The organism is Microbacterium aquimaris (assembly GCF_039531285.1).
GTDB lineage: Bacteria > Actinomycetota > Actinomycetes > Actinomycetales > Microbacteriaceae > Microbacterium > Microbacterium aquimaris.
Genome location: NZ_BAAAPT010000001.1, coordinates 680262 through 794757, shown reverse-complemented (window position 1 = coordinate 794757; position 114496 = coordinate 680262). Strand labels below are relative to the sequence as shown.

General features: G+C 69.1%; 110 protein-coding genes (2 of these 110 only partly in view). 59 read left to right on the top strand and 51 right to left on the bottom strand.

What is annotated here, in order from left to right; all coding sequences use genetic code 11:
• Nucleotides 1-245 carry the beginning of an AI-2E family transporter gene (locus ABD204_RS03725; RefSeq protein WP_194423334.1) on the bottom strand. Its footprint begins 958 nt before the window's first position, so the window shows 245 of its 1203 coding nt (coding positions 1-245); the start codon lies at nt 243-245; its stop codon lies off the left edge, out of view.
• A gap of 45 nt (nt 246-290) precedes the next feature.
• Between ABD204_RS03725 and ABD204_RS03720 the strand changes: the two genes are divergently transcribed.
• The gene (locus ABD204_RS03720; protein ID WP_194424222.1) at nt 291-584 is read left to right on the top strand and encodes a chorismate mutase; all 294 of its coding nucleotides are present in this window, start codon (nt 291-293) and stop codon (nt 582-584) included.
• A 64-nt stretch (nt 585-648) separates the two neighbouring features.
• On the opposite strand, the gene ABD204_RS03715 is transcribed toward ABD204_RS03720, so the two are convergent.
• From ABD204_RS03715 to ABD204_RS03705, 3 genes are read right to left on the bottom strand one after another with little or no spacing between them, the layout of a single operon-like run.
• Nucleotides 649-1344: a hypothetical protein gene (locus tag ABD204_RS03715; RefSeq protein ID WP_194423333.1), complete on the bottom strand. Its 696-nt coding sequence runs from the start codon at nt 1342-1344 to the stop codon at nt 649-651.
• Nucleotides 1341-2240, bottom strand: a complete 900-nt coding sequence (locus tag ABD204_RS03710; protein WP_194423332.1) for an ABC transporter ATP-binding protein — start codon at nt 2238-2240, stop codon at nt 1341-1343. Before ABD204_RS03710 ends, ABD204_RS03715 begins: the two co-directional genes overlap by 4 nt.
• Complete coding sequence (locus ABD204_RS03705; protein ID WP_194424221.1) at nt 2237-2647, bottom strand: GntR family transcriptional regulator; 411 nt, start codon at nt 2645-2647, stop codon at nt 2237-2239. Before ABD204_RS03705 ends, ABD204_RS03710 begins: the two co-directional genes overlap by 4 nt.
• Nucleotides 2648-3001: 354 nt before the next feature.
• Here ABD204_RS03705 and ABD204_RS03700 point away from each other — a divergent pair, with 354 nt between their 5' ends.
• The 3 genes from ABD204_RS03700 (at nt 3002) to ABD204_RS03690 (ending at nt 6243) form a co-directional block, all read left to right on the top strand.
• On the top strand, nt 3002-4315 hold the full coding sequence (locus ABD204_RS03700; RefSeq protein ID WP_194423331.1) for a quaternary amine ABC transporter ATP-binding protein: 1314 nt from the start codon (nt 3002-3004) through the stop codon (nt 4313-4315).
• Nucleotides 4315-5226 (top strand): ABC transporter permease, encoded by a 912-nt coding sequence (locus ABD204_RS03695; RefSeq protein ID WP_194423330.1) that lies wholly within the window; start codon nt 4315-4317, stop codon nt 5224-5226. Before ABD204_RS03700 ends, ABD204_RS03695 begins: the two co-directional genes overlap by 1 nt.
• Before the next feature lie 105 nt (nt 5227-5331).
• A complete protein-coding gene (locus ABD204_RS03690) occupies nt 5332-6243 on the top strand; it encodes a glycine betaine ABC transporter substrate-binding protein (RefSeq protein WP_194423329.1) in 912 nt (303 codons plus the stop codon).
• A gap of 114 nt (nt 6244-6357) precedes the next feature.
• Here ABD204_RS03690 and ABD204_RS03685 read toward each other — a convergent pair whose 3' ends face one another.
• From ABD204_RS03685 to purL, 4 genes are all read right to left on the bottom strand, one after another.
• Entirely contained in the window at nt 6358-7131 is a 774-nt protein-coding gene (locus ABD204_RS03685; protein WP_194423328.1) for a hypothetical protein, read from the bottom strand.
• Between the two features lie 27 nt (nt 7132-7158).
• A complete protein-coding gene (locus tag ABD204_RS03680) occupies nt 7159-7875 on the bottom strand; it encodes a hypothetical protein (RefSeq protein WP_194423327.1) in 717 nt (238 codons plus the stop codon).
• 63 nt (nt 7876-7938) lie between these two features.
• Complete coding sequence (locus ABD204_RS03675; RefSeq protein ID WP_277816624.1) at nt 7939-8073, bottom strand: hypothetical protein; 135 nt, start codon at nt 8071-8073, stop codon at nt 7939-7941.
• A 10-nt stretch (nt 8074-8083) separates the two neighbouring features.
• The gene (gene purL / locus ABD204_RS03670) at nt 8084-10429 is read right to left on the bottom strand and encodes a phosphoribosylformylglycinamidine synthase subunit PurL (RefSeq protein WP_194423326.1); all 2346 of its coding nucleotides are present in this window, start codon (nt 10427-10429) and stop codon (nt 8084-8086) included.
• Between the two features lie 347 nt (nt 10430-10776).
• On the opposite strand from purL, the gene ABD204_RS03665 reads away from it, so the two are divergent.
• The 5 genes from ABD204_RS03665 to ABD204_RS03645 all read left to right on the top strand — a co-directional run bounded on the left by ABD204_RS03665 (nt 10777) and on the right by ABD204_RS03645 (nt 15687).
• Nucleotides 10777-11856, top strand: a complete 1080-nt coding sequence (locus tag ABD204_RS03665) for a linear amide C-N hydrolase (RefSeq protein ID WP_194423325.1) — start codon at nt 10777-10779, stop codon at nt 11854-11856.
• Nucleotides 11857-12069: 213 nt separating this feature from the next.
• Nucleotides 12070-12552: an SRPBCC family protein gene (locus tag ABD204_RS03660; RefSeq protein ID WP_194423324.1), complete on the top strand. Its 483-nt coding sequence runs from the start codon at nt 12070-12072 to the stop codon at nt 12550-12552.
• 26 nt (nt 12553-12578) lie between these two features.
• Nucleotides 12579-12929, top strand: a complete 351-nt coding sequence (locus ABD204_RS03655) for a YciI family protein (RefSeq protein ID WP_194423323.1) — start codon at nt 12579-12581, stop codon at nt 12927-12929.
• Nucleotides 12841-14187 (top strand): RNA polymerase sigma factor, encoded by a 1347-nt coding sequence (locus ABD204_RS03650; protein WP_322597565.1) that lies wholly within the window; start codon nt 12841-12843, stop codon nt 14185-14187. The genes ABD204_RS03655 and ABD204_RS03650 overlap by 89 nt, the downstream gene beginning before the upstream one ends.
• A 588-nt stretch (nt 14188-14775) precedes the next feature.
• Complete coding sequence (locus ABD204_RS03645; RefSeq protein ID WP_194423321.1) at nt 14776-15687, top strand: hypothetical protein; 912 nt, start codon at nt 14776-14778, stop codon at nt 15685-15687.
• Between the two features lie 153 nt (nt 15688-15840).
• Here the strand turns inward: ABD204_RS03645 and ABD204_RS03640 are convergent, their stop codons facing one another.
• Nucleotides 15841-17196 (bottom strand): ATP-binding protein, encoded by a 1356-nt coding sequence (locus tag ABD204_RS03640; RefSeq protein ID WP_194423320.1) that lies wholly within the window; start codon nt 17194-17196, stop codon nt 15841-15843.
• Nucleotides 17197-18185: 989 nt separating this feature from the next.
• Between ABD204_RS03640 and ABD204_RS03635 the strand changes: the two genes are divergently transcribed.
• The 3 genes from ABD204_RS03635 to ABD204_RS03625 all read left to right on the top strand — a co-directional run bounded on the left by ABD204_RS03635 (nt 18186) and on the right by ABD204_RS03625 (nt 20564).
• Nucleotides 18186-18572 carry an ArsR/SmtB family transcription factor gene (locus ABD204_RS03635; RefSeq protein ID WP_194423319.1) on the top strand — a complete coding sequence of 129 codons (387 nt, stop codon included), beginning with the start codon at nt 18186-18188 and terminating at the stop codon, nt 18570-18572.
• A gap of 10 nt (nt 18573-18582) precedes the next feature.
• Nucleotides 18583-19563, top strand: a complete 981-nt coding sequence (locus ABD204_RS03630; protein ID WP_194423318.1) for an SRPBCC family protein — start codon at nt 18583-18585, stop codon at nt 19561-19563.
• A 98-nt stretch (nt 19564-19661) separates the two neighbouring features.
• Entirely contained in the window at nt 19662-20564 is a 903-nt protein-coding gene (locus ABD204_RS03625) for a TerC family protein (RefSeq protein ID WP_194423317.1), read from the top strand.
• A gap of 73 nt (nt 20565-20637) precedes the next feature.
• Here the strand turns inward: ABD204_RS03625 and sufU are convergent, their stop codons facing one another.
• From sufU to ABD204_RS03605, 4 genes are all read right to left on the bottom strand, one after another.
• Nucleotides 20638-21105, bottom strand: coding sequence for a Fe-S cluster assembly sulfur transfer protein SufU (sufU, locus tag ABD204_RS03620; protein WP_194424220.1), 468 nt, complete (start codon nt 21103-21105; stop codon nt 20638-20640).
• The gene (locus tag ABD204_RS03615) at nt 21102-22421 is read right to left on the bottom strand and encodes an aminotransferase class V-fold PLP-dependent enzyme (RefSeq protein ID WP_206697250.1); all 1320 of its coding nucleotides are present in this window, start codon (nt 22419-22421) and stop codon (nt 21102-21104) included. The genes sufU and ABD204_RS03615 overlap by 4 nt, the downstream gene beginning before the upstream one ends.
• Before the next feature lie 201 nt (nt 22422-22622).
• Nucleotides 22623-23876 (bottom strand): amidohydrolase, encoded by a 1254-nt coding sequence (locus tag ABD204_RS03610; protein ID WP_194423315.1) that lies wholly within the window; start codon nt 23874-23876, stop codon nt 22623-22625.
• Nucleotides 23877-24016: 140 nt separating this feature from the next.
• Entirely contained in the window at nt 24017-25708 is a 1692-nt protein-coding gene (locus ABD204_RS03605; RefSeq protein ID WP_194423314.1) for a glycoside hydrolase family 13 protein, read from the bottom strand.
• 191 nt (nt 25709-25899) lie between these two features.
• Between ABD204_RS03605 and ABD204_RS03600 the strand changes: the two genes are divergently transcribed.
• Nucleotides 25900-28626 (top strand): putative Ig domain-containing protein, encoded by a 2727-nt coding sequence (locus tag ABD204_RS03600; protein ID WP_194423313.1) that lies wholly within the window; start codon nt 25900-25902, stop codon nt 28624-28626.
• 110 nt (nt 28627-28736) lie between these two features.
• Nucleotides 28737-29915 (top strand): FAD-dependent urate hydroxylase HpxO, encoded by a 1179-nt coding sequence (gene hpxO, locus ABD204_RS03595; RefSeq protein WP_194423312.1) that lies wholly within the window; start codon nt 28737-28739, stop codon nt 29913-29915.
• Nucleotides 29916-29991: 76 nt separating this feature from the next.
• Here the strand turns inward: hpxO and ABD204_RS03590 are convergent, their stop codons facing one another.
• Nucleotides 29992-30777, bottom strand: coding sequence for a maleylpyruvate isomerase N-terminal domain-containing protein (locus ABD204_RS03590; protein ID WP_194423311.1), 786 nt, complete (start codon nt 30775-30777; stop codon nt 29992-29994).
• A 50-nt stretch (nt 30778-30827) separates the two neighbouring features.
• Here ABD204_RS03590 and ABD204_RS03585 point away from each other — a divergent pair, with 50 nt between their 5' ends.
• Together ABD204_RS03585 and ABD204_RS03580 are read left to right on the top strand one after the other, a co-directional pair.
• Entirely contained in the window at nt 30828-31343 is a 516-nt protein-coding gene (locus ABD204_RS03585; protein ID WP_194423310.1) for an adenine phosphoribosyltransferase, read from the top strand.
• A 59-nt stretch (nt 31344-31402) separates the two neighbouring features.
• Entirely contained in the window at nt 31403-32209 is an 807-nt protein-coding gene (locus ABD204_RS03580; RefSeq protein WP_194423309.1) for a MerR family transcriptional regulator, read from the top strand.
• A 39-nt stretch (nt 32210-32248) separates the two neighbouring features.
• On the opposite strand, the gene ABD204_RS03575 is transcribed toward ABD204_RS03580, so the two are convergent.
• Nucleotides 32249-33817: a helix-turn-helix domain-containing protein gene (locus ABD204_RS03575; protein WP_194423308.1), complete on the bottom strand. Its 1569-nt coding sequence runs from the start codon at nt 33815-33817 to the stop codon at nt 32249-32251.
• 109 nt (nt 33818-33926) lie between these two features.
• Here ABD204_RS03575 and ABD204_RS03570 point away from each other — a divergent pair, with 109 nt between their 5' ends.
• From ABD204_RS03570 to ABD204_RS03560, 3 genes are read left to right on the top strand one after another with little or no spacing between them, the layout of a single operon-like run.
• Nucleotides 33927-35045 carry an alcohol dehydrogenase catalytic domain-containing protein gene (locus ABD204_RS03570; protein ID WP_194423307.1) on the top strand — a complete coding sequence of 373 codons (1119 nt, stop codon included), beginning with the start codon at nt 33927-33929 and terminating at the stop codon, nt 35043-35045.
• The gene (locus ABD204_RS03565) at nt 35042-35860 is read left to right on the top strand and encodes an alpha/beta fold hydrolase (RefSeq protein WP_194423306.1); all 819 of its coding nucleotides are present in this window, start codon (nt 35042-35044) and stop codon (nt 35858-35860) included. The genes ABD204_RS03570 and ABD204_RS03565 overlap by 4 nt, the downstream gene beginning before the upstream one ends.
• 14 nt (nt 35861-35874) lie before the next feature.
• On the top strand, nt 35875-36705 hold the full coding sequence (locus ABD204_RS03560) for an alpha/beta fold hydrolase (RefSeq protein WP_194423305.1): 831 nt from the start codon (nt 35875-35877) through the stop codon (nt 36703-36705).
• Between the two features lie 125 nt (nt 36706-36830).
• Here ABD204_RS03560 and uraH read toward each other — a convergent pair whose 3' ends face one another.
• Nucleotides 36831-37181 carry a hydroxyisourate hydrolase gene (uraH, locus tag ABD204_RS03555; protein ID WP_194423304.1) on the bottom strand — a complete coding sequence of 117 codons (351 nt, stop codon included), beginning with the start codon at nt 37179-37181 and terminating at the stop codon, nt 36831-36833.
• Nucleotides 37178-37708: a 2-oxo-4-hydroxy-4-carboxy-5-ureidoimidazoline decarboxylase gene (gene uraD / locus ABD204_RS03550; RefSeq protein WP_322597500.1), complete on the bottom strand. Its 531-nt coding sequence runs from the start codon at nt 37706-37708 to the stop codon at nt 37178-37180. Before uraD ends, uraH begins: the two co-directional genes overlap by 4 nt.
• 112 nt (nt 37709-37820) lie before the next feature.
• Here uraD and allB point away from each other — a divergent pair, with 112 nt between their 5' ends.
• The 11 genes from allB (at nt 37821) to ABD204_RS03490 (ending at nt 51223) form a co-directional block, all read left to right on the top strand.
• On the top strand, nt 37821-39206 hold the full coding sequence (allB, locus tag ABD204_RS03545) for an allantoinase AllB (RefSeq protein WP_322597499.1): 1386 nt from the start codon (nt 37821-37823) through the stop codon (nt 39204-39206).
• Nucleotides 39207-39228: 22 nt separating this feature from the next.
• Entirely contained in the window at nt 39229-41613 is a 2385-nt protein-coding gene (locus ABD204_RS14080) for an amidase family protein (RefSeq protein WP_409263973.1), read from the top strand.
• A 56-nt stretch (nt 41614-41669) separates the two neighbouring features.
• The gene (locus tag ABD204_RS03530; RefSeq protein ID WP_241747767.1) at nt 41670-42887 is read left to right on the top strand and encodes a pyridoxal-phosphate-dependent aminotransferase family protein; all 1218 of its coding nucleotides are present in this window, start codon (nt 41670-41672) and stop codon (nt 42885-42887) included.
• A complete protein-coding gene (locus ABD204_RS03525; protein WP_194423301.1) occupies nt 42884-44194 on the top strand; it encodes an allantoate amidohydrolase in 1311 nt (436 codons plus the stop codon). Before ABD204_RS03530 ends, ABD204_RS03525 begins: the two co-directional genes overlap by 4 nt.
• Nucleotides 44195-44289: 95 nt before the next feature.
• On the top strand, nt 44290-45666 hold the full coding sequence (locus ABD204_RS03520; protein WP_194423300.1) for an amidohydrolase family protein: 1377 nt from the start codon (nt 44290-44292) through the stop codon (nt 45664-45666).
• A 238-nt stretch (nt 45667-45904) separates the two neighbouring features.
• Nucleotides 45905-46984, top strand: a complete 1080-nt coding sequence (locus ABD204_RS03515) for an ABC transporter substrate-binding protein (RefSeq protein ID WP_194423299.1) — start codon at nt 45905-45907, stop codon at nt 46982-46984.
• A gap of 20 nt (nt 46985-47004) precedes the next feature.
• Nucleotides 47005-47823: an ABC transporter ATP-binding protein gene (locus ABD204_RS03510; RefSeq protein WP_194424217.1), complete on the top strand. Its 819-nt coding sequence runs from the start codon at nt 47005-47007 to the stop codon at nt 47821-47823.
• Nucleotides 47813-48643 (top strand): ABC transporter permease, encoded by an 831-nt coding sequence (locus ABD204_RS03505; RefSeq protein WP_194423298.1) that lies wholly within the window; start codon nt 47813-47815, stop codon nt 48641-48643. The genes ABD204_RS03510 and ABD204_RS03505 overlap by 11 nt, the downstream gene beginning before the upstream one ends.
• Nucleotides 48640-49539: an ABC transporter permease gene (locus ABD204_RS03500; RefSeq protein WP_194423297.1), complete on the top strand. Its 900-nt coding sequence runs from the start codon at nt 48640-48642 to the stop codon at nt 49537-49539. Before ABD204_RS03505 ends, ABD204_RS03500 begins: the two co-directional genes overlap by 4 nt.
• Before the next feature lie 4 nt (nt 49540-49543).
• Nucleotides 49544-50581 (top strand): adenosine deaminase, encoded by a 1038-nt coding sequence (gene add / locus ABD204_RS03495; protein WP_194423296.1) that lies wholly within the window; start codon nt 49544-49546, stop codon nt 50579-50581.
• A 9-nt stretch (nt 50582-50590) separates the two neighbouring features.
• Nucleotides 50591-51223 carry a helix-turn-helix domain-containing protein gene (locus ABD204_RS03490; RefSeq protein ID WP_194423295.1) on the top strand — a complete coding sequence of 211 codons (633 nt, stop codon included), beginning with the start codon at nt 50591-50593 and terminating at the stop codon, nt 51221-51223.
• Between the two features lie 322 nt (nt 51224-51545).
• Here the strand turns inward: ABD204_RS03490 and ABD204_RS03485 are convergent, their stop codons facing one another.
• The 4 genes from ABD204_RS03485 to ABD204_RS03470 all read right to left on the bottom strand — a co-directional run bounded on the left by ABD204_RS03485 (nt 51546) and on the right by ABD204_RS03470 (nt 54561).
• A complete protein-coding gene (locus ABD204_RS03485; RefSeq protein WP_194423294.1) occupies nt 51546-52136 on the bottom strand; it encodes a nucleoside deaminase in 591 nt (196 codons plus the stop codon).
• 111 nt (nt 52137-52247) lie between these two features.
• Nucleotides 52248-53486 carry an MFS transporter gene (locus ABD204_RS03480; protein WP_194423293.1) on the bottom strand — a complete coding sequence of 413 codons (1239 nt, stop codon included), beginning with the start codon at nt 53484-53486 and terminating at the stop codon, nt 52248-52250.
• 97 nt (nt 53487-53583) lie between these two features.
• Entirely contained in the window at nt 53584-53931 is a 348-nt protein-coding gene (locus tag ABD204_RS03475; protein ID WP_194423292.1) for a TraR/DksA family transcriptional regulator, read from the bottom strand.
• Between the two features lie 63 nt (nt 53932-53994).
• A complete protein-coding gene (locus ABD204_RS03470) occupies nt 53995-54561 on the bottom strand; it encodes a DUF4395 domain-containing protein (protein WP_194423291.1) in 567 nt (188 codons plus the stop codon).
• A 184-nt stretch (nt 54562-54745) separates the two neighbouring features.
• On the opposite strand from ABD204_RS03470, the gene ABD204_RS03465 reads away from it, so the two are divergent.
• The gene (locus ABD204_RS03465) at nt 54746-55120 is read left to right on the top strand and encodes a rhodanese-like domain-containing protein (RefSeq protein WP_194423290.1); all 375 of its coding nucleotides are present in this window, start codon (nt 54746-54748) and stop codon (nt 55118-55120) included.
• 33 nt (nt 55121-55153) lie between these two features.
• Here the strand turns inward: ABD204_RS03465 and ABD204_RS03460 are convergent, their stop codons facing one another.
• Complete coding sequence (locus ABD204_RS03460) at nt 55154-55717, bottom strand: carboxymuconolactone decarboxylase family protein (RefSeq protein WP_194423289.1); 564 nt, start codon at nt 55715-55717, stop codon at nt 55154-55156.
• A gap of 125 nt (nt 55718-55842) precedes the next feature.
• Here ABD204_RS03460 and ABD204_RS03455 point away from each other — a divergent pair, with 125 nt between their 5' ends.
• Both ABD204_RS03455 and ABD204_RS03450 read left to right on the top strand, forming a co-directional pair.
• Nucleotides 55843-56463, top strand: coding sequence for a TetR/AcrR family transcriptional regulator (locus tag ABD204_RS03455; protein WP_194423288.1), 621 nt, complete (start codon nt 55843-55845; stop codon nt 56461-56463).
• A gap of 40 nt (nt 56464-56503) precedes the next feature.
• Complete coding sequence (locus ABD204_RS03450) at nt 56504-57142, top strand: alpha/beta hydrolase (protein ID WP_194423287.1); 639 nt, start codon at nt 56504-56506, stop codon at nt 57140-57142.
• A gap of 41 nt (nt 57143-57183) precedes the next feature.
• Here ABD204_RS03450 and add (ABD204_RS03445) read toward each other — a convergent pair whose 3' ends face one another.
• The 7 genes from add (ABD204_RS03445) to ABD204_RS03415 all read right to left on the bottom strand — a co-directional run bounded on the left by add (ABD204_RS03445) (nt 57184) and on the right by ABD204_RS03415 (nt 64656).
• Nucleotides 57184-58218 (bottom strand): adenosine deaminase, encoded by a 1035-nt coding sequence (gene add, locus ABD204_RS03445; protein ID WP_194423286.1) that lies wholly within the window; start codon nt 58216-58218, stop codon nt 57184-57186.
• Nucleotides 58219-58258: 40 nt separating this feature from the next.
• Complete coding sequence (locus tag ABD204_RS03440) at nt 58259-59824, bottom strand: GMC family oxidoreductase (protein WP_194423285.1); 1566 nt, start codon at nt 59822-59824, stop codon at nt 58259-58261.
• Nucleotides 59824-60438, bottom strand: a complete 615-nt coding sequence (locus ABD204_RS03435) for a thiamine pyrophosphate-dependent enzyme (protein WP_194423284.1) — start codon at nt 60436-60438, stop codon at nt 59824-59826. Before ABD204_RS03435 ends, ABD204_RS03440 begins: the two co-directional genes overlap by 1 nt.
• The gene (locus ABD204_RS03430; RefSeq protein WP_194423283.1) at nt 60435-60935 is read right to left on the bottom strand and encodes a thiamine pyrophosphate-binding protein; all 501 of its coding nucleotides are present in this window, start codon (nt 60933-60935) and stop codon (nt 60435-60437) included. Before ABD204_RS03430 ends, ABD204_RS03435 begins: the two co-directional genes overlap by 4 nt.
• Nucleotides 60936-61082: 147 nt before the next feature.
• Complete coding sequence (locus ABD204_RS03425; protein WP_194423282.1) at nt 61083-62465, bottom strand: NtaA/DmoA family FMN-dependent monooxygenase; 1383 nt, start codon at nt 62463-62465, stop codon at nt 61083-61085.
• Between the two features lie 2 nt (nt 62466-62467).
• Nucleotides 62468-63967, bottom strand: coding sequence for an aldehyde dehydrogenase family protein (locus ABD204_RS03420; RefSeq protein WP_194423281.1), 1500 nt, complete (start codon nt 63965-63967; stop codon nt 62468-62470).
• 149 nt (nt 63968-64116) lie between these two features.
• The gene (locus ABD204_RS03415; protein ID WP_194423280.1) at nt 64117-64656 is read right to left on the bottom strand and encodes a YaeQ family protein; all 540 of its coding nucleotides are present in this window, start codon (nt 64654-64656) and stop codon (nt 64117-64119) included.
• A 78-nt stretch (nt 64657-64734) separates the two neighbouring features.
• Between ABD204_RS03415 and ABD204_RS03410 the strand changes: the two genes are divergently transcribed.
• On the top strand, nt 64735-65793 hold the full coding sequence (locus ABD204_RS03410) for an adenosine deaminase family protein (RefSeq protein ID WP_194423279.1): 1059 nt from the start codon (nt 64735-64737) through the stop codon (nt 65791-65793).
• An 18-nt stretch (nt 65794-65811) separates the two neighbouring features.
• On the opposite strand, the gene ABD204_RS03405 is transcribed toward ABD204_RS03410, so the two are convergent.
• From ABD204_RS03405 to ABD204_RS03395, 3 genes are all read right to left on the bottom strand, one after another.
• Nucleotides 65812-66663, bottom strand: a complete 852-nt coding sequence (locus ABD204_RS03405; RefSeq protein ID WP_194423278.1) for a nitroreductase family protein — start codon at nt 66661-66663, stop codon at nt 65812-65814.
• Between the two features lie 42 nt (nt 66664-66705).
• Nucleotides 66706-68076, bottom strand: coding sequence for an amidohydrolase family protein (locus ABD204_RS03400; RefSeq protein WP_194423277.1), 1371 nt, complete (start codon nt 68074-68076; stop codon nt 66706-66708).
• Nucleotides 68077-68176: 100 nt separating this feature from the next.
• Nucleotides 68177-69619 carry an HNH endonuclease signature motif containing protein gene (locus ABD204_RS03395; RefSeq protein WP_194423276.1) on the bottom strand — a complete coding sequence of 481 codons (1443 nt, stop codon included), beginning with the start codon at nt 69617-69619 and terminating at the stop codon, nt 68177-68179.
• 203 nt (nt 69620-69822) lie between these two features.
• Between ABD204_RS03395 and ABD204_RS03390 the strand changes: the two genes are divergently transcribed.
• Nucleotides 69823-70212, top strand: a complete 390-nt coding sequence (locus ABD204_RS03390; protein ID WP_194423275.1) for a DUF2510 domain-containing protein — start codon at nt 69823-69825, stop codon at nt 70210-70212.
• Between the two features lie 13 nt (nt 70213-70225).
• On the opposite strand, the gene ABD204_RS03385 is transcribed toward ABD204_RS03390, so the two are convergent.
• Entirely contained in the window at nt 70226-70771 is a 546-nt protein-coding gene (locus tag ABD204_RS03385; RefSeq protein ID WP_194423274.1) for a DUF2087 domain-containing protein, read from the bottom strand.
• Between the two features lie 89 nt (nt 70772-70860).
• On the opposite strand from ABD204_RS03385, the gene ABD204_RS03380 reads away from it, so the two are divergent.
• The gene (locus ABD204_RS03380; RefSeq protein ID WP_322597497.1) at nt 70861-72117 is read left to right on the top strand and encodes a maltokinase N-terminal cap-like domain-containing protein; all 1257 of its coding nucleotides are present in this window, start codon (nt 70861-70863) and stop codon (nt 72115-72117) included.
• Nucleotides 72118-72141: 24 nt separating this feature from the next.
• On the opposite strand, the gene treS is transcribed toward ABD204_RS03380, so the two are convergent.
• From treS to ABD204_RS03350, 6 genes are all read right to left on the bottom strand, one after another.
• Entirely contained in the window at nt 72142-74439 is a 2298-nt protein-coding gene (gene treS / locus ABD204_RS03375) for a maltose alpha-D-glucosyltransferase (RefSeq protein WP_194423273.1), read from the bottom strand.
• Nucleotides 74440-74644: 205 nt separating this feature from the next.
• Entirely contained in the window at nt 74645-75229 is a 585-nt protein-coding gene (locus ABD204_RS03370; RefSeq protein WP_194423272.1) for a helix-turn-helix domain-containing protein, read from the bottom strand.
• Nucleotides 75230-75238: 9 nt separating this feature from the next.
• A complete protein-coding gene (locus tag ABD204_RS03365) occupies nt 75239-78097 on the bottom strand; it encodes a molybdopterin-dependent oxidoreductase (protein WP_194423271.1) in 2859 nt (952 codons plus the stop codon).
• Complete coding sequence (locus ABD204_RS03360; RefSeq protein ID WP_194423270.1) at nt 78094-78930, bottom strand: FAD binding domain-containing protein; 837 nt, start codon at nt 78928-78930, stop codon at nt 78094-78096. The genes ABD204_RS03365 and ABD204_RS03360 overlap by 4 nt, the downstream gene beginning before the upstream one ends.
• Before the next feature lie 192 nt (nt 78931-79122).
• Complete coding sequence (locus ABD204_RS03355) at nt 79123-79899, bottom strand: nucleoside phosphorylase (RefSeq protein WP_194423269.1); 777 nt, start codon at nt 79897-79899, stop codon at nt 79123-79125.
• 114 nt (nt 79900-80013) lie between these two features.
• Nucleotides 80014-81222 (bottom strand): XdhC family protein, encoded by a 1209-nt coding sequence (locus tag ABD204_RS03350; RefSeq protein WP_194423268.1) that lies wholly within the window; start codon nt 81220-81222, stop codon nt 80014-80016.
• Nucleotides 81223-81271: 49 nt separating this feature from the next.
• On the opposite strand from ABD204_RS03350, the gene ABD204_RS03345 reads away from it, so the two are divergent.
• Together ABD204_RS03345 and ABD204_RS03340 are read left to right on the top strand one after the other, a co-directional pair.
• The gene (locus tag ABD204_RS03345; RefSeq protein ID WP_194423267.1) at nt 81272-81856 is read left to right on the top strand and encodes a nucleotidyltransferase family protein; all 585 of its coding nucleotides are present in this window, start codon (nt 81272-81274) and stop codon (nt 81854-81856) included.
• A gap of 393 nt (nt 81857-82249) precedes the next feature.
• Nucleotides 82250-82462 carry an SCO4848 family membrane protein gene (locus ABD204_RS03340; protein ID WP_194423266.1) on the top strand — a complete coding sequence of 71 codons (213 nt, stop codon included), beginning with the start codon at nt 82250-82252 and terminating at the stop codon, nt 82460-82462.
• 61 nt (nt 82463-82523) lie between these two features.
• Here ABD204_RS03340 and ABD204_RS03335 read toward each other — a convergent pair whose 3' ends face one another.
• The gene (locus tag ABD204_RS03335) at nt 82524-83456 is read right to left on the bottom strand and encodes a 2-hydroxyacid dehydrogenase (protein ID WP_322597496.1); all 933 of its coding nucleotides are present in this window, start codon (nt 83454-83456) and stop codon (nt 82524-82526) included.
• Nucleotides 83457-83559: 103 nt separating this feature from the next.
• Here ABD204_RS03335 and ABD204_RS03330 point away from each other — a divergent pair, with 103 nt between their 5' ends.
• A complete protein-coding gene (locus ABD204_RS03330; protein ID WP_194423265.1) occupies nt 83560-83994 on the top strand; it encodes a DUF1761 domain-containing protein in 435 nt (144 codons plus the stop codon).
• A gap of 31 nt (nt 83995-84025) precedes the next feature.
• Here the strand turns inward: ABD204_RS03330 and purQ are convergent, their stop codons facing one another.
• Both purQ and purS read right to left on the bottom strand, forming a co-directional pair.
• Complete coding sequence (gene purQ, locus ABD204_RS03325) at nt 84026-84733, bottom strand: phosphoribosylformylglycinamidine synthase subunit PurQ (RefSeq protein ID WP_194423264.1); 708 nt, start codon at nt 84731-84733, stop codon at nt 84026-84028.
• Entirely contained in the window at nt 84730-84978 is a 249-nt protein-coding gene (purS, locus tag ABD204_RS03320) for a phosphoribosylformylglycinamidine synthase subunit PurS (protein WP_194423263.1), read from the bottom strand. The genes purQ and purS overlap by 4 nt, the downstream gene beginning before the upstream one ends.
• A gap of 447 nt (nt 84979-85425) precedes the next feature.
• Here purS and ABD204_RS03315 point away from each other — a divergent pair, with 447 nt between their 5' ends.
• From ABD204_RS03315 to ABD204_RS03290, 6 genes are all read left to right on the top strand, one after another.
• Complete coding sequence (locus tag ABD204_RS03315; RefSeq protein WP_194423262.1) at nt 85426-86679, top strand: ECF transporter S component; 1254 nt, start codon at nt 85426-85428, stop codon at nt 86677-86679.
• Between the two features lie 206 nt (nt 86680-86885).
• Complete coding sequence (locus tag ABD204_RS03310) at nt 86886-88166, top strand: ABC transporter substrate-binding protein (protein ID WP_194423261.1); 1281 nt, start codon at nt 86886-86888, stop codon at nt 88164-88166.
• A 123-nt stretch (nt 88167-88289) separates the two neighbouring features.
• Entirely contained in the window at nt 88290-89405 is a 1116-nt protein-coding gene (locus ABD204_RS03305; RefSeq protein ID WP_409263972.1) for a carbohydrate ABC transporter permease, read from the top strand.
• Nucleotides 89402-90313, top strand: coding sequence for a carbohydrate ABC transporter permease (locus ABD204_RS03300; protein ID WP_194423260.1), 912 nt, complete (start codon nt 89402-89404; stop codon nt 90311-90313). Before ABD204_RS03305 ends, ABD204_RS03300 begins: the two co-directional genes overlap by 4 nt.
• A gap of 38 nt (nt 90314-90351) precedes the next feature.
• A complete protein-coding gene (locus ABD204_RS03295; protein WP_241747766.1) occupies nt 90352-91791 on the top strand; it encodes a GH1 family beta-glucosidase in 1440 nt (479 codons plus the stop codon).
• Nucleotides 91792-91833: 42 nt separating this feature from the next.
• Complete coding sequence (locus ABD204_RS03290) at nt 91834-92850, top strand: LacI family DNA-binding transcriptional regulator (RefSeq protein WP_194423258.1); 1017 nt, start codon at nt 91834-91836, stop codon at nt 92848-92850.
• Between the two features lie 26 nt (nt 92851-92876).
• Here ABD204_RS03290 and ABD204_RS03285 read toward each other — a convergent pair whose 3' ends face one another.
• Complete coding sequence (locus tag ABD204_RS03285; RefSeq protein ID WP_194423257.1) at nt 92877-94196, bottom strand: uracil-xanthine permease family protein; 1320 nt, start codon at nt 94194-94196, stop codon at nt 92877-92879.
• A 122-nt stretch (nt 94197-94318) separates the two neighbouring features.
• Between ABD204_RS03285 and ABD204_RS03280 the strand changes: the two genes are divergently transcribed.
• A complete protein-coding gene (locus ABD204_RS03280) occupies nt 94319-94861 on the top strand; it encodes a thioredoxin family protein (protein ID WP_194423256.1) in 543 nt (180 codons plus the stop codon).
• Complete coding sequence (locus tag ABD204_RS03275) at nt 94861-95610, top strand: cytochrome c biogenesis CcdA family protein (RefSeq protein ID WP_194423255.1); 750 nt, start codon at nt 94861-94863, stop codon at nt 95608-95610. The genes ABD204_RS03280 and ABD204_RS03275 overlap by 1 nt, the downstream gene beginning before the upstream one ends.
• Before the next feature lie 21 nt (nt 95611-95631).
• On the opposite strand, the gene ABD204_RS03270 is transcribed toward ABD204_RS03275, so the two are convergent.
• Both ABD204_RS03270 and purD read right to left on the bottom strand, forming a co-directional pair.
• A complete protein-coding gene (locus ABD204_RS03270; protein WP_194423254.1) occupies nt 95632-96546 on the bottom strand; it encodes a phosphoribosylaminoimidazolesuccinocarboxamide synthase in 915 nt (304 codons plus the stop codon).
• Nucleotides 96547-96627: 81 nt separating this feature from the next.
• Entirely contained in the window at nt 96628-97899 is a 1272-nt protein-coding gene (gene purD / locus ABD204_RS03265) for a phosphoribosylamine--glycine ligase (protein WP_194423253.1), read from the bottom strand.
• A 193-nt stretch (nt 97900-98092) separates the two neighbouring features.
• Between purD and ABD204_RS03260 the strand changes: the two genes are divergently transcribed.
• The gene (locus tag ABD204_RS03260) at nt 98093-98464 is read left to right on the top strand and encodes a sterol carrier family protein (RefSeq protein WP_194423252.1); all 372 of its coding nucleotides are present in this window, start codon (nt 98093-98095) and stop codon (nt 98462-98464) included.
• Nucleotides 98465-98518: 54 nt separating this feature from the next.
• Entirely contained in the window at nt 98519-98818 is a 300-nt protein-coding gene (locus tag ABD204_RS03255) for a potassium transporter Trk (protein ID WP_194423251.1), read from the top strand.
• A 4-nt stretch (nt 98819-98822) separates the two neighbouring features.
• On the opposite strand, the gene ABD204_RS03250 is transcribed toward ABD204_RS03255, so the two are convergent.
• Nucleotides 98823-99431, bottom strand: a complete 609-nt coding sequence (locus ABD204_RS03250; protein ID WP_194423250.1) for a zinc-binding alcohol dehydrogenase — start codon at nt 99429-99431, stop codon at nt 98823-98825.
• Between the two features lie 51 nt (nt 99432-99482).
• Here ABD204_RS03250 and purM point away from each other — a divergent pair, with 51 nt between their 5' ends.
• On the top strand, nt 99483-100628 hold the full coding sequence (gene purM / locus ABD204_RS03245) for a phosphoribosylformylglycinamidine cyclo-ligase (protein ID WP_409263971.1): 1146 nt from the start codon (nt 99483-99485) through the stop codon (nt 100626-100628).
• Between the two features lie 5 nt (nt 100629-100633).
• Entirely contained in the window at nt 100634-102094 is a 1461-nt protein-coding gene (purF, locus tag ABD204_RS03240; RefSeq protein WP_194423248.1) for an amidophosphoribosyltransferase, read from the top strand.
• A 153-nt stretch (nt 102095-102247) separates the two neighbouring features.
• Here the strand turns inward: purF and ABD204_RS03235 are convergent, their stop codons facing one another.
• Nucleotides 102248-102439 (bottom strand): DUF3073 domain-containing protein, encoded by a 192-nt coding sequence (locus ABD204_RS03235; RefSeq protein ID WP_194423247.1) that lies wholly within the window; start codon nt 102437-102439, stop codon nt 102248-102250.
• Between the two features lie 157 nt (nt 102440-102596).
• Here ABD204_RS03235 and ABD204_RS03230 point away from each other — a divergent pair, with 157 nt between their 5' ends.
• The gene (locus tag ABD204_RS03230; protein ID WP_194423246.1) at nt 102597-103136 is read left to right on the top strand and encodes a universal stress protein; all 540 of its coding nucleotides are present in this window, start codon (nt 102597-102599) and stop codon (nt 103134-103136) included.
• A gap of 3 nt (nt 103137-103139) precedes the next feature.
• Here the strand turns inward: ABD204_RS03230 and ABD204_RS03225 are convergent, their stop codons facing one another.
• Together ABD204_RS03225 and ABD204_RS03220 are read right to left on the bottom strand one after the other, a co-directional pair.
• On the bottom strand, nt 103140-103742 hold the full coding sequence (locus tag ABD204_RS03225) for a PadR family transcriptional regulator (RefSeq protein WP_194423245.1): 603 nt from the start codon (nt 103740-103742) through the stop codon (nt 103140-103142).
• A complete protein-coding gene (locus ABD204_RS03220; protein WP_194423244.1) occupies nt 103742-104611 on the bottom strand; it encodes a DUF4097 family beta strand repeat-containing protein in 870 nt (289 codons plus the stop codon). Before ABD204_RS03220 ends, ABD204_RS03225 begins: the two co-directional genes overlap by 1 nt.
• A gap of 161 nt (nt 104612-104772) precedes the next feature.
• On the opposite strand from ABD204_RS03220, the gene ABD204_RS03215 reads away from it, so the two are divergent.
• On the top strand, nt 104773-105543 hold the full coding sequence (locus ABD204_RS03215) for a MerR family transcriptional regulator (protein ID WP_194423243.1): 771 nt from the start codon (nt 104773-104775) through the stop codon (nt 105541-105543).
• 63 nt (nt 105544-105606) lie between these two features.
• On the opposite strand, the gene ABD204_RS03210 is transcribed toward ABD204_RS03215, so the two are convergent.
• A complete protein-coding gene (locus tag ABD204_RS03210; RefSeq protein WP_194423242.1) occupies nt 105607-105771 on the bottom strand; it encodes a hypothetical protein in 165 nt (54 codons plus the stop codon).
• A gap of 238 nt (nt 105772-106009) precedes the next feature.
• Here ABD204_RS03210 and ABD204_RS03205 point away from each other — a divergent pair, with 238 nt between their 5' ends.
• From ABD204_RS03205 to ABD204_RS03185, 5 genes are all read left to right on the top strand, one after another.
• Complete coding sequence (locus tag ABD204_RS03205; RefSeq protein WP_322597495.1) at nt 106010-106276, top strand: DUF7218 family protein; 267 nt, start codon at nt 106010-106012, stop codon at nt 106274-106276.
• A 6-nt stretch (nt 106277-106282) separates the two neighbouring features.
• Nucleotides 106283-107245: a DNA topoisomerase IB gene (locus ABD204_RS03200; RefSeq protein WP_194423241.1), complete on the top strand. Its 963-nt coding sequence runs from the start codon at nt 106283-106285 to the stop codon at nt 107243-107245.
• Nucleotides 107246-107271: 26 nt separating this feature from the next.
• Nucleotides 107272-107685, top strand: coding sequence for a fluoride efflux transporter FluC (locus ABD204_RS03195; protein ID WP_322597494.1), 414 nt, complete (start codon nt 107272-107274; stop codon nt 107683-107685).
• A complete protein-coding gene (locus ABD204_RS03190) occupies nt 107682-108056 on the top strand; it encodes a fluoride efflux transporter FluC (RefSeq protein ID WP_194423240.1) in 375 nt (124 codons plus the stop codon). Before ABD204_RS03195 ends, ABD204_RS03190 begins: the two co-directional genes overlap by 4 nt.
• Before the next feature lie 115 nt (nt 108057-108171).
• Nucleotides 108172-111864 (top strand): efflux RND transporter permease subunit, encoded by a 3693-nt coding sequence (locus tag ABD204_RS03185; protein ID WP_194423239.1) that lies wholly within the window; start codon nt 108172-108174, stop codon nt 111862-111864.
• A 211-nt stretch (nt 111865-112075) separates the two neighbouring features.
• Here the strand turns inward: ABD204_RS03185 and ABD204_RS03180 are convergent, their stop codons facing one another.
• A complete protein-coding gene (locus tag ABD204_RS03180; RefSeq protein ID WP_194423238.1) occupies nt 112076-112999 on the bottom strand; it encodes a DUF998 domain-containing protein in 924 nt (307 codons plus the stop codon).
• A gap of 410 nt (nt 113000-113409) precedes the next feature.
• Here ABD204_RS03180 and ABD204_RS03175 point away from each other — a divergent pair, with 410 nt between their 5' ends.
• Nucleotides 113410-114496, top strand: the 5' portion of a protein-coding gene (locus ABD204_RS03175; RefSeq protein ID WP_344098317.1) for a DEAD/DEAH box helicase. Its footprint extends 863 nt past the window's final position; only the first 1087 of its 1950 coding nucleotides appear in the window; its start codon is at nt 113410-113412; its stop codon lies off the right edge, out of view.

The following is a 114496-nucleotide window of genomic DNA, read 5'->3' as shown; positions in this document are numbered from 1 at the left end:
TCGAGAGCGCGCACGACCGGGTCGAGGCCGAGGGCGACGAACAGCGCGAAGGCGATGTAGATGATGACCGTGACGATGTTGGTCACGGCGATCCCGAGCGCCAGCGCGACGAGGCCGCCGAGCACGGCGAAGAACCCGAAGGCGAAGGGGTTGCGGAGGCCGAACCAGCGCGCCGGCTCGCTCTCCTGCGGGGGCGTCGCGGGCGGCGTCGCGGCGTCGTCGGGCGAGTCGGTAACCTCGGTCATGCTCACACTCTATTGGTGAGCGCCCGCCGCGCCGAGGAGGACGACATGACCGAGACGCCCGAGCAGACGCTGCTGCGACTGCGCGCCACGATCGACAACATCGACGCGGCACTCATCTTCGTGCTCGCGGAGCGGTTCCGCGCGACCAAGCAGGTCGGTGAACTCAAGGCCGATCACGGCATGCCCGCGTCGGATCCGAGCCGCGAGGAGCAGCAGGTCGCCCGACTGCGCCGTCTGGCCGAACAAGCTGACCTCGACCCCGCATTCGCCGAGAAGTGGTTCAACTTCGTCGTGGCCGAGGTCATCCGTCACCACACCGCCGCCGCCGACGCCCGCTGACAGATCGCCTCCGGCGCCGATCCGGTGAGGATCGGCGCCGGAGGACCGTCGGTGAGCTCTCGGGTCAGGGCGTGGCCCGACGCAGCGTCAGGAACGATCCGGCCGCCAGCAGCGCGGTCACCAGCAGGCCCCACAGGGTGAGTCCGACGGCGCCCTGCGTGGCGAACCACGTGAACACCTCCGCCCACGCATCGAGGCGGCCCACCAGCCACATTCCGGCGACCAGCACCAGGGCCAGCGCGATGTACACCAGTGCGACCCACATCGCGCCGAAGCGCTTGTAGAGGGTGGCCGACGCGAAGCCGATCGTGAAGATCAGCACGGTGAAGGTGAAGTAGAACAGCCACGCGGCCCACCAGCCGGTCTCCCAGATCCAGGGCAACTGGAAGAAGTAGCCGTTCATGCCCCACCCGCCGGTGGCGACTTCGACGAACCCGCCGATGACGAACACCGTCGCCAGCAGCACCGCCGTCAGCGTCGCGGTGGCGAGGGTGCCGAGATAGAACTCCCGGCGCGTGATGCTCAGCGCCTGTGAGAACGGGAAGGTCATGGTCAGGGCCTGGATGCCGACGAACAGGAAGTACCACAGCGGCGCCTGCGCGCCACCGCCGTAGAAGGGGCCGGGCAGCCCCGAGCTGTTCAGCAGCGCGTAGATGGCCAGCGTGATGACGAACGCGCCGGTCAGCACGGTCAGCGGGATCCACACGTACGTCTGGCGGTTCACCAGCTGCAGGCGGATGACGTTCAGGGTGCGGTTCATCGCGACACCTCCGAGGCCGAGGCGCCGGACGCGTGCTGCGTCAGGCGCACGATGAGCTGCTGGAGTGAGACGGGGGCCACTTCGAGCTCCGCGTCGGCGAGTCTCCGATGGTCGGCCTCGGTGAGGGTGCCGAGCACCGTCACGCTCGACACGCGGCCGAGGCTCTCGCGGTGGAGCACCTCGCGTCCGGCGACGAAGGCGTCGACGGCGGCGGTTTCGCCCACGATGTTGGCGGCGCGGTCGCGCACATCATCGGTGCTCTCGTCCATGAGGATGCGGCCCTGATCGATCACGAGCACCCGTTCGATGAGGTTGGAGACCTCGTCGATCAGGTGGCTCGAGAGCACGATCGTGCGCGGATGCTCGGTGTAGTCCTCCAGGAGCCGGTCGTAGAAGATCTGCCGCGCCACCGCATCCAGCCCGAGGTAGGGCTCGTCGAAGAAGGTGATCTCGGCACGCGAGGCGAGCCCGATGATGACGCCGACCGCCGAGAGCTGCCCACGCGAGAGCTTCTTGATGCGGCGTTTCACCGGCAGCTGGAACGCGACGATCAAGTCGTCGGCCAACTCCTGGTTCCAGTTCGGGAAGAACAGCTTCGCCGACCGGAAGGCGTGCAGCGGTGTGGCGTCGTCGGGGTACCTCTGGCTCTCCCGGACGAAGCACAGACGCCGCAGCACGCGGGCGTTCTCGTACGGGTCTTCTCCGAACACGCTCACCTCCCCCGAGGAGGCGAAGTTCTGGGCGGTCAGGATCGACATCACCGTGGTCTTGCCGGCGCCGTTGCGGCCCAGCAGCCCGTAGATGGTGTCTTTTTCGATCGCGAAGCTCACCGCGTCGACCGCGACGGTGTCGCGGTAGCTCTTGGTGAGGTCGTTCACCTCGATTACGGCGGTCATCGTGCGGTTCCTTCTGTCTCGGTGTGGTCGGGTTCGGTGGTGCGGTCTGATGTGTCGGCCCGCTCGCGCACGAGCCGGCTGATGTCTTCGGCGCCGAGGCCGAGCTTGCGGGCCTCGACCAGCAGCGGCTCGACGTAGCGGTCGGCGAAGGCGGTGCGCCGTTCGTCGAGGAGCTGTTCACGGGCTCCGGCGGCGACGAACATGCCGATGCCGCGGCGCTTGTAGAGCACCCCTTTGTCGACGAGCATGTTCACTCCTTTCGCGGCGGTGGCGGGGTTGATGCGGTAGAACGCGGCGAGCTCGTTGGTCGAGGGCGCTTTGCCCTCTTCGGGGAGAGTGCCCTCGACGATGGAGTCCTCGACGCTCTCCGCGATCTGCAGGAACAGTGCTCTGCCCTCTTCGATCACCATGTGCTCCCTTGGTTCATTACTGGACTAACTAACCATGCAACAGCCGAGGTGAACATGTCAAGTACGGGGGATGCCTTCTGTCGCTCGCTTTTGCCCTCCGCTTGGCATCGGGGTTAGGGTTGACTCGGGCCGAGAGCCCCGATGACGACCAGTCCGCGGTCCGCGTGGGTCGATTCCCGACGAATCCCCGCGCAGAACGTATGGTCGGCGGTCTTGGCGACGAACCCGATGTGAGTCGCCGGTTGCGCAGGTGCGACACGTACTGCGCCATGCGCCGATGACCGTCACCCGGACGTAACCGATAGCAGACCCGAGCAGGTGTGATCCTGGGCGGGTCTCTGAGGTGCATACGTGACATCCGACCTTGCCATCGAGGCGAAAGGCCTCTTCAAAGTCTTCGGGCGCAACACGCGCGGAGCAGTCGACAAGCTGAAGAAGGGCGCCTCCCGCTCGGAGGTCGCCGCACAGGGCGCCACCGCCGCGGTCATCGACGCCAGCTTCGACGTGAAGCCCGGTGAGATCTTCGTGATCATGGGGCTGTCCGGCTCGGGGAAGTCGACGATCATCCGCATGCTCAACGGACTCCTGGAGCCCACCGCCGGTGACGTCCTCGTGCAGGGACAGAGCGTGACGAACGCGTCCGACGCCGAGCTGCGCCGCATCCGCCGCAGCTCGATCTCGATGGTCTTCCAGCACTTCGCGCTGTTGCCGCACCGCACCGTGATCGACAACGCCGCCTACGCGCTGGAGATCCAGGGCGTCGGCCGTGACGAGCGCCGCGCCCGGGCGCAGGAGATCCTCGAGAAGGTCGGCCTCGGCGACCGCGCCGAAGCCATGCCCGACGAGCTCTCCGGTGGCATGAAGCAGCGCGTGGGACTGGCCCGTGCGTTGACCGCCGGCACCGACATCATGCTCATGGACGAGGCCTTCTCGGCGCTCGACCCGCTCATCCGACGCGAGATGCAGGAACAGCTCATCGAGCTGCAGCAGGAACTCGGCCGCACGATCGTCTTCATCACCCACGATCTCAACGAGGCCATGTTCCTCGGTGACCGCATCGCCGTCATGCGCGATGGCCGCATCGTGCAGAACGGCACCCCCGAGGAGATCCTCACCGACCCCGCCAACGACTACGTCGCGCAGTTCGTGCAGGACGTCGACCGCACGCGCGTCCTCACCGCCTCGTCGGTGATGGAGCCGCCGGTGGCCGTCACGCCGCTGCACGCCGGCGCCCGCGGCGCGCTGCGCATCATGCGCGACCTGCAGGTCGGCGCCGTGTCGGTCGTCGAGAGCCGCAGCAAGTTCATCGGCTCGGTCACCGACCGCGACGTCATCCGTGCCGTGAAAAACGGCGACACCGACCTGCGCGGCATCCTCCGTCAGGACCAGCCGGTCGTCCACCCCGACGAGCCGCTGGCGGAGATCGTCGAGCGCTCGGTCGAAAGCCCGGCGCCGATCGCGGTCGTCGACGACAAGAACCGCCTCATGGGCGTCATCCCGCGCGTGACCCTGCTCGCCGCGCTCGGCAACGTGCCCGCGGTGACCCGCGAGAACCCGATCATCGACGTTCCCGTCTCGGTGTCCGCCGGCGAGCTCGACAAGACGCTCGCCACCGTGGAGGACGCCGCCCCGGCGGCCGCCACCCCGACGGAAGGAGGCGTGTGATGGAGAACCTCCGTCTTCCCTTCGGCGAGTGGGTCGAAGCGATCGTCGACTTCATCGGCGACACTTTCGGCTGGCTGTTCGACGCCATCGCCACCATCCTCGGCATCGTCTACGACGGCCTGGACTGGGTGCTCACGACCCCGCCGTTCTGGGTCATCATCCTCGTCCTCGGCGCACTGGCGTGGTGGGTCAAGGGCTGGAAGCTCGCGACGGGAACCGCCGTCGGCCTGCTGTTCATCGTGCTGGTCGACCAGTGGGAGAACGCGATGGACACCCTCGCGCTCGTCCTCGTCGCCTCGGCCATCGCCGTCGTCATCAGCATCCCCGTCGGCATCTGGGCGGCGCGCAACGACACCGTCTCGCGCATCGTCCGTCCCGTCCTGGACTTCCTGCAGACGATGCCCGCATTCGTCTACCTCATCCCCGCGATCATCTTCTTCGGGGTCGGAGCGGTCCCGGGCATGATCGCGACCATCCTGTTCGCACTCGCCCCCGGCGTGCGTCTGACCGAACTGGGTATCCGCGGTGTCGATCACGAGGTCGTCGAGGCCGGACAGGCCTTCGGAGCGACCCGTGGGCGCATCCTGCGTCAGATCCAGCTCCCGCTCGCCCTTCCCAGCATCATGGCCGGTGTCAACCAGGTCATCATGCTCAGCCTGTCGATGGTCGTCATCGCGGGCATGGTCGGCGCCGGCGGACTCGGCGGCGAGATCGTGCGCGCCATCGGCCGCATCAACGTCGGCCTCGGCGTCGAAGCGGGTGTGGCCGTGGTCATCCTCGCGATGATGCTCGACCGCATGACCTCGGCCCTCGCCGACAAGGGCGGTGCCCGCGCGAAGCGTCGCACGGCATCCCCGAAGGACACGCAGGCCTCCACCGCCACGGCGCAGCCCGCCGGCGCGCAGGCCTGACCACCAGACCAGGCGGGTTCATCGCCCGCCGGAGGCGTCCGAGACTCGGGCCGCCTGACAACACGACCGATCCGCGCACAGCACGCGGATGGAGAGGGAGTCAACATGATGACCAAGAGAAAGCACCTCGCAACCGGAATCGCCCTCGCGGGCGCCTCGGCCCTCGTTCTCGCGGGCTGCAGCTCGGACTCGGGTGACAGCGGCGACGCGGGCGGCGACACCTCGGGCGCCGACCGCGCCATCGAGCTGGCCGTCTTCAACGGGTGGGACGAGGGCATCGCCGCGTCGTACCTGTGGGAGGCCATCCTCGCCGAGCACGGCTACGACGTCGAGCTGACCTACGCCGACGTGGCCCCGGTCTACGCCGGTCTCGCCGGTGGCGACTTCGACCTCGTGCTCGACACGTGGCTGCCCGCGACGCACTCCGACTACATGGAGGAGTACGGCGACGACCTCGACGACCTCGGCGCCTGGAACAACGACGCCGCGCTCACCATCGCGGTGAACGAGGACGCCCCGATCGACTCGCTCAGCGAACTCGCCGACAACGCGGATGCGTTCAACAACGAGATCGTCGGCATCGAGCCCGGCTCGGGCCTCATGCGCATCACGGGCGACGACGTCGTCCCGGGCTACGGCCTGGACGGCATGGAGCTCATCGAGTCCTCGACCCCGGCGATGCTCGCATCGCTGCAGTCGGCGACCGACGCCGGTGAGAACATCGTCGTCACGCTGTGGCGTCCGCACTGGGCCTACGACGCCTTCCCGATCAAGGACCTCGAAGACCCCGAGGGCCTTCTCGGCGAGGCCGAGGGCATCCACTCGGTCGCCGCGACCTCGTTCGCCGACGACTTCCCCGAGGTCCACGAGTGGATCTCGAACTTCGAGATGGACAGCGAGAAGCTCTACTCGCTCGAGAACGCCATGTTCAACGAGTACGACGGTGACGACTACGGTCCCGTCGTCGAAGAGTGGATCGCCGGAAACCAGGAGTGGGTCGACTCCCTGACTTCCTGATCCCGTTCCTCCTCTGAGGACCCCGCGGGGCGTCCGGCTGCGGCCGGGCGCCCCGTTGCCGTGTGTGCGCGGCGTCGGCCGGTGAGGAGCGGCCTCCGAGGTCGCGACGTGGCGTCAGGATGCCGGGGTGTCAGGGTCCGGCACGTGCGGCGGGCGCGGCGTCCCGGGGGTGATCTCCAGAGCGACCTTCTTCTCGAGCCGGTCGACCGCCTCGTCGGAGAGGGAGATGAGTCCGTCGAGCTCCTCCCGCACGCGCTTGTAGGCGATCTGACGCTCGGCCGGTGTCGCGGCCTGATCGACCGCGACCGACAACAGCTGTTGCGCGGTGTCGAGGCGCTTGCGTTCGACCGACGAGAACGTCGAGTCCTTGATGCGACGCGCGTCTCGCTCGGCGAGATCGAACGCGACCTCGTAGTCGGTCACGGCCTCCCGATATTCGACGAGCCGCTCGCGGCCGACCTTCGTCGAGGCCTCCGCCGGACGCAAGTTGTCGGCGACCCGCTTGGCGCGCAGGAACGCCGCCGTCAGCGGCTGGCGCCCGTCGCTCATCGCCGGGAACGCGATCAGCTTCGCGACATCGAGCTCGTACTCGAGCCAGCGGTGGGTGACGTCGTCGTGCGCGGCGAACAGCTTCTCCAGCTGCGCGGCGGGGGATTCATCGTCGACGGTCTCGGGCGCGGGGGGCGTCGACGCCGCGGCGACCTGCGCGGGCCCGGGCGTCGTCGACTGCGCGGCTTTCAGCTCCCCCTGGGCCTTGAGGATCTCCAGCTTCTGTCGGTGACGCCGCCGCGCGCGACGCTCCCACCCGTTGCCGGCGGCGGCGAGGAGACCGAAGGCCGGGAACGCCAGCCACCAATAGCTCGCGAGAAAGGTGAACAGGGGTTCCACCGTGCCATCGTAGCCGCGGCCCGTGCGCTACGTTCTGGGCGGTTCGACCGGCGGCGGTCCCTGCCCGCGAGCGGCGCGCCACGCATCCTGCTCGGCGATACGGAACGCCGACTCGGCGGTGGCCACGGCCTCCCGGTACGCGACGAACTCCTCCGGAGTGATCTTCGCCCGCGCGTCAGCGGGGCGCAGTGACCGTGCCCGATGCTCAGCGGCGACGAACTCCGCCGTGAGGGGATGCCGTGCATCGGTCATCTGAGGGATCGCCAGGGCACGCGCGGCGTCGGTCTCGTACTGCATCCACCGCGCCGTGAGCATGTCGTGTCGGGCCATGAGTCGCGCCAGCGGCAGACGACTCTCGTCGCCCCTGCTCGAGGCGGGCAGGGCGCGCATCTGCGCCCGAGCGGCCTTGACGCCGGTGCGCTTGGCGCGCAACGTCATCCACGCCACCCGGTGCGCGTGCTTCGCGCGTTGCAATTCGTCTCGCGCGATCGGCACGCTCGGCATACCCGGGGCGCCGGGATTCGCCTTCGCCGTCTGCAAGGCCGCACGCGCGGTGCGCATGTCCGCTCGAGCCGACATCAGGGCGGTGTATGCGCGGGACATCTCGTGCCGCGCGGCGTCGAGCTCGAGACGACGCGCGCGGCGTCGACCCGAGGTGGCGACGCCGTAGCCGGCCGCGCCCGCACCGATCGCGGTGGGGGCGACCCACCACCAGGCGCCGAGCAATTCGAACCAGAGGTCCACCCCGCCAGCCTAATCAGCCGCCCGCCCCGAGGCCGCCCCGTGAGCGGACCGGTGGGCGGGTGGTCAGGCGAACAGGAGCGTGAGGATGGTCGACCCACCCGCGACGAGGATCAAGGAGACGATCGTCACCCACGCGACGACCTTCATGCGGCGCTGCCGTGCCTCGCCGTAGCCGGCGTACTCTTCGTCTTCCGACATCGTCTGCCTCCTAGGCGGTCGGTTCGGTGATCGTGGCGCCGAAGGCGGCGGGAAGGGTGGCGCCGGAACGCTCGCGAAGCTCCGGCACGGAGACGGTGAAGACATCCTGCACTTCGAGGGCGGCCTCCCCGTCGGCGGGCATGTCGGTCACACCGATGCGGAGCACCGGGTAGCCGCGGCCCTCGCACAGGCCGCGGAACTTCACGTCCTCCTCGCGGGGAACCGACACGATGACACGACCGGTCGACTCGGCGAACAGTGCTGTCGCGGCATCCACACCGTCGCGCTCACTGATCTCGCGCAGCCACACGCGAGCGCCGACGCCGAAGCGCATGGTCGCCTCTGCGAGGGCTTGCGCGAGGCCCCCGGAGGACAGGTCGTGGGCGCTCGAGACGAGCCCCTGCTGCGACGCGGCGTGCACGAGCCCGGCGAGCTTCTTCTCCGCGGCGAGGTCGACGGCGGGCGGGCGCCCGCCGAGGTGACCGTGGATGGTGCCGGCCCACTGCGACCCGCTCAGCTCGGTCGAGGTCACACCGAGCAGGTAGATGTTCTCGCCCGCGTCCTGCCAGCCCGAGGGGATGCGGCGGGCGACGTCGTCGATGATGCCCATGACTCCCACGACCGGGGTCGGGAAGATGGGCTGGTCGCCGGTCTGGTTGTAGAACGACACGTTCCCGCCGGTGACGGGGATGCCCAGCTCGAGGCATCCGTCGGCGAGACCCGCGACCGCCTGCGAGAACTGCCACATCACCTCGGGGTTCTCCGGTGACCCGAAGTTCAGGCAGTCGGTCACCGCGGCGGGGACCGCGCCGGTGACGGCGACGTTGCGGTACGCCTCGGCCAGAGCCAGCTTCGCACCCTGGTAGGGGTCGAGCTGGCAGTAGCGGCCGTTGCAGTCGGTGGCGATGGCGAAGCCCAGCCCCGACTCTTCATCGACACGGATCATGCCGGCGTCGTCGGGGAAAGACAGGGCGGTGTTGCCGAGCACGTAGTAGTCGTACTGGTTGGTGATCCATGACGTGTCGGCCAGGTTCGGGCTCGCGACCAAGCTCAGGAACTGGTCGCGCAGCACGTCGGCGTCGATGCTGCGGGGCAGGGTTGCGGCCGACTCCTCGCGCAGGCCGTCGAGCCAGGCGGGGTAGGCCACGGGACGCTCGTACACCGGACCGTCCACGGCGACGGTCGAGGGATCGACATCGACGATCTTCTCGCCGTGCCAGAAGATCTGCAGACGTCCGTCTCCGGTGACCTCGCCCAGCACGCTGGTCTCCACATCCCACTTGCCCACGACGGCAAGGAACGCGTCGAGCTTCTCGGGAGCGACGATGGCCATCATGCGCTCCTGCGACTCGCTCATGAGGATCTCCTCCGGCGTGAGTGACGGGTCGCGCAACAGGACGTTCTCGAGGTCGACGCGCATCCCGGAGCCGCCGTTGGCGGCAAGTTCGCTCGTCGCGCACGAGATGCCGGCGGCGCCGAGGTCCTGGATGGCCTCGACGAGTTCGCCCTGGTAGAGCTCAAGGCAGCACTCGATGAGCACCTTCTCGGCGAACGGGTCGCCCACCTGCACGGCGGGGCGCTTGGTGGGTCCGCCGTCGGCGAAGGTGTCGGAGGCGAGGATGGAGGCCCCGCCGATGCCGTCGCCTCCGGTGCGGGCGCCGAAGAGCACGACCTTGTTCCCGGCACCGGTCGCGTTGGCCAGCTTCACATCCTCGTGGCGCATGACGCCCACCGCGAGGGCGTTCACGAGAGGGTTGCCCTGGTACACCGGGTCGAAGACGGTCTCACCGCCGATGTTGGGCAGGCCCAGGCAGTTGCCGTAGAACGAGATGCCGCTGGTCACGCCGTGCACGACGCGCGCGGTGTCGGGGTCGTCGATGGCGCCGAAGCGCAGCTGGTCCATGACGGCCACCGGGCGCGCACCCATCGAGATGATGTCGCGGACGATGCCACCGACGCCGGTCGCAGCGCCTTGGAACGGCTCGATGTAGCTCGGGTGGTTGTGCGACTCGACCTTGAAGGTGACCGCCCACCCCTCACCGATGTCGACGACGCCGGCGTTCTGACCCATCCCCACCATGAGCTTCTCGCGCATCTGGTCGCTGACCTTCTGGCCGAACTGACGCAGGTAGATCTTGCTCGACTTGTAGGAGCAGTGCTCGCTCCACATCACCGAATACATCGCCAATTCCCCCGAGGTGGGGCGGCGGCCGAGGATCTCACGGATCTGCGCGTATTCGTCGTCCTTGAGTCCGAGGGCGCCATAGGGCTGTTCCTTCTCGGGGCTGGTGATCGCGTTCTCGACGGTGTCGGCGACGGGGCGCGTCGACGCGGTGGTGTCGGAAGGAGTGGTCATGCGGCTGAGCTCCAGATGTCGAGGGCGCCGGACGCTCCCATTCTAGGTGGGGGCGTCGGCCTGTCAGGTGACGCCGGCGGGTGAGCCCGGGTGAGGAGCAGGGTGATGAGGAGGGTGAAAACGGTGCCCGGCCACTCGTCGGAGTCGACGTCTCGCGAAAACATCGGACCCATACGTTCCGACGGAAGGTTCCGATGCGATGGTCACCGACTCCGGTCCCGTCGCCTCGTCGCCGATCGGCGCGATGTGAGTGGTACGCGACGCGTGCGCTCAGCGGGATCGAAACCGCGACAGCCAGCAGCGCAGCCAGCAGCTGAAGACGAACATCGAAGACAGGAAGATTGCGCATGTGCACGCGAGTGATTTGGCCGGACGCCAATGGATCGGTCATCGTCGGTCGGAACATGGATTTCCACATGGATCTCCTCACCAACCTCTGGAAGCTCCCGCGAGGGATCGAACGCAAGGACGGCGCCAACGGCGCGCTCACCTGGAAGGCCAAGTACGGCAGCATCGTGGCCACCGCGTTCGACCTGATCGCGACCGACGGCATGAACGAGAAGGGCTTCGCCGGTCACATCCTCTGGCTCGCCGAGTCTGACTACGGCACGCCCGACGCGGATGCGGTGCAGCTGAGCCAGGCGGTGTGGCTGCAGTACTACCTCGACAACTTCGCCACCGTCGCCGAGGCCGTCGCATGGACCAACGAGTCGCAGGTGCAGATCGCGCAGTTGTTCGATCCCACCGGGCACCTCGTCCCGACGTTGCACCTCGCGATCAACGACGCGACGGGCGACTCGGCGATCATCGAGTACACCGATGGCAAGCCGACGGTCTACCACAGCCGTGACTACCTCGTGATGACGAACTCGCCCACCTACGACAAGCAGCTCGAGCTCGTCAAGAAGGTCGAGGGGCTCGGTGGCGACGAACACCTGCCCGGTTCGACGCTGGCCAGTGACCGCTTCGCGCGCGCCTCGTACTACGTTGCACGCCAGGTCGAGCCGAAGACGCAGATCGATGCCATGTCGGCGATGTTCAGCATCATCCGCAACGCCGCGCAGCCGTTCCGCACGCCGGAGCCCGGCAAGCCTGACGCGTCACAGACCATCTGGCAGGTCGTGCTCGACCTGACGAACAAGCGCTACGCGTTCGAGTCGACGACGCGCCCGAACATCGTGTGGGTCGATCTCGACGAGGTCAGCTTCGCGGAGGGAACGAAGGTCCTGCGGCTCGACCTCCTGGGTCGGCTCGCGCTCGAGGGCGGCCTGGTGGGGGACTGCAGCCACAAGTTCACCGACCCGGGCGAGCTCGCCGAAGACGTCCTCGCCGCCGGTGTCACCGCGCTCGAGTGGGTGGCGCGCAAGAAGGATGCGTTCCTCGCGGTCAAGGAGGCCGTGCAGCAGCGCGTGGGCGCCTCGCACTAGAGATTCCCCCGGCGCGTCCGGGGAGTGTTCCGCCGGTGTCAGCCGGCCTGTTCGACCGCACCACTCGACGTCGGGATTGCCGACCCGAGTGGTGCGGTCTTGCTCTTGCTCGTCGTTCCGCAGAAATTCTTCCGACCGAGGTGTCCTCGGCGGCGAACGCCATTCGTCCCCTTATCGAAGAACCCCTTCACACCCTTCGAGAGGAGAACGACAATGAGCAGATTCACCACCGTCACACGTCAGGGCCGGGTTCCGGCGACGCCGGCGCAGATCACCGCCCTGGTCTCGTCGACGGCCGGCTTCACGGTCATCAACCCGCACCTCACGCAAGACCCGAACCTTCAGATCACCCCGAGGGGCGTGGCGTCCGGCGTGGGGTCGGCCTTCGCCTTCCGTGGGAAGAACGGCAAGGGTACCCAGACGGTCACCGACGTGACCGCCTCGAGTGTGGAGTACGCGATCGACATGGGAGGAATGGGGCAGTCTCGCCAGCGCATCGACATCAAGCCCGACGGTGCCGAGTCGATCGTGACGTGGTCGATGACCTTGGACGCGGGTCACAATCCGCTCCTGCGCCTGTTCGGCCTGCTCGCTGGCAAGATCCTCGGCCCGTCCGTCGAAATCGGCATCCGCAACCTCGCCGCCCACGACTGGGCGGGCAAGACGGTTCACACCGTCGCCACAAGCGCCCACTAGGGTTCGGTCACACCGAAGGGATCTCCATGAAATACACCTTCCTCCTCTACAGCGACCCGAGCGCCATGGGCGAGCCCACCCCCGAAGAGATGGAGCAGGAGTTGGCCGTCTTCGGCGCCTACATCGGCATGCTCCGCGACGCGGGTGCCTTCGTCGACACCGACTGGCTCCAGCCGACGCAGAACGCCGTCACCGTCTCGACGAAGGACGGAGAGGCGGTCGTCCATGACGGCCCCTTCTCCGAGACACAGGAGCAGCTCGGCGGATACTTCGTCATCGAAGCCCCCGATCTCGGCGTCGCCGTCGAGTGGGCCAAGCAGTGCCCGACCGTGCACTACGGCAAGGTCGAGGTTCGCGGCTCCGCCATGCCGGGGTGACACGGTCGACGTCGCGGACGCCGCCTTCGAGCCGCTCTCGGCCCCTTTCGATCCCGCCGGATTCGTCAGGGAGCACCGGGCGCGGCTCGTCGGCATGCTCGTGCGGTGGTGCGGCGATGTGCAGCTGGCCGAGGACGCCTTCGGTGACGCGATCGAACGCGCCCTGACGGCGTGGCCGGCGTCCCCGCCGGCGGACCCGTACGCGTGGGTGGTGGTCGTGGCCAAGAACCGTGTGCGTGACATCCTCCGGTCGGCTGAACATCGCCGCAATCGCGCGCTGGACGAGACGGACGAGCTCCGCGCGGACAGGCGCCCGCCGACCCGCGACGACGACACACTCGCGCTCATGTTCGCCTGCGTCCATCCGATGCTCGACCGTGGCGTGCACGCTCCGCTCATCCTGCAGGTCGTGCTCGGCGTGTCCACGGTCGACATCGCGACCTCGTTCGCGCTTCCGAGCGCCACCCTGTCGAAGCGGCTCGTCCGTGCGAAGCAGAAGCTTCGAGCCGATCGAGATGCGTTCGAGGTTCCCGCGGGCATCCCGCGTGAACGAGTGGCGGCCGTGCTCGATGCCATCTACGCCGCGTACTCCATCGAGTGGCTGCGGGTTGCGCCGGCTGATTCTGCCGAGCGGGTGACGGACGAGGCTGTCCATGCCAGCCAGCTCATGCTGACCGCGTTGCCGCACGACCATGAGGTGCGGGGTCTTGCCGCGCTGCTGCTCTACCTCCACTCGCGGCGGTCGGCCCGGTTCCGGGACGGGACGCTCGTGCCGACCGAGCAGCAGGACACGGCGCTCTGGGATGCCGAACTGATCGGCCGCGCCGAGCGGCTGCTCCGTGCCGGGATGAGCACCGCTCGCACCGCACCCCCGGGTCCGTTCGAGTGGGAAGCCGCGATACAGTCGGCGCACTCCGCGCGCCGCAGATCGGGTATCACCGACTGGGAGACGATCGCACAGCTCTACAACGCGCTCGTGCACGTCACGCCGAGAAAAGGTGCGCGGGTGGCGCGCGTGGTCGCCATCGCGCGCGTCACGGATCCGACCATCGGCCTTCGTGCGCTGGAACAGCTCGCCGATGAGGACCCGACGATGCTGAGGTTCCAGCCCTATCACGCGGCGCGGGGGGCGCTCTTGCTCGAATGTGGTGATGCGCTGTCGGCCCGCAGGAGCATGCAGCGCGCCCTGGACCTGTGCACACACGGGCCCAGCCGACGGTGGCTCTCGGAGCAGATCGCCGGTATCCCGGTGTCGTAGCGGAACCGGGCGGGTCGGAGGTCGGCGCTCGTCGAACTCCCCAACCTCGCGTCGTCGATATCGACAACGGTGTCGGGAACTCGGTGAGATGACATCAGATGTCACGCGGAATGGGCGGATCTCGCCGATCCGAGGCGACTTTGTCGTGACACTTTGCCGGAGGCAAGCAGGACTTGTCGCCCGCGTCGCACTCGGACGAGCATGCAGCAGCTATCGGGCTCCCTAATTGACGAGCGCTGCTTCTTGAGAGGTACCACCATCGGGCATCTGCGCGTGCTGGTCAATCGAAGCTCGCGGGGTCATATCGACGGTTCAAGCGGCCTCACACCGAACGCTCGGGCGTCGACCGGCGAGCGAACGCCCAACTCAGTCCCGATCCTCGTTGGCACAGCCATACCGTCTGGCGAGACGCAATGCCGATATTGTGGCGGCGTGCGAGCCGTGAGAAGATCCTCCGCCCCGATCGTTCTTGGCGCGGAGAGGTCCGCTCGGCTCGAGCAGAGTCTCCCAAGACTTCGCGCCTGGGCAGAGCGCCTCGAGCCGGTCAGTCTCAGGGAGTGGGAGCTTCCACGCACGACGCTTGAAAAGTTGCAGGCCACGACCAGCGCCGACGAAGACTGGCTGATAGTCAAATTCACTGATGGCTCCATTCTTGCAACGGACGACTTTTCGGACCTTGGTCGCATGCGTCCCGCTGCTGCGGTCATCTATCCCGAGTTGGACTCGCGTCTGTGGGCGTGGTGGCTCACGCACGCGTGGTCCTCGCTGGAACTCGCCCTGGCAAGCCAAACCGCAATTCGCGGATGGTCACTTGCGTCAGCGTCGACGCTAAGCCGGTCGCTCCTCGAATCAGTTGCAGCGTTCTGGTACGAGACTCGCCAGCTCGGCGCATCTTGGGGTCGTGCCAAAAATCTCCCCGGCGGCGAGGATCGTCCAGTTCGCGTACGGCAGGAGCTGAACCCGCGGCTCCTCAAGGCGTTCCGAGGCACCCGTTTGAAAGCGAGTCCGGAGTTCCTGCGTGCCCCGAACGTGCTCACCTGGGTCGAAAGGTTGGCGAAGGATACCGGGGTGCCGATGGTCACAGAATGGTACGACAAGCTGTCGGATGCAGCACACCCGTCGTCGTATGCGCGCACGCTGTACTCCAGCGTGACGATGATGCATGACAGTTGCGGAAAGGCCGAAACACACTTCGCATACAGCCCGATCGCGACGGGCTCGCTAGAGGAAGACCCCGATTCTGTCGACGCAGCGGTGAACGAGTTTCCGCGACTCATTGCGGACGCTTGGATCCTGTGCACCGACGTTCTGCTCGAACTGCTTCCGCTGTCGTTCAAGCTGCCAGCCGACTTCACGCTCACTTCCAGAGCTCTCGACCTAGTCGGGTCGCCCTACCTCCGCAACATGTGGACCGACGACCCATGCCCGTGCAGTTGCGGTGGAGCCATTGCTCACAAGTGGGCAGCGGCCTTTCCTCCACTTCGCATCAGCCAACGATGAATCGAGACGTACGAGCACGGAACGGCTTCCGACCGCGCCGCCCCGTCAGATGACCTGACCGGGTGGAGCGGCGCACGTGCCATGCACATCTGGGCGCTGGACTCTACTTCAATCGTTGATCGATCCGTCGGCCGAGGCACGCTCAGCGACCGGCTATCGGTCGACCTGTACGCCTTGCTGATCACCGTGCCACTTGAGCGCGTAGCTCAAGAACGGGTCTACGAGATAGATCGTTGGCTCTGCGGACTCTTCGTCGAACTCGAATACCGGCTGAAGCTCTCGACGCCGGTGGGCAATCTCTTCCTCCGCATCGTCGTCGTCGCTCTGCGCCGGAAGTTCCTCCTCGAGAGACGTGGCTGCGATCTCAGTCATCTTGCGGAGTTTCGCAAGTATGCGGGGGTCCGGCAGCTGACCATCCTCGAGAATCGCCGTGATAGAAGTCGTCAGGTCAGAGATGGTCGTTTCGAGCTTCGGACCGGCTAGATTCAGCCCTGCCATGATCTGCTGATAGCCATCGAGCACGCGTCCGTCCGGAGTGCGGGCCTGCTGGCGCGGCGTTCCTCGCACAGGCGGCCCCTGCACTAGGCGGGCTAGCCAATCCATTGCGAGTTCGTCTTCGACACCGCGGAAGAACGCGTCCCAATCCTCCGGTTCGTGCAGCGTCGTTAGATTCTGCTGCGTCTGCGCGATGGAGTTGGCCGGGTCATCGCATAGGTGTAGGCAAAGAGTTTGCATGAGCGCAGGACTCTTATAGCTCTCGCGAGCAAGCCGCTGACCGATTCGACCCAGCGGATCAAACAGATTCAGCGCTGCGAAGCCTTGCCGTGCGATTGCCTCCAGGTCGTCGTCGGACCACGGCGGTACCTTGAGCGTCTTGGTTCGGCCGCCAATGTCCTGTACGCCTCGTGCCGCGACTGCTCTGTAGTGCTGCAGCGTGATGAGTATCGCGGGCACCGCCTGCCTCACCAGCGCTTTCAGAGCCCGAACAACCTCGACGCGGACGGCAGGTTCGACGAAGTGAAAGTCGTCGATCACGACGGCGCACGGTTGGCCGAGCTCTACTTGCCACCGGAGCACTTCTGATACGGCCTGGTCCAAGGAGAGCGTTTGCGTCCAGCTCTGCGTCTCGCTTGTCGACTCGTCCTTTCCAATCGATGGCTGCACAAATCCCAGACTCGAGAGAATCTGCCACTTGTAGACCTCGACTTGTTCCGTCGACTGGCCACGGGTGTTGGGCACGTGTAAGGCGCTGGCCAGGCGAGCCCAGAAGTCGTCGATTGATTTGATCCAGGACCCTTCGAGCCAAACTCGGCGCTGCGCTACCTTCTCGACTAGAACGCTCTTGCCGACCTTCGTGGGCCCAATGATCGTCATGATGTCGCCACTACGACGTATATATGTTTCGAGCGAGCCCTCAAGTTTCAGGCTGTCGCGAGGGTTGTAGGTGACAGTCGCATCCTTGCCAGGTACGAAGACCTTCTCTACCGGCAGTATCTCGGATGCAGTCATAGTTCGGACATTAGCTGATGTCGACCGTCGGCGCTCTGGCTCGTGAACGGCGGCGTCGACACGACGTGAAAAAATCCGTGTTGACTCCGTACTGCGGAGGGACGGACCATCGAGCAGACCGTTGTACCGGAGACCAAAGCTGGAAACGCGACCGCTACTAGAGTGCGAGGCATGGATCCGGGGATGCTCATTCTTGGCGCGGTCTCTGCCGCCGCGGCTGGCGCCTCGGCAATCATCACGTGGGTTTCGCGTGCAGACACGATCGCCGCGGCGGATCGAGCGACGAAAGCCGAGAAGGCAGCCCTGAGCGCATGGCGCGACTCTGCTACAGCACTCAAGGAGGCCAACGAGACTCAAGGAGGCCAACGAGCTGGCGGTCGCGCAGCACGAGGAGAGATTTGCTAGAGCGCGACGAGGGCGGCGTCTAGATGTGGCGCAGGCTCTCAGGCGGTGGCATACCGAGAAGGTGTTGAGGATCGCGCTCGGACATGAGACTCGCCAGGCCCACCACATGGAGAAAAGGGAGCTGAGCACCCGCCTCGGAGCGACCGGTGAACCAGGCGCGTTCATGCTAGACACGGCCGTTCATGACGCCGCCCAAGAGGTGATAGCTGGCGATGTAGAGTCCGCGCTGATAGCGACGGGCGTTATCACCTCCCTCACCTAAGCATGGGTTGAGGATCCGGAGCAGTTCGCTGACACGCAACGTGGAGCGGCGACAGAGGACTCTCTCCTTGCCAAGCTTCAGGAAGCTGCGGACAGGCTCGAAGAAGCCATCAAACTCGCTGGAACCGTGAACGGAGATGAACCTCCGGCCGCGGGGCCTGGTGCGTAGTGCAGTCCGGTGATGGACCGGCTAACGAGCGACGGTGACAGAGGCAACTATCTACACGCTGAAACGATCAGTCCGACGAGGACAATCGTCACTATTCCTGATAGCCGGAGGGGGCCCTCGACGCGGAGGTTCCCCCGTCGTAATCTACAACCAAATGGTTGCACAAGCGGGGCTCACAGATGACGAGATGGACCGCGTCTTCCAGGCGCTCGCGGCGGCGACCCGCCGCGACATCCTGCGACGCACCCTCGATGACGAGCACTCCGTCTCGGCCCTCGCCCGCGACTACGACATGTCGTTCGCCGCGGTGCAGAAGCACGTCGCCGTCCTCGAAGCGGCCCAGCTCATCGTCAAGCGCGCTGAAGGGCGCGAGCGCCTCGTGCGCGCCGATCCGCGCATGATCGCCCGGGCCCGGGCACTGCTGGCCCGCTACGAGGAGATCTGGCGCTCCCGCATCGACCGCCTCGACGCGCTGCTCGCCGAGCCCGATCCCCCCTCGCCGCCGCTTCCTCCCACGCCGCCACCGGCATCCACCACCTGAGGAGTACGTCATGCCCGTCACCGCCGTCACCACCGACCCCGAAGCGCTCACGATGACACTGCGCGCCGCCTTCGCCGCCCCCGTCGAGCGTCTCTGGCACGTGTTCACCGATCCGCGTCAGCTCGAGCGCTTCTGGGGGCCGCCCGGATGGCCGGCGACCTTCACGGCGTTCGACCTGAGCGTCGGGGGGCACGCGCGATACGCCATGACCGGACCGCGCGGCGAGACCTCGGCCGGATCATGGGAGTTCCTGGCCATCGACGCCCCGCACCGCTTCGAGGTGCTCGACGCGTTCGTCGGTGAGGACGGCGAGCCGATCGCGGGGATGCCGGCCATGCGTATGACCTTCGACTTCGCCGCCGACGGGGAGGGATCGACCCTCACCAACACCACGTACTTCACCTCGTCGGAGGCGCTCGAACAGGTCGTCGCGATGGGCGCCGTCGAAGGGTCCACCCTCGCGATGAACCAACTCGACGCCGTCCTCGAGGGGCTTCGCGCCTACGCGCAGGGCAAGGGCACCCGGATGGAGCTGCTCTCCGACACGCACGTGCGCATCACCCGTCTGATCGACGGGCCCCGCGAGCTGGTCTGGCGCGCGCACCAGGATCCCGAGCTGATGAAGCGATGGATGCTGGGCCCCGAGGGGTGGCGCATGTCGACCTGCGAGATCGATCCGGCCGTCGGTGGGCGCTACAGGTACACGTGGGAGCCGGTGCAGGGCACCGAAGGGGAAGCCTTCGGGTTCGACGGCGAGACGCTCGTCAGCGACGCCCCGCGCCGGATGGTGACCACCGAGCACATGACCGGGACCGATTTCCCCCCCACGGTCAACGACATGTCGCTCTACGAAGAGGACGGCGCCACCCTCCTCACCGTCGTCATCGAGTATCCCGATGAAGACACCCGCGACATGGTTCTGGCCACCGGCATGACCGACGGCATGGAGGCCAGCTACGCGCGCCTCGAGCGCGAGCTCATCACCGCCTGAGCGGCGCCGGCCGCACCCACGGCCGGCGCGTCACACCCCGGACGCCCGGGCACCGCGTCCTCCGCGCCGGTGCCCGTGCGCTCGCCTACGATGGCGGCGTGGACTTCTCCTTCGCGCTCACCCCCGACCTCATCGCGGTCTTCTTCACGCTGTTCGTGCTCGAGATCGTCCTGGGCGTCGACAACGTCATCTTCATCTCGATACTCGCCTCCAAGCTCCCCAAGGAGCAGCAGGCGAAGGCGCGCAACCTCGGCCTGACGCTCGCGATGCTCATCCGCGTGGTGCTGGTGTTCTTCGCGGGGTGGATCATCACGCTCACCGAAGAGGTCTTCACGATCTTCGGCATGGGCTTCTCGTGGAAGGACATCATCCTCATCGCGGGTGGCCTGTTCCTCGTCTACAAGGCCGTGACCGAGATCCACCACAAGCTCGAGGGCTCGGAGGAGGAAAACCACGCCGGCGCCGGCACGGTCGCGACCGTGACATTCGGGTCGGTGATCGCGCAGATCCTGCTCCTCGATATCGTCTTCTCGCTCGACTCGGTCATCACCGCGGTCGGCATGACCACGAACCTCCTCGTGATCGTCGTGGTCGTCGTGCTCTCGTTCGGCATCATGCTGTTCGCCGCCCGTTTCATCTTCACCTTCGTCAACAACCACCCGACGGTGAAGATGCTGGCGCTGGCGTTCCTGGTGCTGATCGGCACGTTCCTCATCGCCGAGGGCTTCGGCTTCCACATCGACAAAGCCTTCATCTACGGACCGATGGCCTTCGCGATCTTCGTCGAGGCGCTGAATCTCGCGTACAGCTCGCGCAAGGCCAAGAGGGAGCGCAAGAAGCAGCAGGCGGTGAAGCTCCGCCCGCGCTACGTGGACGTCGACGAGACGGTCGCCGTGCGCGCCGCGCTGTCCAAGAACCCCGCCGCCGGCTCGGTCGGCCTGTCGAGCAAGCCCGTCGTCGGCGAACCCGACCCCGACGAGCACCGCACCGGCCTGGGCTGAGCGCCACCCGGGCGGGCGCTCGCCGGTGGACGGACCGCCGTCGAGCGGGCGATCCGCGCCGTACCGTGCGGACTCAGGCGCGCGCGAGGGTGTCTTCGAGCGCGACCCACGCGAGCATCGCGCACTTCACGCGTGCGGTGTACTTCGACACCCCCGACAGGGCGGCGGCATCACCGAAGGTCTCCTCGTCCAGGGGGATCGATCCGCGCGAGCGCAGCGCCTCCCGGAACTTCTCCACCAGCGCGCGCGCATCCGCCACCGACATCGCCTCGCCGCTGATCTCGCGCTCCTCGTCGACGAGGGCGACGAGCATCGACGCCGACGCCTGAGAGATCGAACACCCCGCGCCGTCCCAGGTGATGTCGCGGATGGCGTTCCCGTCGTCGTTCAGGCGCACCTGCAAGGTGACCTCATCGCCGCAGATCGGGTTGCGCTGGTGGGAGAGCGCCGAACGCCCGGTGGCTTCGGCGAGGCCCTTCCCCTTCGGACGCTTGGAGTGGTCCAGGATCAGCTCCTGGTAGAGGGACTCGAGACTCATCAGACCTCCCCGAAGAACGGGCGGATGCCGGCGACCGCGTCGAGGAACGCGTCGACGTCGGCGTCGGTGGTGTACAGCGCGGCGCTGGCGCGCACCGACGCCGTCATGCCGAAACGGCGGTGCAGCGGAGCGGCGCAGTGGTGGCCCACGCGCACGGCGATGCCCCGCGAATCGAGGAACTGCCCGGCATCGTGGGCGTGGACGCCCTCGACCTCGAACGAGGCCAGCGCGACGCGATCGACGCCTTCGGCGTCTCCGAGCAACCGGATGCCGGGGATCTCACGCAGCCCGTCGCGCATCCGACGTTCGAGCGCCGACTCGTGCGCGTGCACCGCGGGCATGCCCACACGCGCGAGGTAGCGCACCGCGGCGGCGAGACCGATCGCCTGCGACACCGGCTGCGTGCCCGCCTCGAACCGCTGCGGCGGCGGAAGGTACTCCGCCTGATCGAGGGTGACCGTCGTGATCATCGAGCCGCCGGTGAGGAAGGGCGGCAGGGCGTCGAGGACGTCGGCGCGGCCGTAGAGACCTCCGATCGCGTTCGGCCCGAGCATCTTGTGACCCGAGAAGACGGCCAGGTCGACCCCCGTCGCGGGCAGGTCGAGGGGCAGGTGCGGCGCTGACTGGCAGGCATCCAGCACCGTGAGCGCACCGGCCTCGCGGGCCAGAGCCACGATCCGGTCGACCGGGTTGACGATGCCCAGCACGTTCGACACGTGGGGGAAGGCCACGATGCGGGTGCGTGGGCCGAGCAGGTCGGCGGCCGCGTCGAGGTCGAGCGTGCCGTCCTCGCGCACCGGGATGTGCCTGAGCACCGCTCCGGTGCGGGCGGCCAGCTCCTGCCACGGGATGAGGTTGGCGTGGTGCTCGCTCTCGGTCACCACGATCTCGTCCCCGGGGCGCAAGGCGAAGCGGGTGCCGGCGGGAGCGCCGCGACCGGCGGTGGCGTTGCCGATCGCATAGGCGACGAGGTTGACACCGGCGGTCGCGCCGGAGGTCCACACGAGCTGCTCCGCCTCGGCGCCGACGAAACCCGCGACCGTGGCGCGAGCATCCTCGAACAGCTCCGTCGCATCCGCGGCGAGCATGTGTGCACCGCGGTGTACCGCGGCGTTCGCGCGGACGAGGTAGTCGATCTCCGCGTCGATGACCGCCTGGGGGCGCTGCGCCGTCGCCGCCGAGTCGAGGTAGATCAACGGATCTTCGGCCGGGCGCCCCGACAGCAGCGGGAAGTCGGCGCGAAGTGCGGCGGCATCGAGCGCGGCCGCGGCCGCGGTGGCGCCGCCGGAGGAGGAGGCGGGGGAGTTCACACCCTCCAGGCTACGCCGCGCAGCATCGCAGGTCTCCGCTTCGGCCGCCGCGCGGCCTCCGGAGCCGTCGCCGTTGTCGGAAGATCGGCCCGATGTCGGATGATCCCGCTCGGATCCTCCGACATCCGTCGCATTCTCCGACCTCGGTGGGCCCCGCGGTGGGCCCTGGGCGGCACGCCTCGGCGGGTCGGTGGATGCGCGGGAGCAGAATCAGCGGGTGGCGAGGAACTCCCGCGCGGCGACGACGATGTTGGCGACGCCGTTGTCGAGGGTGGGCTGCATGACGGGCGCGAAGAACGGCGAGTGGTTCGTCGGGATGTCCCGCTCGACCGTGTCGGCGGCGACCGCCGCCGCATACGCCTCGGCGTCGATCCCGCCCCAGAACCAATAGACCAACGGCGCGCCGGATTCGCGGGCGAACCACGACACGTCCTCACTGCCGGTGAACATGCCGGGATCGACGACGGTGCCCTCTCCGAAGTGCCGGTCGAACGCGGTGTGCAGGCGGGCGGTGGCGTCGAGGTCGTTGATGGTCGGCGGCAGCGTGTGGTCGATGACGATCGTGGGGGACTGCTCCGCACCGGACGCAGCGGCCTCGGCGCGGATGATCCGCTCCACCTTCTCCATGACACGCTCGCGTGCTTCGTCGTCGGGATACCGCAGGCTCAGCTCGAGCACGGCCTCGGCCGGGATGATGTTGTTCTTCAATCCGGCGTGCATCGCACCCACGGTGACGACGGCGACTTCGCGCGGGTCGACTTCGCGCGAAACGATCGTCTGCAGCCGCATCACCGTCGCGGCGGCCATGACGATCGGATCGATCGTCGCGTGGGGGCGGGAGCCGTGACCGCCTCGTCCGTGCAAGGTGACCCGCAGACCGTCGGATGCGGCCATCTGCGTGCCGCTGCGCACACCGATGGTGCCGGCAGGCAGGGGTGTGACGTGCTGGCCGAGCACGATGTCGGGCGTGGGGTAGCGCTCCAGCACGCCGTCGGCGATCATCGCCTTCGCGCCGGCGCCGTATTCTTCGGCGGGTTGGAAGACGACGACGACCGTGCCCGCCCATTCATCCTTCGTCGTGACCAGGCGACGCAAGGCGCCGAGCATCGCGCTGATGTGCATGTCGTGCCCGCACGCGTGCATCACCGGCACGTCGAGTCCCTGCGGATCGGTGCCGCGGGCCGTGCTGGCGTAGTCGAGACCGGTGCGCTCTTCGACGGGGAGGGCGTCGGTGTCGGCGCGCAGCCACACGGTCGGGCCGTCCTCGCCGGACGCGGTGGGGTTGCGGATCATCGCGACGATGCCGGTCTTGCCGACGCCTTCCTCGTACTCGATACCGAGGGCGTCGAGTTCGCGGGCGATGACCCCCGCGGTGCGGGTCTCCTGGAAGGACAACTCCGGGTGCCGGTGGAGGTCGACGTACAGGCTTTCGAGGTCGGTGCGGGATTCGAGGTCGGGGCCCATGCCCCGAGCCTACGGCGTCACCTCACTCGTCGCCCCTCTCCCGTCGCACCTCGAGCCACCCTCTTGGCGCCGAGCCGGCCCGTTCCTCCGGCATGGATGAGGGTGGCTCGGTGGGAAAGGGATGGCTCGGCGAAGCGCCCCTATGCGTCGGCGAGCCAGATGGTGGTGTCGGGGGGGAGGGTGTTGTGGGTGAGGGGGCCGGATTGGGCGATGAGGGTGCCGGGGGGGAGGGGTGCGGGGGTGGTGCCGGTGTTGGCGAGGATGGTGAGGTCGCGGTTGCGGAACGCGATGATGTCGTCGCGGTATTCGTTGAGCCAGGTCAGGGTGCCGGTGCCGAGGTGGCGTTGGCGTCGTTCGGCGAGGAGGGTGCGGTAGAGCCAGAGGGTGGAGTCGGGGTCGGTTTCCTGGATGTCGCGGGCGAGGGTGGCGAACTCTTCCGGTTGGGGTAGCCAGGTGTCGCCGTCGGGGCTGAAACCGTAGGCGGGTGCGTGGGTGGTCCAGGGGATCGGGACCCGGCAGCCGTCGCGGCCGTAGCGTTCCCCGTTCGTGCGGAACCAGGTGGGGTCTTGGCGTGCTTCGTCGGGCAGGTCGATCACTTCGGGGAGGCCGAGTTCTTCGCCTTGGTAGAGGTAGGCCGAGCCGGGGAGGGCGAGCATGAGGGTGGTGGCGGCGCGGGCGCGGGCGAGGCCGATGACGGGGTCGGGTTTGCCGGGGCTGTCGGGTCCGATGCCGGCGCCTTGGGGGTTCTCGGCGGTGAGGGCGAGGCGGGAGGCGTGGCGGACGACGTCGTGGTTGGACAGTACCCAGGTGGCGGGGGCTCCGACGTCGCCGAAGGCGCGGAGGGAGTCGGTGATCACTTCGCGGAGGGCGGGGGCGTTCCAGGGGGTTTCGAGGTAGGGGAAGTTGAATGCCTGGTGCATTTCGTCGGGGCGGACCCACTGTGCGGTGATGTCGGGGCTGGGCATCCACGCTTCTGCGCACAGGGCCCGGTCGTCGTCGTATTCCTCGAGCACGGTGCGCCAGTCCCGCCAGATCTCGTGCACGCCCGGCTGGCCCCAGTAGGGCACGTCGGCCTGTTCGCCTCCCATGGACCCGGTCTCTGCCGGTGGGGTGTAGTCGGGGAGCCCGTCGGCTTTCACCAGGCCGTGGGCGACATCCACCCGGAATCCATCGACACCGCGGTCGAGCCAGAACCGCAGCACTCCGCGGAACATCTCCCGCACCTCGGGGTTGGACCAGTCGAAATCGGGTTGTGACGCGTCGAAGAGGTGCAGGTACCACTGCCCGGGGGTGCCGTCGGGTTCGGTGACCCGGGTCCACGCGGGCCCGCCGAACACGGATTCCCAGTTGTTCGGCGGGACCTCACCGTGCTCGCCCTTGCCGTCTCGGAACATGTATCGGGCACGCTCGGCACTGCCCGGGCCCGCGGTCAACGCCTGCTGGAACCACGCATGCTGGTCCGAGGAATGGTTCGGCACCAGATCGACGATGATCCGGATCCCCCGGGCGTGCGCACCGGCGAGCATCTCATCGAAATCCGCGAGGGTGCCGAAGATCGGATCCACATCGCAGTAATCCGCGACGTCGTACCCGGCGTCCTTCTGCGGCGAGACCTGGAACGGACTCAACCACAACGCATCCACCCCCAACGAGGCCAGATCATCCAGGTGCGCCGTCACCCCACGCAGATCACCCACACCATCACCCGACGAATCCGCAAACGACCGCGGATAGATCTGATAGATCACCGCAGAACGCCACCACTCGGTGCCGGGCGTCGCGTCGGTTCCGTGCTCCGGGGTGGGGGTGGTCTCCGGGGTGGGGGTCGTCATAGTGCTCCAGGCTAGTCCCGGCTCCGCCGCGGAGGACTCCCGGGTGCAGGCGACATCATCCGATCACGCGACGTTCATCTTTATCTGATAAAAATTGTCCGGATAGTCCAATCATGCGACAGGAGACACCAGCGATGACCTCATCACAGCGCGTACCCCGTGTGGCGCGACGACGATCCGTGGCGCGAAGGATGACGGCGATCTGCGCCGCGGCCGCGATGCTGCTGGGGGGCATCGCGACCGCGCAGTCGGCATCGGCGGCATCGACCGAGGTCGCCGGCGGCGCCATCGGTCCGGGTCGCGACATGGCGGTGAAGTCCATCGCGATGACCGATGACCACGGGCAGGACGGATCGAACCCCCTCGTCACCATGAGTGTGATCGACCCGGATGACCCGACCGGCTACGTGCGGATCCTACTGCCGAACGGGCAGTGCCTCACCGACCAGTGGACCTACAACAACCCCGGATCCTTCGGGGACCGCGTCCGCGACCAGATCGGCCAGACCTGCTCGTCGGTCAACACCAAGCAGCAGTTCATGATCGAGCCGATCGTCGAAGAGCCCCGTGGCGACAGTGCGCCCGGCGAGAACCGACATCAGTTCCGCATCGTCAGCGCGACCACCGGCAACTGCTTCTTCAGCTACCGGGACGGTCTGAACGGGGTCGGCAACATCGAGGCGTGGGACACGCGGGCGGCGAACAGGCCCGCGCGCGGGTTCATCGAGTGCGGTGCCGACGCGTACTGGAAGCCGAACGCCGTCGGAAAGACGGGGCAGATCAAGGTCGACATCGACCCGGATGCACAGTCGTTCGGGGTCTACAACGACCAGACGGACTCCCAGGGGTGGTGGATCCACTGGTCGTGGCTGCTGCAGCGGGCCGCTGTGCAGGGCGCATACGACTGCGCGTCCAACGGCGGAAGCACCTGTGAGGTGCGACTTCCCGGCTCGAGCGCGTGGCTGGCTGCGACGGATTCGGCCGTCACCGCGAGTGGCACCCAATCTCAGCGATTGATCGGATGCGGATCCGGGGTCGAGGGCGTCGGAAACCCCCAGGAATTCAACAACGGCCCTTCTCCGGAGGAGAAGACGGTCGCCAGCTCGATCACCAGCAGCCATCAGCGCACCGTATCGGACGGCCACACCTTCTCGATCAGCGCCGGCGTCAAGGGCGGCGTGAAGGACGTGTGGGAGGCGAGTGGCTCGGTTACCTATACGTACGACCACAAGGAGGCCACGACGGTCGCGGATTCGCGCACGTCGCAGACCTCTTCGACGGTCAGCATCCCGCCCTACCAGTACTTCATGTACGCGTGGACCGAGACGGTCTACACGCTCGAGGGCGACTGGAAGTACGGCATCCGGGGGTACGACAGCGGGTACGTCTCGCACGTGAGCTCGACCTATCCGGCCAGCGTCGGCGGTCTCGACGTGCAGGTCGCGGCGCCCACCATCACCCAGACGAAGAAGTCCTGCCTGGCCGGTCCCGCCGCGACGAATGACGCTCCTCCGACACTCGCCGCGTCCGCCGACCAATGCGCCGCCGGCTCGGCGAGCATGCCGGAGCCCCTCGTCGGGACCACCGTCCACGCCTGCCCGGGTACGTGGAACATCCCCGCGTCGACCGATCCGGCGGGCTCGACCGACCCGGTATGGGGGTACCAGTGGTACTACGTGGATGCTGCGGGCACGGCGACGGACATCCCCGGCGCCACGCGTGCGACCTTCGTGATCCAACAGGAATCCCTTCTCGACGCGCACCGCTTCCTCGGGGTGCGCGTGTGGGAACTCGGGGACACCTACCGCCTGCAGTCGCAGCCGGCGGTCGCGCCGGCGACGCTCAGTCTGCACTCGACGACGGAGGAGCCGGAGGCGGAGCCGCGCGCCGCCGCGTCGGCCGCGGCCGAGCCGGTCGCGGCGTCGTACGTGGGCGGGGTGTTGAGCGCCGAACAGGGGAACGAGGTCGACCGGATGCTGGTCGCCGACGCCGATCTCGACGGCAACCCGGCCGACGGATCCGGGGTCGATCTCGCCGTGGTCGACGGCGAGCTACCGACGGGCCTCTCGCTCGACCCGTCGGGGCGACTGACGGGCACCGCCGCGACGGCGGGAGAGTTCGCCTTCACGGTGGCCAACTCCGCCGGTGCCGGCGAGCAAGCCGCATTCGTGTTCACGGTGCACGCCGCGTCGGCGGCGCTGGCCGACACCGCGACGATCGATGCCGTCGCCGGCGAGGCCCTCGCTGTCGACCTGGTGGAGACCTCGACCGCGACCCTCGACCTTCAGGTCGTGGGCGGGAGCCTGTCGCCCGGGATCACCCTCGACGCGTCGACCGGACGCTTGACCGGCACTCCGGAGAGTGTCGGTGTCAGAGTGTTCACCGTCGCCGATGCGGCCGATCCGTTCGCCGTCGCACGCGAGTACACGCTCGATGTGGCAGCCGGGGCGTCGGTTCTCACCGCCGTCTCACTGGCCGACGCGACGGTCGGCGAGGTCTATCGCGCGCCGTTGGCTGCATCCGTCGGGCAGGGGGCCGTGTTCGGGACACCGGATGACGCGGTCGACCTCGGAGGGCTGTGGGTGGATGCGCACACGGGCGAGCTCGCCGGCACCCCGACCCGTGCGGGTGAGTACCGCGTGACGGTGACGGACATCACAAGGGTCGGTGTCGCCTCGGAGGAATACACCATTCGGGTGGTGGCCGCGGAGGACGGAGGTGACTCCGGTGACTCCGACGGCGGCTCCGGGGACGGCGGGAGCTCCGGGGACGAACAGGCCGACGCCAGCACGACCGGCGACCTCGCCGTGACCGGCGCCGATGCGGCAGCCTTCGCCCCGGTGGCCGGCATCGCGCTCGCGCTCCTGACCACGGGGGCCGTGGTGCTCCTGGTGCGCCGCTCGCGCACGCGGAGCTGACCGATCGGGTGCGGGCGTCTTCTGGGGGACGCCCGCACCCGAGGGGTTCGTGCACGCGGGGCCGCATCCGCGTAACAGGCTCGTGACACGCGACGCCTAATGTTCACCACATGAAGATCGTGATCATCGGCGCCGGTATCGGCGGGGCGAGTGCGGGGATCGCGCTGCAGCGACTCGGCCACGAGGTCGTCATCTACGACCGGATGCGTGAGAACAAGCCGGTCGGGGCCGCCCTGTCGCTCTGGTCCAACGGCGTGAAGGTGCTGAACTGGCTGGGATTGGCCGAGGAGGTCGCCGACCTCGGGGGCCGTATGGAGGACATGGCCTACTACGAGGGCGTGACCGGCGAAGAGATGTGCCGGTTCTCGCTGGAACCGGTCACCGCCCTCACCGGACAGCGGCCCTACCCGGTCGCCCGCGCCGACCTGCAGGCGCTGCTGATGGAGACGTTCGGGATGGAGAACATCCACCTGTCGAGCACGGCCACCGGAATCGACGACGACGGGGAGACGGTCACCGTCACCTTCGCCGACGGCTCGACCGACACGGCCGACATGGTCATCGGCGCCGACGGGGCGCGCTCGTTCGTTCGCGACCACGTCACCGGTGGCGGCATCGAACGCGAATACTCCGGGTACACCAACTTCAACGGGCTGGTGCCGGCCAACGAGGCGATCGGGCCCGTCGACCAGTGGACGACCTACGTCGGCGAGGGCAAGCGGTGTGCCGTGATGCCGGTCGCCGACGACCGCTTCTACTTCTTCGTGGACATCCCGCAACCGTCCGGCGTGCCCTACGACCGCGCCGACGGTGTCGCCCCGTTGCGCGAGGCGTTCGGATCGTGGGCCCCGGGCGTGCAGGCGCTGCTCGACACGATCGATCCGGATGTGTCGCTGAACCGCGTGGAGATCTGGGACATCACCCCGTTCCACACGTGGGTGAAGGGCCGTGTGGCGATCCTCGGGGACGCCGCCCACAACACCTCCCCCGACATCGGCCAAGGGGCCTGTTCGGCGCTCGAGGACTCCTTCGCACTGGCCATCGCCGTGGCCACCAACACCCTGTCGGTCGAGGACACCCTGCGCCGATACGAGAAGTCCCGCACGGTGCGTGCCGGCGAGCTGGTCGACCGGGCGCGCAAGCGGGCTCACGAGACCCATGCGTTCGACCCGGCCGCGACAGAGGCCTGGTACGAAAGCCTTCGGGGAACCGACGGTGCCGGGATCATCCGAGGGATCGTCGGCAACATCGAAGACAGCCCCGTGAACCTCGGCGTCGGCACCCTCTGATCGGGCCGCTCTTCTCTCGGCCGCGACTTCCGACATCCGGTGACACGCGGATGCGGGGACGCCGCGGCCTCGTCAGTCAGGGATGGACGGGGGCGTCGCGGTAGGCCGCGACGGTGGCCGACGATCCGGTGATCGCGAAGCGTTCGGGCAGGTCCTCCGGTGCCGCGCGATCCCACGCGAACAGGGCGATGTCGCCGAGCCGCCCCTGGACCACCGTGGCGACCGGGTCGGCGGCCGCCTCGACGGAGCGGATGACGCTCCAGTCGGTCGCCAGGCGCCACGACACCGACACGTCGGTCGCGACCAGCGCGAGCGGGGTGGGTAGCGGGGGCAACCCGCCGCGCACCGCGCGTGCGAGGAACACCGCGTACAGCTCGTCGACGATGTCTGCGGCCATCTCGGGCCCGCCCGCCTCGGGGAGCGCCGGCACGGGGGTGACGGCCGTGCGGATGTCCCACAGATGCTTGCGGGCCTCGTGCGCCTGCCGTCTCGCCCAGAACCCGTTCGTGCCCCCGGGGACGAACGCCCAGCATCCGGCCGCCGGATCCCGGGTCCCCAGTTCGGTGGCCAGGGCGGCGGAACCTTCGACGAACCATGCGAAGCGGTCACGTTCGGCGGGGCGGACGTGCTCGGCCCGGTCGACGGCGGCACCGGTGCGCAGCACCTCTGTGCACCAGCGCTGGATCTGCCCCAGATGGTCGACCATGCCTCCGACGGTCGGCCACGCGTCCGAGGCGATCGGGGCATCCGGATCGAGTTCCGCGGCTTCCGCGGCGAAGCGGTCTGAAAGACTGCGGATCGCCTGTGCGAACTCCCCCGTGCCGGGCATGGGGCCGAGAGGTGCGGGTGCATCGTCGATCATGCGCCCATCCTGACAGCCGACACCGCCGTCACTGCGAGTAATGTTGCCGCGTGCACGCAGACCTCGCCCGCGCCGAACAGCTCATCGCCGTCGTCCCCGACTTCCCCGAGCCGGGGGTCCTCTTCCGCGACATCGCCCCGTTGTTGGCAGACGCCGGCGCGTTCCGTGTCTGTGTCGAAGCGCTGGTCGAGCCCTTCCGAGGTCGGTTCGACGTGGTCGCCGGCATCGAAGCGCGCGGTTTCCTCCTCGCCGGCGCGGCCGCCGTGGCGACCGGCACCGGGATGGTGCCGATCCGCAAGGCCGGGAAGCTCCCGCGCCCGGCCGCATCCGTCTCGTACGCCCTCGAGTACGGTGAGGCCGCGGTCGAGGCATCGGATGACATCCCCGCGGGGTCTCGCGTGCTCGTGCTCGACGATGTGCTCGCCACCGGTGGCACCCTGCGCGCCAGCCACCGGTTGCTGGCCGAGCTGGGCGCCGACGTGGTCGGCAGCGCCGTGCTTCTCGAACTCGAGGCGCTCGGCGGCCGTGCCGTCGCCGGCGACGTGCACACCGTCTTCACCGCCTGACGCCCCCGATACGGGACACTTGACCCTGACACGGTGTCAGGGCGTGGGGTGGGATCACCATGTTGAGTATCGGAGAGTTCGCCCGGATCGTGGGTGTGTCGGTGAGGATGCTGCGTCACTACGACCGGCTCGGAATCCTCGTGCCCGCGCGGGTCGACGCGCACAGCGGCTACCGCTCGTATTCGTCCGCACAGCTGCCGCGCGCCAACCAGCTCGTCGCCCTCAAGGACCTCGGCTTCTCCCTCGAACAGGTGGGGTCGATGTTGGACGACGGACTGGCGGCAGAACGCGTGCAGGTGCTGCTCGAAGCACGGCGTGACGTCCTGCGAGCGCAGGTCGCGCAGGACACGCTGCGGCTGGCCCGCATCGAGGCGAAGCTCCGATTGATCGAGAAAGGACCGATCATGTCCGAATTCACCGAAACCGCCCTTCCCGCCCTCACCCTCGTGGGTGTCGCCACGAGCGTCGCGTCGATCGACGAGATCGAAGCGGACATCGGCCCCCTGTTCGATCGGGTCAACGGCGCGGTCGACGCCGTCGCTGCGACGCGGGTCGGCCCGGGCGTTGCGACCTACGACGTCGAGGGCGACGGGATGCGTGTGGTCGTGGGCGAACAGGTCGGCGATGCGCCGGTGCCGGCAGGACTGCAGCGCATCGACGTGGCCGCCGCCGACCGTGCGGTCTCGACCCGGCTCGAGGCCCCCGACCTTTCAGGCATCCAAGCCGCGTGGCAGGGGCTGATGGGCGAGGTCGAACGGCGCGGGGTGCGTCCGGCCGGCGCGGGTCGGGAGATCTACCTGCAGACGCCGTTCGACGGCCCGGACGCCTCGGGCTGGGTCATCGATCTGCAGCAGCCCGTCGTCTGAGTTCGTCCCCCGGCACCGCCGGTGCCGGGGGAGCCCGGCTCAGGTCGTCGACGGCCGGGGTTCCGACACGGCGATGAGGTCGTAGGCGCGCAGCGCCACATGCACATCCAACCGCTCCGGACCGTCGCGCCAGCCGGACAGGAGCTGATCCAGGCGGGACAGCCGCTGTCGCACCGTGTTCTCATGCACGCCGAGGTCGCGGGCGACGGTACTCACCGCTCCTTGTGCATCCAGATAGCGCAGCGCGGTGTCTCGGAGGACCGCGTCTCGCGTGGACGGGCCGCTGATCGGGCCCAGGCGTGAACGGATGAGCCGGTCCGCGTCCGGCGGCGCGCCCCCGACCGCGTAGGCGACGACGCCGAGGTCATCCCAGGTGGTCAAGCGATCCCCCCGGTTCAGACGTCGGGATGCCCGCGCCAGCAGATCCGCCTCGCCGTATGCGTCCGGCAGGCAGGTGTCATCGGATGCGGAGGCCGTCCCGCCGAAGTGTCGATGGGGGCGCAACGACTCGGCGACCCGGGATCGTGCGCGCGCGCCGCGGGTGACCGTCAAGACACTGCCGCGCACGATCGTGGCCAGCGCGTGATCCCCGAGCACGCGCCTGACATCGGCGAGGGCGCGACGCCTGCGCAGGGGATCGTCAATCTCGGCGACCACCACATCGAGGGGGCCGTCGCCGGGCAGACCGCTGCGCGCGGCGCGGTCATCGGGTCGTCCCGGCCCGATCAGTCGTTCGACCAGCTCCGCTTCGCGCAGATGGCGGGCGTCTTCGATGGCCTGCTCGTAGAGCAGCGACGTGGAGACGAAGCTGCCGATCACGTCTGTGAGCGCCTGCGCCTCCGGCCGGGGGGAGCTGACCTCCAGCACCCCACCCGCGTCGAGGGGTACGGTACGCGCCCCGTCGGTCATCGGGGCGTCCCCGGTGACGAGCCGCACGTCGCCCGCGATCTGGTCGGCGGCGACGGACATGATCTGGTCCGAGTCCATGCCCTCGGCCAAGGCCCGGCTCAGCCGGTTCGACAGGGCGAGCTCGGCCCGCCAGGCGGAGGTCTGGGCATCATGCCGCTCGGACTGGCGCTCCTGTGCGCGGCGGAGGTGGTCGCGTTCTTCCTTGAGCAGGTAGATCGCGACGGCCGCCGAGGCGATGAGTGCCGCCTCCTCGAGCTGTGCGCGCTGGGCGGGGGAGAATCCGCCGGGAGCGCGGTTGGCCACGGTGAGCGCGCCGATGACCTCACCGCCGGTGCGGATCGCCGTCGCCAGGATCGCCCTGACCCCCTCGGCCTTGACCGTGGCGTCGACGGCATCCACGTGCAGGCGGGCGAGGTCGGGCAGATAGTCCGCGCTCTCGGTCGTGACCCCCGCCGCCGCCATGCCGAGCACGCCGGTCCCGATCGGCATCCTGATCGCGGCATAGGCCGGCGTGCGGATCCCGTCGGAGAAGCGGATGCGAGTCTCCTGCGAATCCGGATCGTTCAGGCTGAGGTACGCGAGATCGCTGCCGATCGCGGCCCGCACCCGGCGCGCCAGGCCGGTGAGGACCCGTTCGGAATCGGGCAGGACGCTGAGATCTTGCGCCACCGCGCGCACCACGTCGCGAGGACCTTCCATCCCTTGAGTGTAGAAGCCCACAGGAAGAATACGTCTGAGTGGAGTAACCGATATAGATCCCCGAGAGTGTGATCGTCAGGATGGAAGGCACCATCGAAGGAGACGGGTGATGAAAGTTCAGGCAGCGGTGCTCGACACCCCCGACGCCGCGCGACCCTACGCCACGAGTCGCCCGCTCCGTGTCGAGGAGTTCGACCTCGAGGCGCCCGGCCCGACCGAGATCCTCCTCCGGATCGACGCGGCGGGGTTGTGTCACTCCGACCTGTCGGTGGTCGACGGCAATCGTCGGCGACCGCTGCCGATGGTTCTCGGCCACGAAGCCTCCGGGATCGTGACCGAGACCGGCGCGGACGTGCACGACCTCTCGGTCGGTGACCGTGTCGTGGCGACCTTCCTCCCGCTGTGCGGGACGTGCGAGGTGTGTCTGTCCGGCGACGGACGCCTGCCGTGTCCGGTCGGGTCGGCCGCGAACGGCGCAGGAACCCTCATCGGCGGTGGACGACGTCTGAGCCGCGGCGGAGCGCCGGTCAACCACCACCTCGGAGTCTCGGGGTTCGCGTCGCACGCCGTCCTCGATCGGCGGTCCGTCGTCCGGGTCGGCCACGATGTGCCCGCCGATATCGCCGCCGTCCTCGGCTGCGCGGTCCTGACCGGAGGCGGCGCCGTCCTCAACGCCGGGACGCCTCGGGCAGGCCAGACCGTCGCGGTCGTCGGCCTCGGCGGAGTCGGGATGGCGGCCCTGCTCGTCGCGGCCTCCATCGAGGGCGTGCACGTCGTCGGCATCGACGCCAACCCCGCGAAACTGGAACTGGCGATCGACCTGGGCGCGCATGGGGCGATGAGCCCGGCCGAGGCCCGCGACGGCGGGCTTGCGGCCGATGTCGTCGTCGAGTGCGCCGGTGTGGTGCCGGCCTTCGAAGCCGCGGTGGCGCTGACCGCACCCGGCGGGAAGATGGTCACCGTGGGTCTGCCCGCGCCCAACGCCCTCGCGAAGGTGTCGCCGCTGGAGCTCGTCTCGGGTGCCAAACAGATCATCGGCAGCTACCTCGGTTCGGCCGTGCCGGCCCGAGACATCCCGTACTACGAGAAGCTGTGGCGTGATGGGCGACTTCCGTTGGAGAAGCTGATCACCTCCCACGTCGCGCTGGCCGACGTCAACGAGGCCCTCGACGCGCTCGCCGAGGGGGAGGCCGTCCGGCAGATCATCGACGTCGGTGGGTCGGCGTGAGCATCGTCGAGGAGACCTCGGTGCGCGCCGGAGACGGTGCGAGACTGCACCTGGAGGGGGAGGGCCCAGCGTCCTGTCTCATGCTGCACGGACTCGGATACGCCGGTTGGGAGACGGCATTCCTGCGCGCCGCCGTCGACGCCGATATCGGGCTGTGGAGTCTCGACAACCGCGGGACAGGCCGATCGGATCCGCTCACCGGATCCTGCTCGATCGACGACCTCGCCGCAGACGCCGCGCGCGCCATCGACGCGCTCGGTGGCCCGATGGTCGTCCTCGGTCACTCCATGGGCGGCTACATCGCGCAGGCCCTCGCCCGCGCGCACCCGGAGAAGGTCGCCGGTCTGATCCTCGTCGCCACGAGCCCGGGCGGGCCCCGGGCGACGCCGGTCCCCGACGAGACCACCCGGGCCTGGCTCGCCGCGGCCGACCTGCCACCCGCCGAATTCGCCCGCGCGACGATGCCCCTTGCGTTCCGTCCGGGGTGGACCCGCGAGCATCCCGCACGATTCGAGCAGATCCTGTCCGCACGTCTGGCGTCCCCCACGCCTTCGGAGACGTGGCGGGCGCAGTTCGCTGCGTGCGCGCAGTTCCTGTCCGCCGACCACGACCCGCGCGACATCGCCGTTCCCACCGTCGTCATCCACGGCACGGCGGATCGGATCGTCCCGGTCGAAAACGGCCGACTGCTCGCCGAGACGATGCCGGCGGCACGCTCCCTCGAACTGCCCGGGGCCGGCCATCTCCCGCACCTCGAGGACCCGGCTCTCATCGGTCGGCACATCTCTGCGTTCATCCACGCCCACACCCCCTGAAGAGAGGAAAGATCATGCCGAGAATCGAAGTCGAACCCGGTGTCGAGATCCACTACGAAGACCGCGGCAGCGGCACGCCCATCGTGTTCATCCACGGCTGGGGCGGAAGCGGCGACGTGTGGGACCTGCAGGTCCTCGACCTCGCCGGTGACCACCGCTGCATCACCGTCGACCTGCGTGGCCACGGCGCGTCGGACAAGCCCTGGGGGGAGTACACCTACGACCTGTTCACCCGCGACATCCACGCACTCATCCAGGGTCTCGACCTCGACGAGGTCACCCTCGTCGGCTGGTCGATGGGCGGGCATCTCGCGCTGGCGTACGCGGCCGAGCATCCCGAGCGACTGGCGCGCGTGGTTCTCACCGGAAGCGGGCCGCGCTTCTGGCAGGCCGACGACGCCCCCTACGGCACGCCCGCCGGTGAGGTGCAGGGCCTGATCGACGCGGTTCGTGTCGCACGCACCGAGACGATCGCGGGCCTGTACGGCAACAACTTCCACCGCACCGACCTGACGGCGACCAAGGACTGGTTCGTCCAGATCGGTTGGCAGGTGCCCGCGTTCGTCGGGCTCACCAGCTTCCAAGCACTCATCGACAACGATCTCCGACCGCAGCTGCCGGAGATCGACCTTCCCGTCCACGTGTTCTCCGGGCGTCACGACCTCATCTGGGACCCCCGCTGGAGCGAGGAGGCCCACCGACTCCTGCCGAACTCGACGCTGACGTTCTTCGAGAACAGCGGCCATGTCGCGTTCGTGGAGAACCGGGTGGAGTGGAACGCCGCCCTCGCGGGCGTCATCGCCGGTCGCGCGCCGGCGGAGTCGTACGGCGTCGACGGCGCCTGAATCGCACTCCGAATCGACCCTGTGAACAAGACAGGAGATTTCGCTCGTGGCGCCCCGATATCCCCCCATATCGGGGCGCTGCGGACGAGTCTCCTGTCTTGTTCACGCAGGATCGCCGAGCTGCGTCAGCTACCGCGATAGGTCGAGTACGCGAAGGGGCTGAGCAACAGCGGCACGTGTAGGTGCGGCGTCTCACCCTCACCCGCCGGGGCGACCGTGAAGCTCACCGTCACCAGCGGGTAGAAGGCCTCGACCTGCTGCGCGTCGAAGTACGCGCCGGTGGCGAAGGTGATCATGTACGTGCCCGGGTCCAGGAGCGCGGGCCCCAGAGCGAGGCGGCCGTCGTCGTCGGTGAGTCCGTCGGCGATGTGTGCGACCTCACCGGAATCGTGCAGGCGGGCCAGCGCCACGCTGACAGCGCGCGCCGGCATGCCACGCGACGCGTCGAGGACATGGGTGGTCAGGTGCGTGGTCACGAGGTGCGTCCTTCCCGGTCGATCCGGTCGTCGCCGTCGATCGCGCCGCGGAGGCGGAGCAGGGCGATCTCGGCCAGCTGCGCACAGGCTTCGGCGACCTCCGCCTCGTCGTCGTTGGCCAGTCGTCGTTGCAGCTCGCCCAGGATCTGATCCGGGGTACGACCGGCGGCGCGGATCAGGAAGACGCGGTCGAAACGCCGCTCATAGGCGGCGTTCCCGGCGGTGATCGCCGCGACCACGGCCGGGTCGGCGTCGGTCATCGTCGACTGCTCGCGGCGTGAGGCGGTGGCCTCGGCACCCGCACCCTCGGCCTTCTCGCCGATGCGGGGATGTTGCGACAGGGCCTGGCCGAGTTCGTCGGGACCCCATCCCTTCGCGAGCTCCGTGGCACGCGCAGTGAGCATGTCGATCGAGGCATATGGTCGGCCGGCGACCACGGCGTCGACCCAGGCGGGGACCGCCGCCCACACCCGGGCGATGTCGCGCGCGGTCGCTTCGTCGAGAGAGTTGAAGTCGGAGAGGTACACGCTGGCACGGTAGCGCGGATCCGTTTCCCGCAGGTGACGGCCGGCCACGACGGCACACAGAATGTTCGTGCAGGTAACACCGCGGAAACGCGCCCCGCGTAACGTCAGCCGCGTGAAACCCGTGCGCACCGCGATCCGCGCTCGACGAGCCTTCATCGACGGATCCTTCCAGCCCGCCACCGTCGTGCTCGACGGCGGGCACATCGTCGACATCCTCGACCCCGCGGAGAAGACCACCGCCCAGTGGCGCGTGCTGGTGCCCGACGACGCCGTGCTGCTCCCGGGACTGGTGGACTCGCACGTGCACGTCAACGAACCCGGCCGCACCGAGTGGGAGGGCTTCCGCTCGGCGACCCTCGCGGCGGCGGCCGGGGGCATCACGACGATCGTCGACATGCCGTTGAACTCGGTGCCGCCCACGATCAGCCCCCGTGCACTGGAGATCAAGCGCGAGGCGGCTCGCGCCTCCGCCTACATCGACGTGGGGTTCTGGGGCGGGGCGGTCCCGGAGAACCTCGGGCGACTCGCGCCGCTTCACCACGCCGGCGTCTACGGCTTCAAGTGCTTCCTGTCCCCCTCCGGGGTGGACGAGTTCGGCCACCTCACCGCCGGGCAGATGGAAGAGGCGATGGTCGAGATCGCGGCGGTCGGCTCGCAGCTGATCGTCCACGCGGAGGACCCGACCTTCCTCGGACCGGACGGTCCGCTCGGCCGTGACTACGAGGGCTTCCTGCGCTCGCGTCCACCGGCCAGCGAAGAGGCGGCCATCACGAGCGTCATCGACGCGATGCGACGCACCGGCGCCCGCGCCCACATCCTGCACCTCAGCGATGCGCACGCGCTGCCCGCGATCCGGCAGGCGAAGGCCGAGGGCTTGCCGCTGACGGTGGAGACCTGCCCGCACTATCTGACGCTCATCGCCGAGGAGATCGCCGACGGTGCCGGGGAGTTCAAGTGCTGTCCGCCCATCCGCGAGGCGGCCAACCGTGACCTCCTGTGGGAGGGCGTGCTCGACGGCACCATCGACGGCATCGTCAGTGACCACTCGCCTTCCACGGTCGAGCGAAAGCGTGACGGCGACGGTGACTTCGGGCTGGCCTGGGGCGGTATCTCCGGCCTCCAGGTGGGGATGTCCGCGGTGTGGACGGAGGCGCGCGCCCGCGGTGTCGCACTGGAGAGGATCGTGCCGTTGTTCTCGACCGGACCCGCGGCGATCGCGGGTCTGGACGCCGGCCGGATCGAGATCGGCGCCGCCGCGAATCTGACGGTCTTCGGCGTCGATGACCTCTTTCCCGTCGACGCACGCACGCTGTTGCATCGCAACCCCATCTCGGCGTATGACGGCCGCACCCTCACCGGCCGTACCCGTCGGACGTGGCTGCACGGATGCTCGGTGTTCGATGTGACCGAGGGGGGCGCGGGTGATGCGCCGCAGTGGCGGGGCAACCCCGGCGGCCATCTGCTCGCCCGGGACGACTCCGACGATGCGGGCCGGTGAGCACATGGACGAGGATGACGACATGACGAAGGCGTTCGAGATCCTGCAGCCCGGCCGCGGCGAGATCCCCGGTGACCACTATCTGCCTGCGCGCCTGGACACCGTCACCTGGGGGCGCCTGCCCTGCGAGGCCGACGCCGAGGTGCTGCAGATCGTGCCGGGCGAGACGGTCACGATCGACACCGTCAGCCACGAGGGCATCCTGGAAGATCAGGGCAAGGACCCCCGCGCCTTCTTCGCGCGGCACGGTGTCGGACCGGCGGACGTGCTCGATGATGCGATCCAGATCGCGTCGGAGCTCGCGCGGGACCCGGCGCAGGATGGACCGCACGTCGTGACCGGGCCCATCCGCGTCGAGGGGGCCGAACCCGGCGATCTGCTCGCGATCACCGTCGAACGTCTCGATCCGCGCGTGCCCTACGGCGTCATCTCGAACCGGCATGGCAAGGGTGCGCTCGTCGGCGAACTGCCGCGCGGCGAACACACCGTGAGCGTTTTCTCCCCCGTCCACGAACGGGCCGGGCGTCTCTACGGCGCGCTCCCGCTGCACGACAGCGTGGAGGGCACCGCCGGGGTCCAGCGCGAGGTGGAGTATCCCCTGGACCCGTTCCTCGGCACGATGGGACTGGCCGTCAGCGGCGATCAGCGACCGCACTCGGTTCCGCCGGGCAGTCACGGCGGCAACATCGACATCAAGCTGCTCACCGTCGGTGCGACGCTCTATCTGCCGGTGCAGGTCTCGGGCGCACTCGCCTATGTCGGCGACCCGCACTTCGCCCAGGGCGACGGGGAGGTCGCGTTGACGGCGCTGGAAGCCTCGCTGCGGGCGACCCTGCGCTTCGATGTGATCCCCGCGGCCGAGGCGCGGGAACGCTTCGGGGAGCTGGACGGCCCGCTGGTGAAGACGCAGGAGTATCTGGTCCCGACGGGGATGCACGAGGACCTCGGCGAGGCGATGCGCCGGTGCGTACGGGCGTCCCTCTCGCTACTGCATGCCCGCTACGGCATGGACGAGCATCTCGCGTACGCCTACCTGTCCGCCGCCGTCGACTTCGACATCTCCCAGGTCGTCGACATCGTGTGCGGCGTGCACGCGCGCATCCGCGAAGCCGACTTCGACGGCCCCGCTGAATTGGCCGCGAGCCACTCCGCGACCACCGGGTTCGACGCAGTGGGCGGCGCGTTCGACGGATCCGTCTGGCGTACCGCGGGCGATCCGCTCTATCAAGGCGCCTGGGAGGGGCCGCTGAAGGGGTTGACCGTGGCGGTGAAAGACGTCTTCGCGATCAAGGGCTACCGGATCGGCGCCGGCAACCCGACCTTCCTCGACGGCGCACGACCCGAGCCGCGCACCGCCCCGGCCGTGGGTGACCTGCTTCGTGCCGGCGCCTCGCTGCGCGGCATCGCCCGCACGGACGAGTTCGCCTATTCGATCGCCGGCGACAACGTCCACTACGGCACGCCGCCGAATCCCGCCGCCCCGTGGGCGCTGCCCGGGGGGTCCTCCAGCGGTCCGGCCACGGCTGTATCGCTCGGTCATGCCGACATCGGTCTGGCCACCGACACGGCGGGTTCGGTGCGCGTACCGGCCTCGTACCAGGGCCTGTGGGGCCTGCGGACGACCCATGACTTCGTGCCCCGCCAGGGCCTGCTGCCGCTCGCGCAGTCGTTCGACACCGTCGCCTGGCTGACACGCGACGGCGACACTCTGCGACGGGTCGCGGACTGGTGCCTGAGCTACGACGGATCGGAGTCGACCGAGAGCGTGTACGGTCCCTCGGCCGAAGACCTGCCGTGGCGCTTCCTCGTGCCCCGCGAGGCGCTCGCCGTGGTCGAACCGGAGACCCGCGCCGCCTTCGAGCGGATGCTCACCCTGCTGGCCGCCGCCGACGAGCCTCCTGAAGTCGACAGCGTGGCGATCGGCGACCTCGATGACTACGCCGTTCCGTTCCGCGCGGTCCAGGGTGCGGAGGCGTGGCGCAACAACGGCGACTGGCTGCGGGAGCATCCCGGTGCGGTCGGACCGGCCGTCGCGGAGCGCTTCCGCGTCGCCTCACAGGTGACCGCCGACCAGGAGAAGGCGGCTCGTGCCGCGGTGAAGAAGATCGCGCAGTCCTTGGCCGACATCGTCGACCTGGGCGTCCTGCTGATGCCGACCGCTCCCGGTCCCGCGCCCTCGCGGACGGCCGAACCCGCCGATGTCGATGCGACCCGCCTGGCGAGTCTGCGCATGACCACACCGGCGGCCGTGGCCGGCCTGCCCTCCGTCTCGGTGCCCCTCCTCACGGTCGCGACCCCCGACGGGCCCGCGCCGGTCGGGGTGTGCCTGGTCTCACCGGCCGGCACCGACCTCGCGCTGGTGAGGCTGGCCCAACGCCTCGCCGCGACCGTCACCCGCACCGTGTGAACCGCATCCGACCCGCGACCGACACCCCGCATCCCGCACGACCGATCAGAGACACCATGACTTTCCCCGCCCCGATCGATCCGCCCGCCCGCCTGCTCATGGGCCCCGGCCCCATCTCCGCGTACCCGAGCGTGCTACGCGCCATGTCGGCGCCGCTGGTGGGCCAATACGACCCGTTCATGACGGCGACGATGAACGAGACGCAATCGCTGTATCGCGACGTGTTCGCCACCGCCAACGACGCCACCGTGCTCATCGACGGCACCTCGCGCGCCGGGATCGAGGCGGCGATCACCTCCCTCGTGCGGCCGGGGGAGAAGGTGCTCGTTCCGGTGTTCGGGCGCTTCGGACACCTCCTGGCCGAGATCGCCGAACGCGCCCTGGCCGACGTGCACACCATCGAGGTCGAGTGGGGGCAGGTGTTCACGCCCTCGGCGATCGAAGAGGCGATCACGCGGGTCAAGCCGACGCTCCTGGCGCTGGTCCAGGGCGACACGTCGACGACCATGTGCCAACCGCTGGAGGAGATCGGAGAGATCTGCCGACGTCACGGCGTGCTGTTCTACACCGACGCCACCGCCTCGCTCGGCGGCAACGACTTCGAAGCGGACGCATGGGGTCTGGACGCCGCGACCGCGGGTCTGCAGAAGTGCCTGGGCGGGCCGTCGGGTTCGGCGCCGCTGACCCTCAGCGACCGCGCGGTGGAGGTCGTGCGGTCGAGGAGCCGCATCGAGGCGGGTATCCGTGAGGAGGGCGACGCGAGCGCCGACGACTTCGTGCGGTCGAACTACTTCGACCTCGGGATGGTCCTCGACTACTGGGGCCCGCGGCGCCTGAACCACCACACCGAGGCGACCTCGATGCTCTACGGGGCACGGGAGTGCGCCCGCGTGCTCCTGCTCGAAGGTCGAAACGCGGTGATCGAGCGTCACCGCCGCATCGGCGACGCGATGCTCGCCGGGGTGCGCGGACTGGGCCTGGACGTGTTCGGCGACGTCGCCCACAAGATGACGAACGTCGTCGCCGTCGAGATCCCCGACGGGGTCGCCGGCGATGCGGCACGTCAGGCGATGCTGACGGACTTCGGAATCGAGATCGGCACGTCGTTCGGTCCGCTCCACGGCCGGGTCTGGCGTATCGGCACCATGGGGTACAACGCGCGGCCGGATGCGGTGTTCAGCACCCTCGCGGCGCTGGAGCACGTGCTGCGACGCTTCGGCGCCCGCGTGCCGGTGGGCGGCGGGGTCGACGCGGCCGCCGAGGCGTTGACATGACGGCGTCGCTGCTTCACATCTCGCCCGACGCGATCGCCGCGTCGGCGCGACGGGTGATGGGTCGCTGCGACGAACTCGCCCGGGAGACGTCGATGGACGGCGGTATCGAGAGGGTCTACCTTTCGCCCGAGCACGCGCGGGTCAACCGCCTCGTGGCGGAGTGGATGCGCGAGATCGGCATGTCGACGCGGCAGGACGCCGCGGGCAATCAGATCGGCCGCCTCGGTTCCGACCCGCGCGGCGCGACCGGTGGTGACGAACCGGCGCTGATGCTCGGGTCGCATCTGGACACCGTCCCCGACGCCGGCCGTTTCGACGGGATGCTCGGCGTGCTCATGGCGATGGAGGTCGTCCGGCTGCTTCGGGTGCGCACCGACGATCAGTGGCGCTCGGCGCTCGGGTTCGCTCTGGAGATCATCGCCTTCTGGGACGAGGAGGGCACCCGTTTCGGTACGGCCCTGCTGGGCTCCTCGGCGGTGGCCGGCACCTGGAAGGACGAATGGTGGAAGCTCACCGACGCCGACGGGACGACCCTGCGTCAGGCGTTCCTCGAATTCGGGCTCGACCCGGGACGCGTGGGCGAGGCCGCTCGGCGTCCGGATGAGCTCATCGGCTACCTCGAGGCGCACATCGAGCAGGGACCCGAACTCGACCGTCGCGGTGAGTCGCTCGCGGTGGTGTCGTCGATCGCCAGTGCGCGCCGGTTCCTCTTGACCGTCGAGGGTGAGGCGCGTCACGCCGGCGGAACGCCCTACGACATGCGCCGCGACGCGCTGCTCGGAGCCAGCGAAGGCGCGCTCGCCGTCGAGCGGATCTGCCGCGCCGAGCATCACATCATCGGCACGGTCGGCCGCTTCGAGGCCTTTCCGGGCGGGGTGAACATCGTTCCGGGCGAAGTGCAGTTCTCGCTCGACCTACGCGGCGAGTTCGACGGCGAGCGTGATCGCGTGTGGCACTCCCTTTCGGGCGAGCTCGACGAGATCATGGGGCGCCGTGGCCTGCGGTGGCGCGCGCGCGAGATCCACAGTGCCGCCGCGGTCGCGTGCGCGCCGCTGCTGCAGGATGTCATCCGGGAGGGCATCGGGACCACGACGGCCACGGCCGAGGATCCCGCCACGATCTTCAGTCGGGCCGGCCACGACGGGATGGCCATGGGGGGCATCACCGACATCGGCATGCTCTTCCTCCGCAATCCCGACGGCATCAGCCACCACCCGGCCGAGTCCGTCTCGACCGGCGATGTCGCCCACGGCATCCGCGCTCTGGCCGAAGCCGTGCTGAACCTCTCCCACGCCCGCACCACCTGATCCCCCCACCCCTTGCCCACCATGTCCCGATTCCGGTCCTCCACACGGCCTGAAACCGCAGAGATCGGGACACGCATCGCCACGACGGGACTCCCATGACACGTCTGCTCCTCACCAATGCCCGCCTCATCACGGTTCCCGCCGGCACCGACGACCCCGGCTTCATCGACGGCGGGTGGATGCTCGTCGAAGACGGGCGCATCGCCGGGCTCGGCGCGGGCGAGCCGCCGTCGGGCATGACCGCCGATGAAGTCGTCGACGTCGACGGGAGCTTCGTCGCGCCGGGCTTCGTGTCATCGCACAGTCACCTGTTCACGAGCGGACTGCGCGGGCTCGGCGTCACCGAGACCCTCTACGGATGGTGCGACTCGATGCTCGGGATGACCGCCGGCGCGAGCGCGGACGACATCTACTGGTCCACCCTGCACGGCGCGCTCGACTTCCTCGGCAACGGCGTCACGACCGCCTACAACTTCACCGATCCGCTGCAGTCCTGGGAGCGGATGGTCGAGGGGAAGCGGGTCGGTGACGCCCCGCTGCGCGAACTGGAGTACCACACGCGTCAGGCGGATGCATGCCTGGATGCGGGCATCCGCTTCGTGGATTCCATCGCGATGGATGCGACCGTCGGATCCGACGACGAGGTCCACGACCGGTTCGCCCAGAGCGTCGCCCACACCCGCTCCCTCGACCCCGACTTCGCGCTGGGCGCCTCGATCATGGGCCAGGTGCAGTGGTCGCCGCGTGAGGATGCCGCGGAGATCGAAGTCCAGGCGATGCGGCGGCTGGGGGTGACCAACCAGGCGCACTTCCTGGAGTCCCCGGAGGCCGTGCCGCTGCAGCAGGCGAAGTTCACGATGTACCGGGACGCGGGCGCGCTCGGTCCCGACATGATGTTCGGCCACTTCATCCAGACCACCCCGGAGATCATCGAGCAGGCCGCAGAGGGGGGCGCGTCCATGTCGTGGCAGCCGGCCTCGAACGGACGCCTCGCGTCGGGTGTCGCGCTGGTCCCGGAAATGCTCGAGCGGGGCATGAAGGTCGGGATGGGCCTGGATGATCAGGCCTGCACCGACGTGTCGGACCCGTGGCAGAACATGCGCATGGGGATGACGATGCAGCGGGCGCGCACGAAGGATCCGCTGTCGATGATGCCGGAGACCGTGCTGCGTCTGCACACGCTGGGAAGCGCCGAGATCATGGGGGTCGACGACCGTGTGGGAAGCCTCGAGGTGGGCAAGTTCGCCGACTTCGTCGTCGTGGATCCGCGCCGACCCGATGTCGGTCCGCTGTGGCATCCGGTGCGCTCGTACGTGCTGTCGATGAGCCTGCGCAACCTCAGTCGCGTCTACGTCGGCGGGCGGCTGGTGTCCGAGCACGGCCTGTCGACGAACCGGATGTCGGCCGAGGCGACCGTGCGCGTGCACGCGCAGCTTCCGCAGATCGCCGCCGAGCTCGGCCACCCGCGCTGAGACGGATGGGGAGATCGGCGGGATCACTCGTAGCCGCCGTCGTCTTCGCTCGCTCCGCACCGCTCCGACCCCGGCGAGCTCGGGGTGGACTCATCGCAGGGTGTAACGACCCCGAAACACCGCGGCCAGTGTTCGTGAAATCTACATCCCGTAGCGTCCATCGCACGTGGAACGGGATCCGTCCTGATTCACCACTCCGTTACCCGAGGCACCACCCGCATCAGAGGACAGCACACACATGACCTTCCTTTCTTCCCGACGGGGCCGCATCTCCGCGGCACTGGCCGGCATCGCCGTGTCGGCACTCGCCCTGACCGCCTGCTCCGGCTCGTCGGACTCCGAGCCCGCCGCCGACACCGACGACACCGCTGCCGAAGAGATGATCACCGATCTCACCGTGCAGCTCAGCTGGATCAAGAACGAGGAGTTCGCCGGCGAGTTCTTCGCCGACAGCAACGGCTACTACACCGACGCCGGATTCGACTCGGTCACCCTGGTCCCCGGTCCCTCGACCGGCGCCACCGAGCTCATCTCCGGCACCGCCGACGTCGCGATGAGCGACGCGGTCTCGATCGGTTCGGTCGTCGCCTCGGAAGGCGCGCCGCTGAAGATCGTGGGCGCCACCTACCAGAAGAACCCCTTCACGATTCTGTCGCTGGCCGACGGCGGCAACATCGCCACGGTCGACGACCTCGCCGGCAAGAAGATCGGTGTGCAGGACTCGAACACCGCGCTGTTCAACGCCTTCCTGGCCGCGAACGGCATGACCTCCGACGACCTCGAGATCGTCCCCGTCCAGTACGACCCGGCTCCGCTGACCAACGGTGAGGTCGACGGCTTCATGGCCTACCTGACCAACGAGTCGATCATCATCGAGCACGAGGGCTACGACACGGTCAACCTGCCCTTCGCCGACAACGGCCTGCCGTTCGTCGCCGAGACCCTCACGACGACCGACGAGATGATCTCGAGCAACCCCGAGACCATCAAGGCGTTCCTGAAGGCCGAGATCATGGGGTGGACCGACCAGGTCAACGACCCCGAGGAGGGCGCACGCCTGGCCTACGAGGAGTACGGCGCCGACCTGGGCCTGGACCCGGAGACCTCGACCGCCGGCTCGATCGCACAGAACGACCTCGTGGTGACCGACGAAGTCGAGGCGAACGGACTCTTCACGATCAGTGACGACCTCCAGGCCGCCACCATCGAGAGCCTCGCCGGCGCCGGCATCGAGCTGGCCGCTTCGGACCTCTTCGACCTCTCGCTCCTGGCCGAGGTCTACGAAGAGAACCCCGAGCTGCTCGACTTCATGGGCTGATTGAGAGTTCCACTGTGACGATTCCCGTCGCCCAGACCGGTGCCCAGGGGACGACCCTGGGCACCGGCCTGCAGATCACCGACCTGAACAAAGTCTTCTCGAGCGGCCGCAAGCAGGTGGTCGCCCTCCAGGACGCCAACCTCCACACCGACCAGGGCACGTTCCTGTCGCTGCTCGGGCCGTCGGGATGCGGCAAGTCCACCATCCTGCGCATCCTCGCCGGGCTCGAGCAGCCGACCAGCGGGACCACCCGCGTCGACGGCAAGAGCCCCAAGGAGCTGCGCAAGGAGAACAAACTCGGCATCGCCTTCCAGGATTCGGCGCTGCTGCCCTGGCGCAGCGTGCTGTCGAACATCCGGTTGCCCTTCGAGATCGCCGGCCAGTCGGTCGACAAGGCCTACGTCGACGAGATGATCTCGCTCGTAGGCCTGAAGGGCTTCGAGAAGGCCAAGCCCGCGCAGCTGTCCGGCGGAATGCGTCAGCGTGTGTCGATCGCCCGCTCGCTCATCATGCGCCCCGAAGTGCTGCTGTTCGACGAGCCGTTCGGTGCTCTCGACGACATGACCCGGCAGAAGCTCAACCTCGAGCTGCTGCGCATCTGGACCGAGAAGCCGGCCACCACCCTGCTGGTGACCCACGGCATCTCCGAGGCCATCTTCCTCTCCGACCAGGTCGCGGTCATGAGCCCGCGCCCCGGCCGCGTGAAGGAGGTCATGACCATCGACCTGCCGCGTCCGCGCCTTCCCGAGATGATGCGCAGCCCCGAGTTCCACGCCTATGTCGATCAGGCCTCCGAGCTCCTGTTCGGCGAGGGAGGCGCGGCGGCCGATGACCACTGAGGCCACCTCGAAGTCCCGCACGATCGAGTGGGAGGACGTGCAGCTGCCGCCGTGGCTGATCGGCACGATCGGCGGCGTCGGCCTCATCGCCTTCTGGTGGATCATCTCGGCCGTGTGGGTCAGCTCCACGGGGGCCCACCCCATCCCGAGCCCTCCCGAGGTGATCGGCGCCTACATCGCCGCCGGGTGGGACTACTTCGCCCGCAACTTCGCCGTCACGCTCGCCGAGGCGGGGATCGGGTACCTGTGGGGCAACGGGCTGGCGCTGCTGCTGTCGGGTGTCGTGCTCATCGTGCCGCGGCTGGAAGGAGTCGCGATGCAGGTCGCGATCCTCACCTACTGCGTTCCGATCGTCGCGATCGGCATGCTCGCGGTCGTCCTGATCCCGCCGCCCGCCGTGGGAGAACCCTCCGGCACCGCGATCCTCCTCGCCGCGCTGTCGTGCTTCTTCACGACCGTCGTCGGCGCCCTGCTCGGCCTGAAGTCGGCCGACAAGACGAGCCTGGACCTCATCACCGTCTACGGCGGGTCGAAGTTCACCCAGCTTTTCAAGGTGCGCCTGGTCGCCGCGCTGCCGGCGATCCTGAACGCCCTCAAGATCGCTGTGCCCGCCGCATTCCTCGGTGCTGTCCTGGGAGAGTTCTTCGGCAAGATCGAGGTCGGTGTCGGCCTCGCGATGGTCCTGGCCCAGCAGGCATCCGACGCGCCGCTGGTGTGGGCGTTGGCCCTCGCCTCCGGGGCGGTCTCGCTCGCCGGGTTCGGCATCGTCGGCATCATCGCGCGCGTCGCCGCGCCCTGGTCGAAGGGAAGTGCGTCATGACCTCCGTCAGTAGCCCCCCGGTCGCGCCCACGCAGGAGCCCCCCGCACAGCCCGACACCTCGGCGCAGCTGCAGAGCACGATGCGCAAGCAAGCCGCGACCGGTGCGCTGAAGGCGTTCCTGTGGGGCCTGGCCACCTTCCTCGGCACGATCGTGGCCGTACTGGTGATCTGGGTCGGCGTGCTGTGGATCTTCCAGATCTCCCCGCTGATCGCCAAGGGACCCATCGACGTGTGGAACTTCCTCTTCGAGGTACCCGCCGCCGAGGCCAACCGCGAGATGATCTTCGGCAACCTCATGGTCACGCTCGGCGACGCCGCGATCGGTTTCATCGCCGGCCTCGTCGTGGCTACCCTCGGGGCCACCGTCTTCCAGCTGAACAAGGGCATCGAACACGCGCTCATGCCTGTCGCGATGCTGCTGCGCTCCGTGCCCCTGGTCGCCATGGCGCCGGTCATCATCCTCATCTTCGGGCGCGACTTCTGGACCCTCGCCGTCATCGGCGGCATCGTCGTGCTGTTCCCCGCCCTGGTGAACATCTCCTTCGGGTTGCGCTCCGCATCCCCCCAGATGAACGACCTCGTCGACGTCTACGGCGGCGGGGCCTGGACGAAGCTGCAGAAGGTCGCGATGCCCACCTCGCTGCCGGCATTCTTCGCGGCCGTGCGCATCTCGGTGCCGGGCGCGATCACCGGTGCGCTGCTGGCGGAGTGGCTCGCCGTCGGAGGCGGCATCGGCGGATCGATCGCCGGGTACGTGCCGCAGGCGCAGTTCAGTGCGTTGTGGACCTCCGTCGTCGCGGTCACCGCGGTGTCGCTTATCCTCTACAACGTCGTCCAGATCGTCGAGGACGTCGTCTTGGCCCGTATGGGCATGCACCCTCAGAAGGGCGTCTGATCGCTTGAGCACCACCGACCTCACCGCCTTCGCCCACGGGCTCCCGAAGGCGGAACTGCACCTGCACCTCGAAGGCACTCTCGAACCGGAGTTGAAGTTCGCCCTCGCGGCGAAGAACGGCATCGAGCTCGACCAGAAGACCGTCGACGACGTGAAGGCCAGCTACGACTTCACCGACCTCACGAGCTTCCTCGCCGTCTACTACCCGGCCATGCAGGTGCTCCAGACCGCGGACGACTTCCACGACCTCGCCTGGGAGTACCTCCAGCGCGCGAAGGCGCAGGGGGTCGTGCACGTCGAGATGTTCTTCGACCCGCAGGCGCACACCAGCCGGGGGGTGCCCTTCGCCGAGGTCATCACCGGGTACCGCCGCGCGGCTGTCCGGGCGCAGGACGAGCTGGGCATCTCGGCCGAACTCATCCTGTGCTTCCTGCGTGACTTCTCCGCCGAGTATGCGATGGCCACCCTGATGGAAGCGCTGCCCTACAAGGCCTGGATCGTCGGGGTCGGGCTCGACTCCGACGAGCGGGGAAACCCGCCGGAGAAGTTCGCCGCCGTGTTCGCGCGCGCCCGCGCGGAGGGGTTCTTCCTGACGATGCACTGCGACATCGACCAGGTCGGATCGATCGACAACATCCGCACGGTGCTCGAAGACATCCAGGTCGATCGCATCGATCACGGCACGAACATCGTCGAAGACCCCGCGCTCGTCGACGCCGCCATCGCGAAGGGCATCGGCTTCACCACCTGCCCCGTGTCGAACTCGTTCGTCACCGACCAGATGAAAAGCGAGGAGATCGTCTCGTTGCTGCGCAAGGGCGCCCGTGTCATGGTCAACTCCGACGACCCCGCCTACTTCGGCGGATACGTAGGTGACAACTACGTGGCGCTCGCCGAGCAGGCCGGCCTCACGGCGACCGATCTGGTGCAGTTGGCGATCAACTCGTTCGAGGCCTCGTGGCTGACCGCACGCCGCCGCGAGGCGTTCGTGCAGGACGTGCGCGACTACGCCGCCGCCGCCGGCGTCGCGCTTCCCGTCTGAGGCCGAGCCGTGACCAGCGCCACGCTCCCCGCCGGTCCCGCCGTCGGCGGGCGCACGGCCGGCGCGGACGTCGACGAGTCCGGACGCCGCCTGGGGGCCCACATCCGCCACCTGCGCAAAGCGCACGGACTGACCCTCGTGCAGGTCGCGGAGGCCACGGGGCTCTCGCACCCGTTCCTCAGCCAACTCGAGCGGGGACTCGCGCAGCCGAGCCTGGGATCCCTGCGCCGGATCGCGGTGGCGTTGCAGACGAGTCCGATCGAACTGGTCGCCGCCGCCGACGAGCCCGCCCACGACCTCCCCGCCGTGGAGATCCAGCGCCGCGATGAGCCATCCGGCACGACGGTGCCGGATGGCTTCGCCTCGGGCACCGCGCGACTGCTCGCCGCGGCATCCCGTCCGCTGCACCCGCTCGAGATCAGCGCCGCCGCCACCGAACCCGGGGAGGCGTTCCAGCATCCCGAAGACGAGTTCGTCTACGTCGTCGAGGGTGCGGTGTTCCTCGACCTGGACGGCGAGGTGCGGACCATGCACGTCGGCGACTCCGCGTATTACGCAGGTGGTGTCGCGCACCGCTGGTGGTCGGCCGACGGCTCTCCGTACCGGCTGGTCGTCGTGAAGCAGGGCACGCGCCGCCCCTGACCCGGGCGCGGCCGCCCCGAGCCCGCGCACGAACTCAGGTTGGTTCCGTTCGGGTGCGCGGTTCCGGCCGGCATAGGGGGCTTGACCCGAGCGCCAGCCTGAATTCGTGCACGGGTGGGCTGGTGCCCGTGCGTCGAGCACCGCCGGAGGGTCTCCGGCAAGTGCCGTGCCATAACTCAGGCTGGCCGCGAGTGCTGTCGCCGGTTTGGCCGGTTGTGGGCCCGGCGGCGCGCTGCCAGCCTGAGTGAGGGCACGAGGGCGACTCGAGCCGGCGGCAACTCGGCCGCCGGCGTCCCGGTCTCCGGCGCGACCGGGACCGTGCTCAGGAGTCGCCGCGGGCGTTGTAGACGAGGCTCTCGCTGGCGCCGTAGGCGCGGTAGACCTCGAGGGCCTCGTCTCGGGCGACGCCGATCGTCACGTCGATCCCGCGGGCGCGGAACTGGTCGGCCCAGTCGGCGACGACCGGGCCCTCATCGAAGCCGGTGAGCTCTTCGAGCTCCGGGCCCTCGCCGGCGACGACGAGGGAGCGCACCCCACTCCACATCGTCGCGCCGTAGCACTGCACGCAGGGTCGCCAGTTGACGATCAGCGCCAGTCGCGCGCCGTCCTCGCCGAGGTTCCACCGTCCCAGGGCGCGCTGTGCGAGTGCGAGGGCCATCACCTCGGCGTGGCCGGAGGTGACGCCGGTGCTGAGCACCACGTTCACGCCGGCGGAGACCAGTTCACCGGTGGACTCGTCGACGACGATCGCCGCGAAGGGTCCCCCGTTGCCGGCTCGCCAGTTGCGGTCGGCGAGGTCGTTGACCAGCGCCATCCGCTCCGCGTCGGTCGTGAGCGTCCGCGGGAGCGCCTCGAGATCCGACATGAGCCACTCGGGCAGGGTCATCGTGTAGGTGGTGGCGAGCTCGGGCATGGGGATCTTCCTTCGTGCGGGGACACCTCGACGCTAACCCGCCCAGATTTCGCTCCATCGGTGTGCGTGTTTCCGCCGCGTATCGCGTCGCAGACGTGCGCCGACGCCGGCTCAGGCGCGCGTTGTGCGGGGGTGCGTGAGCACTCCGACGCCGACACCGAGGGTCGCGAGCACGGCCGCGGCGGTGACGACCAGACTGAAGGCGGCCGTTGACCCGCCATTCGCCGCGAGCGCACCGCCGAGGGAGGTGCCGACGGCGACGCCCAGGACCACGCCGCTCCCGGTGAGGGTCATGAGGATGCCGGCGCGGCCCGGCTGCGCGATCGATCCCGCCACGCTGTAGATCGTCAGCAGAGCCGGTCCCTGGAATGCTCCGGCCAGCACCGCCCATACCAATAGCACCCCGACGTTCGGGGCGAGCATCAACCCCACCGCGCCGAGCGCCATCCCGATCCCCGCGAGGACCCAGCGGGTGGCGAAACCGATGCGGTCGGGTACGGCCACCATCGCGACCGTGGCTGCCGCCGACCCGATTGCCATGACGGCGTACAGGAGGCTGCCCGAGTCTCCGAGGCCGTTCGCCAACGCGAACGAGGTCAACCCGGCCTGGCTCGCGCCGAAGAAGGTGCCCATGGCGAGCATCCCGCCCAAAACGAGCGCGCCGATGACCCGGCGGGCCGCGACCGACAGGGGCACCGGGGCTTCAGCGGGCGCATCCTGCTCCGAGGCTGTTCCCCGGGGTGCGGTGAGGCGGGCGGAGGGGTGCAGGGCGAACTGCGTGACGAAGACGGCGATGAGTCCGGCCGCTGCCAACAATGCCACTTCGGGAGAGATCGTGACGGCGAGGATCCCGACCAGGGCAGGGCCGAAGATGTACACGACCTCGTCGGTGACGCCTTCGAAGGCGAACGCGGCCGAGAGGTCGTCGTGGCGCATGGCCATCCACCGCACGCGTGAGAGCGGACCGACCTGGGGCAGGGAGAGGCCGGTCGCGCCCGCGAGCGCGATGATGAGGGCGTCGGGCGCCTCGGCGATCGTCGCGACGAAGGTCACGGCGAACACGACGTTGAGTACGACGCCGGTCAACAGCACCGGGCGCTGGCCGAATCGGTCGGTGAGCGCCCCGCTCGCGGGGGCGCCGACCGCTTCGCCGAGCGCGGCCGCGGCGGCGGCGACGCCGGCGAGCGCGATGGATCCGGTGGATGCCGTGGCGAGGGTGAGGATCGCCAGCGGCATCATCGACAGCGGGAGTCGCCCGAGAGAGGTCGCGACGAGATAGCCCCACCCGGCGCGGGCGGGGAGGGCGCGGTAGGCCGCGAGCGCGGATCGCGCAGAGGTGTCTGCAGACATGGTGGGTCGCTTTCTGATGTCTCCCCCGGCCCGGAGAACATCGATTGCCCACTGGTGTGATCGTTGCGCCGATTCTATCGGAGCGGCCGAGGTGCCGTCAGCGGTCGGATGCGGTGGCGCAGTCGACGCACCGCGTCGCATCCGGGCGTACCCGGAGTCGCGCGACGGGGATGGCGCGTTCGCAGGTGAGGCACATGCCGTAGGTGCCGGATGCGCGGCGCCCGAGCGCCGCGTCGATGTCGTCCAACTCGGTCGATGCGGCCGCCCGCAGCCCTTCCAGCCGCGACCACTCGGCGGACAGCGTCACCCCTTCGGGGTCGTGTTCGTCGTCGGCCGACTCGGCGCCGCGGTCGCCCCGTAGCTCGTCGATCTCGTCGGTGATGTGCGCGAGGCGTCGCGCGACGTCGGCGCGTCGTCGGCGGAGGCGTTCGTCGGGACCGGTCACGGCGTCGATGCTCCTTGCACCCCCCGACCCTACGTCGGCGGGCGGACATCGTCGCGGGTGCGATCAGTCGCGCACGACGGAGTGCTGTTCGCCGCGGGCCGGCGGCACGTACGTGCAAGTCTCGCCGGCACACCGTTCCGGCTTCCGGCGGGAGAACCGTCGAGCAAGCGCGCAGCCGACGCAGATGCCGAAGGCCGCTTCGAGGAACAGGAGCGCGAGACACATCCCGCAGACCGCTTGGGCGATGACGGCGGGTAGGCCGAGCCAGCCGAGGCTGAGGCATCCCAGCATCGCCATCCCGAAGCCGAGCCCCCACGCCAGGACCTTCGGGCGGGCGTCGACCCACTCGGGACGTTGCGCCCGGGTGATGAGGGTGCCGATCACGAGCGTCGGGGTGTATCTCGTGCCGAGGAAGAGCCGTGTCATCATCTCGACCGCGAAGACGATGCCGAACAGGCGCATCGGGTCCAGATCACCCGTGGCGACGCCCCACATCCACGCGGCGAAGCCCGCCAGGAACAGGATTCCCGCCGACGCGCGGACCGCCCGCTCGTTGACCACCGGTCGGTCGATGCCCTCGACCCACTCGCCGATCGTGGGTTTCTCGGCCTGTGGGAGCGCGGTGTCCATGGCCCCACTATACCCCCGGGGGTATAGTGGGGCTGAAACGCGACAGACGAAGGAAGGGTGGCGACCATGTGCGCTCCTGTGAGATGCGACCGATGCGGCAGGACGACCTGGGCCGGATGCGGTCAGCACATCGACGAGGCGCTGGCCGGCGTCCCGGTCGACCGGCGATGCGCGGGGCACGACGATGCGGCGGCGTGATCTGCGCGCGGTGGTCGCGCTCGCGGCGGCCATCGCGCTGACGACGACGGTGGCCGGATGTGCGGGAGGAGGCCCCGCTTCCATCGTCGTCACCGACGAGACCGTCGTGGTCGACGTCCGCACGCCGGCGGAGTATGCCGAGGGTCACCTCGAGGGTGCCGTGAACATCGACCTGCAGGACGCGGGTTTCGAGGAGGCGATCACGGCGCTCGACGATGACGGGGAGTACGTCGTCTACTGCCGTTCCGGCAACCGCTCCGCGCAGGCCGCGTCGCTGATGGAGGCCGAAGGGCTCGACGTCATCGATGCCGGGGGTGTCGACGAGGCCGCGGACGCCACCGGGCTTCCGATCGTCCCGTAGCCGCGGTGGTCGCCGCGAGGGGGTCGGGCCGGGTCAGACCGCCGAGCGGACGCCCTGCCAGATGTGCTTCTGGTTGACGGCGTCGATCGGGGTGTTCGCCAGATGGTTGGTGTAGTTCGACATCACCTTCTGAGCGATGCCGAGCACGACTTCGAGCACCTGCCGCTGCGTGTATCCGGCGTCGAGAAAGGTCTGCACGGTCTCCTCGCTCACGTCGCCTCGCTCGCGCACCATCGCGAGGACGAATGTGCGCAGTGCCTCGAGGTGTGCGGTGGGCAAGGGGGTGCCGTCGCGGAGGGCTTGCGTGATGGCGTCGTCGACGCCCATCCGCTGAGCCATCCCGGTGTGCGCGGGCACGCAATAGTGGCACTCGTGTTCGACGTTGATCGTCTGCCACACGACGGTGAGCTCGTCCTTGTCGAAGCTCGAGTCCATGAAGAGCCGGTGGAGGGTCTGGTAGCCCTCGAGCAGCCCCGGCGCTTCGGCCATCGTCGCGTGCAGACCCGGGATGCGGCCGTTCTTCTTCCGGGAGGACTCGAGGAGGGGCTTCGAGGCCTCTGGGGCGGTGGTCTCATCGTGTCGGGTGAACTCGACCAATGCTCTCTCCTTCGATCGGCGGACGCGTCGTTCAGGCGAACGCGCGCACGGTTGTGTACCGAACGGTAACATACCTCCGTAGGGGCGACATGGACGCGTCGCCTTGAGATTCCTAGGATGTGCGGATGACGACGCAGAGCGAGACGACGACGATCGGTCGTCCGCGCCTCTTCGACGAGGAAGAGGTGCTCGGCGTGTTGACCGACCTGTTCTGGCGGCAGGGGTATGCGCAGACATCGATGGCACAGATCGTCGAGGCGAGCGGGATGCACAAGCCCAGCCTCTACCGCGCGTTCGGATCGAAAGACGCCCTGTTCGTGCGCGTGCTGGAACGCTACCTCCGCGAACGCATGGACATGTTCGCCGCCATGATCGAGGCGTCCGGCCCTGGAATCGCGGGCGTGCACCGCTTCCTCGACCTCTTCGAGGCGGATGCCGTGTCGGCTCGCGGACGCGACGGCTGCCTTATGGTCATGGCCTCGAACGAGCTCCGCGGTGCCCTCCACGACCACGACTTCTCGAGTGACTACCGCGCGCAGATGCGCGAGCGCCTGTCGGTCCTGGTCGCACGGGCACACCAGGATCCGCCACTCGACCCGGACGAACGCGACGACCTGGTGCGGACACGCACCGACCTTCTGACGACCTACCTGCTGGGGATGAACGTGATCATGAGGTCGGGCGCCCCCTCGGCTGAGATCCACGCCCACCTGCGCGCGCTCCACGCCACCGTCGACAGCTGGTGACCGACCGGCGCCGGCGGTCCCGACGGCTAACGTCGTCGGTATGAGAACGCATCCCGAGCGCGCCGCGCGAGGCATCGTCCTGTTCGCCCCGGGCGCCGGTGGCGACCCCGCGCGATACGCGGACACGATCGACCGGATCGTCGCGGCCGGGTACATCGTGTCGGCGGCGACGCACGAGAGGTTCGATGCACGGCACGCGACGGCGGAGCAGATGTGTGAGCGTGCGGTGGGGCTCGCCGACGCGCTCGAGGGTATCGACCGCCCCGAACTCCCGGTGGTCGCCATCGGCCATTCGGCCGGCGGATGGGCGGCGCTGTGTCTCGCGGGCGCGCGACCCCGCGGACGCGAGGGTGGCCTGCTCGACGTGCCGGTCGTGCGCCGTGTCCGCAAAGCGATCGCGCTCGCCCCGCCGATGGGCTGGTTCGCGGCCCCCGACGCGTGGGCGACCGTGCACGCGGAGATCGAGATCCTCAGCGGAGCGGCCGATGGCGTGACCCCGCCCGAGACCGCCCAGATCGCACGCCGGTCGCCGAGACCGGTGAACCTGCGCACCTACCCGGGGGTCGGGCACCTGGATGTCATGACGGTGCTCCCGCCCGGCGTGTCGGTCACACCGGGACTCGACCATGCGGCGTTCCTGGACAAGCTGGCCTCCGACATGGTCGACGCCTTGCCGTGACGCCCCCCGCGTCGAACCGGGCGCCGACGGAGGGGCCGGGCTCAGCGGAGGGCGGACAACGCGAGGATCTGTGCGTCGACTTCGGCGAGTAGCCGGGCCTTTTGATCCTCGTTGCACCAGGCGGCTTCGAACCCGGCGCGGGCGATACGGGCGGCATCCGCATCGCCCAATCCCATCGCCGGCAACGCGTGGGTGTACTCGCGTCCGATGTCGGTCTTGAAGAACACCGCATCGTCGGTGGCCAACGTGACCGGCAGGCCCGCGGCGACCATCTGCGCGATGCGGTGCTCGGGGGTGAACTCCCAGTGCGAGAGCATGTGCGTGGAGTGCGGGGTGCAGGTGAACGGGATGCCGGATGCCTGCGCCTTCGCGAGGGCTGCCGGGTCGTCGACGACGCGGTAGCCGTGATCGACCCGGTCGACGCCGAGCGTCTCGATCGCGTCGATGACGTTCCACGGGGAGGCGTTCATGGTCTCGCCGGCGTGCGCGGTGCGCTTGAGGCCGTGGCGGCCGGCGAGCTCGTACGCCTCACGGAACCGCAGCGGGTCCTCGGTGAGTTCGGGGGTGAGGTCGTCCTGCCCGATGCCGACGACCGCGTCGCGCGGATGGGCGAGCACGGTCTCGACCATCGCCGTCGCCGCGGCGGCCGGAAGCGACCGGTTGATCGCCGCGACCAGGCGGAACCCGACGCCGAAGTCGCGCTCGGCCTGTGTGAGGCCGTCGGTGATCGCGTCGATGAGGCTCGGATAGTCGATGCCGCGCGGGGCGAAGTTGTCGGGGTTGATGAAGTACTCGCGGTAGCGCAGGTTGCCGTCGCGCACCGCATCCTCCACACCCTCGTAGGCGACACGGGCGATCTCATCGCCGGTCGTGAGGGCCAGATGCGCGGCGTTGAAGACATCGAGGAAGTCCGGCAGGCCCTCGTACTCGAGCAGCGCGTCGAGGTCGTCGGTCTTGAGCGCCACGTCGTGCTTCGCGGCGAGTTCGATGAGGGTCGGAACCCGCATGACCGAGACGAAGTGGCAGTGCAGTTCGGCCTTGGGCAGCAGACGCAGGTAGTCGGTGGTGGAGAGCATCGGTCCTTCTCTCGAGTCGGGTCGCGGAGTCGGGTGGGTATCAGGCGGTGCGCAACAGGTCGGCGGCGCGTTCGGCGATCGCCACCGTCGGTGCCTGGGTGTTCGCGGTGGGGATGACCGGCATGACGGAGGCGTCCGCCACCCACAGTCCGGACAAGCCGCGAACCGCGAGCGACGGGTCGACGACGGCCATCTCGTCGGTGCCGATGCGGGCGGTGCCGGCGCAGTGGAAGAACGAACCGATGTTCTCACGCACGAACCGCACCCGGTCCTCCCGGGAGGTCATCGACACCGGCGGGGTGATCGGGCCTTCGGCGAGGTCGGCATAGGCCGAGGTGGCGACGAGGTCTTGAACCGCATCCAACGCTTCGACCATCGCGGCCAGGTCGGTCGGGTCGGCGAGGTAGTTCGGTTGGAACTCGGCGGGCACCTTTGGGTCTGCCGAGCGCGAGCGTACCCATCCGACGCTGCGTGACCCGTACAGGCCGGGCACGAGGGCAAAGACGCGGTTCCCGGTGAGGTCGTAGCGGTCGTGCAGGGTGTCGTCGCCGCGGGATCCGTGGGCGATGACGGTGTGCAGGTCGGGGCCGGTCTCGGCGTGGGAGCTGCGCCAGTTGACCATCGCGCCGCCGCCGTTGCCGAGCACGGCGCCGAGGTCGTGCCGGGCGCGGAAGTTCACCCCGAGGATCAGAGGGTGGTCCTGGAAGTTCTCGCCGACGCCGGGCAGGTCGTGGCGGGGATGGATGCCGGCCTCGCGCAGGCGGGCCGGGTCGCCGATGCCCGAGCGCTGCAGGAGGCGCGGGGTGTCGAGTGCGCCCGCGGAAAGGATGACGCGGGAGGCGCGGGTGGTGACGAGTGCGTTGTCGACCTCGTGACGGATGCCGGTGGCGGTGGTGCCCTCGAGCACGACGTCGTGCACCGGGCTGTCCACCAACACGTGCAGGTTCGGCCGGGCGAGGGCGGGCTCGAGGTAGGCACGCGCGGTGCTCCAGCGTTCGAAGGATCCGTCGGCGCCTTCGATCGCGTTGTAGTCGGCGTAGACGGCGCCCTCGTTGGACGCCGCGTTGGCGTCGTCGATCACGGGGATGCCGCGCTCGCCGGCGGCATCGATCAGGGCGTGCGCGATCGGGTGGACCCGCGTGAGCGGGCCGACGCGGACCGGCCCATCCAGGCCGCGGTACGCCGGGTCGCCGCCGGGGCGGGTCTCGGACCGGCGGAAGAAGGGGAGGAGGTCGTCGTACCCCCAACCGGTGGCGCCGGATGCGGCCCAGGCGTCGTAGTCGGCGCGGGCGCCGCGGTACCAGAGCATCGCGTTGGTCGAGGACGAACCGCCCAGCACGCGGCCCCGCGGCATGGCGATCGCGCGGCCGAGCACGTGCTCGGTGGGGGCGGAGGCGTAGCCGTGGTCGTAGGGTCCGCCGATCATGGCGTCCCAGTGTGCGGCCTCGAGGATCTCGCGCACCCCGCTGTGTGAGGGACCCGACTCCACGAGCAACACCGTCGCATCCGGATCCTCCGACAGGCGGGCCGCGAGCACGCATCCTGCCGCGCCGCCTCCCACGACCAGGTGGTCGTAGGAGGCGGCGGGCGTGGTGACGAACGGCATCAGTTGTGCTCGCTCGGGCCCATGATCGTGATGCCTTCGGTCTCTTCGACGTGGCGGACGAAGATGTACTTGTCCTCGCGCCCGTCGGAGTGCTTGCGCTTGATACCGGGTTCGAGGATGCCGTCGGTCTTCGCGACGACGATGTAGGGCTCGTCGGCGGCCAGGCCCGCGGCGCAGTGCTCGTCGAACTCCTCGAGCGTGTGTGCGGTGAAGGCCTTCTCGACCCCGGCACCGCGGGCGATCGCGGCGAGGTCGACGCGTCCGCCGTTGGTGTGGGTGCGGGGCCCGCCGATCGACTGGTACTGCTCGTTGTCCCACACGACGATGAACAGGTTCTTCGGCTGCTCGTTGCCGAGGGTTGCGAGGATGCCGAGGTTGAACAGCAGTCCACCGTCGGTGTCGAGCGACACGATCTGGCGGTGGGGGAGTCCCACCGCGAGCCCGAAGGCCTCACCGGAGACGCATCCGAGCTGCTGCTGGAACAGGCTCGCCTCACGCATGTGGGGTGCGGCGTTGTACCACTCGTCGACGGCGCCGCCGAGCGAGAGGATGACCAGCTCGTTCTCCAGACGGGCGCCGAGCAGCTTCATGGCTTCGAAACGGGAGTAGCTCATCGGACCAGACCTCCTCCGAGCACGACGGCGGCGTGGTGGTACGAGGCGTAGGCGTGCTCGTACGCGTTGACCACCGCCTGCTCGATCTCATCGACCTCGCGCACGATCGTGTAAGGGGTGCGCAGGGTCTGCAGCAACGGTTCCATGGTGATCCCGTGGGGGATCGCCCACCAGTTGTTCTCCCCGAGTTCGCCGCGGTAGCTCATGATCATGACGACCGGGATGCCGGCGCCCAGTCCCAGGCGGGCCAGGTGCTCGGTCGCGGCACGCAGACCGGAGTTCTCCATGACCAGCACGGCGCGCTTGCCGGACAGGAACACGCCGCCGGCGATCGCGGCACCTTCGCCCTCGTTGGTGACGGGGATGGTGCGGATGTCGGCGTCGGCGTCCAGAGCCGGGTACAGCTCTTTCAGCAGCGAGTCGGGAAGGTAGGTGGCGACGCTGACGCCGGCGCGCTTGAGGCCCCGGATCACCGCCTCGACGGCTTCGGCTTTCATTCGGTCTCTTCTCTTGTCCGCACTGTGCGGATCGGGTGGATGGTGCCTGCTCCGCAGTCGGCTGCTGCGGCCGACTGGAGGGAGGAACCCGCAGTTCCGGACTGCGGAGCAGGGGTCGTGTGGGGTCGGGGGTGTACGGGGACGGGGTTATGCGGGGACGGAGGCGGTGGTCGCGGTCAGGCGGTGCGCGCGGTGCGAGGGTGAGAGCCGGGGGCTGCCGCTGAAACGTTCGCGCAGCGTGTCGGCGGGGGCACTGGCGCGGCCGCGCTCGACGAGGATGGGCAGGACCAGATCGATGAACGCCCGGTAGGAGTCGGGGCCGCCGAAGGTGGGTTCGAGCATGAGGCCGTCGATGCCGGATCCGTCGATGATGGCTTCGATCTCGTCGGCGACCTCCACCGGGTCGCCGGTGATCTGGAAGCCGCGGATCGCCTTCGTGCGGAACTGATCCAGCACGCCCCGCACCCGCACATCCGGGTCGTTCTTCGCGTAGCGGTCGACCAGGGTCTGCCCGTAGTCGGTGCGCAGGTCGACAAGCCGGGTGTCGGGGTCGACCCCGGTCAGGTCGATGCCGGTGATGCCGGCGAACATGACGGCGGCGTCGTCGAGGCCGAGGAGCGCCTCGTACTCGGCCCGTAGCGCCTTGGCCTGTTCGGTGGTCGGGGCGACGGTGACGGTCATGCCGCTGACGACCTTGACCTCTGCGCCGTCGCGCCCGTGGGTCTCGGCTTTCGCGCGGATGTCGGCGACGTGCGCCGCAGCCGAGGCGATCGACTGGCCCTGGATGAACACGGCCTCGGCGTTTCGGGCCGCGTACGCGCGCCCGCGGTCGCTGGTGCCGGCCTGGAACAGCACCGGCGTGCGCTGCGGGGTCGGAGGCACGGCGAACACGCCGTGTGCGCGCTGGTACTCGCCGTCGACCTCGACGCGGTGGAGCTTGTCGGGGTCGGCGTACAGTCCCCGTGCCCGGTCGCGGAGTTCCGCATCGTCGTCCCAGCTGTGCTCCCAGAACCGCAGGCACGTGTCGAGGAAGTCATCGGCGGCGTCGTAGCGCTGGTCGTGGGTGAGCTTCCGCGTCACGCCGAACAGGTCATCGGTGGTGGCCTGCGAACTGCCGGTGACGATGTTCCAGCCGATGCGCCCGCCGGTGAACCGGTCGAGCGTCGCGAAGCGTCGCGCCGTCGCGTAGGGCATTTCGACCGTGGTCGGCGAAGTGACCACGAACCCGATGTTCTCGGTCGCCCGCGCCAGCGCGGGGATGGCGAGCATGGGGTCCAGGGCCGGGAACTGGATGCCGTGGGCGGCGACCTCGTGCGGCATCCGCCCCTCGAGGGTGGCGTAGCCGTACGTGTCGGCGAAGAACAGGAAGTCGAATCCCGCCTCATCGAGCATGGCGGCCAGGTCCACCCAGTAGTCGAGTCGGTCCCAGTCGTCACCGCGGCCGCGCGGGTCGGTCCAGGTGGGCATCCCGTTGCTGGGGTTCATCATCTCGAACGCGCCCAGCAGGATCGGCTTCTTCGTTTCACTCATCGTCAGATCACCATCGCCACGGTCTTGGTCTCCAGGTAGTTCTCGAGCCCCTGCGGGCCGTTCTCGGTACCCCATCCGGACTCCTTGTGGCCGCCCTTGGGCAGCTCGGGTCCGAGGAAGGAATGGCAGTTGACCCACACGGTGCCGGCCTCGAGCTGTGCGGCGATGCGGTGGCCGTTGCTGAGACCCTCGGTCCATACGCTCGCGGCGAGGCCGTAGCGGGAGTCGTTGGCCCAGGCGACGACCTCGTCGATCTCGTCGAACGGGGTGACGACGGCGACGGGGCCGAAGATCTCTTCGCGCATGAGCGGCATGTCGGCGCGCACGTCGGTGAGCACGGTCGGGGTGTAGAAGGTGCCCTCGCGGGTGCCACCGGTGACCACGCGGGCGCCGTCCGCGGCACCCGCGTCGACGAGGGACGCGACCCGTTCTGCCTGCGGGGTGCTCACGAGCGGGCCGAGGTCGGCGTTCGGGTCGAGGCCGTGGCCGAGGCGGAGCTTCTCGCCGGTGGCGGCCATCCCCTCGACGACGCGGTCGTAGACGTCGCGGTGGGCGTACACGCGGGCGCTGGCGACGCACACCTGCCCACCGTTGTCGAAGATACCGCGGGAGACGCCCTCGATGGCGGCGTCGATGTCGGCGTCGGGGAGGATGAGCGAGGGCGATTTCCCGCCGAGCTCGAGGGTGAGGCGGGTGAGGTCGGTGGATGCGGTCTGCACGAGACGTTTGCCGACGGCGGTCGAGCCGGTGAAGGCGACCTTGGCGACATCCGGATGTTCCACCAGGGCCTGTCCCGCTTCGGCGCCGTACCCGCTGATGATGTTGACGACACCGTCGGGAACCCCGGCGCGCTGGAGGAGCCGACCGAGGAACGCCGCGGTGAGCGGGGTGTTCTCGGCGGGCTTGAGCACGATGGTGCAGCCGGCGGCCAGGGCCGGGGCGAGCTTCATCGCGGTCATGATGAGCGGTGAGTTCCACGGCACGATCGCCGCGACCACGCCGACCGGTTCGCGTCGCGTGTAGGCGAAGAGCTCTTTGCCCACGGGGGTGCGCGAGATCGAGGTGGGGATGGTCTGCCCGAAGATCTTGGTGGGCCACCCGGCGTAGTAGCGGAACTGGTTGATCGCGGCGGGCACCTCGCCGAAGCGCGAGGTTCGCAGGTTCTTGCCCTGGTCGAGGGTTTCCAGCTCGGCGAGGTCGTCGAGGTGTTCCTGCATGAGGTCGGCGATGCGCCACAGGAGGGCGCCGCGGTCGGCGGGGCTCATCCCGCGCCAGTCGGGGCGGTGCAGGGCTTCGCGTGCGGCGGCGACCGCCTGTGCGACGTCGGCGGCATCACCGCGGGCGACGGATGCGAGTGCCTGGCCGGTGGCCGGGTCGAACGTGTCGAAGGTCTCGCCGGATGCCGCGGCCTGCCACGATCCCCCGATCAGCAGGCGGCCGGGATCGTCGGCGAGGAAGCGTGCGACACCGTCGCGGAGCGTCGGTGCGGAGGGGGGAGTCATGCGGACACCTCACGTCGGGGGCGGGGGATGTCCATGATGCTATACAGCAATCATTGATTGCTTGTAGCTATCACGTTTCGCGTGTGTTTCGCCGACTCGTCCCCCGCGCGCCCGACGCGCGGACGGTGGGCGTGCGCGAGGGGCTCCGATCAGGCCGCCGCGATCGAGTGGATGTCGGACGAGAACGTCTGTCCGTTGAGCTCGAGATAGACGTGTCGCTCTGTCACCGACAGGCTCATCGTCGTGCGGCGTTCGATCTGAGCGGATGCCGCTTCGAGGAACCCGCGGTCGAAGCTGTGCACCAGGATCTCGGCTCCGCGGTGGATGCGCTTTCCCTGCCAACTCGCGACGAGCTTGGCGGGATCCCGGTGGGTGTATACGGCGACGTGGCCGGCTTTCATGCTGCCCTCGTGCAGCCGCGCGGCATCCGGCGCGCCCACTTCGATCCATCCCGTCAGCGAGCCGGTCGCATCGCGGATGACGATCGCCGGCTCATCGCCGGCCGAGATGCCCTCGGTGAACGCGATGCCCTCGGCGAACTCCAACCCGTAGGCGAGCACCCGGGTGAGCATGTAGACGTCGGTCTCGGACGGATGCCGCGCCACGCGGAGGGAGAGATCGTCGTAAACTCCGCGGTCGACATCGGCGAGCGTCACGGTGAAGGTGTGGATCGTCGCGCCGGCAGCCATCCCGTCAGCCTATGCCGCAACACCCCGGACACATGTCGCGGGTAGACCTGATCCCACATCCCGAACCAGAGGACCCCCGTGATCTCGTACCCCGACTATCTGCGCCTGCTGCCGAAGGCGGAACTGCATTGCCATCTCATCGCGATGATGCGCCCCGACATGCTGCTCGCCTTCGCCGACCGCAACGACGTCGCGTTGCCGTCCCGTGACATCGACGCGCTCATCGACTCCGACAATCTGCAGGACTTCTTGGCGTTGTTCGTCACGGCCAATGACGTGCTTCGGACGCAAGACGACTTCGCCGAGGTCGCATACGAGGGGGTGAAGGATGCGGTGCGTGCCGGCAACCTCCGCTATCGCGAGTACTACGTCAACTCTCAGAACTCGAGCGCCTACCTGTCCTATCCCGACTTCATGGACGGCATCATCGCGGGTCTCCGCCGGGCTGAAGACGAGTTCGGCGTCGGGTTCCGCATCGTCAACGCGATCAACCGGTCGCTGTCGCCCGAGGCCGCCGTCGAGATGGTGCGCGAGATGATCCGTCACCCGCGCGCGGAGGTCGTCGGCATCGGTCAAGACCACCTCACCGCCGACGGCGGGGAGGACCCGGCCCTGTGGGTCGACGCCTACCGACTCGCCGCAGAGCACGGGCTGAAGCGCACCGCGCATGTCGCCGAGACGATGCCGGCCGAGCCGGATTCGGTGCGCGTCGCGCTCGACCACCTCGGCGTGGACCGGATCGACCACGGCTACCGTGCGGTCGACGACCCGGACGTGCTCGCGTACCTCGTCGCATCCGGAACCCACGTGGCGTGCACCCCGATCTCGACCCAGGTGCTCTCCGGGTGGGCGCCTTCGCCGGATCATCGCATCGCCACGCTCATCCGCGAGGGCGTCCCGGTGAGCTTCTCCACCGACGACGCCGTGTTCTTCCGCACCGACCTCGGCCGTGAGTACGTCGACGGCCTGATCGGCATGGGGTTCGGCCCCGAGGTCGCCAAGCAGATCTCGCTCGCCGGTATCGACGGCGCCTGGTGTGACGAGGCGACCAAGGCGCGGCTGCGCGCGGACTTCCGCGCGCAGCACCTCGTGCTCGACGCGCTGCTCGACACGGAGGTGTCGAGCGGAGAACACTGACCGCCGTGGGTGGCGACTCTAGTTCGAGGGGAGGCCGCGCTGCTCCAGGGCCTCGCGCATCACGTGGCGACCTCGCAGGCTCGCTTCGTCTCGCACGCGAGCCAGCACGGTCGGCGTCCACGCCCGCGCCGTGCCCTGCGAGGCGTAGTACGCCGAGAGGGCGTCGTCGTACGCGTCGATCGCCGAGTCGGAAGGGGTGGTGTACGTCTCGCGATGCCGCACGATCGCCTGGGGGAGGCGCGGCTTGATCCCCGCCCGGTCGTCGGGATCCGGGTGTCCGATGGCCATTCCCGCGACCGGGAACGCCCCGGCGGGCAGGTCGAGGAGGTCGCTGAGGGCGAGGGGATTGTTCCGCACCGACCCGACGTAGGTGATGCCCAGGCCGAGCGACTCGGCCGCGATCGCGGCGTTCTGCGCGGCGATGCCCGCATCCACGAACGACACCAGCGTGCTCTCGAGGTAGTCGATGCCGGCCGTGCCCGCGTCGCGCTGCTCGGCGATGAGGCGGTTGCGTGCCCAGTCGGCGACGAACACGAGGAACACCGGAGCCCGGCGAATGAACTCCTGGTCCCCGGAGAGCTCGGCGGCTGCCGCCTTGCGCTCGGGGTCGCGGATCTCGATCACCGACCACGACTGCAGGTTCGAACTCGTCGATGCCGATTGCGCCGCCGCGATGATCGCGGTGATCGCGTCGTCGGAGACGTCTTCGGGCGTGAAGCGACGCACCGAGCGGTGTCGCAGCTGGAGAGCGATGACGTCGTTGACCGATTCGAGGGTGTCGGGAGCCGCATCCCCGTACCGCGCCCCGAGGTTCTCGTCGATGGCGTCGGCGTCGGGGGCCTTCGGGGTCGTCGTCGCAGATTCGGTCATGTCAGGGACGACGATAACCCGCCGTCAGGTATTCCCTCGACGTCAGTGGAACAGACCCTCGGGGTCGCCGTGGGCGTCGAGCCACTGCTGTCGGCGCTCGAACAATCCCGGCACGAGGGTGCGCACGCGCGCGATGAGTTCGTCGACGTCGGCGGTGACGAGCTTTCCGCCGCGCACGAGGATTTCGCCGGCGACCATCGTCATGTCCACGTCCGACCCGCGGACGGCGTGCACCAGGTTGTGGTGGATGTTGGTGTGACCGCCGGCGGGGAGGAACGGCGTCATACGCGGGGTGTCGGTCCGCACCGCGACGAGGTCGGCCTGGAATCCGGGAGCAATGCGACCGAGCCGGTCGCCCTGACCGATGGCCGCGGCCCCGCCGCGGGTGGCCATGTGCAGCACCTGCCAGGAGTCCATGGCAGCGGCATCCATCGACCGGAGCTTGCCGAGAAGCGAAGCGACTTTCATCTCCTCGAACATGTCGAGGTTGTTGTTCTCCTTCTCCCCGTCGGTTCCGAGCCCGACGTTCACGCCTGCCGCGAGCATCTCGGCGACCGGTGCCATGCCGCTGGCGAGTTTCATGTTCGAGATGGGGTTGTGCGAGACGCCGACGCCGCGCTCGGCGATCAGGTCGATCTCGGACTGGTCGAGCCACACCGCGTGGGCCAGCATCGCGCGCGGCGTGTCGAAGAAGCCGTGCTTGTCGAGCGCGAAGATCGGGCGCATCCCATACCGGCTGTCGAAGTCAGCGAGTTCGATCTCGGACTCGCTGCAGTGGGTGTAGATCCCGGTGTCGAAGTGGCGGGCCATGTCGATCGCGCGCTTCTGCCCGGCTTCGTCGGCGTAGAACCAGTGCTCGAGGCCCACCCAGGGCATGATGCGGCCGCCTGCGGCTCCGGCCCACTCCCGCAGCATCCGCTCGTTGTCATCGAGGGTGTCGAAGTAGTCGAAGTCCGGATGCTCGCCGACGTAGTTCACTGTCACGACGCGGTTGCCGAGCCCCTGGGCGGCGCGCGCGGCGCCGTCCATGTACCGCCACATATCGACGACTGTCGTCGTGCCCGACAGGAGACCCTCCGCGTAGCAGAGCCACGCGGCCGCCTCGGCCTCGTCGGGCCGCAACACGCGGTGCATCGGGTCGATGTGCAGCCGCAGCCACTCCCACACCGGCAGGTGTTCGGCGGTGCCGCGCAGCATGCCGGAGTGGTGGTGCGCATTGATCAGGCCGGGCATGAGGACCCGGTCGGTGAGGTCGACCCGTTCAGCATCGGGATGCTGCGCCGACAGATCGGCGACCGGGCCGACGCCGCTGATCGTGTCGCCGGTCACGAAAACGGCGGTGTCGGTGAGGACGTCGAGGGAATCGTTCATGGTCACAACGGCGTCGGGGACCAGCAGGCGTGAAGCGTTCATCGGCATCGATAGTAAGAGGCAATCGTGTATTGCTTGAGGCAATCGCGTTTCGATGGTGTTTCCCGCACCCGTCGTGGACAGCCGACGCGGCGGCATCGGATCAGAACGGCGGCGCGGCGGGTGGTGCTGACGTGCGGGTCGGGCCGGGTGGGTCGGGGGAGAACATCACTCGAGGTGGAGGCTTCTCAACGTGGCGGAGCCCCGAGGGCGCGATGAAGTGAAGGGTGCCCCCCGGTCGTTGTGTGACCGTCCACGGTGTCGCGTGCTTCAACGTGTGATGCCGTCGGCAGAAGGCTCCGACGTTGTCGATGTCGGTTCGGCCACCGTGGGCATGGTCTTTGCGGTGATCCCAATCGCACTCCCGGGCGGGACGCCGACATCCGGGGAATCGGCAGTGCACGTCGCGGGCGAGGAGGTAGCGCTTCTGCGCTGAGGTGATGTGGCGGCGGTCAACGCTGAGAACAGCCCCGGTGATGGGGTCGAGGAACACCCGGTCGAAGCCGGGAGCGTGTCCGGCGAGCACCTTCGCCGTCTCCGGGTCGACAGCGCACGCTCCGTCGAGCTGCGCCCCGCCGGAGGTCGTGCCGGCGAGGGTGGACGCCGGGACGGTGAGCTGCACGTGCGCCCGGATCGCCCCCAACCCGCCTTCGACCGTGTCGCCGATGGGGTCGATCGTCGGCGCGGCGGTGAGAAGCATGTCCATCAGTACGTCGGTGCGGATCTGATCGATGCTGCGCTCGTCGACCCCGACGTCTCCACGGAGGCTGGCGGGCGCGTCGGGGCCGCCCTGCGCGTCGGGGCTGGAGGCCGCGTCGGCGGTGGCCACCCCCGGGGCGGAACGGGCGGTGACGGGGTCCTCCGCCGGTGGGTCGACGGCGCGGCGAGCGGCGCGATCCGCATCTCTGATCGCGCGCGCCTGGCGGGTCAGTCGATCGTGAATACCGTGGATCTCGGTCACCGGTCCGATCGCCCCGAGCATCGCCATCCCGTCGCGGAGGTCTTCGACCCAGACTCTCCGCGTGAGCGCCGCCGTGTCATGGCGCTCCTGGATCGTCTTCGGGTCGTGTTTCTCGGCGACCTGCTCGGCGAACGTCCGAGTGCGCGCCGCGGTGGTGGTCTCGGCGTACGCGAGAACGTCGCTCTCGTATGCGGAGCGGGCCTCCGGGTCCTCGAGCCCCGCGCCCTTCTCGACGACGACGGCCAGGTGGCGCTGGGAGATCCGGCCTTCACGGAGTGCGTCGTACGTCGAGGGAAAGAGGGTCACGGCGCGGTGGGCCTCGAACAACCGTGTCTGCAGCGCCCGATCGCTCTCCCGGGTGGCCGCGCCGATCTCTGCCGCCATCGCGCGAAGCGGCATTTCCCGTTCTCTCGTCGAGGCATTGCGCAGACGCTCTGTCTGTTCGACGGTGAAGGCGTAGGCCTCCGCGTGCAGAGCCGTCTCCTCGGCGAGGACCCGAGCCTTCACTGCGGCGATCTCCCTGGCGCGCAGCACGAACCGAGCGGTCTTCGCCGCGTCAGCGGGGTCGTGCGCTTTCGAAGTCATCTTCACCTCGGGGCTCGGGCCTGCGCTTCCAAGTGTAGAACATAACCCCGAAGAAAACCAGGATGCCGGACAACTCCCTCGAACAGATATTCCCATCAGGTGCCTGCAGCTCGCCCACTCCCGCGAGCGCCGGGGAAGTGATATCCGCGATCCCGCTACCGTGGGCAGGAGTCGGATCGGGGGATCCGGCGGACGGGGGAGTCATGGCGAACGCGCAGGCTGGCTGGTACGACGACGGCACCGGTCAGAAGCGATGGTGGAACGGCGAGAACTGGACCGACGACATCCAGCCGCCCCCGCCGGCGGAGCCCGGCATCGGCGGGATGATCAGCCGCGCGCAAGCGGATGCGGTCGCGGGCGCCCAGCCCCGTCCCGCACCGACCGGGATGAGCTACGTCGTGCTGCAAGTCGTCTTGAAGGAGAAGTTCTTCGGCTCCGGGTCGAACAACCTCGTCGAGCTCGAGGGCGTCATCAATCGGCAGGCTGCGCTCGGCTATCGACTCCACACGATCAGTACCGCCTCGTCGGGCAGCACGGGCTTCGGTGGCGGTGACCGCATTCAGGCGACGCTGGTCTTCGAGCGCCTGGTCTGAGCTCCCGCTGCGGTTATCGCTCCTCGGATGCGGGCAACGCGTACTCCGTGCCGGAGGGGGTGCGTTCGATCAGGCCGTGATCGACGAGGTGGCGGCGCAGGATCGCGACGTCGTGGGCGTGGCCGCTCAGCCGGGCGTTGAACTGCTGCTCGGACAGGACCTCGCCGGGGTCCAACACCGAGCGTGCGATCGAGGAGAGCAGTTCGGCACGCACCTGCGGATTCGAGGGGTACACCGCGATGCGCCCGCCGGCGTCGAAGAACCGCGCGAGACCCGTCGGTTTGGGCGGTGCGGGTGCCGCGGCGAGGAGATCGGCGAACACCGCGTTGTCCGCCGCAAGACGCCCGTTCTGCTCCCGAACCAGGCCGGCTTGCGTCAAGACCCTCGTGATCTGCCGGCGCCGAGACGGCGACAGGGTCTGCAGGGTGGCGCTGTGCACGCCGAGGGTCAGTTCCGCATGGACGCGTCGCGCCGTCTCATTCGCCAGGGCTGCGACCACCGCACGCCATCGGTGCGGCGCGACCTCAACGCCCTCGCCCGTGTCCGCCGGCTCGCTCATCCTTCCACTCTAGGCGGCGCAGGGTCGCACGCGATGGTCGCCCGCGTCCACCCCTTGTGTCACGGCTGCGATCCGCGCCACGGTAGAGCGTGGACTTCATCGATGCGCTCGCGGGCTGGATGACGACTCAGCGCTGGTACGCCGGAAAGGGGCACCAGCCGCGTCTGCGGATCCTCGACGCGCAACCCGGGCCCGCAGACAGCATGCGCTACCTCGTGATGGACGACGCCGGGACGCTCCCGACTCTCTATCACGTGCCCCTCGTGCTGGCCGGCTCCGACGATGTCGCCGACGTGGTCGACTCCGGGGAGGGGCGCGCCTACGTCGACGCCGCCCGCCAGCACGACTTCGCCGTCGGATCCCTCGCGGAGATGGGGGTGGATGTACATCGCGTCACCGGATCGCGCGTGCTGACGGGGGAGCAGTCGAACACCTCGATCGTGTTCGAGGAGCGCGGTGAGCCGACGATCATCCTGAAGCTGTTCCGTACCCTCCATCACGGAGAGAACCCGGACGTCACCGTGCAACGCGCCCTGAGCGCCGCAGGTTCGCCCTACATCCCGCGATTCTTCGGCAGTCAGGATGCCTCGTGGCCGGACGTGGGGCGGGAGTCCGGTTCGGCGCAGGGCACGCTCGGTTTCGTGCAGGAGTTTCTTCCCGGCGTGCGCGACGGGTGGGACATCGCGCTGGAGGCGGCCCGCGACGGTCGAGACTTCACCGAGTCGGCCCGCGACCTCGCGATCGCCGTCGCCGGGGTGCACGGCGCGCTCAGCGTGACCCTGGACACGACCCATGCCGACCCCGAGGTGGTTGCGGCGATCGGATCCGCGTGGCGCCGCCGTCTCCGGATCGCGGCATCCGAGGTGCCCGCCGTCGCAGATCGTGTCGAGGCGATCGATGCGGTCTACCGCGCCGCTCTCGATGACCCGTGGCCGCAGCTCCAGCGCATCCACGGCGATCTGCACCTCGGCCAGGTGCTTGCCGTGCCCGGCCGTGGCTGGCGCCTGGTCGACTTCGAAGGGGAGCCGCTTCGTCCCATGGCGGAGCGGGCGCTCCCAGACCTCCCGCTGCGCGACGTCGCCGGAATGCTCCGCTCCTTCGACTACGCCGGCGCGGTCGGCGGCGGCGCCGACGGTGCCGCCTGGGCGGCGGCATGCCAGGAGACGTTCATCGATGCGTACGCGACCGCCGCCGGATCCGCCGACCTCGACGGCACGTTGCTCCGCGCACTCGTGCTGGACAAGGCGGTCTACGAATCCATCTACGAGGCCCGCAACAGGCCTGACTGGCTGGCCGTCCCGTTGGCCGGCATCGACACCGCGCTGACCTTTCGCAACGCTTCCTGAGTGTCTCGCGCCCGCCGGCAACGCTCAATCGGTGGGCGCCTCCGGAGGATCCAGCAGCAGAAACATCGCGCCGTACGGCGCAAGCGACACCGAGAAGCTGTGCAGGTCGTCGACATGGCCGACCGTCTCCCCGGTCGCGCCGTCCCGCACCTCGCACCCCGGTGTGAGGTGCTCGGAGTGCACCGTTCCCTCCGTAGCCTCGCCGGCGAAGTTCAGCACGGTCACCTGAAGCGGCGCCTGCACGTCGGGGTCGCCCTCATCGAGGCGATGCACGAGCACCAGCATGCCGGCGTGGGCGACCTGCGGGATGTCGACCTGCGTGGCCGTGGCGATCCCGTGCCGGCGGCGCAGCTCGAGCACCCCGGACAGGCGTGACGCGAACGAGTCAGGGGCGTCGAGCTGCGCGGGCAGCGGACCGTACAGGGCGCGCGCCCGCGGCATCCCGGCCGCCGAACCCGTCGCCTGTGGCGCGACATCGAGCAGATCGTGCGCGCCCCGCTCGATCCAGCGGGTGTCTCCGGATGCGACGAGGTCGGCGACCTCGTCGGGTGCGACGGTGAGCATGCCGGTCAGATCCCACCCCGACAGGGCGAACACCCCCGGCTGCCAGGCGTTGTAGGCGCACAGCAGCAGGTGCGCGTCGCGGATGCCGGGCACATCGGCGGCGGTGATGTCGTCGAGCGACGCGAAACCGCGGGTCGCGGCGATGAGCGATGTCGTCGTGCACGCGATCCCGTTCTGCGTGAACACACGGTTGTAGTCGGCCGTGCCGGTCAGGCTTTCGGTGAGCTCTGCGCGCACCAGTTCGGCGAGGTCGGCGCCGGATATCTCGCCCCCACGGAACCGATAGGCGTCGTCGGCATGGCGCGTCGCCCAGTGCACCAGTTCATAGGTGAGCTCGTCGTGGTTCTGCAGGCCGTGCACGAGTTGCACCGGTTCGACCCCGAGCTCGAGGGAGGTCGTCAGGGCCAGGCGCAGGAACTCGGTCTGCCCGGTCGCGAGCGCGTGGTGGTAGCCCGGACGTCCGACGAAGTCGTACGAGAGGTCCGCCCCCACCGCGCCGGTGTCGCGGATGTCCTCCATCGTCAGGTTCAACTCCTGGAACGTGAAGCCGCCGACCTTGCGCACCATGCCGCCGATGATGTGGTTCGCGGCGTGCGAGAGCGGATGTCCCTCCGACCAGGCGGGCAGGCCCTCCGCGCTCTTCTCCACCCCGAGGAAACCGTTCGCGTCCAGGCGCAACGCCGTCGTGCCGAGCTCACCCAGCGAGTGCAGCGCATCCCCGATGACCAGTCGCATCCCGGCGAAGGTGGGGTCGAGCCAGTTGATAGAGGGCTGACCCTGTTTGAAGTAGTGCAGGTACACCCAGCGCCGGGTGACGCCGTCGGGGCCGGTGACCGGTGTCGTCGCGCTCCAGTTCGTCTCCTTCACCCCGGGGGTGTAGAAGATCACGCGCTGCAGCGCCCCGATGATGTAACCGCGCTCGGCGAGCTCGTGCTCGGTCTCGGGATCGAGGTTGATGCTGTCGACCTCGCCCGGCACATCTGGAAGCAGCCCCCAGTCCTCCGGCTGGATCTCGACCATGTGGTAGATCCCCGGATAGTCCTTGTAACCCATCTCGGCGAGCCGGAAGTCGGCGCCTTTACCGGTGTGGCCGGGGACGATGTCGTCGATGATGCTGCCACCGTGGCTCTCGGCGGCATCGCACAGCGCCCGGAACTCGTCGTCGGTGCCGAAGGTCGGGTCGATCTGCGTGCTGATGCGGTCGAAGTGTCCGTCGACACTGGGAGTGTCGACCCACCCGGCGATGCCCCCTGCGCGTTTGACCGGCCCGGTGTGCACGGCGGTGATGCCGATGCGTTCGAACGTCGCCCACAGCTCCTCGTCGCCGAGTGCCGAAAGGAACGACTGCCCCTGTCGCGTGATCAGAGAGATGGGGTAGGCGGTGAACCACACGTCGGTCGCTGCGATCGCGCGCCGCGCATCCGGACGGGCATAGGGATTGCGCCACATCGCCGGTTGTCCTGACACTTCGCGCGCGAGCACGTCGGCGTCGTGCAGCATCGACTGGTTCACCAACCAGTCGACATACCTCGGGTTCGTGCCGTTCGCGGTTCGCGGGTCGGTCGCCCTGCGACGCACCCCGCCACGGCGCAGCTGGTCGCGCGGCCGCAGCCGCCGAGGTCGTGCGGGGTATCTCTGCTCGTCGTACGTGATCTCGGGCTGGTCGACCTCGGACTCGGCCTCGGCCAACTCACGCATCCCGGGCAGATCGATGGGGCCGGTGTAGAGCTCCTCCGGCCGATGCTCGTCTCGCGCCATGCGTCCAACCTACGGACGATCGGCCTCGGAGACGAGGAGTCGACACCCCGCGCCCGACACGGTATGGAGCGACGCGTGGAGCGACTCGTCGCGAACTCCTCATGTCCGGGGAGAAACGGCCTCTGTCCGGGGGGAGAGCCGCTCCGGCGGCCGATATTGAGCAGTTGCCGACGTCGGCCGGTGATGTCGGCGCCGACGGTCGGTGTCAGGTGCCCGCGGTGTAGATGAGGGCGACGCGGGCCGAGCCGTCGCCACGCGACTGCCAGCGATTTCTGAGCGCACCCGGGTGGGCGACGGCATCGCCCTCGTTCAACTCCCACACGCCGAGGCCCGCGATCTCCAGTGCGAGGGAGCCCTCGATGACGTAGTGCACGACCTCACCATCGGACTCGAACCAGTCGCCGACGCGCTCGCCGGGTTCGATGCGGTACTCCTGCAACGACGTCGCGCCGGCGTGGATCACGCGCGTGTGGGCGGTGTCGGGCGCCTCGGAGATCGGCACCCACCGTGCCTCGGCGGCACGCGAGACGTGCACGACCTCGGGATCCGGGTCGGCGGGCAGCAGCGCCGACGGCGACATCTCGAGCGCGTTCGCGATGCGGTACAGCGTGATGAGGGAAGGCATCGTCTGCCCGCTCTCGATCTGGCTGAGGAAGGGCTGGCTGATCTCGGCGGCCGTCGCCAGAGCCCGCATCGACAGTTTGCGCTCCGACCGGGCTTCGCGGATCGCGCGCCCGAGACGGTCGCCGATCAACTGATCGATCGAGGCGGGCTGGTCGCTGGCGGGCACCGCATCACCTTAGCCCGAGTGCGCACCCCGCTGCGCGAGGCGCCACACGCGCTCACGCGTGAACGGCTGGTGGAAGGGGCGCTCGCCGAGGGCACGGGCGATCGCATTGCCGACGGCGGGGGCGACCGGGTTGTACGGCGACTCGCTCATCGACTTGGCACCGAACGGACCGAGGGCGTCGTGGGTCTCGGCGAAGTACACCTCGGTGTCGGGGATGTCGGCCATCTGCGGCACGCGATAGGTGCGGAAGACGGGGTTCACCACGCGCCCGTCCTCGACGAGGACTTCTTCGTACAGGGCGCTGCCCAGCCCCTGGGCGGCGCCGCCCTCGATCTGTCCGCGACACTGGGCGGGGTTGATGACGAAGCCCGCGTCGGCGGCCTGGATGCTCTGCAACACCGCCACCGATCCGGTCGACGGGTCGACCGCGACACGGACGGCGTGCACGTTGAAGGCGAGGGAGCGGATGTCACCGCGCTCCCACCCTTCCGCGATCAGCCCCGCTGGGCGTCGCTCCTCGTCGGCGGCCGCCGCGACGAGTTCGGCGAACGACACGACGCGCTCCGAGGTGGTCACCCCATCCGGTGTCACCGCGGCGTCGTCGGCGGAGGTGCCGGTGAGGGATGCCGCGAGCGCGAGCATCCGGTCACGCAGCGCGAGGCATGCGGCGTACAGCGCCTTGCCGGCGACGGTCGTCCCCGCCGACGCGAAGGCGCCGGTGTCGTGCTCGACCGCATCGGTGTCGGCCTGCCACAGCTGCACCCGTTCGGCAGGCGCGTCGAACACGTCGGCGGCTATCTGGCGGTGCACCGTCGAGGTGCCGTTGCCGAACTCGGCCGTCCCGACGCCGAGCAGGTAGCGGCCCGCCGGGGTGAGGGTGACCGTCGCGTGGGCGATGTGTCCGCGCGGAGCCATCGTCGAGATCATCGACGCGGCCATCCCCTCGCCGACCTTCCACCCGGCGGGCGCGTCGACACCGTTGCCGCGGCGCAACGCGTCCTGGGCGAGATCGAGGCACTGATCGAGGCCGTAGCTGCCCCACGCGACGTCGTCGTGCGGGTGGTCGTCCTGGAGTTCGTCGCCCTCGCGCACGGCGTTCAGGCGCCGAAGATCGAAGGGGTCGATGCCGAGTCGCTCGGCGAGCATGTCCATCGCCGACTCCACGCCCAAGATCACCTGGCCCAGCCCGTAGCCGCGGAACGCCCCCGAGGGCACGTTGTTCGTATAGACCGCCTCTGCGTCGATGCGGCGGGCGGGACAGCGGTAGAGCATCTGCGATTCGGCGACGGCGTGGAACATCACCCCGATCGCGTGGTTGCCGTAGGCGCCGGTGTCGCTCAACACGTCGATGGTCATCGCCGTCAGCTCGCCCGCCTCGGTCGCCCCGAGGGTGACCGACACCCGCATCGGATGCCGCACAGACGCCCGCTGGAACTGGTCGGTGCGGGAGAACTCGTACGCCACGCGCCGGCCGGTGCGCAGCACCGCGAGGGCGACGAGGTCTTCCGTGAAGATCTCCTGCTTGCCGCCGAAGCCTCCTCCCACACGGGGCGCGTACACCCGCACCGTTTCGGGGTCGAGGTCGAGCACGTGGCACAGTTCGTCGCGCGTGAGGAAAGGCACCTGGGTGGAGGAACGGATGACGAGACGTCCATCGTCATCCAGCCATCCGATCGCGCCGTGCGTCTCGAGTTGCGCATGCGAGACGCGCGAGGTCTGCCAGGTGCCGGTGACGGTCACGGCGCTGTGCCGGAGCGCGACCTCGGGGTCGGCGCCCACCGTCTTGTGCGCGGAGGCGACGACGTTCCGCGACGCCTCGGCCACCCGGTCCTCCGGCGTGCGGTCGGGATGCAACAGGGGCGCCCCGGGGCTCCGTGCCGCCTCCGGCTCGAACACGGCCGGAAGCTCGTCGTAGTCCACGGCCACCGCGGCGACCGCCGCATCCGCTGCCGTGGACGTTTCGGCGACGACGGCCGCGACCCGCTGGCCGATGTGCCGCACGACGTCGTCGAGCATCCGCATGTCGTCGGGGTCGTCGGTGCGGTGTTCATGCCGAGCCGACGAGTATCGGGTCGCGGGGGCGTCTTCGTGCGTGTAGACGGCGACGACGCCGGGGATCGCCAGGGCCGCCGACGTGTCTATCGAGCGGATGCGGGCGTGCGCCACGGGGGAGGTCACGACCTTCAGCACCAACGCACCGGTCGCCTGGTCGTCGAACGTGTACGGCTCGCGCCCCTGCACCACCCGGTGCGCCGCCTCCGGCCGCGCCGAGCGACCCACCCCGGCCCCGGATCCCCCTGCGGCCTGATGCGTGTCCCACTCTCGGTCGGTGTGCGGGGCGTTTGCGGACGCACTTCGGGACATGGTCGGGGTGGGCGGGGTGGCGCCGGTGGAGGGGGTGGCGGGCTGCGCGGCGCGGCCGGTCTCGCGCACCGGGCCGAGGACCGCCTCCCGGATCGACTCGCGGATCGGACGGTAGCCGGTGCAGCGGCAGAGGTTGCCCTTCATCCGGCGGTCGAGGTCGTCGAGGTCGTGCTCGCACAGGGTGGATGCGGTCACGGCCATTCCGGGCGTGCAGAACCCGCACTGGAATCCGAAGTTCTCCACGAGCGCCTCCTGCACGGGGTGCAACTCGTCGCCGGGGGCGAGGCCGGCCGCGGTGGTGACCGCGCGTCCCTCCATGCGGGCGGCGGGGATGATGCACGAGTGCACCGGCTCACCGTCGACGAGCACACTGCACGCGCCGCAGTCGCCGGCATCGCATCCCTTCTTCACCTCCGTATGACCGTGCTCGCGGAGAAGGGTGCGCAGACACTGGCCCGGGGCGGGGTCGACCTCGATCGCCGAGCCATTGACGTCGATCTTCACGCGGCCTCCTCCAGCCGGTTCCGCACGCGCAGCGCCAGTTCGACGCTGACCCCGCGCCGCCAATCGGCGGCGCCGAGCGGGTCGGTGTAATAGCCGGATGCGTCGGCGACGGCACCGGTCAGCGTGAGTTCGTCGGGGAGGTGCGGGAACCGCCACACGGTCGGTGCGGCCGTCGCGGCGGTGACGGCGAACACGGCGGACCCGTCGGGGTCGATCCGCCCGGTGACGACCGCACCGGAGCGGCCATGTTCGGCCAGCGCGATCTTGTTCAGAACGGCCTGTGACCGCAGGGCCGAGTCCGGGATCTCGATCGCCCGCAGGATCTCACCCGGGGCGAGGGTGTTCACGCCGTTGCCGACGACGATGTCGGCGACCGGCTCTCGGCGTTCGACGAAGACACCGGCGGCATCAGGTTCGGGTGTCCAGATCACGGCGACCCCGTCGAGGGCGACCGAGAGCGAGACCATCCCCGCCGCGGCGAACGATCGGCAGACGTTCCCGCCGACCGTGGCGGTGTTCCAGATCTTGAACGAGGCCAGCAGCGCGTTCGCCGCGTCGACGGCCAGAGGCGCGGCGATCCACGGCGCCGGGGCCTCCTGCTGCGCCCATCGCACCAAGCGGGCGATGGTGCACGTGGCACCGATCCGCAGGCCGGCGTCGGTGATCTCCAGGTCGGGCCATCCCATCGTGGTGAGATCGACGAACCCGGTCGTCGCGGGCTGCGGCTCGCTCATCAGCCATGTTCCGCCCGCCATGAACGTCTCCCCGGGAGTCAGGGCGAGGTCGGCGTCCGTGCGCGCGGCGCGGAAGTCGCGGATGGTCGTGATGTCCACTGGAGCCTCGGGATGTTGATCACATGAACAGGTGCAGGGAAGTCAACCACCGCGGCATTACGTCGGTGTTTCGTGCGCGCAACCCCCACCGCGCGCGCCCGCGTGTCGTCGCGTCGGTGCCGACACGCGCCGGGTGGTGGCAGACCCGCGGGCTCGTGCCCATCCCGACCCCCGTGCGCACCCCGCGCCGGATCAGAGGGCGAGGTCGACCGCGGTGTCCAGGGCGGCTTCGATGGAGCGCATCCAGCCGTCCTTCAGCGCCTGCTTCGTGTCGCCGTAGACCGATGCGCCGTCGACGAGGTTGCTGGATGCTGCGCACACCATGCCCGCGCGCATCCCCCGGAGACGCGCGACGACGTACATCGCCGAGGCCTCCATCTCCATGTTCAGGATGCCCATGCCGTTCAACTGCCGGATCAATTCGGGGGTCTCGGCGTAGAACGCGTCACTCGACGTACTGATGCCGGTGTAGGCATGTGAGCCGGCGGCTGCGGCGATCCGCTTCGCATTCCGCGTCAGCGCGAGTGTCAGCTCGGCATCGGGCACCGACGGGAACCCGCGCGGGAGGTAAGCGTCGGTGGTGCCGTCCATGCGGTAGCTGCCCTCGCTCACCAAAAGGTCTCCCGGAACGATCCCGGCCTGCAGACCGGCCGAGGACCCGACACGGATGACGCTGGTCACGCCCACGCGGGCGAGCTCTTCGACGGCGATCGCCGTCGACGGGCAACCCATCCCGGTGGATGTCGCCGTGATGAGCCGGCCCTTGTAGGAGCCGGTCATCGTGCGGTGTTCGCGGTTGTGCGCGACCTCTCGGACGTCGGTCAGGAACTCGGCGACCAGCGGCACGCGGAAGGGGTCCCCGGGCAGCAGGGCGACAGTCGACACCTCGCCGGGGGCGACGCCGATGTGATACTGGCGGGCGTCGATCCCGGCCTGGGACTTGTCGACGGGACTGGGGGTGGCGGCCATGATCTCTCCTCGGGGCGGGCGGCGTCGGATGCGCTGGTTCCCCGCCCTGTACCACCCGGACATCCGGTGTTCGGCCGAGAGGCCATGGTTGATAGGACCGCGTTGCGCGGCAGATTAGCACGAGCGTGCGATGCTCTCCTCGGCCGAGACCGCCGGCTTGTGGGAGCGGCCACGCGTGTCATGCAGGGGTCCCTTCGTCTCCCGTAGCGGCGCCCCGGTGCCGCCGTGGCGGGCGGCGACGATCTCGGCCAGCGCCGCGATCGCGGTCTCGTCTGGGGAGTGGCCGCCGAGGTCGAGGCCGAGAGGCATGTGGATGCGCGCGACGGCCTCATCCGGAACCCCCCGCTCGACGAGCAGGTGCGTGCGCCGGGCGACGGTGCGGCGGGCGCCGAGGGCGCCGACGAAGCCGATCGGCAGCGCCAGCGCCGCCTCCAGGGCCGGGATGTCGAGCCGTTCGTCGTGGGTCAGGATGCACACCGCGGTGCGCAGATCGATGTCCTCCGGCGCCTGGCCGGCGAGGTATTCGTGGGGTGGCGCGACGACGCGGCGGGCCGCCTCTGGGAAGCGCTCCTTCGTGACGAGGACCTCCCACATGTCGACCACCGTCACCGCGAACCCGGCGGCCGTGGCCACCCGGCACAGTGCCGCGGCATGCTCGCCGCCGCCCGCGATGATCAGTCGTGGACGTGGAGCCCTGCTGAGGGCGACCACCTCCGGGAGATGTGTCCCGTGGGGTGTCGTCGGCGCATCCGGTGAGGTGAGTTCACCCGGTGAGGCGAGGGCGCTGCGTGAGGCGCTGCGTGAGGGGGCGAGCGCCTCGCGCGGCGTGATGCGGCGGTTCTCGCGGAGCAGAGCCGCCCGGGCGAGGTCCGCCGCGACGGCGGCGGGGAGGCCGTCGGCATCGTGCGCCGTGAACGCGCGTCCGGCATCCGGGCCGTCGACGACCAGACCGATCGTGATCGCACGGTCGGCGTCCTCGTGTTCGAGGATCTCACCGACGACGGGGTCCTCGAAGGCGACCGGATAGGCGAGGACCTCGATGCGTCCGCCGCAGGCGAGGCCCGCGGCCGGGGCATCGTCGTCGGTGAGCCCGTAGGTCGCGCGGTGCGCCGAGTCGGTGGAGAGCGCGAGGCGGGCCAGCACGACCGCATCCGCTTCGACACATCCGCCGGAGATCGAGCCGATCACCGCGCCGCTCGCGGTGACCGCCATCGACGCACCGACCCCGCGGGGGGCGCTCCCGGGCACCCCGATGACGGTGACGACGCCCAGGCGCTCGCCCGCACGCAGGCGCCGGTGCGCCTCGGTTCCCAAGCCCAGCATGCGGTCACGGTACCCCCGTCGTGTTTCGGGCGCGCTACGCTTCGACGCCATGGACGAACCCGCCGCGCCGATCGTGGGCTTGGTGCTCGCCGCAGGCGCGGGCACCCGGTTCGGTGGGCCGAAAGGACTTGCGCGCGACGCGGCGGGGACGCCATGGGTCGAACGTGCCGTCGACACGCTCCGCCGTGGAGGGTGCGGCAGAGTGCTCGTCGCGGTCGGCGCACGGGGTGACGAGGTCGCCGCTTTCGTGCCGCCCGGCGCCGAGGTCGTGGAGGTGGCGGCGTGGGCGGACGGGCTGTCGGCGACGCTGCGCGCAGGTCTCGCGACCGCCGTGCCGTCGGGACCGGTCCGTCCCGCGGCCGTCGTGATCCTTCCCGTCGACGTCCCCGACGCCCCGCCCTCGGCCGTCCGCCGTGTCGTCGCCGCGGCCGACGCCCACTTCTCCACGGCCCTGGTGCAGGCGACCTACGACGGTGCGCCTGGTCATCCCGTGCTCATCGGCGCCGAGCACGTACCGGCCCTGGCGGAGTCGGTCGCGGGTGACGAGGGTGCACGGCTCTACCTGCGCACGCACGGCGTGATCCGGGTGGAGTGCGGTGACCTGTGGTCGGGCGCCGACATCGACACCCGCTGATGGACGCCGCGCGCCCTCTCTCTTCGACCCGGCGCCCGCCACCCGTGTCGACAACACAGGAGATCCGGCGGCAGATGGGCCGGGGGCGGGCCGTTCTCGGCCCGATCGGCGCGGATCTCCTGTGTTGTCGACGGCATGCCGAAGGCAGGCGGCGGCAGAACGGCCACGAGGGGCGCGCGACAGATGGCCGGCCGGCCCGGGCCCCGGGGTCGACACCGTCGCCTTCTTGACGTCTCGGGTGCGAACAGGACAGGGGATTCTGCGGTGGGACCCGCGTGCGGCCCCGGAGTGACGCGTTTACGGCTCGGATCTCCTGTGTCGTTCACTGTGGGCGGCGCGGAGCGGGCGGGAACGCCGGCCGCGGCGGTGAACCGCGCAGGTAGCGTGGGGGGTGTGGAGATCCTCGCTGCCGTCGTGCTGTTCGTCAACGCGCTGTTCAACGCCGTCGTGTGGCCGCGGTTCTACCCGAGGATCGCGAACGACGCACGTGCGACCGACGAGAGCGGTCGGCGCACCGCGTTCTACCGTGTGCACGTGGTGTTGATCGGGATCGCGATCGTGTTGGCGGCCGCCTCCGTCGTCGCGGGCGTTCTGATCCTGCTCTGAGACGGACCGGCGGGCGGGAGACCGAAGCGCCGGCCCGGCGGTGGGTGACGAAGGGTCCGCCTCAGCCGCCGAAGACGACGTTCAGCGGAGGTTCGCCGGCGGTGAGCCGTTCGATCTGGGTCCGCACGAGACGGGTGATGCGCGGGGTCATCGCGGTCGTCGCACCGCCCACGTGCGGAACGATGAGCACCCCCGGCAAGGTCCACAGCGGATGGTCGGAGGGAAGCGGTTCGGGGTCGGTCACATCGAGCGCCGCTCGGATGCGCTCTCGTGTGACGTGATCGACGAGGGCGTCGGTGTCGATCAGTGGGCCACGGCCGACGTTCACGATCAGCGCGTCGTCGGGAAGGGCTGTGAGGAACGCGTCGTCGATGATGTGCCGGGTCGCCTCGCCACCCGGTAGGGACGTGATGACGATGTCGACGGTGGGCAACAACTCGGGCAGCTCATCGGTGCCGTGCACCGCGACGCCGTCTTCGTCCCGCCCGCGTGACGCGACCGGGACAATCTCGACCTCGAAGCCCGACAGACGCGTGGCGATGGCTTTGCCGACGCCACCGTATCCGAGCAGCATCACGCGCCGGTCGGCCAGGCTCGGGGCGACGAACGGCTCCCACTGCCCGTGCGCCTGGGTGCGAGCGAACCGGTCGATGCCGCGTTGCGCGGCGATCGCGAGCCCGACGGCGAGTTCGGCGGTCGAGGCCTCGTGGACGCCGGACGCGTTCGCGAACCGCATGCCGGCGGGGATGAGGCGGTCGACCCCGTCGTATCCGATCGACTGCGACTGCACCAGGCCGACCTCGAGGCCGGCCAGGCGGTCGAGGACCGATGACATCGACATGTAGGGCGGCACGACCATGTCGAAACGGTCGCGGGGCGCCGGGCCGTCCATGGGCCAGATCACGACGTCGACACCGTCGGGAAGCGGTTGGATGCCGGCGGCGAGTTGTCCGGTGGGGACGCTGACGACGAGGGGTGCGGGGCCGGTAGTCACGCGGCCACGCTATCGCGCGTGGTGGGCCAGGTGGGTGCGGCCCGCGCACCCGGGCGATACGCTCACGCCGAAGGCGCCGCCGGCGCCGCAGGAGGAGGCCGAGATGACTGTTCCGGAGATCAACTACTGGGCTGTGTTGCTCGCGACGGCGTCGAGCATGGTCGTCGGGTCGATCTGGTACGCCCGCGGCGTGTTCGGTACGCGCTGGTCGGCGCTTGCGAACGTCGACCTGGATCGCCCGAGTGCCTCGGCGCTGTGGGCGATCATCACGACGGTGATCGTGAGCTTCATCACCGCCTGGGTGCTCGCGGGTGCGGCGACGATCGTCTGGCATTTCTCCGGTGGCGGCTACTTGTGGGCGACGTTGGTGACCTCGGTGATACTGTGGGCCGGTTTCACTGCCGCGCGGTTCATCACCCACGACGCGTTCGAGGGGCGTCCGACATCCCTCACGGTCTTGAACATCGCGCACGAGCTGGTGACGGTCGTGGTGATGGCGATCATCATCGGCGTCTGGCCACCCGCCGGCACCGTCTGACGCGGGCGGGGAGCACCCGCGGGAATCGATGTCAGGCGGCGGAGGCCACCAGGGCGGAGACGGCCGACGTGAAGAACGTCAGACCGTCGATGCCGGATCGCATCGCGACCTTCGTGTCGGGGCCGAATCCTGCTTCGACGGCGTGTTCGGGATGCGGCATGAGCCCGACGACGTTGCCGCGTTCGTTGGTGAGCCCGGCGATGTCGTTGAGGGACCCGTTCGGGTTGACGCCCAGGTACCGGAACGCCACCCGGCCTTCGCCTTCGATGCGGGCGAGCGTGTCGGCGTCGGCCGTGTAGCCGCCGTCGGCGTTCTTGAGCGGGATGACGATCTCCTGCTCGGGGGCGAACTGAGAAGTCCACGCCGTGTCGGCATTCTCCACGCGCAACCGCTGGTCACGTCGGATGAACTGCTGGTGCGCGTTGCGGATGAGTCCGCCCGGCAACAGGTGTGCCTCGACGAGCATCTGGAAGCCGTTGCAGATGCCGAGGATCGGCATGCCGGCCGCGGCGGCGCTCTTGACGTCGGCCATGATCGGCGCGTGGGCGGCGATCGCCCCCGCGCGCAGGTAGTCGCCGTAGCTGAAGCCGCCGGGTAGGACGAGGGCGTCGACTCCGTCGAGGTCGTGGGAGCCGTGCCACAGAGCGACCGGTTCGGCGCCGGCGATGCGGACGGCGCGGCGTGCGTCGGCGTCGTCGAGGGAGCCCGGGAACGTGATGACCCCGATGCGGGTGGTCACTCGACCACCTCGACACCCACCACGTCTTCGATCACGGAGTTCGACAGGATCTCGTCTGCGACCTTGCGGGCCGAAGCGAGGACCTCGTCGGTGACCTCGCCGTCGACGGTGAGCTCGAAGCGCTTGCCGATGCGCACGTCGGAGAAATCCGAGATACCGAGGCGGGCGAGGGCGCCGGAGACGGCCTTCCCCTGCGGGTCCAGGAGCTCGGCCTTGGGCATGACGTCGACGACGATGGTGGGCATACGAGGCTCCGGATGTCGCGGGCAGGGGATCGGCACCATCCTATCGGCGCGGGCGCCCTCCCCGCGTGTCGCCGCATGGGAGAGGGTGTGGCCGCGGCCCCCCGCCGCGGCCACACCCTTCCGAAGGCCGCTTCGTCCCCCCGGACAGCGGGCGCCTCCGCTGCCGGCGCGTGGGGGCGCCGGGCAGTCACGGTCGCCACGACGTTTCCGGCGGGCGAGCCTGAGCTCCCCAACCGCCCGCACGTGCGCTCGCGGCGACATGGACAAGTCAACGTGATGACGTCGCGCCACCCCGAATCGAGACGCTATTCCGGACACTTCCGTACACCCGGTGCGGCGACGAAGGCCTCGGCGGCGCGGCTGACGCCGCATGCGTGCCGCACCGGCGGTGCGTGTTCGGTGACGTAACATCTGTCCACGGGCTGCCGGGGGGCGTCGGGGGAGACGATGACAGACGAAGAAGGTGGGAGCGCGCGTCGGGCGCCTTTCGACGAGATCGCGGGGGACCTCCAGCGGTTGCGGATCGAGTCCGGAGACGCCTCATATGCCGAGATCGCCATACGGATCGCGCGTCGGCGGGAAGCGGACGGGGCAAGCCCGGCCAGCGCGCGGATCGCCAGGTCGACGGTGTACGACGTCTTCCGAACCGGCCGCCGGCGCATCAACGCAGACTTGGTGGCTGAGATCGTGACGGCCCTCGGAGGCGACGACGAGACCGCTGCGGCATGGCGGCGGCGATGTCTCGCCGTCCGCGTGGACGCCGCACAGATCGCGACCGGCAGCGAACCCGACGCGATCTCGTCCTCGCCGTCGGACCCGGGTGACCACCGCGGACGGCAGCCGTCGCGCGAACCCGACGACGCCCGCGCCGAGGAGGACACCGTCGACGCCCGCGCCGGTGCCGCCGGAACCGGGTACGGCTCGCCTCTGGCCGATGCGGATCCGGAAGGATCGGACGATCTGCGGTCGGGAATGCACCCCGACGCGGCGAGCCGGAGTGCCGAGGGGGGAACTCGCCGAACCCGACGGCCGGCGGGCACGCCGAGCAGCTCGCCACCAGACGCGTCGGGTCGTGACCGGGCCGTGGATGCCGACGGTCCCAGCGTGGCAACGCTCCGGGCCAGCCTCGTTGTGGCCATCATGGTCGGTTCCGTGCTCCTGAACCTCTTCGGAACGGCGGTCCATCAGGCGCTGTCCCTGCCCCTGTTCCTGGACATGATCGGGACGGCGACCACCGCGTTCGTCCTCGGGCCCTGGTACGGCGTCATCGTCGGTCTCACCACCAACGCGCTCGGCGCGATCGTCACCTCCCCCGAAACCGTCGTGTTCGGGTTGGTCAGTGCGACCGGCGCAGTGCTGTGGGGCTACGGAATCCGCGGATTCGCCCGGACGATCCCGCGATTCATCCTGCTGAACATGCTCGTCGCCCTCGCGTGCACGCTCGTCGCGGTGCCGTTGAACGGCTTCCTCTACGACGGCGACTCATCGGGCCATGCGACAGACGCCTACGTGAACGCGTTGCGCACCGCACAGGGAATGTGGCTGGCGCTGTTCTCGGTCAATTTCCTCGCATCTCTGATCGACAAGATGATCGCGGGTTCCCTCGCCCTCGCCCTCGCGCGTCTGCTCACCCCGTTGAGGCTGCGCGAGGGCGCGCCCCCGACTCTTCTTCAGAGTCGTCGCGGTCGGCGAGGCGCCTAGGTCCTCCCGCCACGCGCCCCGGCCAGGACGCCTGCGGGCGTGCCGTGACGAAACCGTGACCCACGCCATGGGAGCGCTCTCTTGACATCGTGAGAGCGCTCCCGTAGCGTCTCGTCTCAATCGGTGAGAGCGCTCTCATAGAATGCAGCGCAGCCTTCCGAGTAGTCACCAAAGCAAGCATGTCCATCCACACAAAGGAGTGACCCGTGAAATCACGCGCCATGCGCCGCACCGCTGTCGCGGCGGCCGCGGCTTCCGCCACCGCCCTCGTCCTCGCCGGCTGTGCCGGCGGATCGGACTCGTCCAGCAGCGGTTCGGGAGACGAGGAGATCGAACTGACGATCGCCACGTTCAACGACTTCGGCTACACCGACGCTCTCCTCCAGGAGTACATGGACGAGAACCCGAACATCACGATCGTCCACAACCGCGCCGCCACCTCGAACGACGCCCGCGCCAACTACTTCCAGAAGCTCGGCAAGACGGGCCTCGCCGACATCGAGGCCATCGAGGTCGACTGGCTGCCCGAGGTCATGGAGTACTCCGACCTGCTCGCCCCGGTCCCCGCCGACCTCACCGACCGCTGGCTGGACTGGAAGGTCGAGGCGGCCACCGACGCCGACGGCAACCTCATCGGATACGGCACCGACATCGGACCGGAGGGTGTCTGCTACCGCTCCGACCTGTTCGCCGAGGCCGGCCTGCCCACCGACCGCGACGAGGTCGCCGCGCTGCTCGAGGGCGACTGGTCGACCTACTTCGACCTCGGGGCCCAGTACGTGGAGGCCACCGGCAACGCGTTCTTCGACTCCGCCGGCGGTACCTACCAGGGCATGGTCAACCAGCTCCCCGCAGCCTACGAAGACCCGGAGACCGGCGAGATCATCGCCACCGAGAACCCCGAGGTCTCGGAGATCTACAACCAGGTCCTCGACGCCAGCGCCGACCAGTCGGCCCACCTCGGTCAGTGGTCGGACGACTGGTTCGCCGGGCTCTCCAACGGCGCCTTCGCCACGATGCTCTGCCCCGGCTGGATGCTCGGTGTCATCGAGGGCAACGCACCCGACACCACGGGTTGGGACATCGCCGATGTCTTCCCGAACGGTGGCGGAAACTGGGGCGGCTCGTACCTGACCGTGCCCGGCAACGGTGAGAACGTCGAGGCCGCGCAGGCTCTCGCCGACTGGCTGACCGCTCCCGAGCAGCAGGTCAAGGCCTTCGAGGAGGCAGGTACCTTCCCGAGCCAGAACGAGGCGCTGACCGACCCGACGCTGCTCGAGGCCTCCAACGCGTACTTCAACGACGCCCCGGTCGGCACGATCCTCAGCGATCGCGCCACCGCCGTGACGGTGTCGCCGTTCAAGGGCGAGTACTACTTCCAGATCAACGACGCGATGCAGCAGGCGCTGACCCGCGTCGAGGACGGAACGCAGGACGCCCAGACCTCGTGGGACCAGTGGGTCTCCGAAGTCGACCTGATCGGCTGACACACCCCCGCCGGGAGGGTGCGCACCCGACCCCCGCGCGCGTGAGGATCACGCCCGCAGGGCAACGGTGCGCACCCGCACCGGCCCCACCCGCTGCATCGCACGCATGAAACGAGGATCGTCGTGACCGCGACAACCACCCCGCCGAAGGTCCCCAGCCGGCGGAGCGAGAGTCCCGAGCCCCCGCGCTCGGTCAAGCGCATCGCCTTCGGGCATCGGATGAGCCGGTGGGACCTGAAGCTCTCCCCGTACCTCTACATCTCGCCCTTCTTCATCCTGTTCGCGATCGTGGGTCTGTTCCCGATCGGCTACACGGCGATCATCTCGTTCATGGACTGGGACCTCGTCCGCAACTCGGGCGAGTTCATCGGATTCGAGCAATACGGCTGGATCCTCGGCAACCCCAAGTTCTGGATCGCCCTGCGCAACACGTTCAGCATCTTCCTGCTGTCGTCGATCCCGCAGCTGATCGCCGCGATCTTCATCGCCGCGATGCTCGACCAGAACATCCGCGCCAAGACCTTCTGGCGCATGGGCGTGCTCGTCCCCTATGTGATGGCCCCCGTCGCCGTCGCCCTCATCTTCAGCAACCTGTTCGGCGACCAGTACGGCCTCGTCAACTCGATCCTGCAAGACCTCGGCTTGCCCGCGGTCCAGTGGCACTCGGATGCGTTCGCCAGCCACATCGCGATCGCCACGATGGTCAACTTCCGCTGGACCGGCTACAACACGCTGATCCTCCTCGCCGCCATGCAGGCCATCCCGCGTGACTACTACGAGGCGGCTACCGTCGACGGGGCGAGCAAGCCGCGTCAGTTCTTCTCGATCACCGTGCCCAGCCTGCGGCCGACGCTGATCTTCGTGATCATCACCTCGACCATCGGCGGACTGCAGATCTTCGACGAGCCGCGCATGTACGACCAGTACGGCACCGGCGGCCCGAACTCGCAGTGGCTCACGATCACCCTCTGGCTCTACAACATCGGTTGGGGCGAGTGGAACTTCGGGCGTGCGGCCGCGCTGGCGTGGATCCTGTTCATCATCATCCTGCTGATCGGTGTCATCAACCTGGTCGTCACGCAGGGACTGGTGCGGACGGAAGGCACCCGCACCACGCAGACGAGAGCCGAACGCCGGGCCGCCGCTCGCGCGGCCAAGCTCGCTGTGCAGAGCGAGGCCCGGGTGCACGCCACCGCTCCCGCCACCACGACCGGTTCGACCCGAGAGGACGAGCGATGAGCACCACCACTCCTCCCGTCACCATCTCCGACGAGAGCATCCCCGCCGAGGAGAAGCCGCGCCGGCGTCGCCGTCGTGCGATCCGCGGAACCCGCCCCGGCTGGTTCGTCTACGGCGCCTTGGCCGTCGTGCTGGGCGGGTCGCTGTTCCCCTTCTACTGGTCGTTCCTGATCGGTTCGGGTGACGCATCCACCATCCGCGACCCCAACATGTCCTGGCTGCCCGGTGGCAACTTCATCGACAACGCCATGGCGGTCGTCAACGACCCGGCCGTGAACTTCTGGCTGGCGCTGTGGAACTCGATCTACAGTTCCGCCCTCATCGCCCTGTCGGTCGTGTTCTTCTCGACCCTCGCCGGGTGGGCGTTTGCGAAGCTGAAGTTCAAGGGCGCGAACTGGCTGCTCGTGTTCGTCATCGCGACGATGGCCGTGCCGATGCAGCTGGGTGTCGTGCCGCTGTACATCCTGTTCTCCGAACTCGGCTGGACCGGGCAGATCGGCGCGATCATCGTGCCGGCGCTGGTGACCGCCTTCGGGGTGTTCTGGATGACCCAGTACCTGCGACAGTCGGTGCCCGACGAGCTCATCGAAGCCGCGCGTGTCGACGGCGCGACATCGTTCCGCACGTTCTGGACGATCGGCCTGCCCGCGGCGCGACCGGCGGCCGCCATGCTGGGTCTGTTCACGTTCGTGACGGCGTGGAACAACTTCTTCTGGCCGTTCATCGTGCTCGACCGTCAGAACCCGACGCTTCCGGTGGCCTTGTCGCTGTTGCAGTCGAACTACTTCGTCGACTACTCGATCGTCCTGGCCGGTGTGCTGTTGGCGACGATCCCGCTGTTGATCCTGTTCGTGTTCGTCGGCAAGCAGCTGGTGAGCGGCATCATGGCAGGAGCCGTGAAGGGATGAGCACCATGACCCCCACCTCCCGAGAGGAATCCCCCCAGATGACCGCTCCCACACGCCCGTTCCCGGCGGACTTCCTGTTCGGTGCGGCCACCGCCGCGTTCCAGATCGAAGGCGCGGCTCACGAGGACGGACGCCGGGATTCGATTTGGGACGCGTTCTGCCGGGTGCCCGACGCGGTCATCAACGGAGACAACGGGGATGTCGCCTGCGACCACTACCACCGCTACCGCGATGATGTGGCGCTGATGAAAGACCTCGGTCTGAACACGTACCGGTTCTCGACGTCGTGGTCGCGCGTCCGTCCCGACGGCGGGCAGGTGAACCCCGCCGGGGTCGACTTCTACAAGCGTCTCGTCGACGAGTTGCTCGACGCCGACATCCTGCCCTGGCTCACCCTCTACCACTGGGATCTGCCGCAGGCGCTGCAGGAAAAGGGCGGATGGGCCAACCGCGACACCGCGGCGCGCTTCACCGAGTACGCACTCGACATGCACGACGCCCTCGGCGATCGGGTCAAGGTGTGGACGACCCTCAACGAGCCGTGGTGCTCGTCGTTCCTGAGCTACACCGCGGGTATCCACGCGCCGGGCCACTACAGCGTCGAGGAGGGGATGCTCGCCGCGCATCACCTCATGCTCGCTCATGGTCAGACCATCGGCGCACTGCGCGAGCGTGACGCATCGCTGAATCTCGGCATCACCTTGAACCTCACCGTCGCCGACGCGGTCGACCTGAGCGACCCCGCCGACCTCGACGCCGCGCGCCGCATCGACGGTCAGTTCAACCGGTGGTTCCTCGACCCGATCTTCCGCGGGGAGTACCCGGCCGACGTGGTCGAAGACATCCGCGCTGTCGACGCCGGCGCCGTCGCATCCTTCGAAGCGGCCGTGCAGCCCGGAGACCTCGAGACGATCTCGACCCACATCGACTCCCTCGGGGTGAACTACTATCACGGGGAATACGTGAGCGGACACGAGCCGGATCTCGCCCCGATCGGTGGCGACGCCCCGACGGAACGTCCGGCCCACTCGCCGTTCCCGTCGCACGAGCGCATCTTCTGGCACGAGCGCGGACTGCCGCGCACCCCGATGCAGTGGGAGGTGCAGCCGGAGGGCCTCACCCGCCTGCTCCAGCGAGTGTCGGCAGACTACGCGGGCCCCGCCGGGACGGCGCTGTACGTCACCGAGAACGGGGCCGCCTACGACGACGTCGCCGTGATCGAGGACGGGCAGACCCGTGTGCACGACGCGGACCGCGTCGAGTTCCTGCGCGGTCACCTCGGCGCCGTGCTCGACGCGATCGACGCCGGAGTGGATGTGGACGGCTACTTCTACTGGTCGATGCTCGACAACTTCGAGTGGGCGTGGGGGTACGAGAAGCGATTCGGGATCGTGCGCGTCGACTACGAGACGCAGGAGCGATCCCTGAAGGACAGCGGTCGCGAGTACGCTCGCATCATCGCCTCGCGTACGCTGTGACCCCCCACCGCCCGATCGCGCAGGCGTAGGGAAGGAGTCGTGATGACCACGTCGTCCGCAGCTCGCGCGGCCGTCACGATCGAAGAGGTCGCCACCGCGGCCGGAGTGTCGCGGTCGACCGTGTCACGCGTCGTGAACGGTTCCCCGGCGGTGAGTCCTGAGGCCGTCGAGGCGGTCAACCGTGCGATCGCCGACCTCAACTACGTGCCCAACCGCGCCGCACGGACCCTTGCGAGCCGGCAGACGCACGCGATCGCGCTGATCGTCCCGGAAGACACCACCCGGTTCTTCGGCGACCCGTTCTTCGCCTCGGTCGTCTCCGGTATCAACGCGCGACTGAGCCAGTCCGACTACGTGCTCAACCTCGTGATCGCCAGCGACGATCCCGGAGACAAGACCACGAGTTACATGCGCTCGGGTGCGGTCGACGGTGCGATCGTGGTCTCGCACCACACCAGCGACACCTATCTCGACCGGATCGCAGCGGTGGTCCCGGTGGTCTACGGTGGTCGCCCGGTGACCGCGCGCGAGCGCGACTACTACGTCGACGTCGACAATCGGCGCGGCGGCTATGAGGCGACGGCGCATCTGATCGCAACCGGTCGCACGCGCATCGCGACCATCACGGGTCCTCTCGACATGCCCGCCGCCGTCGACCGGTTGCAGGGCTGGCGTGACGCCCTCGCCGCCGCCGGCCTCCCCGAGGGGGTCGTCGAAGACGGCGACTTCACGACGGACGGGGGAGCGGTGGCGATGCGCCGGATGCTCGCCACGGACGCGCTCCCCGAGGCGATCTTCGTCGCGAGCGACCTGATGGCCCAGGGGGTGCTGAGCGTGCTCGCGGCCGAGGGAATCGCGGTGCCCGACGACATCGCCATCGTCGGCTTCGACGACTCGCCGGTCGCGACATCCGTCAGCCCGCAGCTCACGACGGTGCGACAGCCCTCGTTCGAGCAGGGTGAGCAGATGGCGAACATGCTCCTCGACCGGCTCGCCGGTCTCGAGCCCGACCACGTCACCGTGCTGCCCGCCGACCTCATCGTGCGCGACTCCGCCTGACCTCCGGCGCCGGAGGCCGGCTCACCTCACTCCGGGTCGCCGCCCAGCGGACCGACTGCGGGGATCGGACCTCCGTCGTCCGCACCGGTCTTGCGGGCGCGCGCGATGGCGTTCCCGAGGTGGTAGATCAGCAACGCCGCGGCCGATCCGATCACGATGGCGCCGAGCTGGAAGTCGCCCCACTGCATCGTGAACCCCGCGATGGCGATCACCAGCGCCACGGCGCCGGTGTACTGGTTGACCGGGCGGGAGAAGTCCACGCGGTTGTCGACCCAGATCTTGATCCCGATGATCCCGATGAGGCCGTAGAGCGCGGTGGTCACGCCGCCGAGTACGCCCGCGGGGATCGAGTTGAACAGCTCCCCGACTTTGGGGGAGAGGCTGAGAAGGATCGCCGTGGCGCCGGCGACCCAGTACGCGGCGGTCGAGTACACGCGGGTGGCAGCCATGACGCCGATGTTCTCGCCGTAGGTGGTCGTCCCCGACCCGCCGAAGAAACCCGCGACCGTGGTGGCCGCGCCGTCGGCGATGAGCGCACGACCGGTGTGACGGTTCACCGAGGCATCCGTCATCGTCGCGACACCGCGCACGTGGCCGACGTTTTCAGCGATGAGGACGAGCACGACGGGGAGGAACATCGCGATCACCCCCCACGTCTGCGGCGAGGTGAAGTCGGCGATCTGGAACTCGGGCAGACCGACCCAGGCGGCCTGCTCGACGGCCGTGAAGTCGATTTCGCCCGACAGCAGTGCCACGACGTAGCCGACGATCACGCCGAGGAAAATCGAAATCCGCCCCAGGAACCCGCGGAACAGCACGCTGAACAGCACGACCGAGACGAGCGTGATCGTCGCCGTCAGCGGTTGCACCTGGAAGTTCGTCCACGCCACCGGTGCGAGGTTGAAGCCGATGAGCGCCACGATGGCGCCGGCGACCACCGGGGGCATCAGACGGTCGATCCACCCGAGCCCGGCGAACTGCACGATCACACCGACGGCCGCGAGCAGCAGGCCGACCGCGACGATGCCGGCCAGCGCCGACCCCATGCCCGCGGTCGCCGTGGCCGCGGTCACCGGGGCGATGAACGCGAACGACGAGCCGAGGTAGCTGGGCAGCTTGTTGCGGGTGACCAGCAGGAACAAGATCGTGCCGACACCCGAGAACAACAGCGTCGTGGGCACCGGGAAACCGGTCAGCACCGGTACGAGGAACGTCGCCCCGAACATGGCGATCACGTGCTGCATGCCGATCGCGGCGGTCGCACCCCAGTTGAGGCGCTCGGTGGGCGCCACCACCTTCCCGGGTTCGACGGTTCGACCGTTTCCGTGCAGGGACCAGACAGGCATACGTGCTCCTCGAGGATGTGTGGCGACGAATCCGCGCCGCCGACACGATATCGGTTGTTGCCCACCGGATCCGTCACCGCTTCGTCACCCCTCTATCGGCTCCCGCGGGTGAGGATGGAACCATGAAGCGCGGAACTGTCGTCGCCCTGGCCATCGCGGGTGTGCTCGCCGTCGGTGTGGGCGGTGCCGTCGCCGTCTCCTTGGCGGGGAGCGATGATCCCGCCGCCGTCGCGACCGAGTCGCCCATGGGCGACGACTCCGCCGCGGAGGCGGACGCGGCGGACGCCGCCGACGCAGAGCAGGAGGCGCAGGCGGAGGACGACACCGCGTCCGACAGCGAGCCCGGCGCCTCGCCGGGCGCCTACGTGGACTACTCCGAGAGCGCGCTCGCCGCGGCCGAGGGGACGCGGGTGTTGTTCTTCCACGCCACGTGGTGCCCCCAGTGCCGTGCCCTCGACGAGGACATCGTCGCCGAGGGGGTGCCGGACGGGGTCACGGTGCTGAAGGTCGACTACGACACCCACCAGGATCTGCGTCAGAAGTACGACGTGCGACAGCAGACGACCGTGGTCGCGCTGGACGATTCGGGCGCCGCCGTCGCCTCGTTCGTCCCGTACGACGACCCGTCTCTGGACACGGCGCTGGCGGGGCTCGGCATCGGCTGATGCTCGCCCTCACGCTCGTCTCGTTCGCGGCGGGGGTCTTGACGGTGCTCGCGCCGTGCGTCCTGCCTCTCCTGCCCGTCATCGTCGGGGGGACCGCCGCCCGCACGCAGGCCGACGATGGCGTCGCCGAGCGGCAGTGGTTCCGCCCGATGGTGATCGCGGGCTCTCTGGCCGCATCCGTCGTCGCCTTCACCCTGCTGCTGAAGGCAACCTCCGCCCTGCTGGGGGTGCCGGCATGGGTGTGGCAGTCGATCTCCGGTGTCATCGTCGCCGTGCTCGGCCTGACGATGCTGTTCCCAACCCTGTGGGAACGCGTCACGATGGCGACCGGGCTGCAGGCCGGCGGCGGGCGCCTCCTCGACCGCGGCTACCGACGCAGCGGACTCAGCGGAGACATCGCGCTCGGCGCGGCGCTCGGGCCGGCGTTCAGCAGTTGCTCGCCGACGTACGCCCTCATCGTGGCCACCGTGCTGCCCGCCAGCTTCGCCGCCGGAACCGTGTACGTCACCGCCTATGCGGTCGGACTGGCCCTCGCGCTACTCGGTGTCGCGCTCGCCGGCACGGCGCTCGTGCGCAAGCTCGGGTGGCTGAGCAACCCCCACGGGGTCTTCCGCCGCGTGATCGGCGGGATTCTGGTCGTGGTCGGAGTCGGCGTCGCCCTCGGGTGGGATCGCGCCTTCCAGACCTGGGTGCTCGAGCAGGGTTGGTACGAGCCGATCGAGAACCTCGAACGGATGCTGCTGGGCTGACGGGTGGGAGCCGCCGCGGGCTCAGGCGACCAGGCGCTCGAGCAACTCGCGGTAGCGGGCGGTGGTCCGATCGACGATCTGCGCCGGAAGCTCGGGCGGGGCACCGGTCTTGTCCCAGTTGGCCGAGAGCCAGTCGCGCACGATCTGCTTGTCGAAGCTCGCCATCCGCTCGGCGGGGGACGCCCCCTCGCGCCACGCACGCGCATCCCAATACCTGGACGAATCGCTTGTGAGGACCTCGTCGGCCAGGGTGAGGGTTCCTTCCAGGTCCTGTCCGAACTCGAACTTCGTGTCCGCAAGGATCAGGCCGGCCGCCTCCGCGGTCGCCGCAGCCCGGGCGTAGATCGCCAGAGAGGCATCCCGCAACGCGTTCGCCCGTTCCTCGCCGACGAGTTCGACCGATTGCTCGAACGTGATGTTCTCATCATGCTCTCCCATCGGTGCTTTGTACGCGGGGGTGTACAGCGGCTCGGGGAGGCGGTCGCCGTCGGCCAGACCCTCCGGGAGGGGGATTCCGCAGACCGTCCCGGAGGCGAGGTACTCCTGATAGCCCGACCCGGTGAGGTAGCCGCGGACGACACACTCGATCGGCAGCATCTCCAGCGCGTGCACGATCATCGCGCGACCGGCGACTTCGGTGGGCGGCTCGGCGCCGTCGACGAGATGGTTCGGGATGCGAGGGCCGCCGTCGGCCCCGGCGAGCCGATCGAACCACCACATGCTGAGGGTCGTGAGCAATTCGCCCTTGCCGGCGATGCCCGGGGAGAGGACGTGGTCGAACGCCGACACGCGGTCGCTGGCGACGACGAGCATCCGCTCGGCGTCGTCCGAGTCGGGTACATCGGCCGGGACGTAGAGGTCGCGGACCTTGCCCGAGTAGACGTGGCGCCAACCCGGAAGATCGGCAGAGGCGGGGGAGGGGGCGGCGGAGCTCACCCGCCCATTATCCCCACCGCGAGGAGGATCGGGTGAGGTGGCCCGTCCCGACAGCGTGAGGGGGCGGCCAGGGAGTGCGGGTCAGAAGTCGGCGGCACGCGCCGCGATGTCTCGGCGGTGTTGCCCGCCCTCGAGGTCGATGGCCTCGACCCCGAGGTACACCTGACGCCGTGCATCGGCGAGGGTCGATCCCACGCCGACGACGTTCAGCACGCGACCGCCGGTGGCGAGGAACTGCCCGTCGTGCAGCGCGGTGGCGGCGTGGGCGAGGTGGACCCCGTCCACCTGCTCGGCTTCTTCGAGTCCGGTGAGGGTGCGTCCGGTGACGGGCTCGACCGGGTATCCCTCGCTCGCGATCACGACCGTCACCGCGGCGTCGTCGGTGAAGGACGGTCGGTCGTGGTCTTCGAGGTGGCCGGATGCGGCGGCCAGGAGCAGCTCGGACAGCGGGTCCGCCAGTCGAGGCAACACGACCTGCGTTTCGGGATCGCCGAAGCGGGCGTTGAACTCGATGACCTTCACGCCGGTCTCCGTGAGGATCAGGCCGGCGTAGAGCAACCCGATGAAGGGGGTGCCCTCGGCATCGAGGCGGCGGATGACCGGTTCGGCGATCTCGCGTGTGACGAGGTCGACGAAGGCGTCCTCTCCACCGAAGCCGTCGGCGAGCCAGGGGAGGGGAGAGTAGGCCCCCATACCGCCGGTGTTGGGGCCGGCGTCGCCGTCGGCGAGACGCTTGAAGTCCTGTGCCGGGCTCAGCGGCAGCACGTGGTCGCCGTCCGAGAGGAAGAAGAGGGACACCTCAGGTCCGGCCAGGAACTCCTCGATGAGGACCGGCCCGCTCGGAAGGTACTGGGCGGCGTGGGCAAGCGCGGCGTCACGATCGTCCGTGACGATGACACCCTTTCCGGCGGCCAGACCGTCGGCCTTGACCACGTGCGGGGCGCCGAGCTCGTCGAGGGCCGCTTCGACCTCCGCGGCGGTGGCGGCGCGGACCGCGCGGCCGGTGGGCACGCCGGCCTCGTCCATGATGCGTTTCGCGAAAGCCTTCGAGCCTTCGAGCTGTGCGGCGGCGGCGCCGGGACCGAACACGGGGATGCCCCGTTCGCGGAGCGCATCGGCGACACCGGCGACAAGGGGCGCCTCCGGGCCGACGACGACCAGGTCGACCGCGTGCTCCTTCGCGAAAGCGGTCACCGCGCCCGGGTCGTTCGGGTCGAGGTCGACCAGGGTGGCGTCGCGCCCGATCCCCGCGTTCCCGGGGGCGGCGAGGATGTCGTGCGCGGCCTGCTCTGACCGCAGGGCGAGGATGATGGCGTGCTCGCGGGCACCGGAGCCGAGAACGAGGATCTTCACCCCGCCAGCCTAACGGCGGCTCCCCGGCTCCCGTCTGCCCCTCGTCCTCCGGCCCGAACTCAGGCTGGTGGGCGGCCGCGGGCCGGATTCGACCGGGTTTCGGGTGGGGACGTCACACCCAGCCTGAGTTGCGGCCGGGGCCGGTCCGATGCCGGGCATCGTGTGTCGAGGCCCGCGGGGTTAGCCTCGGGGGATGGCTCGCAAGATCACGACGGACGACGGTCGCGCGGCCCTCGCAGCCGTGGACGATGCCGCGGCCGCCGGGGCCCAGCCCGCGCGCGCGGACCTGGGTACGGCCGTGCGCTACCTCCTGCAGCTGTTGGCCGAGAAGGCACCGGGTACGTCGGTCGAGGTGCGGGTGCCGCCCTTCGGTGCCGTCCAGGTCGTGGAGGGTCCCCGCCACACCCGTGGCACCCCGCCGAACGTCGTGGAGATCTCCCCCGCCCTGTGGGTCTCGCTCGCCACGGGGAAGTCGTCGTGGGCGGATGCGGTGGACACCCCCGACCTCGGCGCGTCGGGCATCCGCGCGTCCGAGATCGCCGCGCTGCTTCCCCTACGCCCCTGACCGGCACCCGGGGGCCTTCGGGACGGGCACAGCCTCAAGTGGGATGATGGACCCATGGACGAGAACCTCACCGTGCGCCGCGCGCCCAAGTACGGCGTCTTCCTCGCTCTCGGCGCGGCCCTGGGCATCGTCGCCGCCATGGTCCTCACGTTCTCGTTCAGCGGCACCTTCGATCAAAGCCCCAACACCGGCCTGGTGTACGACCAGGGGCAGGTCTTCGGATTCCTGTTGCTGATCTGCATCCCGCTCGGCCTGGCGATCATGGGCGGACTCGCCCTGATCCTCGATCGCACCGTGGGCCGTCGCACCCGTGCGGTGCGGGTCGACCACACCGTCGACCACGACGTCGCCTGAGGCCTCACGCCAGTTCGGCGATGATCGGGTGGATGGCGGCGTCGAAGGCCGCCACGTCCCCCCGGAGTCCGTCGGTGACCGCGATGGTCAGCGAACCGATCCACCACACACCGCGCTGGGTGAGGGGAAGCACCTGCACGTTCAGTTCGAACGAGTGGGCGCGGCGTCCCACGGCCCGTTCGTGCTCCGCGATCGCGCTCGCATAGGCGCGGTAGGCCGAGTGCGTGCCGCTGGACGAGGTGTGCCGATAGCGTTCCATGGCGGATCGGGAGTAGGCGAGCGCCTCGGCGGCGTGCGGGACCACGGCGCTGCGCAACGTGTCGCAGCCCTCGACCGGAAGCGCCAGGAGGGTGTCGAACCCGTCGACGAGGTCGAGCGGGACGGACGAGGGGTGTGCCTGAGGTTCGACGGTCATCGCCCAGTACTCGCGCCATTCGTGCTCCAGCCGCAGGTGCCGGTCATCGGGTGCCGCCGGCGGTGCGGTGGGGACGCCGCGGAGGGCGGGGAGTTCCTCCGGTGGGCGGATGCCGAGAGCGTGCCGCAGGTAGAGCGCGAGCAGCACCGGCCGGCCCGCGTCTTCGCGGACCACCCACTCCGGCCCCCCGGCGTTCATGCGGCCATTGTAGGGCCGGGCGGGTCGGCGGGATCGGGGTAGGCTGTGACCGTGGCCTCACCCTCGAGCGAAGCCTCCGCGAACCCCTATGCCCAAGCCGGTGTCGACACCGCTGCGGGCGACCTCGCGGTAGAGCTGATGAAGTCCGCCGTCCGACGCACCCACGGTCCCGAAGTCCTCGGTGGCGTCGGCGGCTTCGCCGGACTCTTCGACGCGTCCGCGATCCGCGACTACCGTCGCCCGCTGTTGGCGTCCAGCACCGACGGTGTCGGGACGAAGGTCGCGATCGCACAGGCGATCGACAAACACGACACGATCGGCCTCGACCTCGTGGGCATGGTCGTCGACGACATCGTGGTCGTGGGTGCCAAGCCGCTGTTCATGACGGACTACATCGCGTGCGGCAAGGTCGTGCCCGAGCGCATCGCCGACATCGTCGCCGGCATCGCCCGTGGGTGCTCCGAGACGGGAACCGCCCTCGTGGGCGGCGAGACCGCCGAGCACCCCGGTCTTCTCGGTCCGGCCGACTACGACGTCGCGGGGGCCGCGACGGGCGTCGTCGAGGCGGACGCCGTACGTGGTGCGGAGCGTGTGCAGGCCGGAGACGTCGTGCTGGCGTTGGCATCCAGCGGCCTGCACTCCAACGGATACAGCCTGGTGCGCCATATCGTCTCCGGCGCGGGCGTGCAGTACGGCGACCGGGCCGCAGACTTCGGCGACAAGACGTGGGGAGAGGTGCTCCTCGAACCCACCCGCCTGTACACCCGCCCGCTCCTTGAGACGATCGCCGAGACCGGCGACGCCGTGCACGCCCTCAGCCACGTCACCGGCGGCGGCATCGCCGCGAACGTCGCGCGCGTCCTCCCTCGGGGGACTTGGGTCGACATCGACCGCTCGACCTGGGCGCCGCCGACGGTCTTCCAGGTCCTCGCCGAGCTCGGCGGCCTCGACATCGCCGCCACCGAGGGGACCTGGAACCTCGGAGTCGGGTTCGTCGCTGTCGTCGCCGCGGAGCACGCCGGACAGGCGGCATCGGCCTTGAACCGGGCCGGCATCGCCACATGGCAGATCGGCGTCGTGGGTGACGGGCGACGACCCGAGGGTGACTACGAGCAGGGCGCGAAGGGCGTCGACGGCGGTGCCGTGCGCCTGGTCGGCGCCTACGGCGACGACGTCGTCACGGACGGAGACAGCTGACACCCATGTGCGGAATCGTCGGGATGGTGGGCCGCGGGCTCGTCAACCAGGAAATCTACGACTCCCTCCTCCTGCTGCAGCATCGCGGTCAGGACTCCACCGGGATCGCCACGGCCGAGCCGTCGGGGATCTTCCATGTCCGCAAGGCGAAGGGGCAGGTGCGCGAGGCGTTCCGCACCCGCGACATGCGCTCGCTGTTGGGCAACCTCGGTCTCGGCCACGTCCGGTACGCGACCAAGGGCACCGCCGGGAACGAGGAGGAGGCGCAGCCGTTCTACGTCAACGCGCCCTACGGCATCGTGTTGGTCCACAACGGCAACTTGACGAATACGCGAGAGCTCACCGAGGAGCTGTTCCGCAAGGATCGCCGCCACCTGAACACGACGAGCGACACGGAGTTGCTCGTGAACGTGCTCGCGAACGAGTTGCAGTCCTCGATATCCGGTCTCGACCTCGATCCCGAGCAGATCTTCCAGGCCGTCACGCGGGTACACGAGCGCGTCGAGGGGTCGTATGCGGCGATCTCGTTGATCGCGGGATATGGGCTCCTGGCCTTCCGTGACCCCTACGGCATCCGGCCACTCATCCTCGGTACGCGCCGTGCCTCGGACGGGACGTACGAGTGGGTCGTCACGAGCGAATCGCTCGTGCTCGAGAACGGCGAGTTCGAGGTCGTGCGCGACGTCATGCCCGGGGAAGCGGTCTTCGTCGACCTCGAGGGCAATCTGCACACGCGTCAGTGCGCGACCGAGACCACGCTCGCGCCGTGCTCGTTCGAGTACGTCTACCTCGCCCGCCCTGACTCGGTCATGAACGGCATCTCGGTGTACGAGGCACGCCTTCGCATGGGGGAGCGGCTGGCCGACACGATCGCCAAGCACACGCCGCGCGAGGCGATCGACGTCGTCATGCCCATTCCGGATTCGTCCCGCCCGGCGGCGATGCAGGTGGCCCGCAAGCTCGGGATCGAATACCGCGAAGGCTTCTACAAGAACCGGTATGTGGGCCGCACCTTCATCATGCCGGGCCAGGCGGTGCGGAAAAAGAGCGTGCGGCAGAAGCTCAATGCGATGTCGAGCGAGTTCAAGGGCAAGAACGTGTTGCTGATCGACGACTCGATCGTCCGCGGGACCACGAGCAAGGAGATCATCCAGATGGCCCGGGACGCCGGTGCCAGGACGGTCACGTTCGCGTCCGCCGCGCCGCCGGTGCGCTTCCCCCACGTGTACGGCATCAACATGCCGTCTCGTCACGAGCTGGTCGCCCACGGGCGGACGATCCCCGAGATCGCCGAGGAACTCGGGGCCGACTACATGGTCTATCAGGAGGTCGAAGACCTGAAGGCGGCCATCCTCGAAGGCACCGACATCGACGACCTCGACCTGAGCTGTTTCGACGGGCGTTACGTCACCGGCACCGTGACCGAGGAGTACCTGGCCTGGGTGGAAGGCTCGCAGGAGAGCTGACCGGTGGGGCCCGCGGACCGCATCGCGGCGACGGCGGAGAGACGCCTCGGCCGGGCCGTGCGAGAGCGCACGATCTCATCGCGGTCGGGTATGCGAAACAGCGCGTTGCCTGGTGGCACGCGCTGTGTCCGCGTCAGATTCGGATGACGGAGGTCACGCTCGCTCGAGCGATTCCTCGTCTTCGTCTTCGTCTTCGTACTGGTCGGCCCACTTGTCGACGTAGTTGTCCTCGTCGCTGTGGGTTGCGAGCTCGCGCTCGAGCGCAGCATAGTTCACGCTCGGACTGAATGATTTCAGCTCACGAGCGATCTTGGTGTGCTTCGCCTTCTGACGGCCACGCCCCATGCCTGACCCCCTCATATCTGAGTTGCGGGCTGTGTGCTCTTCGCTACCACGGCCCGGGCATTTCGAAATCCGGAATCGAACCGGGAAGAGTAGCATTCAGAATATCACGGCGCCCCCAGCCGCGGCGGTGCCGGCGGCAGAGGAGGACCAGCGACATATGGCCGAAGAGGAATCCGACAAGGCGCTCGACGTTCAGCTCCCCGAGGGAGTCCACGGTGCGGTGATCGTCGGCATGGTCCCCGACCTGCCCGACCGCGTCCTCAAGGAGGCTGGGCGGTACGCCTCGCTTCTGGGGGCGCACCTGCTCGTGGTGCACGTCGACGTGACGCGTTTCGTCACCTACGAGGACCCCGACGGGTACGTGCACACCGCGCCCATCGACATCAACATCGCCGCAGGGGAGACCGATCTGGCCGAGGTGACCCGCATGGCCAACGAGGTGCTCGAGGGGCATGACCTCGACTGGAGTGTGCGGCAGCTCGTGGGCGACCCGGCCCTGGCGATCAAGCACCTCGCCGAACAGGTGGACGCGAAGCTGTTGGTGGTCGGCACCCGCAAGCGTGGTCTCGGTGAGTCCATCCGTGAGTTCTTCACGGGATCGGTCGCCGCGCGACTGACCCACCGGCAGCACCGACCCGTCCTCGTCGTGCCGATCGGGGAACCCGTGGGCGACGACGAGGAGATCTGGCCGGCCTGACCGTCAGCCCGCGAGGGAGCGGGTCACCTCGCGGGCGATGTCGTCGAGGCCGGCGACGATGTCGTCGACGAGGGCCTCGGTCAGGTCACCGCCCCGGGCGACATGCGTGCGCAGGTCCGCGCGCATGCGTCCGCGGAAGTCGTTGACGGCCGCATCCGCACGCTGAAGCTGTTCCCGGCTGCGGGTGCGTGCGTCCTCCGGCGCGGGCTCGCCGTCTGGTCGCTGTTCCGCACCGGCCGCGGCGAGGTCGGCGCGCAGGCTCCGCATCGCGTCGCGCACGCTGCCGCGCACCTCGTCGGCGATCAGGCGCACCGAGTCGGCCAGTCCGGCTTCGATCCCGGCGAGGTCATCCCGGCGTGCCAGGACCTCGGCGTGGCCTGTTTCGGTGATCTCGTAGATGGTTTTGCGTCCGTCGACGGTCTTGCTCACCAGGCCCTCTTCCTCGAGCTTGGCCAGCCGCGGGTAGATGGTGCCGGCGCTGGGTGTGTAGGTGCCGCCGGTGCGGTCCGAGAGCGCCTGGATGATGTCGTAGCCGTGTCGAGGGCCGTCATCGAGCAGGTTCAGCAGGTAGAGGCGCAGGTCGCCGTGCGAGAAGACGGGGGGCATCACCGGGCTCCTTCCGTGTCGGTGTCGGCGGCAGAGCGGGCGGCCGGGTCGGTCGAGGCCGCGCCGTCCCGGCGCACCAGGGTCAGATCGCCGGAGACCGAGTTGGTGCGGATGTCGGCGAACATGCCGCTGAGTTCGCCGGACGAACCGGTGTAATTGGTCGGCCCCGAACCGGAGCGGACCACCCCGTCGATCTGAACGCGACCGCTGACGCTGCGGGCCACCACGTTCACCGGTAGGGAGTGGTCCAGTCGCACCGTGGCGTTGCCGCTGACGGTGTTGAGGCCGATCGCATGGGTCGGTCCGGTCGAGTCGACGACCATGGCCCCCGACACGGTGTCGATGGATGCCTTCCGGATCTCCCCGGTGGCGGCGATGTCGCCCGAAACGCTGTTGGCGCTGAGGGTTCCGACGAGTTCGCGGATCTGCACGTCGCCCGAGACGGCGTTGATCGACAGGTCGCCGTCGAGGCCGTCTCCGATCACGTCGCCGGAGACGGTGTTCAATCGCGAGTCGCCCCGGACGCCTGAGACGAGGGCGCTGGCGTTGACGACTCCCAGGTTCAGTGCGACGGCGCGGGGCACGACGACGCTGATCTCGGCCTTCGGGCCGCTTGATCCGAAGTTGCGGAACACCTCGAGGAAGTTGTCCCAGCGCAGCTGCGGATGGTCGATCTCGACGGCGTCTTCGTTCGCCTCGATGCGCAGATCCTTCACGGTCACCCCGTGCACCTCGATGCGGGCGCCGGGCTCGTCGTGGGCGATCACGTCGATCTGACCGCCGACCATGCCGATCTTCAGCGAGCGCACGTCGTCGAGGTCGATCACGCGTGTCTCTCCCGGGTGGATGATCCACTTCTCCAGAGCCATGTCCGTCTCCTTCTCGCGAGCCCCATACTCGCGATATATCGTGACGCCGACGGTAACACGATATATCGCGATTTTCCAGATCTCCTGAGAAGTCCTCTCCGTCGCGGTTGACATTGACGCTACGTCAACCCCTAGCGTGGTGGCGTCAGGAAGGAGAGGGCATGGAGTGGTCGATACAGCAGATCGCGCGGCTGGCCGGGACGACCAGTCGCACGCTTCGCCACTACGACGCGATCGGGCTCCTTTCGCCGTCCCGCATCGGCGCCAACGGATACCGCCACTACGACGGTGACGCGCTGGTGCGGCTGCAGCGGATCCTCCTTCTGCGTGAACTCGGAATCGGGTTGCCGCAGATCGCGGAGGTGCTCGAACGGCGCACGTCGCCCGAGGACGCCCTCCGCGTCCACCTGGAATGGCTACGTCGTGAGCGCGAGCGCACGTCGCGGCAGATCGCCTCGGTCGAGGCGACGATCGCATCGCTGGAAGGAGGTGAACAGATGATGGCCGAGAAGATGTTCGACGGATTCGACCACTCGCGACATCGTGAGGAGGTCGAACAGCGCTGGGGGGCCGACGCGTACGCGCGCGGCGATTCCTGGTGGAGGGGCATGAAGCCCGACCAGAAGGCGCAGTGGCAGGAGAATGCGGCGCAACTGGCGCGCGACTGGGTCGCCGCCGCGGAGAGCGGCGTCGACCCCGGATCGCCCGAGGCCCAGGACCTCGCCGGCCGCCACGTGCAGTGGCTGACCGGAATCCCCGGCACGCCGGCCGCCGAGCCCGGCGGAGACGTCAAGGGATACGTGGCGGGCCTGGCCGACATGTACGTCGCGGATCCGCGCTTCGGCGCGAACTACGCCACGGCGGACGGCGGCACGGAAGGCGCCGAATTCGTGCGGGACGCCCTCCGCGTCTACGCCGAGGCGCACCTGTGACGCGCATGAACGACGGATGCCGCGACCCCGAGGGGCCGCGGCATCCGTGTCACGAGACGGAAGTCAGGGGCGCTTGCTTCCGCTGATCACCCGGAACAGCAGGGCGATGAGCGCGATGATGCCGACGATCAGCGCCACCCAGAGCAGCCAGCTGAGTGCTTCGCCGAGACCGCCGACGATCGCGAGAACGATCGCGACGACGATGATGATGATCAGTGCGAGGTTCATGAAAGTCGCTCCTCTTCGAATGGTCGACGTGCGCCTTGTGCGGCAGGTCGCATGCCTGGTCGGCACCTATAGACCGTTGCACCACCGCCGGGATAGCCCCAGGGGGTTGACGTGCCGAGAACGCCGGTGATAGCTCATCCGGCGCGGGCGCGAGTGACGGTCGACGTGCGCTGTCAACCCCGATGAGACCAGCCGCCCGCGGCAGTAGCGTCGCCACCATCGAACGGAGGAGGACATCGTGCCCGAGGGACGTGGAGCCAACCTGAAGAATCGCGACATGTACGAGGAGTTGCGGAAGGACGGCGCGTCGAAGGAGAAGGCCGCGCGCATCTCCAACGCCGCCGCGAACGACGGGGAGAGCACCGTCGGTCGCCGCGGCGGTCAGTCCGGTAGCTACGACGACTGGACCGTCGATGAGCTCAAGGGTCGCGCGAAGGAGCTCGGGCTCAGTGGCTACTCCGACAAGCGCAAGGCGGAGTTGATCTCCATGCTCCGCGAGCACTGAGCCTACGTGGCCAGACTGGTCCGGGTGCATCCCGCGGATGACCCGGGGATCACCCGCGTGCGCTCGCGCAACGGATTCCGGTACGTCGATCCGAGCGGGCAGGACATCGATGCCGCTGACCGTTCCCGCATCGAGCAGCTCGTGATCCCGCCCGCTTGGCAGGACGTCTGGGTGTGCACGGAGGACTTCGGCCACATCCAGGCCGTGGGCGTCGATGACGCCGGACGGCGTCAGTACATCTACCATCCGCAATGGCGCGCGCGGCGGGACAGCCGCAAGTTCGCCCGGGCCCTTGATCTCGCCGGCGCGCTCCCGCAGGCGCGTCGTCTCGCCACGAGGGCGTTGCGCCGCGAGTCGCTCGACCGTGAGCGGGTGCTCGGTGTCGCCTTCACATTGCTGGACGAGGGCGCGCCGCGGATCGGCTCGGCTCGCTACCTCGAGCGGCACGGGAGTCGGGGTCTCACCACTCTGCAACGTCGCGACGCCGCGGTCGAGGGCGTCGTCGTCACGCTCTCCTTCCCTGCCAAGAGCGGGCAGCGCGCCCGCATACGGATCGAAGACGCTGACCTCGCGACGGCCATCGCGGAACTGGTAGTCGGGCGCGCGCGATCGCCTCTGCTCGGCTATCGGAAGGGGCGCCGCCGTGTGTCGCTGAACCCCGCCGAGGTCAACGCCCACGTGCGGTCGCTGACCGGAGGAGTGTTCACGGCGAAGGATTTCCGTACCCTGCGAGGCACGATTCTGGCCGCCGACGCACTTGCGCGCATGGGCACCGTCGACACCGAGCGCGATCGCAAGCGGGCCGAGGCACTCGCGGTGCGCGTGACCTCCGAGTCGTTGGGGAACACCCCGGCGGTTGCCCGCGGCTCGTACATCGATCCGCGCGTGTTCGCCCGGTATGCCAAGGGTGACCTGCTCGACCTGAACGTGATGCCGGAGTCGGCGATCCGCCGGCTCATCCTCGGCTGAATCCCCCTCGGGACTATCGTGGGCGCGTGACCCGCTCCCCGCTCGTGCGCCCGCGCATGCTCGCCGCGGTCATGGCGGGAGGCGCCGTCGGCGTGGCATTCCGCGAGCTCGCGCTTCTCCCCGCCACGGCCATCGAAGAGCCGTCCGCCGTGACGCTCGCGACCCTGGTCATCAACGTCGCCGGCTCCTTCCTCCTCGGAGTCGTCGTTGTGACGCTCGGCGATCGGCACCCGGTGTGGCGCGGGTTCGTGGGCACCGGGATGCTCGGAGGATTCACCACGTACAGCGCCTTCGCCGTTCAGAGCGCGGTGGCGGTCTCGACCGCCCCCGTGCTCGCGGCAGCGCTGGCGCTCGTCGCGGTCTCCCTCGGCCTGGTCGCCGCCTTCGCGGGGATCTGGGCGGCACGCGGCATCCGCAGAGCGTTCGGGAGGGCGGTGTGAGCGTCTTCCAGCTTGTCGTGGTCGCCGTCGCGGGTGGGGTCGGGGCGGGTCTGCGCTACTCGGCCGACGTCCTGATCACGGGCGGGGCGAGGGAGCGGTTCCCGCGGGGGATCTTCTTGGTGAACGCGGCGGGGTCGTTCGCGCTCGGCGTCGTGACCGGTCTGTCCGCCCACATCCTGTCTGCCGACGCGGTCGCGGTCCTCGGCACGGGGCTCCTCGGCGGGTTCACGACCTTCAGCACCGTCTCGGTCGACACGGCGCTGATGTTCCGCGATGGACAGGCGCGGCGCGCGGTGTCCAACCTCGTCGGAACGGTCGTGGTGTGCGTCGCCGCAGCCTCGGCGGGAATCGCGCTCGCGGCACTCGTGTGATCCGCGGGAACGGGGGATACCCCCGGCGATCGCCCGCTCAGCCCGTGGAATACTGAGACGGATACATCCGAGTATCGTCGTCCCGCTCCACAGCCCCCGATCTCCAAGGTGACATGTGTCGAACCTCGCCGTCCTGAGTCTCAAGAACCGCGCGCTGATCGCCCTGATCACCATCGTCGCCGCCGTATTCGGTGGCATCGCGCTCAACGGGCTCAAACAGGAACTGATCCCGTCGATCGAGTTCCCCGCCCTGATCGTCGTGTCCACCTACCCGGGCGCATCGCCGGAAGTGGTCAACACCGACGTCTCGACGCCGATCGAGTCGGCCATCCAAGGAGTACCGGGGCTGGAATCCAGCACGGCCACGAGCACGACCAACGCGTCCATCGTGCAGGCCTCGTTCGCCTATGACACCGATCTGGGCACCGCCGAGCAGAAGATGACGCAGGCGATCAACCGCATCTCGTCGCAGTTGCCGGACGGCGTCGAGCCGACCGTGATCTCGGCGAGCATCGACGATCTGCCGGTCATCCAGCTCGCGGTCACCGGCTACGACGACCCCGACACCATCCAGTCGGAACTCGAATCGGTCGTCATCCCCGACATCGAAGACGTCGACGGGGTCGATGAGGCCGGCATCGTCGGCGCGATCGGCCAGCGCATCACCATCACGCCCGACGACGCCGAGCTCGCCGCCGCGGGATACTCCGAGCAGGCCATCTCCGACGCACTCGAGCAGAACGGCGTGCTCTTCCCCGGAGGTGAGATCACCGAGGACGGCGAGACCCTCACGGTGCAGACGGGCGTGAAGATCACGTCGGTCGAGGAGGTCGGTGAGTTGCCGCTCGTGCCCGGCGACGCCGAGCAATTGCAGGCCGGTCTGGTCACGATCTCCGACGTCGCCGACGTGCAGCTGACCGAAGACCCCCGGACCAGCATCTCCCGTGTCAACGGCGAGCCGGCGCTGACGATCGCCGTCACCAAGCTCCCCGCCGCGAACACCGTCGACGTGTCGCACGGGGTGACGGCTCTGCTGGCGGGCTTCGAAGACAGCCTCGGGGCGCAGTTCACCGTCGTGTTCGACCAGGCGCCGTACATCGAGGAGTCCATCGAGACCCTCGCGGTGGAGGGGATGCTCGGGCTGGTCTTCGCGGTCCTCGTGATCCTCCTCTTCCTCATGTCGGTGCGCTCGACCCTCGTCACGGCGATCTCGATCCCGACGAGCGTGCTCATCACCTTCATCGGCATCCAGACCTTCGGCTACTCGCTGAACATCCTCACCCTGGGTGCGTTGACCATCTCGATCGGGCGCGTCGTCGACGACTCGATCGTGGTCATCGAGAACATCAAGCGCCACTACGTCGGCGATGCCGACAAGAAGCAGTCGATCCTGCTCGCGGTCCGCGAAGTCGCCACCGCGATCACCTCTTCCACGATCACCACCGTGGCGGTGTTCCTCCCGATCGCCTTCGTCGGCGACATCACCGGGGAACTGTTCCGACCGTTCGCGTTGACGGTCACGATCGCGATGCTGGCTTCACTGCTGGTGGCCCTCACGATCGTCCCCGTGCTGGCGTACTGGTTCCTCAAGCCCGGCAAGCCGGTGCTCGACGAAAAGGGTCGGGCGATCGACCCCGAAGACCCGGCCGCCCCGCCGACGCGCCTGCAGAAGGGCTACCTGCCGGTGCTGCGCTGGACGCTGCGGCACTCGTGGGTGACGCTCACCCTCGCTGTGCTCGTGCTCGGGGGAACGGTCGCCGCAGCCCCGTTCATGAAGACGAACTTCCTGGGTGACTCGGGACAGAACACGTTCACCATCAGTCAGTCCATCGGTGCCGCGCCGAGCCTCGACGCCGAAGCGGCCGCCGCCGAGCAGGTCGAAGCGGAACTGTCGGACATCGAGGGGATCGAGACCGTCCAGGTCTCGATCGGCACGACCGGTTCGTCGCTGAACGACGCGTTCTCCGGCGGTGGTGCCGGCGTCACCTACTCGATCACCACCGACGAGGATGTCGACCAGGTCACCCTCCGCGAAGAGGTCACCGAGGTGCTCGGCGACCTCGAGGGTGCCGGCGACATCACGGTGTCGGCGTCGGGCGGGGGCGGCTTCGGGTCGAGTGACATCGCGATCGACGTCACCGCGCCCGACTCGACAACGTTGCAGGAGGCGACCGACGAGGTCGTCGCCGCGATCGGCGACCTCGACGACATCAGCCAGGTCTCCAGCAACCTGTCGGCCTCGCTGCCGTACATCGCCGTCGTCGTCGACCGCGATGCGGCCGCCGAGCGCGGACTGTCCGAGGTCGCCGTGGGCGCGCTCGTGTCGAACACGATGCAGCCGCAGTCGATCGGGTCGATCGAGATCGACGACACCGCGGTGACCGTGTACCTCGATGCCCCCGACGCACCCGTCACCCTCGAGGAACTGCGCGAACTGCAGATCCCCACGGCGACCGGTCCGATCGCGCTCGACGAGATCGCCTCGGTCGAGGAGACCGAGGGACCGACCTCCATCACGACCGCACGCGGGCAGCGCACCGCGACCGTCACGGTCACTCCGTCGACCGATGATCTGACCGCGGCGACGGCGAGCGTCACCACGGCACTGGAGGACATCGACCTGCCCCAGGGGGCGGATGCTGAGCTCGGCGGCGTCGTCACCCAGCAGACCGAGGCCTTCACGCAGCTGGGGCTGGCGCTGCTCGCAGCCATCCTGATCGTCTACATCGTCATGGTGGCGACCTTCAAGTCTCTGCGTCAGCCGCTGCTCCTGTTGGTGTCGGTGCCGTTCGCGGCCACCGGCGCGATCCTCCTGCAGATCGCCACCGGGGTGCCCCTGGGTGTGTCGTCGCTCATCGGTGTGCTGATGCTCATCGGCATCGTCGTCACCAACGCGATCGTGCTCGTGGACCTCGTCAACCAGTACCGCGAGAAGGGTCTGTCGGCCCATGACGCCACCGTCGCGGGCGGCGCACGGCGTCTGCGTCCGATCCTCATGACCGCACTCGCGACGATCTTCGCGCTCACGCCCATGGCGCTGGGCATCACCGGGCAGGGCGGCTTCATCTCGCAGCCGCTGGCCATCGTCGTGATCGGCGGCCTCGTCTCGTCGACGGTGCTGACCCTGCTCGTGCTCCCGACGCTGTACAACCTCGTCGAGGGCGCCAAGGAGCGACGGATCGCCCGTCGGGCCGCGAAGGCGGGCGCGTCAGGCGCCGTGGACGAGCGTGAATCCGTGCTCGTCGGTGATGAGGACGGTTCGCACAACGAGGACGGGGTGTTCGAGACCCGCCGCGAGCGCCGTGAGCGGCTGGCCGCCCTCGCCGCCGCATCGGCGGTACCGGCTGCATCGGCGGCGGAGGTCGCGGAAGTGGACGTGCCGATGATCGAGGAGGCGCCCGACGTCGAGGTCTCCGTCGACGAGCCCGCACCGGTCGATGCGGCAGCCGCGGCGGATCCGGAGGCGATCGAGGCGATCGAGGCGACGACGGTCGAGGCCGCCGTGGATACGCCCCCGCTCGAGCAGGCCCCCGATGTCGAGGTTCCCTCGACCGCGGAGGCGCCCGACGCGGCATCGCCGGACGCGTCGTCGGATGACCTCGGCCAGGAGACCGACGCCGACTCCGCGTCGTTGTCCGACGCCGAGGACGTGGCGCACGCCGCCGGCGGCCCCGAGGATCTCGCCGCGGACGCGGAAGGCCCCGCCCCGGTCACGCAGGATGCGGACGCCGACGATGCGTCGGATGTCGCTCCGGCCGGCGAGGGGGAAGCCGCGCCGCACGATCCCGAAGACGGTCCCCGCGATTGAGTGGTGGGGCGATCGCCGCAACAGGTGATCGCCCCTCACGCGCGCTACGGCGCGGAGCGGGCGTGGGTGCCGTCACACCTGGCGACGAGGCTTCGGGAAGGGTGATCCGGAGAAGATCGTGATGCCGCACCTCCGGAGGGTTCGGGTCGTGACGCGCGGGTCGTCGGCGCCCCGAAGCATATGAAGGGGGGCTCGTCGGCCGACCCTCGGGTCACATGGGGACGGCGGTCGCCTCGTCGTCGGCGTGCGTGCGCGTCCTACGGCGCCCGGCACGGACGACCCCGATCGGACCGGCGGGACGCCTGATCGCGCCGCGGCGGTGGGCGCCGGGTGAGGTCGCGGCCACGCCCTGGGCGATACGGCCGACGTGCGGAACGCGGAGCGCGGGACGCGTGGATCCGAGGGCTCCGGCATGCACGACGGGGCGTTCAATGGTCGGCGCCGCGGCGGTCTCGACGTGACGGGTCGGGCGCACGGCGCGGACCATGCGGTGGCGGCGACGCGGCTGGACGGCGCGGGTGCCCCGGGGTTCGGAGACCGTCGCCACCTGGGGTGCCTCGGTCGGCTCGACGGACAGGTGACTTTCGGGCGCCGAGCGCTCGGCCTGTCGACGGAGGGCCCGCGGAAGCGAGACGAGCCAGCATCCGACCACCGAGAACGCGGTGAACTCGAACAGGGCGAGCGTGATGAGGCCGGCGGTCAGTACGACGATGCCGGTGGCGAGCACGATGACGAAGAGCAGGGTCGCGTGGCGGAACCTGCGAGGAAGACCGGGCAATCCCAAGCTCCAGGCCACGAGCGAGAGGAAGGACAGTCCGAGCGTGGAGGCGGCGAGATCGTGCATCACCACGCTGACGGGGATCGGGATGAGGCCGACGACGGTCATCGCCAGTCCCGCCGTGATGAGCGATCCGCGAAGGCCTCGACGGGTGTGCCGCCCGGTCGTCGCCGGGAGGGTCATGCCGATGACCACGCCGTAGGCGGCCAGAATCGACCCGGACACGATGACGGTGGTGTTGAAGGTGCGCGCCGAGAAGTCACCGATCGTGCCCAGCTGCGAGAAGTGCAACGTCCACCAGCTGGCGTCCTTGGTCGTGAGGATGGCCGTCAGCACCCCGATCGCGAGAACCGCCATCGCCGTGCTCCCGAGCCGGTGAGCAGAGTGAAGGCGCGCCCGAGACGTCGGCGGAGCGGCCGTCGCCGCGACGGGTTTGAGTCGATCCGTCGGGGCGAGGGTTACGGGAGGGGCAGGCGGCATACGTCAAGATTATTGAAATTCCCGCATGGAAATGAACGTCTTGCGCTAATTCCATGTTATGAATTCGTGTCCGGGTCCCTTTCAGCCTCCTGACGGTATTGTTGATCGGTCGGCTCTGGACACTGCGATGAGTCTGTTCGCGCGCTGTGTGTGAAGTCCTTGGGGCCGATGATGGGCGTCGATCCCGACGTGCATGACCATCATCGAAATGGCCCCGGCCGACGTGACCGGGTGGTCCGTCATGAGCGGACGCTGTTTCTCGTGCGACCACTCCGAAAGGCATCACCGTGCCCAAGAACAAGAAACCGCAGGGCGGCCGCCCCGCGAAGAACTTCGAACCGCGCTACGGCTCCGGCAGCTCCTACCAGGACCGCAAGCGTCGTCCGGGTGAGTCCTCCGCCGGCAAGCCGGGTGCGAAGAGCCCCGGCCATCGCGGGTACCGTGCGGCAGACGACGGTCAGCCCCCCAAGCGTCGCTGGACGGCGCAGGAGAGGGTCGCCCGCGACGAGGCACGTGGCATCCGCACCCGAAGCGGGAGCGACCACTCCCCCCGTGACGATCGTTCTGGTGGATATCAGGATGATCGTGCGCGTCGTGATGATCGTTCTGGTGGGTATGACCGGTCTCGTCAGGGTGATCGTTCTGGTGGGTATCGGGATGATCGTGCGCGTCGTGATGATCGTTCTGGTGGGTATGACCGGTCTCGTCAGGGTGATCGTTCTGGTGGGTATCGGGATGATCGTGCGCGTCGTGATGATCGTTCTGGTGGGTATGACCGGTCTCGTCAGGGTGATCGTTCTGGTGGGTATCGGGATGATCGTGCGCGTCGTGATGATCGTTCTGGTGGGTATGACCGGTCTCGTCAGAGTGATCGTTCCGGTGGGTATCGGAACGACCGTTCTCGGCGTGATGACCGTTCCGGTGGTCACGACCGGCCCCGTCGCGATGACCGCCCGCGTTCGACGCCGCAGCGGGATGCCGCACGCGAGCAGCAGGTCGACATCGTCCACGAGCGTCTGCAGGCGGAGGCGGTTCAGGCCGACAACGTCGCCGACGTCTCGTTCTCCGACCTCGGACTCGGCCAGAACATCGTCACGCGTCTGACCGAGCTCGGTGCCGAGAAGCCTTTCCCGATCCAGGCGGCGACGGTCGCGCCGATCCTCGGCGGCCGCGATGTGCTCGCCCGCGGTCGGACCGGCTCGGGCAAGACCATCGCCTTCGGGGCTCCCCTCGTCGAGTCTGTGCTGCGATCGCAGGCCGGCACGCGTCGTGAGTTCGGTCGTTCGCCCAAGGCCCTGATCATGGCGCCGACCCGCGAACTCGCGCTGCAGATCGACCGGACGGTGCAGGCCCTCGCCCGCACGGTGGGCCTGT

Coding starts and splice junctions, on each gene's coding strand:
- ABD204_RS03470 (WP_194423291.1), bottom strand. CDS start 54,561: ATGGACACCGCGCTCCCACAGGCCGAGAAACCCACGATCGGCGAGTGG.
- ABD204_RS03230 (WP_194423246.1), top strand. CDS start 102,597: ATGGCCGAAGAGGAATCCGACAAGGCGCTCGACGTTCAGCTCCCCGAG.
- ABD204_RS03405 (WP_194423278.1), bottom strand. CDS start 66,663: ATGACCGAATCTGCGACGACGACCCCGAAGGCCCCCGACGCCGACGCC.
- ABD204_RS03400 (WP_194423277.1), bottom strand. CDS start 68,076: ATGAACGCTTCACGCCTGCTGGTCCCCGACGCCGTTGTGACCATGAAC.
- ABD204_RS03640 (WP_194423320.1), bottom strand. CDS start 17,196: ATGACTGCATCCGAGATACTGCCGGTAGAGAAGGTCTTCGTACCTGGC.
- ABD204_RS03520 (WP_194423300.1), top strand. CDS start 44,290: ATGACACGTCTGCTCCTCACCAATGCCCGCCTCATCACGGTTCCCGCC.
- ABD204_RS03580 (WP_194423309.1), top strand. CDS start 31,403: ATGTTGAGTATCGGAGAGTTCGCCCGGATCGTGGGTGTGTCGGTGAGG.
- ABD204_RS03600 (WP_194423313.1), top strand. CDS start 25,900: ATGACGGCGATCTGCGCCGCGGCCGCGATGCTGCTGGGGGGCATCGCG.
- ABD204_RS03255 (WP_194423251.1), top strand. CDS start 98,519: ATGGACGAGAACCTCACCGTGCGCCGCGCGCCCAAGTACGGCGTCTTC.
- ABD204_RS03355 (WP_194423269.1), bottom strand. CDS start 79,899: ATGGCCGCCACCCCCAGTCCCGTCGACAAGTCCCAGGCCGGGATCGAC.
- ABD204_RS03395 (WP_194423276.1), bottom strand. CDS start 69,619: ATGACTTCGAAAGCGCACGACCCCGCTGACGCGGCGAAGACCGCTCGG.
- purL (WP_194423326.1), bottom strand. CDS start 10,429: ATGACCACTCCTTCCGACACCACCGCGTCGACGCGCCCCGTCGCCGAC.
- ABD204_RS03480 (WP_194423293.1), bottom strand. CDS start 53,486: ATGTCTGCAGACACCTCTGCGCGATCCGCGCTCGCGGCCTACCGCGCC.
- ABD204_RS03290 (WP_194423258.1), top strand. CDS start 91,834: ATGACCACGTCGTCCGCAGCTCGCGCGGCCGTCACGATCGAAGAGGTC.
- ABD204_RS03655 (WP_194423323.1), top strand. CDS start 12,579: ATGAAATACACCTTCCTCCTCTACAGCGACCCGAGCGCCATGGGCGAG.
- ABD204_RS03430 (WP_194423283.1), bottom strand. CDS start 60,935: ATGAAAGCCGAAGCCGTCGAGGCGGTGATCCGGGGCCTCAAGCGCGCC.
- ABD204_RS03415 (WP_194423280.1), bottom strand. CDS start 64,656: ATGGCTGCCGGCGCGACGATCCACACCTTCACCGTGACGCTCGCCGAT.
- ABD204_RS03390 (WP_194423275.1), top strand. CDS start 69,823: ATGGCGAACGCGCAGGCTGGCTGGTACGACGACGGCACCGGTCAGAAG.
- ABD204_RS03500 (WP_194423297.1), top strand. CDS start 48,640: ATGACCTCCGTCAGTAGCCCCCCGGTCGCGCCCACGCAGGAGCCCCCC.
- ABD204_RS03720 (WP_194424222.1), top strand. CDS start 291: ATGACCGAGACGCCCGAGCAGACGCTGCTGCGACTGCGCGCCACGATC.
- add (WP_194423286.1), bottom strand. CDS start 58,218: ATGCTCTCCACCACCGACTACCTGCGTCTGCTGCCCAAGGCCGAACTG.
- ABD204_RS03575 (WP_194423308.1), bottom strand. CDS start 33,817: ATGGAAGGTCCTCGCGACGTGGTGCGCGCGGTGGCGCAAGATCTCAGC.
- ABD204_RS03610 (WP_194423315.1), bottom strand. CDS start 23,876: ATGGGCCCCGACCTCGAATCCCGCACCGACCTCGAAAGCCTGTACGTC.
- ABD204_RS03330 (WP_194423265.1), top strand. CDS start 83,560: ATGACTGTTCCGGAGATCAACTACTGGGCTGTGTTGCTCGCGACGGCG.
- ABD204_RS03300 (WP_194423260.1), top strand. CDS start 89,402: ATGAGCACCACCACTCCTCCCGTCACCATCTCCGACGAGAGCATCCCC.
- ABD204_RS03345 (WP_194423267.1), top strand. CDS start 81,272: ATGGACGAACCCGCCGCGCCGATCGTGGGCTTGGTGCTCGCCGCAGGC.
- ABD204_RS03465 (WP_194423290.1), top strand. CDS start 54,746: ATGCGGCGGCGTGATCTGCGCGCGGTGGTCGCGCTCGCGGCGGCCATC.
- ABD204_RS03435 (WP_194423284.1), bottom strand. CDS start 60,438: ATGAGCTACTCCCGTTTCGAAGCCATGAAGCTGCTCGGCGCCCGTCTG.
- ABD204_RS03635 (WP_194423319.1), top strand. CDS start 18,186: ATGGTTGCACAAGCGGGGCTCACAGATGACGAGATGGACCGCGTCTTC.
- ABD204_RS03665 (WP_194423325.1), top strand. CDS start 10,777: ATGTGCACGCGAGTGATTTGGCCGGACGCCAATGGATCGGTCATCGTC.
- ABD204_RS03515 (WP_194423299.1), top strand. CDS start 45,905: ATGACCTTCCTTTCTTCCCGACGGGGCCGCATCTCCGCGGCACTGGCC.
- ABD204_RS03530 (WP_241747767.1), top strand. CDS start 41,670: ATGACTTTCCCCGCCCCGATCGATCCGCCCGCCCGCCTGCTCATGGGC.
- ABD204_RS03385 (WP_194423274.1), bottom strand. CDS start 70,771: ATGAGCGAGCCGGCGGACACGGGCGAGGGCGTTGAGGTCGCGCCGCAC.
- purS (WP_194423263.1), bottom strand. CDS start 84,978: ATGCCCACCATCGTCGTCGACGTCATGCCCAAGGCCGAGCTCCTGGAC.
- ABD204_RS14080 (WP_409263973.1), top strand. CDS start 39,229: ATGACGAAGGCGTTCGAGATCCTGCAGCCCGGCCGCGGCGAGATCCCC.
- ABD204_RS03605 (WP_194423314.1), bottom strand. CDS start 25,708: ATGACGACCCCCACCCCGGAGACCACCCCCACCCCGGAGCACGGAACC.
- purF (WP_194423248.1), top strand. CDS start 100,634: ATGTGCGGAATCGTCGGGATGGTGGGCCGCGGGCTCGTCAACCAGGAA.
- ABD204_RS03280 (WP_194423256.1), top strand. CDS start 94,319: ATGAAGCGCGGAACTGTCGTCGCCCTGGCCATCGCGGGTGTGCTCGCC.
- ABD204_RS03235 (WP_194423247.1), bottom strand. CDS start 102,439: ATGGGGCGTGGCCGTCAGAAGGCGAAGCACACCAAGATCGCTCGTGAG.
- ABD204_RS03225 (WP_194423245.1), bottom strand. CDS start 103,742: ATGCCCCCCGTCTTCTCGCACGGCGACCTGCGCCTCTACCTGCTGAAC.
- ABD204_RS03425 (WP_194423282.1), bottom strand. CDS start 62,465: ATGAGTGAAACGAAGAAGCCGATCCTGCTGGGCGCGTTCGAGATGATG.
- ABD204_RS03215 (WP_194423243.1), top strand. CDS start 104,773: ATGGAGTGGTCGATACAGCAGATCGCGCGGCTGGCCGGGACGACCAGT.
- ABD204_RS03350 (WP_194423268.1), bottom strand. CDS start 81,222: ATGCTGGGCTTGGGAACCGAGGCGCACCGGCGCCTGCGTGCGGGCGAG.
- ABD204_RS03560 (WP_194423305.1), top strand. CDS start 35,875: ATGCCGAGAATCGAAGTCGAACCCGGTGTCGAGATCCACTACGAAGAC.
- ABD204_RS03420 (WP_194423281.1), bottom strand. CDS start 63,967: ATGACTCCCCCCTCCGCACCGACGCTCCGCGACGGTGTCGCACGCTTC.
- ABD204_RS03505 (WP_194423298.1), top strand. CDS start 47,813: ATGACCACTGAGGCCACCTCGAAGTCCCGCACGATCGAGTGGGAGGAC.
- ABD204_RS03525 (WP_194423301.1), top strand. CDS start 42,884: ATGACGGCGTCGCTGCTTCACATCTCGCCCGACGCGATCGCCGCGTCG.
- ABD204_RS03260 (WP_194423252.1), top strand. CDS start 98,093: ATGGCTCGCAAGATCACGACGGACGACGGTCGCGCGGCCCTCGCAGCC.
- ABD204_RS03250 (WP_194423250.1), bottom strand. CDS start 99,431: ATGAACGCCGGGGGGCCGGAGTGGGTGGTCCGCGAAGACGCGGGCCGG.
- ABD204_RS03285 (WP_194423257.1), bottom strand. CDS start 94,196: ATGCCTGTCTGGTCCCTGCACGGAAACGGTCGAACCGTCGAACCCGGG.
- ABD204_RS03590 (WP_194423311.1), bottom strand. CDS start 30,777: ATGATCGACGATGCACCCGCACCTCTCGGCCCCATGCCCGGCACGGGG.
- ABD204_RS03450 (WP_194423287.1), top strand. CDS start 56,504: ATGAGAACGCATCCCGAGCGCGCCGCGCGAGGCATCGTCCTGTTCGCC.
- ABD204_RS03275 (WP_194423255.1), top strand. CDS start 94,861: ATGCTCGCCCTCACGCTCGTCTCGTTCGCGGCGGGGGTCTTGACGGTG.
- ABD204_RS03660 (WP_194423324.1), top strand. CDS start 12,070: ATGAGCAGATTCACCACCGTCACACGTCAGGGCCGGGTTCCGGCGACG.
- ABD204_RS03630 (WP_194423318.1), top strand. CDS start 18,583: ATGCCCGTCACCGCCGTCACCACCGACCCCGAAGCGCTCACGATGACA.
- ABD204_RS03295 (WP_241747766.1), top strand. CDS start 90,352: ATGACCGCTCCCACACGCCCGTTCCCGGCGGACTTCCTGTTCGGTGCG.
- ABD204_RS03180 (WP_194423238.1), bottom strand. CDS start 112,999: ATGGCGGTTCTCGCGATCGGGGTGCTGACGGCCATCCTCACGACCAAG.
- hpxO (WP_194423312.1), top strand. CDS start 28,737: ATGAAGATCGTGATCATCGGCGCCGGTATCGGCGGGGCGAGTGCGGGG.
- ABD204_RS03440 (WP_194423285.1), bottom strand. CDS start 59,824: ATGCCGTTCGTCACCACGCCCGCCGCCTCCTACGACCACCTGGTCGTG.
- ABD204_RS03455 (WP_194423288.1), top strand. CDS start 55,843: ATGACGACGCAGAGCGAGACGACGACGATCGGTCGTCCGCGCCTCTTC.
- ABD204_RS03690 (WP_194423329.1), top strand. CDS start 5,332: ATGATGACCAAGAGAAAGCACCTCGCAACCGGAATCGCCCTCGCGGGC.
- ABD204_RS03485 (WP_194423294.1), bottom strand. CDS start 52,136: ATGCCCGAGCTCGCCACCACCTACACGATGACCCTGCCCGAGTGGCTC.
- ABD204_RS03715 (WP_194423333.1), bottom strand. CDS start 1,344: ATGAACCGCACCCTGAACGTCATCCGCCTGCAGCTGGTGAACCGCCAG.
- ABD204_RS03710 (WP_194423332.1), bottom strand. CDS start 2,240: ATGACCGCCGTAATCGAGGTGAACGACCTCACCAAGAGCTACCGCGAC.
- ABD204_RS03675 (WP_277816624.1), bottom strand. CDS start 8,073: ATGTCGGAAGACGAAGAGTACGCCGGCTACGGCGAGGCACGGCAGCGC.
- ABD204_RS03210 (WP_194423242.1), bottom strand. CDS start 105,771: ATGAACCTCGCACTGATCATCATCATCGTCGTCGCGATCGTTCTCGCG.
- ABD204_RS03695 (WP_194423330.1), top strand. CDS start 4,315: ATGGAGAACCTCCGTCTTCCCTTCGGCGAGTGGGTCGAAGCGATCGTC.
- ABD204_RS03315 (WP_194423262.1), top strand. CDS start 85,426: ATGACAGACGAAGAAGGTGGGAGCGCGCGTCGGGCGCCTTTCGACGAG.
- ABD204_RS03570 (WP_194423307.1), top strand. CDS start 33,927: ATGAAAGTTCAGGCAGCGGTGCTCGACACCCCCGACGCCGCGCGACCC.
- ABD204_RS03220 (WP_194423244.1), bottom strand. CDS start 104,611: ATGGCTCTGGAGAAGTGGATCATCCACCCGGGAGAGACACGCGTGATC.
- treS (WP_194423273.1), bottom strand. CDS start 74,439: ATGGCGCGAGACGAGCATCGGCCGGAGGAGCTCTACACCGGCCCCATC.